The 112,560-nt window shown below is 63.4% G+C and carries 110 protein-coding genes and 1 riboswitch (2 of these 111 cut by a window edge); of the genes, 61 read left to right on the top strand and 49 right to left on the bottom strand.

Annotated features, from left to right (window positions below):
• Positions 1-789: the 3' portion of a LysR substrate-binding domain-containing protein gene (locus tag SMD31_RS11135; RefSeq protein ID WP_320500912.1), read on the top strand. 126 nt of this gene lie to the left of the window's left edge; only the last 789 of its 915 coding nucleotides appear in the window; its start codon lies off the left edge, out of view; its stop codon occupies positions 787-789.
• 131 nt (positions 790-920) lie between these two features.
• On the opposite strand, the gene SMD31_RS11130 is transcribed toward SMD31_RS11135, so the two are convergent.
• The 4 genes from SMD31_RS11130 to SMD31_RS11115 form a co-directional block, all read right to left on the bottom strand.
• Positions 921-1,217, bottom strand: coding sequence for a TFIIB-type zinc ribbon-containing protein (locus SMD31_RS11130; RefSeq protein WP_320501028.1), 297 nt, complete (start codon positions 1,215-1,217; stop codon positions 921-923).
• Between the two features lie 117 nt (positions 1,218-1,334).
• A complete protein-coding gene (locus tag SMD31_RS11125) occupies positions 1,335-1,979 on the bottom strand; it encodes an HdaA/DnaA family protein (protein ID WP_320500911.1) in 645 nt (214 codons plus the stop codon).
• Complete coding sequence (locus SMD31_RS11120; RefSeq protein ID WP_320500910.1) at positions 1,976-3,124, bottom strand: AI-2E family transporter; 1,149 nt, start codon at positions 3,122-3,124, stop codon at positions 1,976-1,978. The genes SMD31_RS11125 and SMD31_RS11120 overlap by 4 nt, the downstream gene beginning before the upstream one ends.
• A 145-nt stretch (positions 3,125-3,269) precedes the next feature.
• Complete coding sequence (locus SMD31_RS11115) at positions 3,270-4,394, bottom strand: DUF2066 domain-containing protein (protein WP_320500909.1); 1,125 nt, start codon at positions 4,392-4,394, stop codon at positions 3,270-3,272.
• A gap of 127 nt (positions 4,395-4,521) precedes the next feature.
• Between SMD31_RS11115 and purM the strand changes: the two genes are divergently transcribed.
• The 4 genes from purM to SMD31_RS11095 all read left to right on the top strand — a co-directional run bounded on the left by purM (position 4,522) and on the right by SMD31_RS11095 (position 7,571).
• Positions 4,522-5,595, top strand: coding sequence for a phosphoribosylformylglycinamidine cyclo-ligase (gene purM, locus SMD31_RS11110; RefSeq protein ID WP_320500908.1), 1,074 nt, complete (start codon positions 4,522-4,524; stop codon positions 5,593-5,595).
• 11 nt (positions 5,596-5,606) lie between these two features.
• A complete protein-coding gene (gene purN / locus SMD31_RS11105) occupies positions 5,607-6,266 on the top strand; it encodes a phosphoribosylglycinamide formyltransferase (RefSeq protein WP_320500907.1) in 660 nt (219 codons plus the stop codon).
• A gap of 39 nt (positions 6,267-6,305) precedes the next feature.
• Positions 6,306-7,271: a ribonuclease T2 family protein gene (locus SMD31_RS11100; protein ID WP_320500906.1), complete on the top strand. Its 966-nt coding sequence runs from the start codon at positions 6,306-6,308 to the stop codon at positions 7,269-7,271.
• Positions 7,272-7,343: 72 nt separating this feature from the next.
• Complete coding sequence (locus SMD31_RS11095; RefSeq protein ID WP_320500905.1) at positions 7,344-7,571, top strand: hypothetical protein; 228 nt, start codon at positions 7,344-7,346, stop codon at positions 7,569-7,571.
• Between the two features lie 202 nt (positions 7,572-7,773).
• Here SMD31_RS11095 and ndk read toward each other — a convergent pair whose 3' ends face one another.
• Positions 7,774-8,196, bottom strand: coding sequence for a nucleoside-diphosphate kinase (gene ndk / locus SMD31_RS11090; protein WP_320500904.1), 423 nt, complete (start codon positions 8,194-8,196; stop codon positions 7,774-7,776).
• Between the two features lie 174 nt (positions 8,197-8,370).
• On the opposite strand from ndk, the gene SMD31_RS11085 reads away from it, so the two are divergent.
• From SMD31_RS11085 to SMD31_RS11075, 3 genes are all read left to right on the top strand, one after another.
• Positions 8,371-10,290, top strand: coding sequence for an ABC-F family ATP-binding cassette domain-containing protein (locus SMD31_RS11085; protein WP_320500903.1), 1,920 nt, complete (start codon positions 8,371-8,373; stop codon positions 10,288-10,290).
• Between the two features lie 225 nt (positions 10,291-10,515).
• On the top strand, positions 10,516-11,487 hold the full coding sequence (locus SMD31_RS11080; protein ID WP_320500902.1) for a calcium-binding protein: 972 nt from the start codon (positions 10,516-10,518) through the stop codon (positions 11,485-11,487).
• A gap of 158 nt (positions 11,488-11,645) precedes the next feature.
• Positions 11,646-12,944, top strand: coding sequence for a calcium-binding protein (locus tag SMD31_RS11075; protein WP_320500901.1), 1,299 nt, complete (start codon positions 11,646-11,648; stop codon positions 12,942-12,944).
• 150 nt (positions 12,945-13,094) lie between these two features.
• On the opposite strand, the gene SMD31_RS11070 is transcribed toward SMD31_RS11075, so the two are convergent.
• Both SMD31_RS11070 and SMD31_RS11065 read right to left on the bottom strand, forming a co-directional pair.
• Positions 13,095-14,594, bottom strand: coding sequence for an endonuclease/exonuclease/phosphatase family protein (locus SMD31_RS11070; RefSeq protein WP_320500900.1), 1,500 nt, complete (start codon positions 14,592-14,594; stop codon positions 13,095-13,097).
• A gap of 275 nt (positions 14,595-14,869) precedes the next feature.
• On the bottom strand, positions 14,870-16,000 hold the full coding sequence (locus tag SMD31_RS11065; RefSeq protein ID WP_320500899.1) for a trimethyllysine dioxygenase: 1,131 nt from the start codon (positions 15,998-16,000) through the stop codon (positions 14,870-14,872).
• A 161-nt stretch (positions 16,001-16,161) separates the two neighbouring features.
• Between SMD31_RS11065 and betI the strand changes: the two genes are divergently transcribed.
• From betI to SMD31_RS11050, 3 genes are read left to right on the top strand one after another with little or no spacing between them, the layout of a single operon-like run.
• Positions 16,162-16,830: a transcriptional regulator BetI gene (betI, locus tag SMD31_RS11060; protein ID WP_320500898.1), complete on the top strand. Its 669-nt coding sequence runs from the start codon at positions 16,162-16,164 to the stop codon at positions 16,828-16,830.
• Positions 16,831-16,873: 43 nt separating this feature from the next.
• Positions 16,874-17,152: a type II toxin-antitoxin system RelE/ParE family toxin gene (locus SMD31_RS11055; RefSeq protein WP_320500897.1), complete on the top strand. Its 279-nt coding sequence runs from the start codon at positions 16,874-16,876 to the stop codon at positions 17,150-17,152.
• 9 nt (positions 17,153-17,161) lie between these two features.
• Entirely contained in the window at positions 17,162-17,452 is a 291-nt protein-coding gene (locus tag SMD31_RS11050) for a HigA family addiction module antitoxin (RefSeq protein ID WP_320500896.1), read from the top strand.
• 1 nt (position 17,453) lies between these two features.
• On the opposite strand, the gene truA is transcribed toward SMD31_RS11050, so the two are convergent.
• From truA to def, 3 genes are read right to left on the bottom strand one after another with little or no spacing between them, the layout of a single operon-like run.
• Positions 17,454-18,191, bottom strand: a complete 738-nt coding sequence (truA, locus tag SMD31_RS11045) for a tRNA pseudouridine(38-40) synthase TruA (protein WP_320500895.1) — start codon at positions 18,189-18,191, stop codon at positions 17,454-17,456.
• Entirely contained in the window at positions 18,188-19,099 is a 912-nt protein-coding gene (gene fmt, locus SMD31_RS11040) for a methionyl-tRNA formyltransferase (protein WP_320500894.1), read from the bottom strand. The genes truA and fmt overlap by 4 nt, the downstream gene beginning before the upstream one ends.
• An 11-nt stretch (positions 19,100-19,110) precedes the next feature.
• Entirely contained in the window at positions 19,111-19,638 is a 528-nt protein-coding gene (gene def / locus SMD31_RS11035; protein ID WP_320500893.1) for a peptide deformylase, read from the bottom strand.
• Positions 19,639-19,903: 265 nt separating this feature from the next.
• Between def and SMD31_RS11030 the strand changes: the two genes are divergently transcribed.
• The 4 genes from SMD31_RS11030 (at position 19,904) to SMD31_RS11015 (ending at position 23,567) form a co-directional block, all read left to right on the top strand.
• A complete protein-coding gene (locus SMD31_RS11030; protein ID WP_320500892.1) occupies positions 19,904-21,001 on the top strand; it encodes a DNA recombination protein RmuC in 1,098 nt (365 codons plus the stop codon).
• Between the two features lie 106 nt (positions 21,002-21,107).
• Positions 21,108-22,061 (top strand): SPFH domain-containing protein, encoded by a 954-nt coding sequence (locus SMD31_RS11025; RefSeq protein WP_320500891.1) that lies wholly within the window; start codon positions 21,108-21,110, stop codon positions 22,059-22,061.
• 62 nt (positions 22,062-22,123) lie between these two features.
• Positions 22,124-22,579 (top strand): NfeD family protein, encoded by a 456-nt coding sequence (locus SMD31_RS11020; RefSeq protein WP_320500890.1) that lies wholly within the window; start codon positions 22,124-22,126, stop codon positions 22,577-22,579.
• 205 nt (positions 22,580-22,784) lie between these two features.
• Positions 22,785-23,567, top strand: a complete 783-nt coding sequence (locus SMD31_RS11015) for an Hpt domain-containing protein (RefSeq protein WP_320500889.1) — start codon at positions 22,785-22,787, stop codon at positions 23,565-23,567.
• A gap of 4 nt (positions 23,568-23,571) precedes the next feature.
• Here SMD31_RS11015 and SMD31_RS11010 read toward each other — a convergent pair whose 3' ends face one another.
• From SMD31_RS11010 to SMD31_RS11000, 3 genes are all read right to left on the bottom strand, one after another.
• The gene (locus SMD31_RS11010) at positions 23,572-23,802 is read right to left on the bottom strand and encodes a hypothetical protein (RefSeq protein WP_320500888.1); all 231 of its coding nucleotides are present in this window, start codon (positions 23,800-23,802) and stop codon (positions 23,572-23,574) included.
• A gap of 85 nt (positions 23,803-23,887) precedes the next feature.
• A complete protein-coding gene (locus SMD31_RS11005) occupies positions 23,888-24,541 on the bottom strand; it encodes a hypothetical protein (protein ID WP_320500887.1) in 654 nt (217 codons plus the stop codon).
• Positions 24,542-24,551: 10 nt separating this feature from the next.
• A complete protein-coding gene (locus SMD31_RS11000; protein WP_320500886.1) occupies positions 24,552-25,538 on the bottom strand; it encodes a hypothetical protein in 987 nt (328 codons plus the stop codon).
• Between the two features lie 206 nt (positions 25,539-25,744).
• Between SMD31_RS11000 and SMD31_RS10995 the strand changes: the two genes are divergently transcribed.
• From SMD31_RS10995 to hslO, 10 genes are all read left to right on the top strand, one after another.
• Positions 25,745-27,460 carry a long-chain-fatty-acid--CoA ligase gene (locus tag SMD31_RS10995; RefSeq protein WP_320500885.1) on the top strand — a complete coding sequence of 572 codons (1,716 nt, stop codon included), beginning with the start codon at positions 25,745-25,747 and terminating at the stop codon, positions 27,458-27,460.
• Between the two features lie 14 nt (positions 27,461-27,474).
• Positions 27,475-28,611, top strand: coding sequence for a thiolase family protein (locus tag SMD31_RS10990; protein ID WP_320500884.1), 1,137 nt, complete (start codon positions 27,475-27,477; stop codon positions 28,609-28,611).
• The gene (locus SMD31_RS10985; protein WP_320500883.1) at positions 28,611-30,938 is read left to right on the top strand and encodes a 3-hydroxyacyl-CoA dehydrogenase/enoyl-CoA hydratase family protein; all 2,328 of its coding nucleotides are present in this window, start codon (positions 28,611-28,613) and stop codon (positions 30,936-30,938) included. Before SMD31_RS10990 ends, SMD31_RS10985 begins: the two co-directional genes overlap by 1 nt.
• A gap of 171 nt (positions 30,939-31,109) precedes the next feature.
• The gene (locus SMD31_RS10980) at positions 31,110-32,897 is read left to right on the top strand and encodes an acyl-CoA dehydrogenase C-terminal domain-containing protein (protein WP_320500882.1); all 1,788 of its coding nucleotides are present in this window, start codon (positions 31,110-31,112) and stop codon (positions 32,895-32,897) included.
• Positions 32,898-33,268: 371 nt separating this feature from the next.
• Positions 33,269-34,066, top strand: coding sequence for a hypothetical protein (locus tag SMD31_RS10975; RefSeq protein WP_320500881.1), 798 nt, complete (start codon positions 33,269-33,271; stop codon positions 34,064-34,066).
• Between the two features lie 200 nt (positions 34,067-34,266).
• Positions 34,267-35,079, top strand: a complete 813-nt coding sequence (locus SMD31_RS10970) for an ABC transporter permease (RefSeq protein WP_320500880.1) — start codon at positions 34,267-34,269, stop codon at positions 35,077-35,079.
• A complete protein-coding gene (locus SMD31_RS10965; protein ID WP_320500879.1) occupies positions 35,076-35,882 on the top strand; it encodes an ABC transporter permease in 807 nt (268 codons plus the stop codon). Before SMD31_RS10970 ends, SMD31_RS10965 begins: the two co-directional genes overlap by 4 nt.
• 380 nt (positions 35,883-36,262) lie before the next feature.
• Positions 36,263-37,453: an aspartate aminotransferase family protein gene (locus SMD31_RS10960; RefSeq protein ID WP_320500878.1), complete on the top strand. Its 1,191-nt coding sequence runs from the start codon at positions 36,263-36,265 to the stop codon at positions 37,451-37,453.
• A gap of 5 nt (positions 37,454-37,458) precedes the next feature.
• Complete coding sequence (argF, locus tag SMD31_RS10955) at positions 37,459-38,379, top strand: ornithine carbamoyltransferase (RefSeq protein WP_320500877.1); 921 nt, start codon at positions 37,459-37,461, stop codon at positions 38,377-38,379.
• Positions 38,380-38,389: 10 nt separating this feature from the next.
• A complete protein-coding gene (gene hslO / locus SMD31_RS10950; protein ID WP_320500876.1) occupies positions 38,390-39,376 on the top strand; it encodes an Hsp33 family molecular chaperone HslO in 987 nt (328 codons plus the stop codon).
• 24 nt (positions 39,377-39,400) lie between these two features.
• On the opposite strand, the gene SMD31_RS10945 is transcribed toward hslO, so the two are convergent.
• Positions 39,401-41,182 (bottom strand): HAMP domain-containing sensor histidine kinase, encoded by a 1,782-nt coding sequence (locus tag SMD31_RS10945; protein ID WP_320500875.1) that lies wholly within the window; start codon positions 41,180-41,182, stop codon positions 39,401-39,403.
• 223 nt (positions 41,183-41,405) lie between these two features.
• Complete coding sequence (locus SMD31_RS10940; RefSeq protein WP_320500874.1) at positions 41,406-41,933, bottom strand: hypothetical protein; 528 nt, start codon at positions 41,931-41,933, stop codon at positions 41,406-41,408.
• A 213-nt stretch (positions 41,934-42,146) separates the two neighbouring features.
• Between SMD31_RS10940 and SMD31_RS10935 the strand changes: the two genes are divergently transcribed.
• The gene (locus SMD31_RS10935; RefSeq protein ID WP_320500873.1) at positions 42,147-42,752 is read left to right on the top strand and encodes a hypothetical protein; all 606 of its coding nucleotides are present in this window, start codon (positions 42,147-42,149) and stop codon (positions 42,750-42,752) included.
• A 14-nt stretch (positions 42,753-42,766) separates the two neighbouring features.
• Complete coding sequence (locus SMD31_RS10930; protein ID WP_320500872.1) at positions 42,767-43,060, top strand: 4a-hydroxytetrahydrobiopterin dehydratase; 294 nt, start codon at positions 42,767-42,769, stop codon at positions 43,058-43,060.
• Between the two features lie 58 nt (positions 43,061-43,118).
• On the opposite strand, the gene SMD31_RS10925 is transcribed toward SMD31_RS10930, so the two are convergent.
• A complete protein-coding gene (locus tag SMD31_RS10925) occupies positions 43,119-43,631 on the bottom strand; it encodes a PAS domain-containing protein (RefSeq protein ID WP_320500871.1) in 513 nt (170 codons plus the stop codon).
• Positions 43,632-43,788: 157 nt separating this feature from the next.
• Between SMD31_RS10925 and SMD31_RS10920 the strand changes: the two genes are divergently transcribed.
• Positions 43,789-44,274, top strand: a complete 486-nt coding sequence (locus SMD31_RS10920; protein ID WP_320500870.1) for an ASCH domain-containing protein — start codon at positions 43,789-43,791, stop codon at positions 44,272-44,274.
• Here SMD31_RS10920 and SMD31_RS10915 read toward each other — a convergent pair.
• From SMD31_RS10915 to cobA, 4 genes are all read right to left on the bottom strand, one after another.
• Positions 44,271-45,458: an MFS transporter gene (locus SMD31_RS10915; RefSeq protein WP_320500869.1), complete on the bottom strand. Its 1,188-nt coding sequence runs from the start codon at positions 45,456-45,458 to the stop codon at positions 44,271-44,273. The genes SMD31_RS10920 and SMD31_RS10915 overlap by 4 nt on opposite strands.
• 255 nt (positions 45,459-45,713) lie before the next feature.
• The gene (locus SMD31_RS10910; protein ID WP_320500868.1) at positions 45,714-46,292 is read right to left on the bottom strand and encodes a HupE/UreJ family protein; all 579 of its coding nucleotides are present in this window, start codon (positions 46,290-46,292) and stop codon (positions 45,714-45,716) included.
• A gap of 146 nt (positions 46,293-46,438) precedes the next feature.
• Positions 46,439-47,761: a cobyrinate a,c-diamide synthase gene (locus SMD31_RS10905; protein ID WP_320500866.1), complete on the bottom strand. Its 1,323-nt coding sequence runs from the start codon at positions 47,759-47,761 to the stop codon at positions 46,439-46,441.
• A gap of 7 nt (positions 47,762-47,768) precedes the next feature.
• Positions 47,769-48,608, bottom strand: a complete 840-nt coding sequence (gene cobA / locus SMD31_RS10900) for a uroporphyrinogen-III C-methyltransferase (protein ID WP_320500865.1) — start codon at positions 48,606-48,608, stop codon at positions 47,769-47,771.
• A 69-nt stretch (positions 48,609-48,677) separates the two neighbouring features.
• Here cobA and SMD31_RS10895 point away from each other — a divergent pair, with 69 nt between their 5' ends.
• Positions 48,678-49,796, top strand: coding sequence for a cobalt-precorrin-5B (C(1))-methyltransferase (locus SMD31_RS10895; RefSeq protein WP_320500864.1), 1,119 nt, complete (start codon positions 48,678-48,680; stop codon positions 49,794-49,796).
• A gap of 56 nt (positions 49,797-49,852) precedes the next feature.
• Here SMD31_RS10895 and SMD31_RS10890 read toward each other — a convergent pair whose 3' ends face one another.
• The 5 genes from SMD31_RS10890 to SMD31_RS10870 form a co-directional block, all read right to left on the bottom strand.
• On the bottom strand, positions 49,853-50,182 hold the full coding sequence (locus tag SMD31_RS10890; RefSeq protein ID WP_320500863.1) for a hypothetical protein: 330 nt from the start codon (positions 50,180-50,182) through the stop codon (positions 49,853-49,855).
• A 337-nt stretch (positions 50,183-50,519) separates the two neighbouring features.
• Positions 50,520-51,785 carry an MFS transporter gene (locus SMD31_RS10885; protein ID WP_320500861.1) on the bottom strand — a complete coding sequence of 422 codons (1,266 nt, stop codon included), beginning with the start codon at positions 51,783-51,785 and terminating at the stop codon, positions 50,520-50,522.
• 5 nt (positions 51,786-51,790) lie between these two features.
• On the bottom strand, positions 51,791-52,549 hold the full coding sequence (gene cobM, locus SMD31_RS10880; protein ID WP_320500860.1) for a precorrin-4 C(11)-methyltransferase: 759 nt from the start codon (positions 52,547-52,549) through the stop codon (positions 51,791-51,793).
• 18 nt (positions 52,550-52,567) lie between these two features.
• On the bottom strand, positions 52,568-52,954 hold the full coding sequence (locus tag SMD31_RS10875) for a cobalamin biosynthesis protein (RefSeq protein ID WP_320500859.1): 387 nt from the start codon (positions 52,952-52,954) through the stop codon (positions 52,568-52,570).
• A complete protein-coding gene (locus tag SMD31_RS10870) occupies positions 52,954-53,349 on the bottom strand; it encodes a GFA family protein (protein ID WP_320500858.1) in 396 nt (131 codons plus the stop codon). Before SMD31_RS10870 ends, SMD31_RS10875 begins: the two co-directional genes overlap by 1 nt.
• A gap of 83 nt (positions 53,350-53,432) precedes the next feature.
• On the opposite strand from SMD31_RS10870, the gene cbiB reads away from it, so the two are divergent.
• Positions 53,433-54,401 (top strand): adenosylcobinamide-phosphate synthase CbiB, encoded by a 969-nt coding sequence (gene cbiB, locus SMD31_RS10865; RefSeq protein ID WP_320500857.1) that lies wholly within the window; start codon positions 53,433-53,435, stop codon positions 54,399-54,401.
• A gap of 102 nt (positions 54,402-54,503) precedes the next feature.
• Here the strand turns inward: cbiB and SMD31_RS10860 are convergent, their stop codons facing one another.
• From SMD31_RS10860 to cobU, 5 genes are all read right to left on the bottom strand, one after another.
• Complete coding sequence (locus tag SMD31_RS10860) at positions 54,504-55,961, bottom strand: cobyric acid synthase (RefSeq protein ID WP_320500856.1); 1,458 nt, start codon at positions 55,959-55,961, stop codon at positions 54,504-54,506.
• 145 nt (positions 55,962-56,106) lie between these two features.
• Entirely contained in the window at positions 56,107-56,727 is a 621-nt protein-coding gene (cobO, locus tag SMD31_RS10855; protein WP_320500855.1) for a cob(I)yrinic acid a,c-diamide adenosyltransferase, read from the bottom strand.
• Positions 56,724-60,443: a cobaltochelatase subunit CobN gene (gene cobN, locus SMD31_RS10850; RefSeq protein WP_320500854.1), complete on the bottom strand. Its 3,720-nt coding sequence runs from the start codon at positions 60,441-60,443 to the stop codon at positions 56,724-56,726. The genes cobO and cobN overlap by 4 nt, the downstream gene beginning before the upstream one ends.
• 5 nt (positions 60,444-60,448) lie before the next feature.
• On the bottom strand, positions 60,449-61,519 hold the full coding sequence (gene cobW / locus SMD31_RS10845) for a cobalamin biosynthesis protein CobW (RefSeq protein ID WP_320500853.1): 1,071 nt from the start codon (positions 61,517-61,519) through the stop codon (positions 60,449-60,451).
• Between the two features lie 49 nt (positions 61,520-61,568).
• Positions 61,569-62,129 (bottom strand): bifunctional adenosylcobinamide kinase/adenosylcobinamide-phosphate guanylyltransferase, encoded by a 561-nt coding sequence (gene cobU, locus SMD31_RS10840; RefSeq protein WP_320500852.1) that lies wholly within the window; start codon positions 62,127-62,129, stop codon positions 61,569-61,571.
• Positions 62,130-62,160: 31 nt separating this feature from the next.
• Positions 62,161-62,374, bottom strand: a riboswitch (cobalamin riboswitch).
• Positions 62,375-62,597: 223 nt separating this feature from the next.
• Here cobU and SMD31_RS10835 point away from each other — a divergent pair.
• The 4 genes from SMD31_RS10835 (at position 62,598) to SMD31_RS10820 (ending at position 65,434) form a co-directional block, all read left to right on the top strand.
• Positions 62,598-63,779 carry a sensor histidine kinase gene (locus SMD31_RS10835; RefSeq protein WP_320500851.1) on the top strand — a complete coding sequence of 394 codons (1,182 nt, stop codon included), beginning with the start codon at positions 62,598-62,600 and terminating at the stop codon, positions 63,777-63,779.
• 135 nt (positions 63,780-63,914) lie between these two features.
• Positions 63,915-64,673: an SDR family NAD(P)-dependent oxidoreductase gene (locus SMD31_RS10830; protein ID WP_320500850.1), complete on the top strand. Its 759-nt coding sequence runs from the start codon at positions 63,915-63,917 to the stop codon at positions 64,671-64,673.
• 99 nt (positions 64,674-64,772) lie between these two features.
• Positions 64,773-65,021: a hypothetical protein gene (locus SMD31_RS10825; RefSeq protein ID WP_320500849.1), complete on the top strand. Its 249-nt coding sequence runs from the start codon at positions 64,773-64,775 to the stop codon at positions 65,019-65,021.
• Positions 65,018-65,434, top strand: a complete 417-nt coding sequence (locus SMD31_RS10820) for a hypothetical protein (RefSeq protein ID WP_320500848.1) — start codon at positions 65,018-65,020, stop codon at positions 65,432-65,434. The genes SMD31_RS10825 and SMD31_RS10820 overlap by 4 nt, the downstream gene beginning before the upstream one ends.
• Before the next feature lie 161 nt (positions 65,435-65,595).
• Here the strand turns inward: SMD31_RS10820 and arsC are convergent, their stop codons facing one another.
• Complete coding sequence (gene arsC / locus SMD31_RS10815; RefSeq protein WP_320500847.1) at positions 65,596-65,946, bottom strand: arsenate reductase (glutaredoxin); 351 nt, start codon at positions 65,944-65,946, stop codon at positions 65,596-65,598.
• 73 nt (positions 65,947-66,019) lie between these two features.
• Here arsC and SMD31_RS10810 point away from each other — a divergent pair, with 73 nt between their 5' ends.
• From SMD31_RS10810 to SMD31_RS10800, 3 genes are read left to right on the top strand one after another with little or no spacing between them, the layout of a single operon-like run.
• Positions 66,020-66,547, top strand: coding sequence for a PAS domain-containing protein (locus SMD31_RS10810; RefSeq protein WP_320500846.1), 528 nt, complete (start codon positions 66,020-66,022; stop codon positions 66,545-66,547).
• A 10-nt stretch (positions 66,548-66,557) separates the two neighbouring features.
• The gene (gene moaD, locus SMD31_RS10805; RefSeq protein ID WP_320500845.1) at positions 66,558-66,809 is read left to right on the top strand and encodes a molybdopterin converting factor subunit 1; all 252 of its coding nucleotides are present in this window, start codon (positions 66,558-66,560) and stop codon (positions 66,807-66,809) included.
• 6 nt (positions 66,810-66,815) lie between these two features.
• A complete protein-coding gene (locus SMD31_RS10800; protein ID WP_320501027.1) occupies positions 66,816-67,262 on the top strand; it encodes a molybdenum cofactor biosynthesis protein MoaE in 447 nt (148 codons plus the stop codon).
• 6 nt (positions 67,263-67,268) lie between these two features.
• Here SMD31_RS10800 and SMD31_RS10795 read toward each other — a convergent pair whose 3' ends face one another.
• On the bottom strand, positions 67,269-67,595 hold the full coding sequence (locus tag SMD31_RS10795; RefSeq protein ID WP_320500844.1) for a hypothetical protein: 327 nt from the start codon (positions 67,593-67,595) through the stop codon (positions 67,269-67,271).
• A gap of 92 nt (positions 67,596-67,687) precedes the next feature.
• On the bottom strand, positions 67,688-68,143 hold the full coding sequence (locus tag SMD31_RS10790; protein WP_320500843.1) for a carboxymuconolactone decarboxylase family protein: 456 nt from the start codon (positions 68,141-68,143) through the stop codon (positions 67,688-67,690).
• Positions 68,144-68,208: 65 nt separating this feature from the next.
• On the opposite strand from SMD31_RS10790, the gene SMD31_RS10785 reads away from it, so the two are divergent.
• Complete coding sequence (locus SMD31_RS10785; protein ID WP_320500842.1) at positions 68,209-68,697, top strand: MarR family winged helix-turn-helix transcriptional regulator; 489 nt, start codon at positions 68,209-68,211, stop codon at positions 68,695-68,697.
• Here the strand turns inward: SMD31_RS10785 and SMD31_RS10780 are convergent.
• Positions 68,694-69,461 carry a helix-turn-helix domain-containing protein gene (locus tag SMD31_RS10780; protein ID WP_320500840.1) on the bottom strand — a complete coding sequence of 256 codons (768 nt, stop codon included), beginning with the start codon at positions 69,459-69,461 and terminating at the stop codon, positions 68,694-68,696. The two genes, SMD31_RS10785 and SMD31_RS10780, sit on opposite strands and share 4 nt — an antisense overlap.
• A 98-nt stretch (positions 69,462-69,559) precedes the next feature.
• Between SMD31_RS10780 and hppD the strand changes: the two genes are divergently transcribed.
• The 3 genes from hppD to SMD31_RS10765 are packed head-to-tail and all read left to right on the top strand — an operon-like array spanning position 69,560 to position 72,181.
• Positions 69,560-70,627 (top strand): 4-hydroxyphenylpyruvate dioxygenase, encoded by a 1,068-nt coding sequence (gene hppD / locus SMD31_RS10775; protein ID WP_320500839.1) that lies wholly within the window; start codon positions 69,560-69,562, stop codon positions 70,625-70,627.
• A 10-nt stretch (positions 70,628-70,637) separates the two neighbouring features.
• A complete protein-coding gene (locus SMD31_RS10770; RefSeq protein WP_320500838.1) occupies positions 70,638-71,183 on the top strand; it encodes a VOC family protein in 546 nt (181 codons plus the stop codon).
• Entirely contained in the window at positions 71,180-72,181 is a 1,002-nt protein-coding gene (locus tag SMD31_RS10765; RefSeq protein ID WP_320500837.1) for a fumarylacetoacetate hydrolase family protein, read from the top strand. The genes SMD31_RS10770 and SMD31_RS10765 overlap by 4 nt, the downstream gene beginning before the upstream one ends.
• Before the next feature lie 22 nt (positions 72,182-72,203).
• Here SMD31_RS10765 and SMD31_RS10760 read toward each other — a convergent pair whose 3' ends face one another.
• From SMD31_RS10760 to SMD31_RS10740, 5 genes are all read right to left on the bottom strand, one after another.
• Positions 72,204-72,431 carry a hypothetical protein gene (locus tag SMD31_RS10760; RefSeq protein ID WP_320500836.1) on the bottom strand — a complete coding sequence of 76 codons (228 nt, stop codon included), beginning with the start codon at positions 72,429-72,431 and terminating at the stop codon, positions 72,204-72,206.
• Between the two features lie 196 nt (positions 72,432-72,627).
• Positions 72,628-72,837: a cold-shock protein gene (locus SMD31_RS10755; RefSeq protein ID WP_320500834.1), complete on the bottom strand. Its 210-nt coding sequence runs from the start codon at positions 72,835-72,837 to the stop codon at positions 72,628-72,630.
• Positions 72,838-73,253: 416 nt separating this feature from the next.
• Positions 73,254-74,030, bottom strand: a complete 777-nt coding sequence (locus tag SMD31_RS10750; protein ID WP_320500833.1) for an enoyl-CoA hydratase — start codon at positions 74,028-74,030, stop codon at positions 73,254-73,256.
• 33 nt (positions 74,031-74,063) lie between these two features.
• Positions 74,064-74,435 (bottom strand): hypothetical protein, encoded by a 372-nt coding sequence (locus tag SMD31_RS10745; RefSeq protein WP_320500832.1) that lies wholly within the window; start codon positions 74,433-74,435, stop codon positions 74,064-74,066.
• Positions 74,436-74,605: 170 nt separating this feature from the next.
• Entirely contained in the window at positions 74,606-75,301 is a 696-nt protein-coding gene (locus SMD31_RS10740) for an ArsR/SmtB family transcription factor (protein WP_320500831.1), read from the bottom strand.
• A gap of 162 nt (positions 75,302-75,463) precedes the next feature.
• Between SMD31_RS10740 and SMD31_RS10735 the strand changes: the two genes are divergently transcribed.
• From SMD31_RS10735 to SMD31_RS10705, 7 genes are all read left to right on the top strand, one after another.
• Complete coding sequence (locus tag SMD31_RS10735; protein WP_320500829.1) at positions 75,464-75,685, top strand: DUF1127 domain-containing protein; 222 nt, start codon at positions 75,464-75,466, stop codon at positions 75,683-75,685.
• Between the two features lie 590 nt (positions 75,686-76,275).
• Positions 76,276-77,211, top strand: a complete 936-nt coding sequence (locus tag SMD31_RS10730) for a ribose-phosphate pyrophosphokinase (protein ID WP_320500828.1) — start codon at positions 76,276-76,278, stop codon at positions 77,209-77,211.
• A gap of 100 nt (positions 77,212-77,311) precedes the next feature.
• Entirely contained in the window at positions 77,312-78,022 is a 711-nt protein-coding gene (locus SMD31_RS10725; protein WP_320500827.1) for a 50S ribosomal protein L25/general stress protein Ctc, read from the top strand.
• A 33-nt stretch (positions 78,023-78,055) separates the two neighbouring features.
• On the top strand, positions 78,056-78,733 hold the full coding sequence (gene pth / locus SMD31_RS10720) for an aminoacyl-tRNA hydrolase (RefSeq protein ID WP_320500826.1): 678 nt from the start codon (positions 78,056-78,058) through the stop codon (positions 78,731-78,733).
• Positions 78,734-78,809: 76 nt separating this feature from the next.
• The gene (gene ychF, locus SMD31_RS10715) at positions 78,810-79,913 is read left to right on the top strand and encodes a redox-regulated ATPase YchF (RefSeq protein WP_320500825.1); all 1,104 of its coding nucleotides are present in this window, start codon (positions 78,810-78,812) and stop codon (positions 79,911-79,913) included.
• Between the two features lie 286 nt (positions 79,914-80,199).
• Complete coding sequence (locus tag SMD31_RS10710) at positions 80,200-81,651, top strand: MFS transporter (RefSeq protein ID WP_320500823.1); 1,452 nt, start codon at positions 80,200-80,202, stop codon at positions 81,649-81,651.
• A gap of 88 nt (positions 81,652-81,739) precedes the next feature.
• Positions 81,740-83,032 (top strand): DUF3422 family protein, encoded by a 1,293-nt coding sequence (locus SMD31_RS10705; protein WP_320500822.1) that lies wholly within the window; start codon positions 81,740-81,742, stop codon positions 83,030-83,032.
• Between the two features lie 140 nt (positions 83,033-83,172).
• Here SMD31_RS10705 and SMD31_RS10700 read toward each other — a convergent pair whose 3' ends face one another.
• The 5 genes from SMD31_RS10700 to petA form a co-directional block, all read right to left on the bottom strand.
• A complete protein-coding gene (locus SMD31_RS10700; protein WP_320500821.1) occupies positions 83,173-83,946 on the bottom strand; it encodes a class I SAM-dependent methyltransferase in 774 nt (257 codons plus the stop codon).
• A 2-nt stretch (positions 83,947-83,948) separates the two neighbouring features.
• Positions 83,949-84,833 (bottom strand): VOC family protein, encoded by an 885-nt coding sequence (locus SMD31_RS10695; RefSeq protein ID WP_320500820.1) that lies wholly within the window; start codon positions 84,831-84,833, stop codon positions 83,949-83,951.
• A gap of 230 nt (positions 84,834-85,063) precedes the next feature.
• Positions 85,064-85,864, bottom strand: coding sequence for a cytochrome c1 (locus tag SMD31_RS10690; RefSeq protein WP_320500819.1), 801 nt, complete (start codon positions 85,862-85,864; stop codon positions 85,064-85,066).
• Entirely contained in the window at positions 85,864-87,180 is a 1,317-nt protein-coding gene (locus SMD31_RS10685; protein ID WP_320500818.1) for a cytochrome b, read from the bottom strand. Before SMD31_RS10685 ends, SMD31_RS10690 begins: the two co-directional genes overlap by 1 nt.
• 15 nt (positions 87,181-87,195) lie before the next feature.
• A complete protein-coding gene (gene petA, locus SMD31_RS10680; protein WP_320500816.1) occupies positions 87,196-87,750 on the bottom strand; it encodes a ubiquinol-cytochrome c reductase iron-sulfur subunit in 555 nt (184 codons plus the stop codon).
• 315 nt (positions 87,751-88,065) lie between these two features.
• Between petA and SMD31_RS10675 the strand changes: the two genes are divergently transcribed.
• On the top strand, positions 88,066-88,536 hold the full coding sequence (locus tag SMD31_RS10675) for a tRNA (cytidine(34)-2'-O)-methyltransferase (protein ID WP_320500814.1): 471 nt from the start codon (positions 88,066-88,068) through the stop codon (positions 88,534-88,536).
• The gene (gene hemF, locus SMD31_RS10670; protein ID WP_320500813.1) at positions 88,533-89,417 is read left to right on the top strand and encodes an oxygen-dependent coproporphyrinogen oxidase; all 885 of its coding nucleotides are present in this window, start codon (positions 88,533-88,535) and stop codon (positions 89,415-89,417) included. Before SMD31_RS10675 ends, hemF begins: the two co-directional genes overlap by 4 nt.
• A gap of 6 nt (positions 89,418-89,423) precedes the next feature.
• Here hemF and SMD31_RS10665 read toward each other — a convergent pair whose 3' ends face one another.
• Positions 89,424-91,241 carry an adenylate/guanylate cyclase domain-containing protein gene (locus SMD31_RS10665; protein ID WP_320500812.1) on the bottom strand — a complete coding sequence of 606 codons (1,818 nt, stop codon included), beginning with the start codon at positions 91,239-91,241 and terminating at the stop codon, positions 89,424-89,426.
• A gap of 28 nt (positions 91,242-91,269) precedes the next feature.
• The gene (locus tag SMD31_RS10660; protein WP_320500811.1) at positions 91,270-92,754 is read right to left on the bottom strand and encodes a M48 family metalloprotease; all 1,485 of its coding nucleotides are present in this window, start codon (positions 92,752-92,754) and stop codon (positions 91,270-91,272) included.
• 201 nt (positions 92,755-92,955) lie between these two features.
• Here SMD31_RS10660 and pip point away from each other — a divergent pair, with 201 nt between their 5' ends.
• The 3 genes from pip (at position 92,956) to SMD31_RS10645 (ending at position 98,556) form a co-directional block, all read left to right on the top strand.
• The gene (gene pip / locus SMD31_RS10655; protein WP_320500810.1) at positions 92,956-93,906 is read left to right on the top strand and encodes a prolyl aminopeptidase; all 951 of its coding nucleotides are present in this window, start codon (positions 92,956-92,958) and stop codon (positions 93,904-93,906) included.
• A gap of 333 nt (positions 93,907-94,239) precedes the next feature.
• Positions 94,240-96,948 (top strand): glycosyltransferase, encoded by a 2,709-nt coding sequence (locus tag SMD31_RS10650; protein ID WP_320500809.1) that lies wholly within the window; start codon positions 94,240-94,242, stop codon positions 96,946-96,948.
• Complete coding sequence (locus SMD31_RS10645; RefSeq protein ID WP_320500808.1) at positions 96,949-98,556, top strand: glycoside hydrolase family 17 protein; 1,608 nt, start codon at positions 96,949-96,951, stop codon at positions 98,554-98,556.
• On the opposite strand, the gene SMD31_RS10640 is transcribed toward SMD31_RS10645, so the two are convergent.
• Complete coding sequence (locus SMD31_RS10640; RefSeq protein WP_320500807.1) at positions 98,534-98,917, bottom strand: hypothetical protein; 384 nt, start codon at positions 98,915-98,917, stop codon at positions 98,534-98,536. The two genes, SMD31_RS10645 and SMD31_RS10640, sit on opposite strands and share 23 nt — an antisense overlap.
• 235 nt (positions 98,918-99,152) lie before the next feature.
• On the opposite strand from SMD31_RS10640, the gene SMD31_RS10635 reads away from it, so the two are divergent.
• The 8 genes from SMD31_RS10635 to SMD31_RS10600 all read left to right on the top strand — a co-directional run bounded on the left by SMD31_RS10635 (position 99,153) and on the right by SMD31_RS10600 (position 108,579).
• On the top strand, positions 99,153-100,046 hold the full coding sequence (locus SMD31_RS10635) for a MurR/RpiR family transcriptional regulator (protein WP_320500806.1): 894 nt from the start codon (positions 99,153-99,155) through the stop codon (positions 100,044-100,046).
• A gap of 68 nt (positions 100,047-100,114) precedes the next feature.
• Positions 100,115-101,707 (top strand): ABC transporter substrate-binding protein, encoded by a 1,593-nt coding sequence (locus SMD31_RS10630; protein WP_320500805.1) that lies wholly within the window; start codon positions 100,115-100,117, stop codon positions 101,705-101,707.
• 148 nt (positions 101,708-101,855) lie between these two features.
• Positions 101,856-102,782, top strand: coding sequence for an ABC transporter permease (locus SMD31_RS10625; protein ID WP_320500804.1), 927 nt, complete (start codon positions 101,856-101,858; stop codon positions 102,780-102,782).
• A 10-nt stretch (positions 102,783-102,792) separates the two neighbouring features.
• Positions 102,793-103,680, top strand: a complete 888-nt coding sequence (locus SMD31_RS10620) for an ABC transporter permease (RefSeq protein WP_320500803.1) — start codon at positions 102,793-102,795, stop codon at positions 103,678-103,680.
• A 4-nt stretch (positions 103,681-103,684) separates the two neighbouring features.
• Positions 103,685-104,644, top strand: a complete 960-nt coding sequence (locus SMD31_RS10615) for an ABC transporter ATP-binding protein (protein WP_320500802.1) — start codon at positions 103,685-103,687, stop codon at positions 104,642-104,644.
• A complete protein-coding gene (locus SMD31_RS10610) occupies positions 104,641-105,600 on the top strand; it encodes an ABC transporter ATP-binding protein (protein ID WP_320500801.1) in 960 nt (319 codons plus the stop codon). The genes SMD31_RS10615 and SMD31_RS10610 overlap by 4 nt, the downstream gene beginning before the upstream one ends.
• Positions 105,601-105,613: 13 nt before the next feature.
• On the top strand, positions 105,614-107,110 hold the full coding sequence (locus SMD31_RS10605) for a M81 family metallopeptidase (RefSeq protein ID WP_320500800.1): 1,497 nt from the start codon (positions 105,614-105,616) through the stop codon (positions 107,108-107,110).
• Positions 107,107-108,579 carry a diaminopimelate decarboxylase family protein gene (locus tag SMD31_RS10600; protein ID WP_320500799.1) on the top strand — a complete coding sequence of 491 codons (1,473 nt, stop codon included), beginning with the start codon at positions 107,107-107,109 and terminating at the stop codon, positions 108,577-108,579. Before SMD31_RS10605 ends, SMD31_RS10600 begins: the two co-directional genes overlap by 4 nt.
• 33 nt (positions 108,580-108,612) lie before the next feature.
• Here SMD31_RS10600 and SMD31_RS10595 read toward each other — a convergent pair whose 3' ends face one another.
• Positions 108,613-109,149, bottom strand: coding sequence for a PAS domain-containing protein (locus SMD31_RS10595; protein WP_320500798.1), 537 nt, complete (start codon positions 109,147-109,149; stop codon positions 108,613-108,615).
• A 142-nt stretch (positions 109,150-109,291) separates the two neighbouring features.
• On the bottom strand, positions 109,292-112,560 hold the end of the coding sequence (locus SMD31_RS10590) for a T1SS-143 repeat domain-containing protein (protein WP_320500797.1). The gene runs 14,518 nt beyond the window's last position; the window shows 3,269 of its 17,787 coding nt (coding positions 14,519-17,787); its start codon lies beyond the right edge, outside the window; the stop codon is at positions 109,292-109,294.

Genomic DNA, 112,560 nt, shown 5'->3' with positions numbered 1-112,560 from the left:
GCCGGGTTGGAAGCGCGCCTGGGCACCTCCCTCTTCCGCCGCGCGGCACGCCGGGTGGAACTGACCGAAGCCGGCGCCCAGCTTTATCCCTATTTGCGTGACGGTTTCGACCGCATGGCGCAAGGGGTGGGCCTGGTCGACCGCGTACGCATTTCCGGCGATCTGGTGGTGCAGGTCTATGTGACGGTGGCGGTGCGCTGGCTGTTGCCGCGCCTGCATCTCTTCCAGGCAGCACATCCCGATATCCTGGTGCGGCTCTCGACCAGCCAGCTCGATTGGGAATTCGACCCGATGACCAGCGATCTGGGGCTGATCTGCACCAGGAACCCGCACGGGCCCGGCGTCCATTACACGCATCTCTTCGACGCCAAGCTGGTTGCCGTCTGCACCCCCGCCATCCAGCGCGCCGGCATGGGCCTTCGGCAGCCGGCCGACCTCGTCAATCACGCCATGCTGCAGGTCTATACCGCAGCCGAGGATTGGCATGACTGGCTGGAGGCCGCGGGCCTGCCGACCTTGAAGGGTCGCGCCGCGCCGAAATTCGATTCATATCTCCTCGCCATCGAGGCCGCCATCGAAGGCCAGGGTGTGGCGGTCGTGCCGGAATTCATGGTGGCGCCGGATCTCAAAATCGGCCGCCTGGTGAAACCCTTCCCCGAAGTCGACGTCCATCACGGCGCCAGCTGGTACCTCGCCTGCCTCGAAGAGCGCGTGAAGGAACCCAGCATGCAGCATTTCCGCGACTGGCTCGTCACGGAAATCGCCAACGACCCGGCGTTTCAGGCGTAGCTGCGGAGCAGCCCCCTCCCCAACGTTGGGGGGCGGGAACTCTATCCAGCTTGAACGCAATCGTCGTTGCGACCTCGGTGGCACTCCCCCCCACGTGGGGGAGAGGGCGTCGTGCCCTAGTTCATATCTCTCTAATCAAACAACTCGCTCAGCCAGGATTTCTGCTTGTAGTGCTTATGGCGATAGCGGTCGTCGTCATGGTCGCGGCGCTGGTATGGCCGTTCGTCACGATAGGGCTGCGCCTGTGGGGCTGCCTGCTGTACTGGCTGCGGTGCAGCCGCTTGCGGCGCTTCGCGCACGCTGCGTTCGATGATCTTGTCCAACTCGCCACGATCGAGCCACACGCCGCGGCATTTGCTGCAATAGTCGATCTCGATTCCCTGACGATCGCTCATCACCAGATCCTGGTTGCAGACCGGACATTTCATCGGCGCATTCTCCTCATCATCTGACCGACCCATCAGATGGTCCCGCTGACGCGCGGCTGCAAGGGTTGGGCGGCGCAGAAACGCCGGTTTTCACGAAACTGACAAAACGCTGACAGCTCAGGACAGAATGCGGCGCACCAGCGGAATGGTGATGGCGCGACCTTCCGCCAGCGCCGCGCGGTCGAGCCGCTCGGCGATATCAGCGGCTGCAGCAAAGCTGCGCTCCATATGCTTCAAAAGATAATCGATGACATCCGGCGCCACGTTGATCTGGCGGTCGGCGAAGTGCTTGACCAGGACGGCCGCCAGCAGCGCGTCGTCCGGCGGCGACACCTCGACACTCGGGATCGCCTTCAAGCGCGAGGCAAGGTCGGGGAGCGTCACGTCCCAGCGCGCGGGGGCCTCGCGACTGAGGATCAGCAGCGAACCGCCCTCATTCTTGATGCGGTTGAGAAGATGAAAAAACGCCGTCTCATCAAGCTGCGGCTCATCGAGGATGAGGACGGGCTTCGCCGGTAAATCAGGAAGACCGGTCGGGCTGGTGAGGAACAAGGCCGCGTCGCCGGCCTTCTCCTGGAACACATGCGCGAGATGCGTCTTGCCGCAGCCGGCCGGGCCATGCACGGCCAGGGCGGGCGTTGGCCAGGCCGGCCATGACTCGATCAAAGCCAAGGCCGCCTGATTGCTTGGCGCGGCAACGAAATCCGCCGCCCCCATCGCATGGCGCGGCGGCAGGTCGAAGGGCAGTTGTCGACCCGTCATGGCTGGTCCGGGAATTCCGGCACGATGTCGGCGTCTTCCTGCCGATCATGACCATGATAGAGCGGGCTCACCAGATAGCGCCCGATGCCGAAGCGCACCAGCACGCCGATCGACGCCGCCACAGGCACGGCGAGCAACAGCCCCACGAAGCCGAAGAGCGCGCCGCCGGAGAGCAGCGCGAAGATGATCCAGACCGGATGCAGCCCGACGCGATCGCCCACCAGCTTGGGCGTCAGGAAATTACCCTCCAGCACCTGGCCGATGAAGAAGATACCGCCGACAATGGCTGGCCCATGCCAGCCATCGAAGGTCGCCAGCGCAATGGCCATCGCCGTGACGAAGCCCGACATGGCGCCGACATAGGGAATGAAGGTCAGAATGCCGGCCATCATGCCGATGACCAGGCCGAAAGGCAGGTCGACCAGCATCAAGCCCGTGGCGTAATAGATGCCAAGGATCAGGCAGACCGTGGCCTGGCCGCGCACGAAGCCAGCCAGCGTCGTATCGATCGCCCGCATCTGCGTGCGGATGGTCTCGGCATGGTCGCGGGGCAGCAGATGATCGACCCGCGCGATGATGAGATCCCAGTCACGCAACAGGTAGAACGTCACCACCGGCGTGATGAAGATGAGCGACAACAGGTTGGCCAGTGCCGCGCCGCCGGAAACGACACCCTGCACGGTCTGTGTCAGGAAACCGAACACCGTGCCAAGGCGGTTCTTGAGCATCGCCCCCAAATCGTCGACCGCCGGCAGATCGAAACGCAGGCGGAAACTTTCATAGAGCGGCAGCAGGCGCTGGTGCGCCTTTTCCACCAGGTCCGGCAGGCTGGTGATGAAGGCCGTCATCTGGTCGACGAGCAGCGGCACGATCAGCAGGAAGGCGAGGACGACGACAAGCGCGAAGACGATCGTCACCAACGTCGTCGCGAGAATGCGCGAGCAGCCCCATTTCTCCAACCGATCGCAGACGGGATCGAGGAAATAGGCCACACCCATGCCAGCGACGAAGGGCAGCAGCACGGTGCGCAGCAGATAAACGAGGATCAGGAAGACGATGAGGGCCACGAGATAACTCGGCCAACGCCGCATGGGCGGCGGCGTCGGTTCCTCAAACTCGATATTGATGTCGCGGATGTCGGTCATCTTGCTGGCACTACCCCTCACCCCGCCCCTCTCCCCGCAAGCGGGGCGAGGGAGTTCCGACCGCGCCTTGCCCTGAAGCCCCTCGCCCCTCTGGGGAGAGGGGTTGGGGTGAGGGGGCGTCAGTCTCGTCCTCTATCGATCTATCTCACGGCGCCGGCGCCGTGCCGCCGCCGGAACCCAGCGTCAGCGTTGCAACACCTTCGCCGCTCGGCACCATGTTGAGATCGGCCTGGCTCAGCGCGCGGATGAACTGCGCTTCGTCGCCGGCATAGGAGATCTCGAGATCGGCGCCGCTCTTGGCGAGCTCCTTCAGATTCACGCCCTTGATCAAGCTCACCTGGCCCAGGCGCCGTTTGATGGCGACCCATTGCTCGATACCGGTCAGCGGCACATGGACCGAAACCGCGGTGCGCTGGTTGGGATCGACCAGATTGGCGTTCTTCCACGCCCCTTCCAGCATCGACTGCACGGCGGCGACACCCTGCGCCATCAAGCCATCTGGATCGGCGGCATCGCCCGTCAGCGTGTCTTCGTATTTCTGCGGCCCCTCCGTGCCATAGCGCGTGACGTTGAGGGCCAGGCTGCGCTTGCCGTCGGGTGTGGGTGCGCTCATTTGCGCTTCCGCCACCACGACATCGCCCGCCTGATAGCGTTCACCCATGAATTCGAGCTTGGGTTCGTTCCCGCCCAGGGCTTCGGTGGCCGAAAGCGTGTTCTGGTCGTCGAGATCGCCGCGCGGCACCACGATCGGTACCAGCGCATTGCTGGGCGGGCGCGCGGCCCAGCTGGCCATCCACTGGTTGCTCGGACCCCAGAGGCCGGTCGTCCCGGTCTCGTCGGTATAGATCGGGATGAGCAGCATCTGCTTCGACCGCGTCTCGGCAAAGGCCACACCCTGGCCGCTCAAGAATTCCTGCACCGGGGCGGCGGCGAAGCGGATCGTGTAGCGGCCGACGTAATGCGTCGCCGCCATTTTCTCCTCTTCGATCTCGACATCCGAGACCCAGGCGCCGATCTCGTCGTCGGGCGGGAGCTGCAATCCCGCCACCTGATCGGCCGGGGCGATCTCGGCCAGGACCTTCTTCAAGGCCTCGCGCTGGGCCATCACCACCGCCTGATCGCGCAAGGTGGCAGCATCCCCCGTCACGTCGACCGGCACGCCGGACGCCACATAGACATTCTGTGCCGAGGCCGGAACCGCCAGCAATACGCCCATAAGCAGGCCAAGAAGGCCGAAGAAACCGCGAATCGAGACGCCCGCTGGGGCCATTGCAAACCACCCTGAAATGCGTATTGTCCGACCGAGCTTATAGCAAATCTGTGTCCAAGGAAGCCAGAGGCGGTACCCGTTTCGGATCCGCGGGCACCAGCAATCACAAGGACTTAAAGTAAACACCATGGGCAATGGCATCACCTATCGCGATGCCGGTGTCGATATCGATGCCGGTAATGCCCTGGTCGAGGCGATCAAACCGCTGGCAAAAGCCACGGCACGGGCCGGGGCCGATGCGGGATTGGGCGGTTTCGGCGCCTTTTTCGACCCCAAGCGCGCTGGCTTCCGCGACCCCATCCTGGTTGCCACCACCGACGGCGTCGGCACCAAGCTGAAGATCGCCATCGAAGCGGGCTGCCACGACACGATCGGCGTCGACCTGGTCGCCATGTGTGTCAACGATCTGGTCGTCCAGGGCGCCGAGCCGCTCTTCTTCCTCGACTATTTCGCGACCGGCAAGCTCGACGTCGAAACCGGCAAGCAGATCATTTCCGGCATCGCCGATGGCTGCAAGCAGGCAGGCTGTGCGCTGATCGGTGGCGAGACGGCGGAAATGCCCGGCATGTATGCCAAGGGCGATTACGATCTGGCCGGATTCGCCGTGGGCGCCGTCGAGCGTGACGCCGCCATCACCGGCGCCAATGTCACTGAGGGCGATATCGTGCTGGGCCTGGGTTCCAGCGGCGTTCATTCCAACGGCTATTCCCTGGTCCGTAAGATCGTCGAGGTGAGCGGCCTCTCTTATGATGCCGATGCGCCGTTCCAGAAGGGCACGCGTCTCGGCAATGCCCTCCTCACGCCGACCAAGATCTATGTTCGCTCCTGCCTCGCTGCCATTCGTACCGACGGCGCGAAGCTGGGCGGTGTTAAGGCGCTGGCCCATATCACCGGCGGCGGCCTCCTCGAAAACATCCCGCGCGTGCTCCCCAAGAATCTTGCCTGCAGCATCGACGCCACCACTTGGGCCCTGCCGCCGGTTTTCAGCTGGATGCGGAAAATTGCCGGCACGGATGCCCAGGAAATGGCCCGTACTTTCAATTGCGGTATCGGCATGGTGATGGTGGTGGGGCGCGACGACGCCGCCGGTATTGCCAAGGTGCTGCGCGATGCAGGCGAGACGGTGAGCGAAATCGGCCGCATCACGGCACGCGCGCCGGGTGCCGCCGGCTGCGAGGTCCGCAACACCGGACATTGGTAAGGAACGGGGCCATGGCGAAAATGAAAATCGCCATCCTGATTTCCGGGCGCGGCAGCAATCTGCAGGCCCTGATCGACCATTTCGGCCCGGCCATCACCAATTCGCCGATCGAGATCGTGCTGGTGCTCTCGAACCGCCCGGACGCCTTCGGCCTCACGCGGGCGGAACGCGCCGGCATTCCCACCAAGACCGTCGATCACAAGGCCTTTGCCGACCGCGCCGCCTTCGATGCGGCGATGGATGCCGAAATCCGCGCCGCCGGTGCCGAACTGGTGGTTCTTGCTGGTTTCCTCCGCCTCCTCACCGATGGCTTCATCGCCGGCTGGCACAACAAGCTGGTCAATATCCATCCGGCCCTGCTGCCATCCTTCAAGGGCCTCCACACCCATCAACGGGCGCTCGAGGCCGGTGTGCGCTTCCATGGCTGCACGGTGCATTTCGTGCGCCCCGCCATGGATGAAGGGCCGATCATCGCCCAGGCCGTGGTCCCGGTGCGCCCCGAGGATGACGAGACCGCGCTGGGCCTGCGCGTCCTTGCCGCCGAACATCGCCTGTTCCCAGCCGCCTTGCGTCTCGTCGCCGAAGGCAAGGTCCATGTGCAGGGCGAGAAAGCGGTGATCTATGACACAGCCTTTGCCGGCGGCATCCTATTCAACCCGTTGGGTGCCTGAGCGATGCGGGCCTGGCATTCGCTTGGCCTTGTTCTAGTTTTGGCCATAGGCGCCCTGCCGCGCGTCGCTTGCGCCCAGGCGATGGATCATTACACGCTGGTCATGGGCTTCCTGCCCGGGAAATGCCTGCAGAAGCCTGAGCTGCCGTTCTGCGCAGGCCTCACCCTCAAGGATCCGGCGGCGCGCAACCTCACCCTCATCGGCCTGCGCCCGGACGCCAAGGCCGGCTCCGTGCCGCTGGAAGATTGCGACCCCATGTCCGGCGCCTTCTCGCTGCCGACCTTCGAGGGCGAGATCGATGACGCGGCAACCCGCGCCTGCAAGATGCCGGCTGTGAAGCTCAGCCCCGATCTCGCCAGGTCGCTGGCGGAAGTCATGCCGACAACCCAGCAATGCGCCGAGCGGCAATACTGGTCGCGCTATGGCGCCTGTTCGATGCTGTCGGAGGAAAGCTATTTCCAGCGCGCGGTCGGCCGCGCCAAGGATATGCAGCGCACCTTGCTCAACGTCACCATCGCCGGCGCCATCGGCAGCCGCATCAAGCGCGACGCGCTGATCGAGGCCTTCGCCCAGCAATTCGGCGACGAAGCAGCACAAAGCGCCCTGCAGCTGGTCTGCGCCCGCTCCAAAAAACGCTCTATCCCCGTCCTTATCGAGGTGCGCATCAAATTGCGCCAGCTCGGCACCATGCGAACTCTGGCCAAGGACGGGCTGTGGCAGGAGCCGGGCAGCACCTTGCGCCAGCGCTGCCCGGAGACGTTCCTGGTGCCCGAGGCGGGCCAGCCGGTCCCCGACCCGGTTGCCAAACCGGAGGTGCCGGGCACGATTCCCGCCATTGAGATGCCGGTGGTCCCGCAGCCCGTCGTACCGCAGGTGACGGTCCCGACCATCGAGGCGCCGCAGTTCACGGCGCCAGCAAAGCCCATTCCCGGCGCGCCGGATCCGACCAAGCCGCAGCCGATGGATACCGAGCCCATGGAAGTTATTCCGCCCCTTCCGCAATGAGGAAATTGCCGAAGCGCCCGCTTTTGGGTAAAAAGGAGCCAATTCAACGGCGTTCAATTTCGGAGATTAACCATGGCCAACCCGTCCGGTTCGCTTAACGACCAGATCCTCGCCAACCGCCAGCAGACCTGGAACGGCATCGGCCGCCTGCTCTTCTGGGGCACGATCTATGCCCTGATCCTGGCATTGATCACCACCCTCCACGTGATCAACGGCCCGTCGATCGGCCTTGGCATCTTCTCCGTGATCGGCATCATCGGCGGCTTCATCGCCGTCGTCGTCGCCGTCAGCCGGAAATAACCCTTCCGAACGCGGAACAAACAAAAATGGCGCCGCAGGTATATCCCCGCGGCGCCGTTTCTATTTCTTGGACCGAGCGGGCCGAAGAGCCCCTCACCCCGACCCTCTCCCCACTTCGTGGGGAGAGGGAGTTTCCTGCGAGCCCCAGCCTCAAGCCCCTCGCCCCGCTTGCGGGGAGAGGGGTTGGGGTGAGGGGAATTACTTAGCCGACGATATCGGAACCGGCGAAGAAATAGGCGATCTCGATCGCGGCATTCTCCAGGCTGTCCGAACCATGGACCGAATTGGCTTCGATCGATTCCGCAAATTCCTTGCGGATGGTGCCCGGGGCGGCATTGGCGGGGTTGGTGGCGCCCATGATGTCGCGGTTCTTCAAGACCGCACCTTCGCCTTCCAGCACCTGGACGACGACCGGGCCGGAGGTCATGAACTTCACCAGATCGTTGTAGAAGGGGCGTGCCGCGTGCACGTCGTAGAACTTCTTGGCCTGGGCTTCCGACATCTGGATGCGGCGCTGGGCGACGATCTTCAGGCCGGCTTCCTCGAACTTGGCGTTGATCTTGCCGGTCAGGTTGCGGCGGGTGGCGTCCGGCTTAATGATCGAGAAAGTACGTTCGATGGCCATGATTTTCCTCATCTCTGGAGTTGCGGGCAGCGGGCCTAAATGGCCGGCGCCCCTTGGCGGAATTCGGGCTGGCTTATATACAACTCCTCCGCAGTGCACAACCAAGCCCCAGTAAAGCTTCTGGGACACCGGGGCCGGGTCGCCTAGAATTTCAAGAAGTTAAGTTAAAACAACATGTTAACGATCAACAACCTGACCTACCGCATCGCCGGGCGCGAGATCCTCTCGAACGCCAGCGTCTCCGTTTCGGCCGGCCACCATGCCGGTCTGGTCGGGCGCAACGGTGCCGGCAAGTCGACTTTGCTCAAATTGATCTCCGGCGATCTGCATCAGGATTCAGGCACCATCGACGTGCCGAAATCCTGGCGTGTGGGCCGCCTGGAACAGGAAATGAAGGATCAGAGCCGCAGCCTGATCGATTGTGTGCTGGCGGCCGATACCGAGCGCACGGCCTTGCTCCATGAGGCAGACCACGCCACCGACCCCAACCGCATCGCCGAGATTCATGCGCGCCTCACCGACATCCAGGCGCACAGCGCCGAAAGCCGTGCGGCGGAAATTCTGGCCGGCCTCGGCTTCGATGGTGTGGCGCAGCTCCGCCCGTTGAGCGACTTCTCCGGCGGCTGGCAGATGCGTGTGGCGCTGGCCGCACAGCTCTTCTCGGCGCCCGATCTGATGCTGCTCGACGAGCCGACGAACCATCTCGATCTCGAAGCGACCCTGTGGCTCGAGAGCTATTTGAAGAACTATCCCGGCACGATCCTGCTGGTGAGCCATGACCGCGATCTCCTCAACAAGGTCGTCAACCGCACGATCCATCTGTCGCGCGGTGGCATGATCTCCTACGCCGGCGGCTATGACGATTTCGAGAACATGCGGCGCCTGCGCATGGAGCAGGACATGGCGATGGCCGCCAAGGTCGATGCCCAAAGGAAGCACATGCAGGCCTTCGTCGACCGCTTCCGCTACAAGGCCTCGAAGGCACGGCAGGCGCAGTCGCGCTTGAAGATGATCGCCAAGCTGCAGCCGATTTCGCTGGTCGCTGACGAGAAGGGAATCAACATCTCCTTCCCGCAGCCGGAAGCCTTGGCACCGCCGCTCATCACCATCGATCATGTCTCGGTCGGTTACGAGCCGGGCAAACCGATCCTCAAAAATCTCGACCTGCGCCTCGATCCCGACGACCGCATCGCGCTGTTGGGCTCGAACGGCAACGGCAAATCGACCTTCATCAAGCTGCTGGCCGGCCGCCTGGAGCCGATGGCCGGGCAAATGCGCAAATCCAACAAGCTGCGCGTCGGCTATTTCGCCCAGCACCAGACCGACGAGCTCGATCTCGACGCAACGCCGATCGAGGTGATGGCGCGTGCCGCCCCCGATCTCCTCCCCGACAAGCGCCGCGCGCATCTCGGCCGTTTCGGCCTCGGCCAGGATCAGGCCAATACCAAGGTCGCGCAACTCTCAGGCGGCGAGAAGGCGCGTCTGTTGCTGGCGCTGATGAGCCGCCAGGCGCCCAACATCCTGCTGCTTGACGAACCCTCCAACCATCTCGACATCGACAGCCGCCAGGCCCTGGTCGAGGCCATCAACGAGTTCGAAGGGGCCGTTATCATCATCAGCCACGACCCCAACTTGATCGAACTCAGCGCCGATCGCCTGTGGCTGGTGAAGGATGGTGGCGTCAAAGCCTTCGATGGCGACATGGACGACTACCGCCGCCAGATCATCAGCGAACGGCGTGAGAAGAATCGCGGCGAAAAGAAGGGCGCCCTGCCGGAAAAGGCCTCGGCACCAAAGCTGGCCGCGGCCCATGCCGGCGCCGCTGCGTCGGGGCCCAAGGTCGAGCCCAAGCCGGTGCCCGCCGCAAAGAAGGTCGCGGTTTCGCCGGAAAAGAAGAAGGCACTCAGCAACGCCGAACTGGCGGTGAACAAGCTCACCCAGGCCCTCGACCTCATCGAAGCCAAGCTTGCCGACCCATCGCTCTACAACAATGGCGGCACGGCGGAACTGCAGACCTGGCAGACCAAGCATGCCGAGGTGAAGAAGAAGCTTTCGGCCGCCGAAGAAACCTGGCTGGAACTCAGCGCCGGCTGAGCTGCTCACACCGCCACCCGTGAAGCGTCGGAAAGTGCTCGTCTGCGGGCCTCAGATGGATTGCTAAAATTGTCGCGATCCGTCGCGGGTTTGCGCCATTGCGGAGTTTTCGCCCCATGACGGGCATCACATCCCATCCGATGTCACCCGAACCGCTTTAACGCGCATGCTCTTCGCCGCGACGGACCTTCCACAGGCAACCTGCAAACTGGAAGGAGATCCATCATGGTCAAGATCATCAGCAAGCCCGCCCCCTATCTGCCCCACTTTCCCACCACGCCGGGCACAATTCCTTATGCGCCCCCGCTTTACTTGCGCGGGACCGAGAAGGACGACGCTCTGACCGGTGGTATTGGCAACGACCAGATATTCGGGAATGCTGGCAACGATTATCTGGTGAGCGGTGGCGGCAACGACCTCATCGACGGTGGTGACGGCAACGATACGATCACGGCGACCCGCGGCGGCAATTTGACGGCGCTGGGCGGCAATGGCAACGATCGGATCTTTGGCGACGATGGCAACGACTTCTTGATGGGCGACCTCGGCCATGACGACATTCACGGCGGCCAGGGCAATGATCTGATCTTTGGCGGCGACGATCGGGATTCCCTCTTCGGCGATCGCGGCAACGACACGGTCTTCGGTGGCGAAGGTGACGACAATCTTGAAGGCGACACCGGCGAAGACAAGCTCAATGGCGATGCCGGCGATGATGTCCTCCTCGGTGGCGACGGCGACGACACCCTGCATGGCGGCGATGGCGATGATCTGTTGCTGGGTGACGATGGCCATGACCTATTGTTCGGCGACGCCGGCGATGACGTGATCCATGCCCAGGTTTCGAATTTTATGACCATCGCCGACGACATCGACGGTGGCTCCGGCAACGACAAGGTGGAATTCGACGGCGATCATCTGATCCTTGGAAAGGTCGCTGACCATCTGCACGGTATCGAGCGCATCGACCTCAACGATCACAACAATATCTTGCAGATCTCCGCCAAGGAGGTGCTCGACATGTCGGACACCAATGTGCTGTGGGTGGATGGTGGTGCCAGCGACCATGTCATCAGCAACACCGGCTGGACCTTGGAAGGCGTCTTCGGCGATGGCACCAACGACTACAATGTTTACAAAATCGATGTCGCCGGCACCACGGTTCGGCTGGCGATCGACACCGATATCCCGGCTTAAAACGACGGCCGCAGACTGGCCCGCTAACAAGCATCCCCCTCCCCCTTGCTGGGGAGGGGGTGTTCTGCGTTCCTGTGAACGGCTTCACAACGACATCTCCGATTCCCGCCCACCTCCCTCCCAACCGGGCCGCTTTCGGCCCTTTCGAGGAGGATGAGATGATCCGGAACAGGCTCTACGAGAACGGCACCTATTGGAACAAGACGGTGCTCGGCACGGACAGCAGCGAGACGCTGCGCGCCAATACGCTGTGGCTCGATGACCGCCTGTTCGGTGGCGGCGGCAACGACACCCTCATCGCCGACGGCGATTATGCCCTGCTGGTGGGTGGCGCCGGCAATGACGACATCACCGGCAGCGAGCATGGTGACGACATCTATGGCGACAACCCGCCGGTTGACGACGTGTTCTGGGATGGCGCCTACATCACCGTCAGCAACAGCCCGGGCAATGACGACCGCATCGTCGGCGGTCGGGGCAATGACGCAATCGACGGCGGTCGTGGCAACGATCTGATTTATGGCGGCTTCGACAAGCCGGTCGCCGTGCAGGCCGGCACCAAATACGACGATGACGACACCATCTATGCCGGCACCGGTGACGACACCGTCTATGGCGGCCTCGGCGATGATTACGTACGCGGCGGCAGCGACAACGACCGGCTCTTCGGCGAGAACGGCGGCGATCTACTCCGCGGCGACAACGGCAACGATTACATCGAGGGTGGCGAAGGCGGCGATTGGATCGAGGGTGGCGATGACAACGACTTCATCGACGGCGGCGCCGACGGCGACATTCTCCTGGGCGAAGAGGGCAACGACATCTTAAATGGCGGTTCGGGCAACGACGATTTGATGGGCGGTGCCGGCAATGACACGCTCTCCGGCCAGGCCGGCGATGACGATCTCTCCGGCTCTGACGGTAGCGACACGCTCGACGGCGGCGACGGCAATGACTTCCTGTCTGCTGGCGAGGGCACCGATTGGCTCTTTGGCGGCAGCGGCAATGACAGGATGCGGGGAGAAGGCGACCTCGACGTCCTCTTCGGTGAAGCGGGCGACGACACGCTCGAAGGCGGCGATGGCAATGACCGTCTGTTCGGCGGTGACCAGCGAGACACGCTGGATGGCGGTTCGGGCAACGACACCCTCCATGGCGGCACCGGCAACGATACGCTCTCCGGCGGCCTCGGCATCGACGACCTCTTCGGCGACGAAGGCGCCGACATCTTCATCGCCGGCGGCGACAAGGTGCAGGACTTCAGCACCCAGGACGGCGACCGCCTCGATTTTCGCGGCACCAGCGTCGACAGCTTCAATGATCTCCTCAACAACCACGCTTTCCAGAACGGCGCGGATGTCGGCATCCTAGCCACTATCGACGGCGGCGGCGCCTTCATGATGACGATCAAGAATACGGATATCGACAGCCTGCGGGCGGGCGATTTCCTGTTTTGATGAGCTCTTTCCCCCCCCCTTGAGGGGGAGGGTCAGGGAGGGGGGTGTCCATCCACCTGCACAATGACCGAAGCCAGTCGCACCATACCCCCCTCCCGCGCGTACCGCGCGACCTCCCCCTCAAGGGGGGAGGTTAGAATATATGGGCCCTCACTTCACCGTAAACGCGGCCACCGCGAGTCTTGCATAGGCATCGTCGCGCATCAGGCGCAGCTCGTAATCACCGGCGGCCAGCGCATCACCCAGCAAGTCCTTATCGAGCGTCAATGATCCCGCGACGGCCGAATTGATGTAGAAGAATTGCTGGTAATTGTCTTCGGCCGGGTCGCCCTTGGCAAAGAGGCCCAGCCAGTCGAACCGGTTGCCCGGTGCATTGGCCCAGCGCGCCACCACCGGCTCGCCCGCCGCATAATCCGCCTTGTCGGTGGCGAGCGTCGGCATGGCATCCCGCGCCACGACCCAGAACGGCGCACGTGCCAATTCCTTGCCGTCAGCCCCCAGCATCACGCCCTGATAGGCGCCGGGTGCGAGGCCAGCCGTGCCGAGATCCTGCGAACTTGCCCGGTCGGTGCCGTTATTGGCATAGAGCGACAGCAAGGGTGCCGCCACATCGCCGCCATCGGCGATGACGGCGATGCGCCCGCCCTCATAGCGCCCATCTTCTGTCGCGGCATGGAAGCGGATGCGCACCATGTCGCCGACCTTGACCGAGCGCGGCTCGATCGAGACCATCGCCGGGACAGGCCCCGGCGTTACATCCAGCGTCGCCGTGACTGCGCGGTGGTCGGACGGCCAGGGCGAGACGGGAATGTCGGTATCCGGCATCTTCGGATCGCCGGCAATCTCGGCAGCGGTTGTTTTGGCCGGCCCCGCCACCTGGATGAGGTCGATGCGGTCGAGCGCCTCATTGGCGTCAAGATGCGGGAAGGGATAGCCATAGCTCCAGGTGATGCCGGGCTTGGCCACCGGGTCTGGATGAACGGCGCGGTAGGCATCGGTGAAGCCGGCATCGGCCAGCGCCTTCGAAGCCGGCCAGTCCATCGGCGCCGTGATCTGGGGACGCTTGCCCACCATGGCCTTGGTCCAGTCGAGATGCGAGGGCGAATTGAAATCACCGAGCACCACCACCGGCACGCCGCTATCGGCCAGCTTCTTCAAGGGCTCGATATAGGCGGTAATGGCGGGGAGGCGAGTCTCTTCCTCCAGCTTCATCACCTCCTCGGCCGACTTGCCCTCACGAAAGGCATAGGGGCCGTAAGGGTCGGAGGGGAGATGCACGTCGGCCACCGCCACGAACTTGCCCGGCGTGATTTCAGCAAAGAGGTAATTGAGGTCGTTACCATCCGGGCCGATCGCGGTCGGCGGCGCGAACAGCGGTAAGCGCGAAATGACATTGCGATTGGCCACGGCATAGGGCCAGCCCAGCGCATCGGCGATCTCGCGCGTATGCCCTTCGGCTTCCTGCAGCGCCACGATATCGGCCTTCGATGCCTTGATCGCCTCGATCACCTTGGCAAAGCTCACCTGGTCGCCGCCGAGGAAGATATTGAAGGTCATGATACGCAGGGTCTGCGTATCCTCGGCGCGACCGCGCCCGGGCGAAATCAACAGCGCCGCCAACAGCAACGCCACCCAGTGAAGCTTCTTCATTGTCACCCTCCCCAAGACGCCCAAAGCATGACCCTAGCTTGGCAATCTTTAGTCTGGATGACAATTAGGTAAATAAATTCAATTCAATAGACGTTAATATCTGAACTGTCGTTCAAGAATATCAAGCGCTTGACGCTGGAACCCTGGCCGCGCCCCCTCCGCAACCCTCGCCCCGCACGTGCGGGGAGAGGGCAGGGGGAGGGGCGGACCGTTCGAACGCGTTGCCGGCAGCCCTCACCCCACTTCGTGGTGAGAGGGGCTTGAAGGCGTCCCGCTTAAGCCGCCCGCTGTGCCTTCTTCAAACGCAGGACGCGGAGGCGGCTCTCGACGTCTTCCTTGTTGAGATAGGCGCCGGCCAAGCGGCGATAGCCGGTATAGGCATCGCGCGCATGCAACAGGCGCCAATTGTCGAACAGCACCACCGACCCGGGCAGCAGGCGGCGGCGATATTGCAGGCTGCGGTCATTGGCGAGTTTGGCGAACATCGCATAGGCCTGCTGGAACAGCGCCATGCGCGCGGGCTCCAGGGCGAAGGGCGCGCGGTCGTGGTTGTTGAACGACACCTGCGCCAGGCGACCCGTTGAATCTTCGCGGAAGAGCGGCCGGCGCGCCATCAGATGAATGCCCTTCTCGAGGTCGATATATTGCCCCGGCACCTCGACTTGCGTGAGCACACGGTAGAGCTGCGGCGTGTCGCCCCTCATGATCTCGGCGATGCGGAAGGCATCGACGAAGACGTTCTCGCCGCCTGTGCAATCCGCCGCCAGGCAATGGAACATCTGATAGCCGGGCGCATCGAAACTGTAGGTGCCGTCGGTATGCGGACCGATCGCCATCGAGGTATAGGCGGTGTCCTTATGCTCCATATTGGCGGTGAAATCCCAATAGCCGCCGAAGATCGTCTCGCGGATATAGGCGACACGCTTGGCGACCGCTTGCGTTGCCTCCGGCGTTCCCGGCGTCGCCTCGACGAAGCAGAAACCAAAGCGCTCGATCTTCTCCAGATAGGTCTCGAGCACCGCATCATCCGCCATCAATGCATCGAAGTCGACCTGCGGGAAGTCGGCCGATATCTCGGCATCGTTCCAGGTCGTGATGTCGGAGGTGAGGATGCCCACGGGCCGCAGGCTTTCTGCGAGATCACCGGCTGCAAACACGCTCTCATGGCCATCGGCCCAGCCGAGCGACAGCGTCGTGCCGCCAGCACCCAGCGCCAGGGTGGCGAGGTTGAGATCCTGCGGCAGTGCGAAGGTGTCGAGCAGGCGCTGCTGCGTTTCGGGATGCCGGCAGCTGGCGCAGGTGCAATGGTCGCGCAGCCAGGTGAGGCCGAAAAGATGCGTGCTGCCATCGGCAAAGGCGATCTCGACGGCATCGCGCTGGATCGCGGCATGGGTGAGATGGGTCATGGCGGGACTCCCTGGGGTGGATTTCTCGCCGGAGTACTATTATACAAATGTACAGCACTCAAGAGAAATCTGGCCGTGGGGCCAAAATTGGCTCAACCCTGGGGCCACGGCGTATTACACTCGTTTCGTATTAGCGACCGAGTAGTTGAGAGGCACAGCCCGTGGCTGAAAAAGAACCCAAATTTACCCGTGACTTACCCGAATCCCGCCGACGCCAGCTGATCGAGGCAACCGCGCGGAGCCTCGCCCGGCATGGACTCGATGGGACGACCGTCCGCGTCGTGGCGGCCGAAGCCGGGGTTTCGCCGGGCCTCGTGCGGCATCATTTTGCCGGCATGCATGACCTCATCGCCGAGACCTATCGCTGGACCGGGAAAGAGGTCGAAAAAGGCCTCCGCGCGGCGCTCGCCGCAGCACCCGATCAACCCGAGGCGCAACTCCGCGCCTTCGTCGATGCCAGCTTCTCGACGCCGATGCTGAACCCGGATCTCCTCGGCGTCTGGCTCACCTTCTGGAGCCTCACCCGCACCGATCCGGTGATCCACGAGATTCACGGCAAGGTCTATGCCGATTACCGCAAGCGCCTGCAGCGCTATATCAGCGGCATCGCCGAGGAAAAGAAGCTCGGTCTCGACCCGCGCATCGCGGCGCTGGCGCTCACCGCCTTGCTCGATGGACTGTGGCTGGAACACTGCCTCGACCCCTCGACCTTCACCGCGTCAGAGGCGCGCCAGATCGCCCATGACTGGGTCGATAACCTGAAAGCCGGCCGCTTCATGGCTGGCGCCAAACGCGAAGAACCGGCCCCGGCCGTCGCCAAGGTTGGTTGACGGGCCACTTGTCTTAATACGCGCCGCGTACTATCTTACGCGTATGATCGGCTCGTTTCGGGACAAGGAAACGGAGGCGCTGTGGGACAACGGCAATTCCCGTCGTTTTGGCAATATTGCGCGGATCGCCCTGCGCAAGCTCTACATGCTTCATGTCGCCACGACGCTCGAGGAGTTGCGCGTCCCGCCGGCCAATCGGCTGGAAGCGTTAAAGGGATCATGGTCGGGTTGGTACAGCATTCGGATCAACGATCAGTGGCGCATTGTCTTTCGCTGGCAGGGCAAGCAGCCGATCGAGGTTGGCATTGTCGATTATCATTGATGTGAACAGATGAAACCAATTGTCATTCATCCGGGCGAAATTCTTCTGGAAGAGTTCATGCGCCCACTCGACATAAGCGCCAATGCGCTAGGCTTGGCGCTGCATGTGCCGGCCAACCGCATTCTGGCAATTGTCAAAGGCAAGCGTGCCATTTCTGCTGACACCGCTTTGCGTCTGTCGCGTTATTTCGGGACCACGGCCGAGTTCTGGCTCAATCTTCAGGCATTATACGATCTGAAGAAAGCCGCAGCCGAAGAAGGCGCCAAGATCCGCCAAGAAGTGCGCCCGCGCGCCGCCTGAGCTAATAAACAACCCGCGTCAGATAAAGCCCGTCGGGCGGCGAGGTCGGGCCGCTCGCTGAGCGGTCGCGCGCTTCGAGGGCACGGGTCACATCATTGGCCGACCATTTCCCCTCGCCCACCAGGCGCAAGGTGCCGACCATGTTGCGCACCTGATGATGCAGAAACGAGCGCGCCTCGGCGATCACCTGGATCTCTTCGCCCTGGCGCATGACATCCAGCCGGTCGAGTGTCTTCACCGGCGATTGCGCTTGGCAAAGCGAGGCGCGAAAGCTGGTGAAGTCGTGTTTGCCGATGAGGCGCTGCGCCGCTTCATGCATGGCACCGGCATCGAGAGCGCTGCCCAAATGCCAGGCATGACCCCGGTCGATCACCAGCGGCGCGCGGCGATTGACGATGCGATAGAGATAGGCCCGGCCTGTCGCCGAGAAGCGCGCATGGAAATCGTCGGCTGCGATCTCGCAGGCCGTGACCGCAACCGGATTGGGCTTCATGTGGAAGTTGAGCGCCGCCATCAGCCGCGCCGGTTCGATCGCCTTCTCGATATCGACATGCGCCACCTGGGCCAGGGCGTGGACACCGGCATCAGTGCGGCCGGCACCATAGACCATCGTGGTTTCCTGGACCGTCGCCGTGACGGCTTCCTCCAGCACTTGCTGGATAGAGAGGCCGTTATCCTGGCGCTGCCAGCCGACGAAGGGCCCGCCGTCATACTCGATGGTGAGCTTGAATCGCGTCATGCGAAGAACCGCGTGCCCGCCGGCACCTTCTGGCCGCGCAGGAAATCGCCGGCGTTCATGGCTTTCTTGCCGGCCTTCTGCAGCAAGGTGAGACGCAGGGCACCTTCGCCGCAACCGACGGTGAGCGCGTCATCGAGGGCCAAACCGGCCGTGCCCGATTTCTGCACGATCTCCCCAGCCAGCACCTTCAGCCGCGCGCCGTCTTCCATCATGCACCAGGCACCGGGCACTGGCGCGAAGGCGCGGATCTGGCGTAGGGTGTCGGCAGCCGGCTTCGACCAATCAATCTGCGCCTCGGCCGGGGAAATCTTGGCGGCATAAGTGACACCCGCGGCCGGCTGCGGCACGGCCACCGGCAAAGGTGCCGCCAGCGTCTCGACGATCAGCCGCGCGCCAAGGCCCGCCAGCGCGTCATGCAGCGCCCCCGCATTCATCTCTGGCCCGATGGCGACGCTCTCCTTCACCAGCATCGCCCCGGTATCGAGACCTTCATCCATCTGCATGATGGTGATGCCCGTCTCGGCATCACCGGCAAGGATCGCGCGCTGGATGGGTGCCGCACCGCGCCAGCGCGGCAGCAGCGAGGCATGGATGTTGAGGCATCCCAGGCGCGGTGCCGCAAGAACGGCTTTCGGCAGGATCAAGCCATAGGCCGCGACGACGGCGATATCGGCATTGAGGGCAGCGAACTCCGCCTGCGCATCCGGCGATTTCAGCGACACCGGATGCCTCACCGGCAAGCCGTGCCGCTCGGCCAATTGCTGGACGGGTGATTTGCGCAGATCCTGGCCGCGGCCGGCAGGGCGCGGTGGCTGCGAATAGACGGCCGCGATCTCATGCCCGGCCGCGATCAGCGCCGCCAAGGCAGCGGCCGCAAAATCCGGCGTGCCCATGAAGACGACGCGCATGGGAAAGCCCGTCAAGCCGGAACGCCGCCGGCGCCGGCCTTCTTCTGCTTCAAGAGCTTGCGCAGGATGATGTTGCGCTTCAGTGAGGTCAGGTGATCGATGAACAGCACGCCGTCGAGATGGTCGATCTCGTGCTGCAGGCAGGTGGCGAGCAGCCCCTCCGCCGTCACTTCGCGTGCGACATTGTTCTCGTCGAGATATTTGACGGTGCAGGAGGCTGGGCGCACCACATCGGCGTAGTGATCCGGCACCGACAGGCAGCCTTCGTTGTATTCGGCATCGTCATCCGAAACCGCGACGATTTCGGGGTTCGCCATGCGCAAGGGGGCCGGGGCTTCGTCCTCGCCGGCGATATCGATGACGATGACGCGCTTCAGCACGCCGACCTGGGGGGCGGCGAGGCCGATGCCGGGGGCGACATACATCGTCTCCAGCATGTCATCCATCAACTGGCGAATCTCGTCATTCACCTCGGCGACGGGCTCTGACTTCTTGGCCAGCCGCGGGTCAGGAGCAACGAGGATCGGTAACTTGGCCATGCTCATTCCATAAAAAGGCGAGTCTTCGAGCCCCCCTCACCCCAACCCCTCTCCCCAGAGGGGCGAGGGGCTCAATAGCGACCACGCTCAAAACCCCCTCGCCCCGCTTGCGGGGAGAGGGTCGGGGTGAGGGGTGGTGCCACTACGCGGTGACAGTGGGCTGCTTTCGCGCTTTACCTATGGATTCCCCGGGCTATCGTCAAGCGAGGTGGGGTGCCGAGGCACCCCGATTCGCTTCCCTTTGCCCTGATTCCGAGGTTTCGCCATGGATTCGAGCCCAATGCTGGCGCTCCTCGCCCTCATTGCCCTGTTGCTGGTGGCAGTATTGATCCTGGTCTGGCGCGGGCATCGCCCGGCGCCGCTCCCCGCCCCCGACCCGCGTCTGGACCAGTTGGCGGGGCAGTTGCAGTCCCTGGCCGCCACCCAGGCCTCGTCCCAGGCGGCGATCGACCAGCGCCTCGATGCGCGCCTCAACCAGCTTTCCGACCGGGTGCAGGAGCGTCTCGCCCTGTCGGCGACCGAAGCCGGACAATCTCTGGGCGAGCTCAAGGAGCGCCTGGCCGTCATCGACGCCGCCCAGAAAAACATCGCCGAGCTCTCCACCCGCATGGTCAGCCTGCAGGACATCCTCTCCAACAAGCAGGCGCGCGGTGCCTTCGGCGAGGTGCAACTGGCGGCCATCGTCCAGGACGCGCTGCCCAATGCCAATTACGAGTTCCAGGCGCCCTTGGGCGAGGGCAAGCGCGTCGATTGCCTGCTCAAGCTCCCCAACCCGCCCGGCGCCATCGCCATCGATTCCAAATTTCCGCTGGAATCCTACCGCGCCATCCGTGACGCGGACGGTGATGTGGCGCTCACCCAGGCGCGGCGCGAATTCTCGGTGGCGATCCGCGTGCATGTGAAGGCGATCGCCGAGAAGTACATCGTGCCCGGCGAGACGGCGGATTGCGCGCTGATGTTCGTGCCGTCCGAAGCCGTCTATGCCGAGCTCCACGCCAATTTCCCCAATCTGGTGGAGGAAGCCGGCCGCTCGCGCGTCTGGATCGTCTCGCCCACCACCTTGATGGCGACCCTCACCACCATGCGCGCGGTCTTGAAGGATGTGCGCATGCGCGAACAGGCCCATGTCATCCAGGCCAAGGTCGGCGAACTGGCCAAGGACCTCGACCGCCTCGATACGCGTGTGGGCAAGCTGCAAAGCCATTTCGACCAGGCGGTGGAGGATGTCCGCCAGATCCGCATCTCGACCGACAAGGCGATCAAGCGCGCCGACGAGATCGAAAGCGTCGGCCTGGAAGCGCCCGAAAGCGTCACGCTGGCGGCAACCGCGGCAGCAAATCCGGTGCTGGTCGCAAAGGGTTAGCGGCAGCGATCCGCGTCATCCTTGAATCGCCGCCAATCATCCCCACATTTCAAAAGCTTTCTGGTTGTGTAACAATCGCCGGATCATCGCTTTGGGGGAAGCATCCATGCTCAGCACGTTCGCCATTTTCGTCATCGTCGTATTGTTTGTCGCCGTTCTGCTCGTCTTCATGGGCATCAAATCGGTGCCGCAGGGCCGTGAATGGACCATCGAGCGCTTCGGCCGCTATACGCTGACCCTGCGCCCCGGCCTCAATTTCATCATTCCCTTCTTCGACCGCGTCGGCGCCAAGATCAACATGATGGAATCGGTGCTCGACGTGCCGACGCAGGAAGTGATCACCAAGGACAACGCCATGGTCAGCGTCGACGGCGTCGTCTTTTATCAGGTGCTGGATGCCGCCAAGGCGGCTTACGAAGTGAACGATCTCGAAAACGCGATCCTCAACCTCACCATGACCAATATCCGCACCGTGATGGGCGGCATGGATCTCGACGAATTGCTGTCCTTGCGCGACAAGATCAACGCGCAGCTTCTGCATGTGGTTGATGATGCGACCCAGCCCTGGGGCATCAAGGTGACACGTATCGAGATCAAGGACATTGCGCCGCCCAAGGACCTCGTTGAAAGCATGGGCCGTCAGATGAAGGCCGAGCGCGACAAGCGCGCCGCCATTCTCGAAGCCGAAGGTCTGCGCCAGGCCGCCATTCTGAAGGCCGAGGGCGAGAAGCAATCCGCCATTCTGAAGGCGGAGGGCGAGAAGGAAGCGGCCTTCCGCAACGCCGAAGCGCGCGAACGCCTCGCGGAAGCGGAAGCCAAGGCCACGGCCTCGGTGTCCGACGCCATCAGCAAGGGCAGCGTGCAGGCCGTCAACTACTTCCTCGGTATTCGCTACACGGAAGCGCTGGAAAAGCTGGCGAGCGCTAACAACCAGAAAGTCATCCTGATGCCGCTCGAGGCCAGCAATGTGATCGGCGCCCTCGGCGGCATTGCCGAACTCGCAAAATCGGCTTTGGGCGATCGTGACGACACGCGCCGCTCCAGCCTGCCCAGGACCTGAAGCCCGGCATAACACCAGGATCTCTTGCACCCCAGGAACATTTGCCCCCAGGAACATTTGCGATGAGCGATATCGGTTTCACCTTCGACCTGGAGTTCTGGCACTGGCTGATTCTGGCCGCGGCCTTGGCCGGGGTCGAGATCCTCACCCCCGGCTTCTTCTTCATCTGGCTGGGCGGGGCGGCCCTTGTGACGTCGGTCGTGGCGCTGGTGGCGCCGGGTCTCACCTGGGAAAACCAGGTCCTCGTTTTTGCGTTGCTCTCGGCCGTCTCGGTGCTTGGCTGGTATCGCTTCCGCCACAGCCTGGTGATCAAGAGCGACGACATGACCCTCAACCGCCGCGGCGAGCAGCTGCTGGGGCGCAACGCGACGCTGTCGGAACCGATCGTCAACGGCCGTGGCCAGATCAAGATCGACGACACTGTCTGGCGCTGTGAGGGCGAAGATCTGGCGGCCGGCACCAAGGTCAAGGTCGTGGCCTTGCGCGGCGCCATCGTCGCCGTCGAGAAGGCCGCCTGACAGCCACGAGAGCCGTTATTCCCAAGACCATTACCTGGGAATGTAGGCCCATTCACTACTTTTAAACTTTCTGGCGCTCATGCTGCGGGCGCGCGTTCGGCTGTCGCTCAGATGGCCGATCAATGTGCTTGCCCGCAAATGGCCAATTTCGCGGCGCAATCCACAAAATGCCACGGCCACGAAATACCAGGGAAAGAGCTGACCCGTGAAAGTATCCGGCGCGAATATCGACGAGCTGACCCAGAAGGCCGAGCTCGAATTCCATGACGAGGCGACGACGCGCCTTGCCGAGATGAATCGCCTGCTCGACGAGATCGCCGAGAAAGGCGCCAATGACGACAACGCACCGGCGCTCCTTGAGCACGCGCACAATCTGCGCATCACCGGCGCCTCGTTCGGCTTTCCCGCGATCACCCTGGTGGCGCAGCGCTTCGAGGGCTATCTCAACGACAGCGGCGACTGGACCGACAAGACGCAGCGTGATGCGCAGGGCTTCTGCGACGTGCTGGGCCAGCTGTTGGAACGGAAATCCCAGCCGGACGATGACGAGATCGCCCAGCTGGTGCGCACCCTGCCATCGCATGTCAACCGCAGCTTCTCGCCCGGTGACGTCGAGATCCGCAATGTCGAGATCCTCCTCATCACCCCGGCACGCGCCGTTGCAAAGATACTCTCCAAGCAGATCATGGCCTGCGGTTTCCGTGTCAACACGGTCAGCGACCCGATCGAAGGCCTCACCACGGCGCTACGTGTGCGCCCGGACATGGTCATCACCTCGCAGGTGATGAAGGGCCTGACCGGCGTCGATCTCATTCGCGCGCTCAAAGCCGTGGCAGTCACTGAAAAAATCCCCTGCGCGGTGCTCACCAGCCAGGAACTCGATTCCGCCGATTTCAACCGCCTCCCCACCGGCGCCCCAGTCCTCAGAGCCGGCAGCAACTTCGCCGACGACTTCGCGAAGGTGATCACGCAGCTGGGATTGGGGTGAGGGGCTAACGTTCCGGCATTTTGGGTTGGGCAATCCCGCTCGATTGACCCGGCATACCTTGCAGGAATCCGATCTTTGCCCAAGGCACGGCGATAATATCGCGGCTGGAAATGATGGTTGTCGGCAAGAAAGCCAGACGCGGCGACAGAACATCGCCGTCGCGTGCAACCATGTATCTGCCATCACTCAGAATGACGGGATCTTTGCTCAACAACGCCTCTGGACTACCCGCCATCTCGGTATCGCGCCAGGTATCGCCCGGATAAGCCAGCGCGCCTGCGATACCCGATAGATAGGCCCGCGCGTCGCTTCGGTCTCGGTCAGGAGGCGCCGATGCGGATGATATGGGCGTTAACATGAATGGCATATGAGCCGATCCCTACCAGGTCGCCGGGGATGCCGATCACGCGCACGAGAGTCGGTTGAGAGTCGACGTTAGCCAGTAGAAGTTGGCCGCGCCCGATATCCACTCTGCTTCTGGAAAAATCGATGGCGTAAAGGATGTCGCCTGCCTTTGCCAGCGGCGTGCCGGTCTCTACCCGAAAGAAGTAGGTCGGTGCAGATCCTTGGCCCAGGATAAGCCAGCCGAAAATCGGAATCCAGATCAGGTTACCGATGGTGGTGCTACTGATGTTGAACGGCACTGTACAAACGTCGCGTGGGTGCGCTCTGACCCAGCGGAGCATTTTGATGCCGGACCACAAGCCGATGGCCAGCCAGACCACGGCGCATAAGATCAGACTATTGATGTCGCTGTCCGCTAGGACAAAAACCAGCAAGACGAAAATCCAACCCACGACCATCGGTATGATGCCAAAAGGCGACGACTCATTGTTTAGCGCATGAGCCTTCAACGGCATGCCGAGATATCGATGACCGGCGTCCGGAAGGATAGGGGATGCCAAGGCGGCGCGCAGAACATGCAGCCACAGATGCCTCGGCTGCTTAGAAGGTGTAGCGTCCGTCGCGGTCATCAGAAGGCCCTCAGGAACCTCTAAAAAAGAGATTGCTGGGCTGGGCGATGTCGCTCTTCGCGCCGGGGTGATCCCCCATGCTCCAGAACTTGGCCCAGGGCACCAGGACGACATCCTCCTCGGATATCTCAAGGACCGGGACAGCAGCGCCAAATGCCGGCTTCAGAAAAGCGGCGTCGCGGGCGACGAGCAAGCGCTTTGTCTGGACGACCTTCGCTTGGCTCTGCACAAGCTGATCCAGCGCGTCAGCACCGGCGATGTCGCCGGCTGTGGCGATGTCATGGGCAAGCTTGTTCAGTCGGTCCTTGTCCCATGGTTCGGTGAGGCTGCGCAAAGACACACGCGATCCATTGATCAGCAAGGCGTCGTCTGCCGTCGCGAAAATGTCGCCCGGAACCGCCAGAACGCGGACAAGGCTTTCCTTGCCTTCAATCCTCGCCAGCAGCAACTGGCCGCGCTCAATACGGCCGCTTTGATCCCGCCGCGACCACCCGTTGTCATCGGTGATCGGGGTATATTTCAACCCATAGAGCAGATCGCCGGTGGCCACGACGGGCGTCGTCTCTGTCGCTCTAAACAGGCTAATGTCCGGCCAGGTAAAGCTTAGCGAGCCGAGCCAGGCAAAGACCAGAATGTTGAACACTAAAAGCAACGAATTAAAGCCGCTCGGTGCGATGCTGATGCTCGCATCCGACCGCAAAGCCGCGCGCCACAGCACCACGACGGATGCGATTCCATTCAGTGCCCAGGCCAGAGCAAAAAAGATCAGCGGGGCAAGGCTGAGGTTTAGCAGATAGGGAATAGCGATCGCTGCCAGCATGGCCGCGCTGATCGGCATGGCCTTGCGCTGCCACTCAATCTTCTTATCCGGGCTTTTCAGCCCCAGATAGGTCGAACCGAGATAAGGCATGATCAGTGACAGCAGTGTCGAAAAGGCGAGATGCGGCCAGAAGCTCCATCTTTTTTGCTGCGCCGCAGCAATCTGCGTGTCAGACATGTGCCCCTGCTAACTATTGGCCGAAAGCGAAAATATTTCTCGATCATTCCTAGCATAGCGGGGCGCTTGGCTTCTACCGAGCAGTGTACCCACCTCCGTCATTAACCATTCCTTTGCCTTGATGGCTAAAGAATGTCTTTAATGTTCTGGGCTTGATCCGGCACCCGTCAGGGGAAAAGTACGGCGCCGCGGTCGGTAGGAGGGTCATGAACGCCACGTCGCTGCAGGAATTCGGCACGGCGAAGCCTTGGGTCGCGAGCTATCCGCCCGAGGTGGACGCGGCGACGCCGATCGTGGCGAAGCCGGTTTATGCGCTGCTTGACGACAGTGCCGCGGTCTATCCCGACAATGACTGCATCGACTTCCTCGACAAGCACTACACTTACGCCGAGGTGAAGCGCGAGAGCGACAAGGTCGCCAAGGGCCTGCAGCAGGTGGGCCTCAAGCCCGGCATGCGGCTGGGTCTCTTTCTGCCCAACTGCCCCTATTTCGTCATCTTCTATCACGGTGCCCTGAAGGCAGGCGCCACGCTGGTCAATTTCAATCCGCTTTACGCCGAGCCGGAGATCGAGCGGCAGATCGCCGATGCCGAGGTCGACTTCATGGTGACGCTGGATGTCACCCAATTGCTCCCCAAGCTCGACGCGGTGCTGATGAAAAGCCGCGTCAAATCGGTCATCGTCTGCCCGATGGCGCACCAACTGCCGTTTCCGAAGAACCTGGTCTATCCCTTCGTCATGCGCTCGGCCCATGCGCGCATGAAGATCGACAGCCGCCACATCGCCTACAAGGATCTGGTCCATAACGACGGTGCTTACGCTCCTGTCGAGATCGACACGGGAAAGGCCGTGGCGCTGTTGCAGTATACCGGCGGCACGACCGGCATCCCCAAGGGGGCCATGCTCAGCCACGCCAATGTCTATGTGAACGCCATCCAGTCGAAGCGCTGGTTCTATACCGTCGACAACCCGCAATCGAAGACCATCGGCGTGCTGCCGCTGTTCCATGCCTTTGCCATGACATGTGTCATGAATTTCACGCTGTCGGTCGGCGGCGCCATGATCCTGGAGCCGAAATTCGACACGTTGAAGCTGCTGCGTCTCATCCATTCGAAGCGCCCGACGGCACTGGTCGGCGTGCCCACACTTTTCAACGCGCTCCTGAACTTTCCGCAGTTCAAGGATTTCGACCTTACCTCGCTCATCTTCGCCATTTCCGGCGGCGCGCCCTTGCCCGTTGAGGTGCGGAAGAAGTTCGAGGAAGAAAGCGGTTGCCGGTTGATCGAGGGCTATGGCCTTTCGGAAGCCTCCCCGGTCTGTTCCTGCAATCCCGTGAATACCGGCGGGAAGACCGGGTCGATCGGCCTACCCTATCCCTTCACCTCCTGCGAGATCGTGTCGCTGGAGGATGGTGTGACGCGCATGAAGCCCGGCGAAAAGGGCGAGATCTGCTTTCGCGGCCCCCAGGTGATGCTGGGTTACTGGAAGCGCCCGGATGCCACCGACGAGGTCATCAAGGACGGCTGCCTCCACACCGGCGATGTCGGCCATATCGATGAGGAAGGCTTCGTCTTCATCACCGACCGCCTCAAGGAAATGATCAACGCGTCGGGCTTCAAGGTCTATCCGCGCGTCATCGAAGAGGCGCTCTACCAGCACCCGGCGGTGAAGGAATGCGCCGTCATTGGTATCGACGATCCCTATCGCGGGCAGAACATCAAGGCCTTCGTTGTGCTGAAAGACGGTGCAGCGTGCAACCAGGAAACGCTCGATGCATTCCTGGAGACGCGCCTCTCCAAGATCGAGAAGCCGCGCTTTTATGAATTCCGCGACGATCTGCCGAAAAGCATCATCGGCAAGATCCTGAAGAAAAATCTGGTGGACGAGGAAAAAGCCCGCGCCGCCACCGCAACAAAGCCCTAAGGGGGAAAGCCGTCATGAAAGAAGCCGTCATCGTCGCCTATCAGCGCTCGCCCTTCCATCTCGCCAACAAAGGCGCGCTCATCAAGGTGCGGCCCGACGATCTCGCCGCCGCGGTCGTTAAATCCATCGTCGACAAGACCAAGGTCGAACCCAACGATATCGAAGATCTGCTGATGGGCTGCGCCTTCCCGGAAGGCGAGCAGGGCTTCAATGTGGCCAAGCTGGTCGGCATGATCGCGGGGCTCCCGCAATCGGTTGCCGGCGCCACCATCAATCGTTTTTGTGGTTCCTCGATGCAGGGCATTCACGTCGCGGCCGGCGCCATCGCGCTGGGTGCCGGCGACGTCTTCATCTGCGCCGGCATCGAAAGCATGACCCGCGTCCCCATGCTGGGCTTCAATCCCATGCCAAACCCGGCGCTCAATGAACGCCTGCCCGCGGCCTATGTCTCGATGGGGATCACGGCGGAGAATGTCGCCAACAAATACAAGATCAGCCGCGCCGAGCAGGAAGCCTTCGCCGTCGAAAGCCAGAAGAAGGCCGCGGCCGCGCGGGCCGCCGGGAAGTTCAAGGACGAGATCGTGCCGATCGTCTCTGGCAAGGAAACCATCACGGAAGACGGCACCATCCGCCCCGACACCAATGCCGAGGGCCTTGCCGGGCTGAAGCCGGCCTTTGATGCGGCCGGGTCGGTGACCGCCGGCACCTCCTCGCCCTTGACCGACGGGTCGGCTGCTTGCCTCGTCACCTCGCTCGATTATGCGAAGTCGCACAATCTCCCCATCCTTGCCAAGATCCGCGCCATCTCGGTTGCCGGCTGCGCGCCGGAGATCATGGGCATTGGCCCGGTGACGGCGACGCAGCGCGCGCTTAAACGCGCCGGCCTCACCATCGATGACATCGACATCATCGAGCTCAACGAAGCCTTCGCCTCGCAATCCTTGGCCTGCATCCGCGACCTCAAGATCGATGTGAAAAAGGTCAATCTCGACGGCGGCGCCATTGCCATCGGCCATCCGCTGGGCGCGACCGGCGCCCGCATCACAGGGAAGGCCGCGTCGTTGCTCAAGCGCGAGGGCAAGAAGTTTGCTCTGGCCACCCAATGCATCGGCGGCGGCCAGGGCATCGCCACCATCCTGGAGGCCATCTGATGCCCATCAAGCAAGCCTGCGTCATCGGCGCCGGCGTGATGGGGGCGGGCATCGCCGCCCAGATCGCTAATGCCGGTGTCCCCGTCCTCCTGCTCGACATCGTGCCCAAGGACGGAACCGACCGTTCCGCCATCGCCAAGGGTGCGATTGAGAAGTTGCTCAAAGCCGACCCCGCACCCTTGATGTCGAAGGCGGCGGCCAAGCTCATCACCCCCGGCAATATCGAGGACGATCTCGACCAACTGGGCGACGTCGATTGGGTGGTCGAGGCCATCATCGAGCGCATCGATTTGAAGCAGGGCCTCTATCACAAACTTGAAGGCAAAAGGAAGAAGGGCTCGGTCCTCTCCTCCAACACCTCGACCATTCCGCTGGCGAAGCTGGTCGAAGGCATGCCGGAAACCGTGCAGGCCGATTTCTGCATCACCCATTTCTTCAACCCGCCGCGCTATATGCGCCTCCTTGAAATCGTCGGCGGCGTGAAGACGCGGCCTGAGGTCTTGAAAGACATCAGCGATTTCGGCGACCGCATGCTGGGGAAGACCATCGTCCGTGCGAAAGACACGCCGGGCTTCGTCGGCAACCGCATCGGCGTCTTCTGGATGCAGGCGGCGGTGACGGCCGCCCTCGATCTCGGCCTCACCGTCGAGGAAGCGGATGCCATCATGGGCCGCCCGATTGGTGCCCCCAAGACCGGCCTCTTTGGCTTGCTCGATCTCGTCGGCCTCGACCTCATGCCGCATGTCGACAAAAGCATGGCGAGCCTGCTCGCACCCGACGACGCCTATATGAAGCTGCGCCGGCCCTGGCCGCTCCTCGAAAAAATGATCGCCGACGGATACACGGGCCGCAAAGGCAAGGGTGGCTTCTATCGCCTCAACACCGCGGGCGGGGGCAAGGTCAAGGAATCGATCAACCTCATCACCGGCGATTACTCCCCCAGCGATCGCGCCCGCCTCGATTCCGCCGATGCGGCGAAAGGCGGTTTGCGCACGCTGGTCGAACACAAGGACAAGGGCGGCCAGTACGCCTGGAAGGTCCTCTCCGCCCTCCTCTCTTATGCGGCCTCGCTTGTCCCCGAGATCGCCGACGATGTGGTCGCCGTCGATCAGGGCATGAAGACCGGCTATAATTGGAAGCGCGGGCCCTTTGAGATGATCGACCAGATGGGTGCCGCCTGGTTCGCCGAAAAGCTCGCCGCCGAGAAACTGCCGGTGCCGCCTTTCCTCGCCACCGCCGCCAAGGCCGGCAGCTTCTACCGCGTAGAGGACGGCGCCACCCAGCATCTGAAGCCCGATGGCAGCTACACCAAGCTGGTGCGGCCTGATGGCGTGCTGCTGCTCTCCGACATCAAGCTCAGCTCCAAGCCGATCATCAAGAACGGTTCGGCCTCGCTCTGGGATATCGGCGACGGCGTCGCCTGTCTTGAATTCCACAGCAAGATGAACGCGCTCGATCCCGACAGCCTGGCGCTGGTCAAACAATCTGTCGACCATGTCGGCAAGAAGATGAAGGCCCTCGTCATCCATAACGAGGCCGAGAATTTCTCGGTCGGCGCCAATATCGGCCTCGCCCTCTTTGCCGCCAACATCGCCATGTGGCCGATGATCGACGACATGATCGGCACCGGCCAATCCGCCTACAAGGCCGTGAAGTTCGCGCCCTTCCCCGTCGTCGGCGCGCCGTCGGGCATGGCGCTGGGTGGCGGCTGCGAGGTATTGTTGCATTGCGCGGCGATCCAGGCCCATGCCGAAACCTATATGGGTCTGGTCGAAGTCGGCGTCGGCCTCATTCCCGGCTGGGGCGGCTGCAAGGAGATGCTGCTGCGCTATCAGCCCGGCCCCCGCGACCCCAGGGGCCCGATGCCGCCGGTGGCACAGGCGTTCGAGGCGATCTCGCTCGCCAAGGTCGCCAAATCCGCGGCCGAGGCCAAGGAACTCCGCTTCCTGCGCAAGGATGACGCGATCACCATGAACCGCGACCGCCTGCTGTTCGATGCCAAGCAGAAGGCCCTGGCACTTCTCGCGGCCGGCTATCAGCCGCCGACGCCGCAGGAATTGCGCCTGCCGGGACCGACCGGCCGCACCGCGCTTCAACTCGCCGTCGAAGGCTTCGCGCAACAGGGCAAGGCCATGCCGCATGACGTGACCGTCTCAGATGCGCTTGCCGAAGTGCTTTCGGGCGGCAAGACCGACATCACCGACATCGTCACCGAAGACCAGATCTCGAAGCTCGAGAAGAAGGCCTTCATGACCTTGCTGCACACCGGCCCCACCCTGGCGCGCATGGAACACATGCTCACCACCGGCAAGCCGCTGCGGAATTGAACAGGATGGATTTGTGGCAAACACCCCCTCTCCCTAACCCTCCCCCACGTTGGGGGGAGGGAATTCGAGCCAGCTTGAACGCGAAAGCTGTCACGAGCTCGGCCGGACTCCCTCCCCCCAACGTGGGGGAGGGTCGGGGAGAGGGGGCTGTCGCAGAAGAGGACCGTAATCATGCCCGCCTATAAAGCCCCTTTGCGCGATATTCAGTTCGTGCTCAATGAAGTGCTGCAATTCGAGAACCTGCCGCAGCAGATTCCCGATTTTGCCGAGGCGACGCCCGATCTCGTCGCCACCATCCTCGAGGAGGCCGGCAAGTTCTGCGAGGAGGTGCTGCAGCCCCTCAACCATCCGGGCGATGAGGAGGGTTGCCATTACGAGAACGGCACCGTCACCACGCCCAAGGGCTTCAAGGAAGCCTACAAGACCTTCATCGATGGCGGCTGGACGGGTCTCCCTTGCGACCCGGCATATGGCGGGCAAGGCTTGCCCAAGCTGGTCAATTTCGCCGTCGAGGAGATGATCTGCTCGGCCAATCTCTCCTTCGGCATGTATCCGGGCCTCTCCAACGGCAATTACAACGCCATCCACACCCATGGGTCTGATGCGCAAAAGGCGCTCTATCTCCCGAAACTCGTCGACGGAACCTGGACCGGCACCATGTGCCTCACCGAACCGCATTGCGGCACGGATCTCGGTCTCTGCAAGACGCGGGCGGAAGCGAATGCGGACGGCTCCTACAAGCTCTACGGGACCAAGATCTTCATCTCGGCCGGTGAGCATGACTTTACTGAGAACATCATCCATTTGGTGCTGGCGCGCTTGCCCGATGCGCCGGCCGGCATCCGCGGCATCTCGCTTTTCGTCTGCCCCAAATTCCTGCCCGATGCCGATGGCAAGCCCGGCGCCCGTAATCCGGTCGTCTGCGGCTCGATTGAAAAGAAGATGGGCATCAAGGCGTCCTCGACCTGCGTCATGAATTTCGATGGCGCGCAGGCCTGGCTGGTGGGCCGGCCGCATAAGGGCATGTCCGCCATGTTCACCATGATGAACACGGCGCGCCTCGCGGTCGGCATGCAAGGTCTCGGCATTGCCGAGGCCGCCTATCAGGGTGCCGTGACTTACGCCCGCGAGCGCCTGCAGATGCGGGCCCTCACCGGCGCCAAGTTTCCGGAGAAGGCTGCCGACCCGATCATCGTGCATCCCGATGTGCGGCGCATGCTCCTCACCATGCGCGCCTTCAACGAAGGCTGCCGGGCCCTTGCCTATTGGGTCGGGCGGGAACTTGATGTCTCGCTGCATCATCCGGACCCCGAGAAGCGCCAGGAAGCCGACGATTTCGTGGCGCTGCTCACCCCCGTCGTCAAATCCTTCCTGACCGATCACGGCTTCAACGCCGCCAATCTCGGCGTCCAGGTCTATGGCGGCCACGGCTATATTCGCGAGTGGGGCATGGAACAGCTGGTGCGCGATGCGCGCATCACGCAGATCTATGAAGGCACCAACGGCATCCAGGGCCTCGATCTGGTGGGGCGCAAACTGCCGACGGGCACCGGACGCCTGGCGCGCCGCTTCTTCCATCCCGTGGCCGATTACATCGACCAGGCCAGTGAAAAGCCGGAAATGGCCGAGTTCGTCCTGCCGCTCGCCAAGGCCTTCGCCAAGCTGCAGCAGGCAACGGCCTGGATCGCGCAAGCGGGTCTCGGCAACCCCAATGAGGCGGGTGCCGCCGCCACCGACTACCAGCGCCTCTTTGCGTTGGTCGCCCTGGGTTACATGTGGTGCCGCATGGTCGAGATCGCTCTCGCCAAGAAGGACGAGGACAGCGACGGCTTCTATGCCGCCAAGGTGATGACGGCGCGCTTCTATTTCGCGCGCCTGCTGCCGGAATCGAATTCGCTCTTCACCACCGTGATGGCGGGGGCAGACTCCTTGATGGCAATGCCGGCCGAGGCGTTCTGACACGCGCGGTATCGTCCATTGTCGGCATCACGATCCGTCATGCCCGGACGTGATCCGGGCATCCACTCTATCAACGGCGCCCGTGGATCCCCGGGTCACGCCCGCGGATGACGGAAGAGGAAAGCGCCTCAATCCTTAAGCGTTTTTAACACTAACCCGCAGATCTGCGGGATTGTCACCGCCAGATGAATCCGCGGTTAATTGCACGGTCGTTCATCACAGCCATTTCACAGCCGAGATATCCTTCTCACAACGGAACTGTCGCAATTTGCGGGCATTCTGTCCGGTATCGGTGGTGCCGAGTCGGAGAACAGGAAGCGTCGTTCTCCAGCAGTCAACGAGCACCGCGCCCACGGGACGGGAACACGCCAATGACGCGCTTTGTGACGACGGCTGCAGGCCGCACCTGCGCCGCTGTGCTGATGACTTGCGCTTTTTCCGCAGCGGCGGCGACCCTCTGCGCCACGCCTGCCTCGGCCGGCATGGACGAGGCGTCGCTCGGTTACCGCTTTGGCACCAGCCTCACCCAGTTCAAGAACATGAAGCTGCCCTTCAAGGATTTGCCCAAGGGCGCCACGGTGAAATGCGCCGACGACCCGGCGTTGGAAAACCGCATGGTCGGCTATGTCGCCCGCGACGAGCAGCGCTATGAGAGTGTCGGCATCCTGACCTGCCGCGTGGTGGCGCCGGACCCGGCCAACCTTTCCTGGTGGCGCCCGGTCGAATTTGAGATCAACGGCGTCAAGTCGCGCCTGCGCTTCGACTTCATGGAAGTGGCCGAGCGCGGCAGCGCCGATGAAGAGGCCGATGTCAGCCAGGCAAGCTTCGACGACACCGGTTTCTCCGGTGCCCTCTATGGCGGCAATGATCTTACCGACAGCGGCGGCAAGCAGTACACGCTGGTGGCCGCCCGCGTCAGCCCCGTCCGCGCCAAGGACGGCTATAAGCTGATGGCCGGCCTCAACGAGCGCCTGGGGGATTCGGCGGTCAAACGCGACCGCGTCGAAATCGCCCCCGGCATCGCCTTCAAGATGGATGTCCCCACGTGGCAGCGGGGGAATGTGACCGTCGCCGCCTGGGATCCCACGGAACTGGGCCATTACGACCTGGTCTTCACCATGACCAGCGCCAAGGACAGCATGCAGGCCCGTTTGGCCGATATCGAGTAGTTCGTCTCTGAATGCGTCATCCCCGGGCGATGACCCGGGGATCCACTGGTGCGGCTGAGAGAGTGGATGCCCGGCCAGTGGGATCAACGCTGGGCCCGGTCATGACGGTATCGGGCATGACGGTATGAGGTGTGTGGGATGCCGTCATGCGGTGCGTGCCCATTGCACGCCATCCCCGGGCGCACTAGTTTCGCCCCATCATGAACGCCACGCTCTCAAGAACCACTTTGGCCCCCCGCCGCTACGGCGCCATCAACTGGATCGGCCTCTACACGCTCTACCGCAAGGAAGTGCGCCGCTTCCTGACGGTGGCGACCCAGACCGTCATGGCGCCGATGGTCACCACCTTGCTGTTCCTCGCCGTCTTCGTGCTGGCCATGGGCCACTCGGTCGATCTGGTGGGCGGCGTTCCCTATATGGAATTCCTCGCCCCCGGCCTCATCATGATGGCGATGACCCAGAACGCCTTCGCCAACACCTCCTCGTCACTGATGATCGCCAAGATCCAGGGCAATATCGTCGATCTGCTGATGCCGCCCTTGACCGCGTTCGAGATCACGCTGGCGCTGGCCTTGGGCGGGCTTACCCGCGGCATCGTGGTTGGCCTTGCCACAGCGGCCGCCATCTGGGTCTTCGTCCCGCTCCATCTCACCCATTTGTGGGCGATGCTGTTCTATGCCGCGATGGCCAGCCTGATGCTGGCGCAATTGGGTGTTGTCGCCGGCATCTACGCGGAAAAATTCGACCACATGGCGGCGGTGACCAATTTCATCATCACGCCCTTGGCATTCCTCTCCGGCACCTTCTATTCGACCGAGCGCCTGCCGGAATTCGGGCGGCTGCTCGCCCATCTCAACCCGTTCTTCTACATGATCGACGGCTTCCGCTATGGCCTCATCGGCCATGCCGACGGCTCGCTCCTGGCTGGCGTGGTGACGCTCGTCGCGGTCAATTTGGCGTTGCTCATGGCCAATTATTTGAGCTTCGAACACGGCAGCCGGATGAAGCCATGAGCGTAACATCCCGGCTGGCGCCCCTGCGGCGTTTCGGCCCGGTCAATTGGATGGGCCTTGCCACGCTGATCCAGCGCGAGGCGCGGCGCGGCCTTCAGGATTACAACTACCAGATCCTGGGCCCGGTCGTTTCCAGCCTGCTCTACCTCGCCGTCTTCCACCTCGCCCTGCGCACCACCGGCACGGCAGAGAGCAATGCCGATCTCCTCAATTTCATCGCCCCCGGCCTTATCATCTTCGTCGCCTGCGAAAAGGCCTTCGAATGCGCCGCTGGCTCCTTCATCTTCGACAAGCATGAACGCGTCATCGCCGATCTGCTGATGGCGCCGCTTGCCCCGGCCGAGCGGGTGCTGGGCTATCTCGGCGGCTGCTGCCTTGCCGGTGGCGCCGTCGGCATCGCCGTTGCGCTCGTCACCCTTTTCTTCGCCAATCTCTCGCTTTACAGCGTTGGCGCCCTCGTCTTCTTCGCCCTTATGGGCATGATGCTCCATGCCCTCATCGGCATCCTGGTCGGCATCTGGGCGGAAAAATGGGACAGCTTCGCCGCCGTCCATACCTTCCTGCTGCTGCCGCTCTCCTTTCTCTCCGGCCTCTTCTACCGCATCGAGAACCTGCCCGAGGCGGGGCAGGCCCTGGTGCGCTTTAACCCGGTCTTCTATGCCATCGACGGCTTCCGCTTCGGCATGACCGGGACCGGCTCGGCCGATCCGATGATCGGGGCGGGTGTTCTGCTGGCGATCAATGTCGCCCTCTTCGCCCTCACCTATGTCTGGTTCCGCCGCGGCTATCGCCTGAAGCCCTGATTGCCTGAAGCCCCGATCTCCAGAAACCTTGACCCAGCGGCACGGTTTCCCTACTTTCCCCGCCATGTTGAAACTTCTCGCCAATGCTGAACGACGTCGACCCTGCACCAAGGTGCGGAGCGGTCAGCTTTTGGCACGAACGGAACAGCCCGCCGGCGCGTAAATCCCGGCCCCCGTTCGAGCGAACAGCGCCCCTGCCCACCAGACCGGTCGGCGGGGTTTTTCATGCCTGCAAGGAACCCAGATGATCGTGGCCCAGCTTCGTAGCCCTTGTTTCCATTCGTTTTTCACCTGCGGTTGACAGAAGGGGGCCACCCTCCCGATAGTCGCCGCTTTCCGGGCCGGAAACGGCCCTTTTTGACCCATGTCCCGAGGCCAAAATGACCACCAAGCCCAGCAGCCTGATGCAGACCTATGCCCGCTCCGACCTCGCCTTCGAGCGCGGCGAGGGCGCCTATCTCTTCACGGGCGACGGGCGACGATTCCTCGATTTCGCCAGCGGCATCGCCGTGACGGCGCTGGGCCATGCCCATCCGCATCTGGTGAAGGCGCTGACCGACCAGGCGGGCAAGCTGTGGCACACCTCGAACCTCTATCAGGTGCCGGGCCAGACGCGGCTTGCCGAACGTCTCACCAAGGCGACCTTTGCCGACCAGGTCTTCTTCGCCAATTCCGGTGCCGAGGCGATCGAATGCGGCTTGAAGCTGATCCGCAAATATCATGACGATTTCGGCGATCCGAAGCGCTACCGCGTCATCGGCTTCGAAGGCTCGTTCCACGGCCGCACACTCTCGACCTTGGCCGCTGCCGGTAACGAGAAATACCTCAAGGGCTATGCGCCCAATGTCGACGGTTTCGACCATTGCGCCTTCAACAACCTCAATGAAGTGCGCGCCAAGATCGGGCCGGAAACGGCCGCGATCCTCGTCGAGCCGGTGCAGGGCGAAGGCGGCATGCGTGCCGCCGACATCGACTTCCTAAAAGGCCTGCGCAAGGTCTGCGACGAATTCGGCCTGCTCCTCATGTTCGACGAGGTGCAATCCGGCGTCGGGCGTACGGGCAAGTTCCTGGCCCATGAATGGGCTGGCATCACCCCGGACATCGTCTCGATCGCCAAGGGTATCGGCGGCGGCTTCCCGATGGGCGCCTGCCTTGCCACCAGCAAGGTGGCGGCAGCCTTCGGTCCCGGCGCGCATGGGACGACCTTCGGCGGCAACCCGCTCGCCATGGCGGTCGGCAACGCCGTGCTCGACATCGTCCTCGACACCGACCTGATGGCGCATGTCAACAAGGCCGGCGCCCATCTCGATGCCCGCATCGACGAGCTGCTGAAGCGCTTCCCGGGCACGTTTGCGGCCAAACACGGCAAGGGATTGATGCGCGGCCTCAAATGCGTTCCAGAGGTGGTCAATACCGACGTGGTCGAACGCCTGCGCGGTGTCGGCCTCCTCACCGTCGGCGCCGGCGACAACACGGTGCGCCTGTTGCCGCCGCTCATCATCACCCATGCGGAAATCGATTCCGCCATCGACATGATTGCCGCCGTGGCGGCCCAAGCGAAAGCTGCGTGAATAAAATGACCAAATCACCCAAGCACTTCCTCGATCTCGACATTATGTCGGGGGCCGATCTGCGGCGCATCATCGATGTCTCGAAAGCCGTGAAGGCCAAGAATTTTCCGGATGGCAATGCCAAGCCCTTTGCCGACAAGAAGCTGGCGATGATCTTCGAGAAGCCCTCGACCCGCACCCGCGTTTCCTTCGAAATCGGCATGAAGGCGCTGGGCGGCGAAGTCGTCGTGCTGGAACGCGAAAGCTCGCAATTGGGCCGCGGCGAGACAGTGGCCGACACCGCCCGCGTGCTGTCGCGCTATGTCGATTGCATCATGGTGCGCACCACCAAGGAATCGAAGCTGATGGAACTGGCGGAATACGCTACCGTCCCCGTCATCAACGGCCTCACCGACCGCACCCATCCCTGCCAGCTGATGGCCGACGTGATGACCTTCGAGGAGCATCTGGGGCCGATCCAGGGTAAGCGCATCACCTGGTCCGGTGACGGCAACAACATGGCAACGAGCTGGATCCACGCCGCCGTGCGCTTCGATTTCGAGCTCAACATCGCCTGCCCGGCCAATCTCGCCCCACCGCGCGACGTCATCAACTGGGCGCATGAGAATGGCGGCAAGGTGAAGATCTCCGACAACCCGCAGGAGGCCGCCAAGGGCGCCCATTGCATCGTCACCGACACTTGGGTCTCGATGGGCGATGCCGACACCTTCGACCGCACCGAACAGCTGCGCCGCTTCCAGGTTGACGAGAAGCTGATGAAGCTCGCCGACCCGAAGGCCATCTTCATGCATTGCCTGCCTGCCCATCGCGGCGACGAGATGACCGCAGCGGTGATCGACGGCCCGCAATCGGTGGTCTGGGACGAGGCCGAGAATCGCCTTCATGCCCAGCAGGGGATTCTTTATTGGTGCCTCGGCCTGCTTTAATATGATGGGCATGGAACCTAGCAGCATCACCCCACCCATCAGCGACTTCGTCCAACCATTCCAGATCGAGGGGCACGGCGTCCGTGGACGCCTGGTGCGCCTCGATGGTGTCGCCAGCGAGATCATCGCCAAACACGCCTATCCGGAACCGGTAGCGCATCTCCTCACCGAGATGATGGCACTTGCCGCGGTGCTCGCCGCGACCTTGAAATACGAGGGCGTCTTCACCCTGCAGGCCAAGGGCAACGGTGCCGTCCGCGTGCTGGTAGCCGATGTGACGTCGGGTGGCGCTGTGCGCGGCTATGCCCAGTTCGACAAGGATGCGGTGGCGGCGATACCGGCGGCCTCCGCCAATCTCATGCGTCTTACGGGCGGCGGGTATCTCGCCTTCACCGTCGACCAGGGCGAGCATGCCGAGCGTTACCAGGGCATTGTCGAGTTGGAAGGGCAGAGTCTGGTTGACTGCATCCACCATTATTTCCAGCAATCCGAACAGCTGCAGGCCGCCTTCAAGCTGGCGATCGAGAATCATCCCGGCGGCTGGCGTGCCGGCGCCATCATGCTGCAGCGCCTGCCCAGCCAGGGCGGACATCACCGCCCGGAAGGCGGCGGCTGGACGCCGGACGGATCGAAGCCCCATGACTGGCAGGGTGGCGAAGGCAGCAGCGACATCGACGGCGAGGAAGCCGAGGACGCCTGGCGGCGCGCCGTGGTGCTGATGGCCAGCGCCCAGGACAAGGAATTGCTGGGGCCCGAGACCGGCATCAACGATCTGCTCTACCGCCTGTTCCACGAAGACGGTGTGCGCGTCTTCACCGGCCACGCGCTCAAAGCGCAATGCCGCTGTTCGCGCCACCGCGTCGAGAATGTGCTGCGCTCCCTGGGCAAAGAGGAACTCGACGATCTGGCCGTCGATGGCGCCCTCATCGTCACCTGCGAGTTCTGCAACAGCGAATACCGCTTCGCGCGCAGCGACGTGAAACCGCCTGTGGACTGACCCCGCGCCGGTTGGGCTGATCGCTCAATCGGCCGGAATCAGCACCGGGTCGAAGACATGCTGCGACCGCTCCGGCGGGGGGAAGCGCAGGTGAATGGTGGTGCCGCGGCCAAGCTCGCTCTCGACGCTCACCTCGCCGCGATGCATCTCGACCAGATTGCGCACGATCCAGAGGCCGAGGCCCAGCCCCTCCTCCTTGCCGGCGACCATCGGATCGCCGCGCGAGAAGCGCTCGAAAATGCGCGGCAGGATGTCGGGCGCGATGCCCGGCCCCTGGTCGCCGACCGAAACGCCCAGCCCGCCATCGCCCAGGCGCTGCAAATTGAGCAGCACCCGCGAATCGCGGCCCGAGAATTTCACCGCATTGGTGAGGAGATTGTTGAGGATCTGCAGCGCCGCGCGGTGATCGACCACCCAGGGCGGCAGATCGGGCGCCGCTTCCAGCACCAGCCGGATGCGTTTGACGTTGGCGGCCGGCTGCACCAGGGCAATGGCCTCGCGCGCCAGCGCCTCGGCATTGTGCGGCTCCTCCAACAGTTCGACCTGGCCGCTCTCGATCTTGGCGGTGTCGAACAGCTGGTCGATCAGCTTGAATAGCAGCGTGCCGCTGTCGCTGATATGCTTGACGCATTCCAGATGCTTCTCGTTCTCGACCCGGCCGCCGATCCCCAGGCGCATCATGTCGGAAAAGCCGATGATGGCATTCAAGGGCGTGCGCAATTCGTGACTCATGTTGGCGAGGAATTGCGATTTCGCCCGGCTCGCCTGTTCAGCGGCGTCGCGCGCCTGGCTCAGTTCCAACATGTGGCGGCGGAACATGTTGGCGGCCTGCTTGGCAGTCGATGCATGCGCGCGCTCGCGCTTGATCTCATGGCGCGCCAGCAGGAACAGCACGGCGCAGAGCAATGAAAAGCACAGCCCGCCCACCAGCACCGTGTTGGCAAGGTTGCGATTGGGCCCGCCCTGGAAATTGGCTGCCACGGTCCAGCTCAACTGCCATTCGGCATCGGCAAAGACGAGGCGCGTGGTCAGCACCAGCGGCACCTGCCCCAAGGCGCCCTGCACCGCATTCGCGCTGGCCTCGCCGGGCAGGGGCCGATAGGCGACCGGGTAGACCGTGCCATTGATCATCGCCCGGTGCGAGACGGCAAGCTGCAGCCCGCTTGGCACCTGCGTTGCCACGAAATTGGCGAGGATATGCTCGAGATCCAGCGGCGCCACCAGCAAGGGCGGCGCAGCACCGCCCTTCAGTGCCACGAACAGCGCAAAGCGCGGGCCGATCATGTCGTTGAACACCGGTTGCGGCGACATCATCAGGCGTTGCGGCTGCTGTGCCGCAGGCTTCACCGCAGTGGCAAGACCCGGCCAGCCGCCGGGCTTGAGGCTGTTCGGTCCATAGCGCGTGAAACCGGTCGCAAAGGGGATCTGATACGTGCCGCTCTTATCCGCCTGCAGATAGGCGATGGCGATGTCGGACGGGTCGGTATCATTGGGCGCAAGGGCTGCAATGGCGCGGTCGAATTCCGCGCGCTCGACATTCTCCGAACCCAGGAACAGGCCGGTGATCGCGCGGAGCGGCGGCTGCGTCGCCCGCAGCGCATCGGCGAAGCCCCGGTCGAGCCGCTCCGTCTGATTGCGCGCCACTTCCTGCCAGGCATCGTCGGCGCTGCGCAGCAATTCGGTATAGACCGCAAAGGTGGCAAGGCAGCCGATGACGAGGATCGCGAGCGGCACGGCCAGAAACAGCGGGGCTGCATGAAAGCGCGCCGCGATGGGCCGCATCTCCTCCCCTTTGGCGAGGGGCATGGGCGCCGCATTCTGGTTCACACCTGCCAGCGCCCCATCGCCTTCTCGGCCGGCCGGAACCATCAGCCACCCGCCGGTGGCAACTGCGCCGCCGCATGATCGTCTTGCTGACATGGATGCTGTCCAAACATGCCCCGATGATCGCGCGGGCAGTCAGGACGCGCAAGGTTAATTGATTTCTAACGTATTAGGAACATTGGCTTATTGTCGGATTTGACAGCTCTCAGTGCAATGCCACGGAGGGCATTTGGTAGGGCGCCGCTGTCGCCTCGTGCGCGGCCGCCACCGCCGGCATGCGCAGTTGCTTTTCCCCTAAGAGGTGAGCAAAGCGATAGAGCGCGCGAAAGCCGATGCGCGCGGCTGCCGGCGGCAGCCACTGGCGCAAGGCGGTATAGGCGCCAAAGGCATTGTCCGCCTGCGCCGCCGCCACGGCCTCCTGGAACAGGGTTTCGTCGGCGCTCACCAGGCGGCACTTCATGCAGCGGATATCGATCTGCCGCGCGGCGGAGGTGGCGACGAGCGTGAACAACTCATCGAGCGCGTTTTCTGCAGCGCTGAGTTCGAAGCGGCGGAAGGTGTCGCCGCTGACCGTTGCAAAGCTCTGGTCGAGTTTCAGCGCCGTCACCCAGGCCCGCGCCGCCCAGATCGCGAACTGGGCGGCAAACGGCATCGAGTCGAGCGCCCGCTCGGCACCGCCATCGCCGGTGGCCGCGTCGAGATCATGGGGGCAGGCATTGTCATTGGCCGCCATCGGCAGTGTCCTCGCTTTATTCCATCCCCCCCGTCAGCCACGCACCCTACCGGCCCGTTCCTCTAATTGCAAATGATTTGCAATTGCATCCTGTTGCTGCACCTTTACCTGCGGCGGCCGTCCTGGCAGGGTCGCTGGCCGCCCCTGCCGGAACGACTGCCGCCTTGCGTGGTTGAGGCAGGGATTTCATCAGTCCATGGGGCCACAGCCAGCATGATTGCCGCCAAGAACCTGCTCCGCACCACCCTCCTCAGCACCCTCCTCGCCGCCGCCACCCTGCTGGCCGCCTGCGACACCCCGCCGGAGCGCCAGCATTTCCCCGAGATCACGTTCCAGCATCTCCCCGCCATCAAGCTCGACGTGGCGCAGATCGAGATCGTCAACAATTACCGCGCGGCCGATCACGCCGACGACAATGCCGCCGATTACCCAGAGAAGCCCGAGACGCTGGCAACGGAATGGGCACGCGACCGGCTGCAGGCCGTGGGCCAGCGCGGGCAGGCCACCTATACGATCATCGAGGCGCGCGCCGTGCGCGTACCGCTGCCGCGCTCATCCGGCGTCAATGCCGCGCTGAAGACCGAGCAATCCGACCGCTTCGATCTTTCCATCACCGTGAAGCTCGAAGCGGGCAACCCGCTTTCCGGGAAGTCCGGCAGCCTCACCGAAACCGTGACCCGCTCGCAGACCGTGCCGGAAAACATGACGCTCAATCAGCGCGAGGTCGTGCTCTTCAACCTGCTCGATACCGCGATGAAGGATCTCAACACCCGGCTCGAAGCCAGCATCCCGCAATATCTGGGTCCGCTTATCCGCTAGAGGAATGTATCAGCATGATCGCCAAATTGACCGATCCGGAACGGGTCGCTGCCTTTGCCGAGCTTTCCGCCTGGCAGAAGGTCGACGGCCGCGACGCCATGCAGCGCAGCTTCCGCTTCAAGGATTTCGTCGAAGCCTGGGGCTTCATGAACCGCGTGGCGCTGCTCGCTGAAAAGCAGGACCACCATCCCGAATGGTCCAATGTCTATAACCGCGTCGAGATCCTCCTCACCACCCATGACTGCAAGGGCCTCAGCGCCCGCGACGTGACGCTCGCCCGTGCTATCGATGCGCTGGTCGGGAAGTAGACAGCAACGAGACCGAAATCGCGTCCAGTGACGGTTGCCGCCGCATTACGGCTGTGCTTCACCCCACCGGCAGATCATGCGACGCGAACAGGAAATCTTCCATCGACAGACACCGATCGACGCGGCTGCCGTCGGTGCTCAGCGGCAGCATCACGACCTCGCTGCGGCCGTGGAGGTTGCGCGCCAGCGGCCATGAATCGATGCCGTAATGCGGCAGGCCCGTTTCAGCCACGCGGCGATAGGCGCGCGAATAGCGCTCGGTCACGTCCCAGCGCATGTCATCGAGATAGGCACCGGTGAAATCGAGCTTGTTGAACTCGACCACGCGTGTGCCCACCAGCCGGTAGCGCACGCGGAACGCCGCATCGATTTCCGTCAGCACGATATTGGGCAACAGGTCCTTGATGGCAGCTGGGTCGATATCGGCGCGTAGCGGCACCCGGCCGTCGATGCTGCAGCCGTGCCAGTAGGCGACCAGCCGCGCAATGCTGGACGAGGTGATGGTATCCGGCGAGGTGGTGAAATCCGGAAAGCTCACGACCGTGTCGAGCCCATCCGCCAAATCGTTCATCAGTCGCACTTATCCAAAACAGCCCAGCATCTTCGCCTGCTGTCGATTTACCCGGCATTGCGCACCAAGCCTAGCACAATCGTCGTGACGGCAAGGCTGCTTTGCCTTGACCGGCTGGTCAGTTGCGGCAAAATGCGCCGGAGCAACCGAGGCAGCCATGACCGACCCATTATCGCATCGCGCCGAGCACATGGCCTTCTGGGCGCAAGCACGCCGCGAGGTGCCTTCGCTGCCGGCCGAGATCGCTGCCGACATCTGGTTCTTCGGCGACAGCCCGGAACTCGCCGCATCCTTGGCGGAACTGGTCTTGACTGGTCCCAAACGCGCGACGGCCGGGCTGCTGGCCGAAATGCAGGCGCAAGGCGTGACCCTTCCCGCGGTCGGCGGCTACAGCCTGGTGACGGACTATCATGGCGCGCCGCTGATGATCCTGCGCTCGACCCAAGTCGACATCCAGCCCTTCGAAACGGTGGATGCCGATTTCGCGGCCGCCGAAGGCGAAGGCGATGGCAGCTTGCGCTATTGGCAGGACGCGCATGAAAGCTATTTCAAGCGCAGCTGTGCCCGGATCGGCATCGACTGGCGGCCGGATCTCGACGTCATCTGCGAACGCTTCGAGCTGGTGTTTCCGCGCCGCCGCTAGAGGCCGCGCGGCAGCTTCAAGGCCAGCAAGCAACACACCAGGCCCATGCAGCCATTGACCAGGAACACGACGGGCAGTGGAAAGAAACTGAGCAGCACCGCAAAGACCGCCGGCGGAATGAGTGCCGCGGCATCACGGTAGATGCTGAAGACCATGGTCATCTGCGGTCGCTCCCAGCCGCGCACGGCGCGCAGGAAGGTCACCACAGCAACCGAATCCAGCGACACCGACCCGACTGCCGAGAGGATCAGCATCAAACTGGCAAGGTCCGGCCGGTCGCTGAACCAGACGAAGGCGAAGGTCGAACTGGCGACCCACAGGAAGGCACCGCTGATGAAGCGCCTGAGGCCGATGCGCCGGCCGAGCCAGCCCAGAAACAGGCTGACGAAGAGCAGCGCCGTGCAGGAGGCAATGAGATCGCCCGCCTCGACCGCCGGTTTGCCCGCCTGCACCAGATAGATCGGCGCATAGGTGAAGAGTGTCACCCACCACATCTCGCGGCCGAAATTGAGCACCCAGGCCAACGTCAATCGCTTCTGCCTGAAATAGCGGCCGATATTGCGCAGCGGCGTGAAGGCACCGCCGGTCGCCACCGGTGACGGTGCCTGCAGATTGAGCGCCCGGAAATAGAAGAACAGAAGCACCGACGCGGCGATCGAGACGGCGAAGGGCAGCAAGGGCGAGATCTCATAGAAGCGGATGCCGAGGAACGGTCCGCCCACCCAGGCCGTGGCCGAGAAGAACGTGCGCAAGGGCTCCGATTTGGCAAGGTCCCGCTTGTCGATGAAAGCAGCGATATAGATGTTGAGGAGACCCAATAATCCTGCGGCCGCCATCGCCCGCATCATCCAGCCCAAACCGAACCCGGCGATATGCTGCGAGGCCATCAGCAATGACGCCACACCCAGCATGCCGATCACCAGCAGATAGGACGCCTTGGGGCGCCAGCGGTGGATGATGCTGGGCAGCACCAGCGCCATGCAGACACCGGCGATGCCCACCACGGTCACGGCGACGCTGACATTGCGCGCCGAACCCAACAGGTGCAGCGCCTCCAGCGGAATGACGGGGGCGATGATGGCCCGCGCGATCGAATCCAAGGTGAACAGGGTCGCAAAAAGCACCGGGCCCGGCCGCGTGACGAGGGCGTGCCAAGGGCGGTCGGCGGCAAGGGCGATACTCATGGGGGCGGTCGGTTCGGCGCAAATGAATGGGACCGCGCCATCATAGCGATTGGCCCGGCCACCGCGACTTACGCCTTTGCATAGCGGGTATCTGTCCGGCGCGGTTTGCCAAAGAGCCAGACGGAAGGTAACCAGCCCCCTCTCCCCCACCCTCCCCCCAACGTGGGGGAGGGTTAGGGAGAGGGGGCATGCGTGACGACTCTTGCCCGAATTCGTCTAGGCCGCGCTGCAAGGCTCGACGGTCGCACCGAAAATTTACGATCCGCTAACCATTGCGAGACCTGCCAGCGCAGTAAGAACCCCTGCCGCGCGCAACACCGCCGGCCGCGCAAGGCGGAAAACCGCGAGACCGAGCCCCAGGCCGATAGCATGAAGCATGGCGGTCGATAGAACGAAGCCAGCCGCATAGCCCCAGACGGAAGCCATCGCCGGCAGCTCAGTCCCATGCGCATGGCCATGGAAGAGGGCCATCAATGCGATCAGCGCGGCAGCGGTGCCTGCCGGCAGGCGTGCGCCGAACCCCACCAACATGCCGATGACGACGACCGATCCGGCAATGCCAAGCTCGACTTCCGGCAGGGGAAAATTCATCAGCGCGAGGCCCGCGCCCAGCACCATCGTCGCAACGAAGGCCAAAGGCACCAGCCACAAATTTCGGCCGCCAAGCTGGATGGCCCAGATGCCGATGCCGGCCATCACCAAGACGTGGTCCAGGCCGTTGAAGGGATGGCTCAGGCCCGCCACGAAGCCGCTGGCGTGAAAGCCGGTATGGGCGAAGGCAGGGGTAGCCATGAGCGTGAGGGCGGCGATCGCCGCAAATCGAGTCAGGGTCATGATCGTCCTCGGGCAACGGGTGAAGGATTGCCTCGTGACAGATCCGCGTGCGCCTTTATCCCTGACAGCGTCTTTTCTTGGTCGTCGCGCGTCTCAATCAACAGAGGGCCCCAGGGTGCATGAAATGCGGGACCCTTGGCAAGCGCTCAGTCCGCCACGCGATCGATGAGATGCATGAACGATCCCATGACGCTGCCGACCCGCCGCCCGACCGGGCCCAGCACGCGCCCCCGCGCATCCTCGGCCGTAAAAAGGGCCGGGGCATCGCCTTCACTGACGATCGTCGCGTAATGGAATTCATGGCCGCGGAAAACCGCCCCGGCCTTGCCAAAGGGTGTCGCCGCCAACGCCTGCGCCGCGCGGTAGCCCAGATGCAGCTTGCGCGCGGCGAAACTGGTTTCGACCGGCAGCAGTCCCGCCATCGCGTGCCGTTCGCCCTTGGCATCGGTGAGATGCGTCCCCAGGGTCATGTAGCCGCCGCATTCGCCATAGATGAAGACGTTGCTGGCCGCTGCATGTCGCAGCCCGGCAAGGAATCGGGCATTGCCGGCAAGCTGTCCGGCATAAAGCTCGGGATATCCGCCGGGCAGGACAATGGCGTCGGCATCCTCTCGCGGCGCCTCGTCATTCAAGGGCGAGAAGGGAATGATCTCGGCACCGGCCAGCGCCCAGGCTTCGCGGTGAAACGGATAGGTGAAGGCAAAGGCCGCATCGTCGGCCAAGGCGATGCGCTGGCCTGGCGGCGGCAGCAGCGGCGTTAACGCTGCATCCGTCGCCGGCAGATCGCCCGCCGCCGCGACGATGGCATCGAGGTCGAAGGCATCGGCAAAGCTTGCCCGTGCTGCCGCGAAGAAATCTTCGAGCGCCGTCATCTCCCGCGCCTGCACCAGGCCGAGATGCCGCGATGGGACTTTGAGGGCCGGCACATGCGGCAGATAACCGAGGACCGGCACACCTGCGGTTTTGGCGGCGTCCTGCAGGATCTCCCGGTGCCCGGCGCCACCCACATTGTTGAAGATGACACCCGCGATCTTCAGCGCCGGGTCGTGGCGCGCGAGGCCTTCGATCACGGCGCCCGCCGTTGCCCCCTGCCCCTTGGCGTTGATCACCAGCAGCACCGGCAGCCCCAGCTTTTGCGCCAGCTGCGACGAGGAGCCGTTGTTGCGGATGTCGAGGCCTGGGATGCCGTCGAAGAGGCCCATGACGCCCTCGACGACGAGAAGGTCGGCGCGCGCCGCCTGCTGCGCCATCAATCCTTGCAGCACCGTCGGACGCATCGCCCAGATATCGAGGTTGAAGCAGGGTTTGCCCGTGGCCGCGGCATGGAAATCGGGATCGATGTAATCCGGTCCCGCCTTGCAGCCGGCGACATTGACGCCGTTGGCGCGCAGCAATGAGAGCAGGCTCAGCGTGGTGAGGGTCTTGCCGCTGCCCGAAGACGGTGCGGCGATGAGGAGGCCGCGGGTCAAGACGGGATCAGCCGACCTGGTCGCGTTGACGCTGGCCGAGCGGATCGGGGATGAGCTTGCGCCCGTCCATGGCACCCAGCCAATCCATCGCCGCGCGCAGCTTCACCACTTCACCGATCACCACCATCGCCGGCGGTTCGATGCCGGCCGCCGCGACATCCGCAGCTGCCCGGCACAACGTGGTCTCCAGCACACGCTGTTCCCGCGTCGTCGCCTTGGCGATCACGGCGACCGCGGCATTCGGATTGCGCCCGCCGGCGATCAATCGCTCGGCGATACGTTCGATATGCTTCAACGCCATATAGAGCACGATGACCGGCGCGCCCTTGGCGAGCGCCGCCCAATCGACCGAATCCGGCACCTCGCCGGTGGCATCGTGACCGGTGACGAAGGCCACCGCCGAATTGCTGTCGCGATGGGTAACCGGGATGCCGGCATAAGCCAGGCCGCCGATGCCGGCCGAAATGCCGGGCACGATGCGGAACGGGATGCCGTTCTCGACCAGGGTCAGCGCTTCCTCGCCACCGCGGCCAAAGACGAAGGGGTCGCCGCCCTTGAGGCGCAACACGCGCTTGCCCTCGCGCGCCAGTTGGACGAGGCGCAGGGAAATGTCAGGCTGCTTCGAGGACGGCTTGCCGCCGCGCTTTCCCGCATATTCGAGGACGGCGCCGGGGCGGGCGAGTTCCAGGATCGACTTGTCGACCAGCGCGTCATAGACGATGACATCGGCCGAGCCGAGGCCCCGGACCGCCAGCATGGTGAGGAGGCCGGGATCGCCGGGACCGGCGCCGGTCAGCCACACCCAGCCGGGTTCGATGCCCGGCAATGTCGCAAACAGCTTATTCATAGCGGCTAAATTAGCGCAGGATCGCCGCCACACTAGCCAGCAAAAGACATCGGCCCATAAAATAGCGTCATGACCGACAAAAAAACGACAGATGCGGCCCCGCGCCGCCCAGAAGGGGCCTTGCGGCGCGGCTGGACCACCGGTTGCTGCGCCACCGCAGCCACCAAGGCCGCTTTTTCCGCCCTTTTGAGCGGAAACTGGGCCGATTCGGTCACAATTACCCTGCCAAAGGGCGAAAAACCGGCCTTTCCATTGGCTGAACCGTGCCTGGAGGGTGATTTTGCCGAGGTTGGCATCATAAAGGACGCCGGCGACGACCCGGATGTGACCCATGGCGCCCATATCCGCGCCCGGATAAGGCGGTTACCCCCCGGCAGCGGGACCGTCTTCAAGGCGGGCGAGGGCGTCGGTGTGGTCACCAAGCCGGGCCTGCCCATTCCGCCCGGCGAACCCGCCATCAACCCCGCCCCCCGCGCCATGATCGAGGCCGTGCTGCAGGACGTGGCCGCCGCCCACGGCACGCATCCGGACGCCGAGGTGACCATCAGCGTCATCGGCGGCGCCGAGATCGCGCGGGCGACCTGGAACCCGCGCCTTGGCATTGTCGGCGGCATCTCCATCCTGGGGACGACCGGGATCGTGCATCCCTTTTCCTGCGCCGCCTGGATCGCCTCGATCCATCGCGGCATCGACGTCATCCGTGCGGCGGGGCAAACCCATGCCGCCGCCTGCACCGGCTCAACGACTGAAAGCGCGGTGGCAGCGCGCCATGACTTGCCCGATTTCGCCTTCATCGACATGGGCGACTTTGCGGGCGGCGTGTTGAAATATCTGCGCCATCATCCGATCGAGCGCCTGACGCTGGCCGGTGGCTTTGCCAAGATGGCAAAACTCGCCGAAGGCCATCTCGATCTTCATTCCGGCCGCAGCCAGGTCGATCTCGGGCGTTTGGCCGAACGCGCCGTGGCCCTTGGCGGCGATGCCGCGCTCGCCACCGCGATCCGCGCCGGGAACACGGCGATGGAAGCCTTGGCGCTGTGCACCGAGGCAGGCATCCCGATCGGTCATGACATTGCAGCTTCTGCGCAGGACGTGGCGCTCACCGAATCAGACCACAGGATCGCCATCGAGCTGCTGGTCTATGACCGCAAGGGCCATCTGGTCGGCGAGAGACCATTCAAGAAATAGTCTTGGCAGAAAAAACCCGGCGGCGCGAACGCCGCCGGGTGTTGCCTGCATTGCCGTTAGAGATGGCCGCCGCGCCCGGTGGTGCGCGCATAAGGTGCCTTGGCGGCCGAGACCGCCTTCTTCACCGTCGCCTTGCGGTTCGACGGCACCGCCTTGGTGACGTCCTCGACAATGGCACCGGAGAGTTCCGGATGCGCCCGCACCGCACGGCGCACGGCACTGCCCAGCTGACGCTCGGATGCGTTGTCGAGTGTCACGCCGGCCGGCAGATTGGCCGAGACGACGGCAACGGCATCACCCGCCGCCCCCGTTTCGGCCAGTGCTGCGCTGCTACCGACCGCCAGCATGAGTGCCGCACCGGCGATGAGATGAGAAATACGTGTCATGTGACTTCCTTCCGAAGTTGCCTGGTCGATTGTTGACAACCGCGTTTGCGCGCGGCGTATTCCGGCAACTGGCGGCTCCACGCCCTGCTTTCCATCCCCGCACTCGCATGGCGACCGGCGGAATTTGCAGTCCTCGTATTTCACATGTCGGCCTGTTGTTTCAGCAGCCGCTGCCACATGCAGCACAAGTTATTGAAGGGGCTGGATTGTGCGGAACCACCCGCGCATCTGGCGCGGGCCGGCCATGCGCCATCATGCCTCGCGCGCATAAGCACTATCGACTGCGCTGATATGGAGAAGCGCCAGTTATGCCGATGAATTGGGCATTATGTGACGGTTATGTGACGCGCGCGGCGGCGATATCAAGGTCTTCGATGTGGCGCAGATGCCGCACGTCGGAACAGAAGGCGACGATCGGTGCAAAGGCATAGCCAGCGACCGCGATCCACATCACCGCATGGACGCCGATCTGTTCCGCCAGCAAGCCGCCGAGCAATGCCGCAAAGGGCAATGAGGCATCATTGACCAGCCGCGTCGTGGCACCGGCGCGCGCCAGCAACTCCGCCGGCACGCGGTGCTGGCGCAAGGTCCGCTCCACCACCATGAAGAAGCCCGTGCTGCCATCGGCGAGGAGTTGATGCGCCATCAACAACGCCATGCCGGCCCAGGGGGCAAGGCCCAGCGCATGACCCGCCAGCGGCACGCAGAGATAGCCGGCAACCTTGACCGTATAGGCAGCGATCAGGCCCGGCCCCGGCGGCAACCGCTTCACCAGCCGGGGAACGGCCATGGCACCGATCAGGCTGGCAACGCCGCCGACGGCAACGACCAGCCCCAGCTGAAACGGTGTGAGACCCAGATTCTCAATCGCATAGAGCACATAGAACGGCCCCAGCAAGCCACCGAAGAAGGCGCGGATGAAACGCGCATAGAGCAGCGGCCGCAGGATCGAATCATGCCACAGCACGCGCAGGCCGTCCTTGATCTCGCGCGTGAGGTTGGGCTGGCGACGCGCTGTCGGCACCGGTTCCACGGCGCGAATGCGGCCAAGGCAAATGGCCGAAACCAGATAGCTCACCGAATCGATGAGGATGGTAAGCGGCCCGCCGATCGTCTGCACCAGCAAGCCGCCCAAGGGTGGGCCGACGATCTCGGTCGTCGCATCGGTCGTCTCCTTCACCGCATTGGCCTTGAGAATCTGCGGCCGCCCGACGAGGCCTGGCAGATAGGCCTGGTCGGCGATGTCGAAGGCCAGCGTCGCCGCCGACACGAAGAACGCCACGACGACCAGCTGGGTGATGCTGAGGGCATCGAGGAGATAGGCGATCGGCACCGAGAGCAGAAACAGGAAGCGCAGCAGATCGGCAATGATCATCCCCGGGCGGCGGCGGATGCGATCAAGAAAGGCGCCGGCATGAAGCGCCATCAGCAAGGTCGGCAGGGTTGCAGCGATGGTGAGGCCGCTCATCGCCAGGGGCCCGGCCCCCAGCACCAGCACGGCGGTCAGCGGCAGCGCCTCACGCGCCACCTTCGCCCCCATCTGCGAAACACCAAGGGCTGCGATGAGCGCCTTGAAATCAGCCTGCCGCCACAGCGCACGCATCAAATCTACTCGGTTCGGTAAAGATGCTGATGCGTCGCGTTATAGAGCTGGCTGTCCTTGAACGTCACCTGCCCGAAGACGCGGCCGACGAAAATCAATGCCGTGCGCGCGATGTCGCTGCCGGCGAGCTTGCCCTCGATATCGGCCAAGGTGCCGCGCACGACGGCTTCATCGGGCCAGGAGGCGCGATAGACGACGACGGCCGGACAATCGGCGCCGTAATGCGGCGTCAATTCCTTGACCACCTTGGCGATGCTCTTGACCGAAAGATGCAGCGCCAGTGTCGCCCCGGCCTTCCCGAGCGTCGCCAGATCCTCGCCCGGCGGCATGGGGGAGGAGGCCCCCTGCACCCGCGTCAGGATGACCGACTGGCTGATGCCGGGCAAGGTCAGTTCGGTCTTCAGCAAGGCAGCGGCGGCGGCAAAGGCCGGCACGCCGGGGATGATGTCGTAAGCGATGCCCAATTCGTCGAGCCGCCGCATCTGTTCGCCGATGGCGCCGTAGATCGACGGGTCGCCTGAATGCACGCGGGCGACGTCCTGGCCCTGGTCGTGTGCTGCCTTCATCTCGGCGATGATCTCATCAAGGTTGAGCGGCGCCGTGTCGATCACCCGCGCATCCTGGCGCGCACAATCGACGATGGCGCGCGGCACCAATGAGCCGGCATAGAGCACCACCGGCGACTGCTCAATGAGGCGCCGCCCCTTCACTGTGATGAGGTCCGGATCGCCGGGGCCGGCGCCGATGAAATGAACGATGGGCATGCCGCTTTATGGACCGGATCACCCTGCCCGGGCAATGGCACAGGTGACGCCCTTGCCGGCCATCTTCGGCAGGACCAGCGTCGCCTCCGCCCCACCCGCCGCCAGCGCCGCCGCTTCCGCGACACCATGACAGCCCATCTGCCGGAAAACGACTTCCGACGGGTTCTTGAGGCGCGGCGTCTCCGCCTCCAGCTCGGCTGCGCTGAAGTAACGCACGGGAACGCCCAGTTCCCTGGCAAGCGCCGCGACGAGGCCGGCCTCGGCCTTCTGCACGATGGTGGCAATTCCGGCGATCTCGGCCGCCGTCACACCGGCCTGCGCCAGCGCATCCGTCACCGCTTGCGCAAGATCGGCAAAGGTCGCGGCACTTTCATGCCCGACACCCAGGAAAGTGGGCTGCATCATCAATCGCCCGCGTGGCGCGGCAGATCGTCCCGCGTATCGAACCAGGCGACCTGTTCTTCCGTGTGCCAATGCGCCTGCGGCACCAGATCGTCGGGACGGTCGAAGACGCCGATATGAAGGTGGATCTCGTCGGCGAACCTTTCCGCCTCATAGCTCAGCGGCGTACCGCAGGTCGGGCAGAAACGGCGCGTGACACCCGGCGAGGAATGAAATGCGGTCGGCAGCGCCGCCGTCCATTGGAAATGCCCGGCCACAGGAAAGGCGGCGAAGCTCGCGACCGCCCCGCCGGTCTGGCGCCGGCAGGAAAAGCAGTGGCAATGGAACACCGAACGCGGCTCGGCCGTCACGACGAACCGGACCTTGCCGCACAGGCAACCGCCTTCATACCGCGCCATTGTCATCCTCCTGCCGCGATCACGGGCATTTCCGGCGCAAGTGGGCTTGACGTCCCGGGAGGGATGCGCAGGATCGCCCCATCATGACCGACCTTATGCACCCCATCGCCCTCAGTCTTGCCATCATCGCCGACGCAACCCTCGGCGACCCGGCCTGGGCCTATCGCCGTGTCCCGCACCCGATCGTCCTCATCGGCCAAGTCATCGCATGGGCCGACCGCCGCTTCAACCGGGAGAGTGCCGGTGCCGCCGCCCGGCGGCGCGCCGGCCTTGCCGTCTGTATCGCCCTGACCCTTGGCGCCCTGCTGCTTGGCTGGATTGGGCAGGCGCTGTTGCTGAAGCTCCCCGGCGGCCCGCTCTGGCTGGGCCTCGTCATGTCCACGCTCATCGCCCAGAAGAGCCTCTATGCGCATGTGGCCGATGTCGCCAAGGCGATGGAACTGTCCGGCGTCGACGGCGGCCGCATCGCCGTCGCCCGCATCGTCGGGCGCGATCCGGAGGCGCTTGACGAGGCCGGGATCGCCCGCGCGGCCGTCGAGAGCCTTGCTGAGAACTTCTCCGACGGCATCGTGGCGCCGATCTTCTGGGGCCTGGTCCTCGGCCTCCCCGGGATGCTCGCCTACAAGACCATCAACACGATGGACAGCATGATCGGCCACAAGACGCCGCGCCATCTCGATTTCGGCCGTGCCGCCGCGAGGCTCGACGATCTCGTCAACCTGCCGGCCTCGCGACTTTCAGCGCTGCTGCTGATCCTCGCCAGCCTTGTCCAGCGCGGCGCCCGTGCCGCTGCCGCCTGGCGCGCGGTGTGGCGCGATGCCACGCGCCACAAATCGCCCAATGCCGGCTGGCCGGAAGCCGCCATGGCCGGGGCACTCGGCCTCGCCATCGCTGGCCCCCGCCGCTATCACGGTGTTCTCGTCTCCGACCCCTGGATGAATGACGGCGGCCGCTGGCAACTCAAAGCCGCTGACATTCGCACCTGCCTCGCCCTCTATTGGCGCGCCTGCGCGGTGCTGGGGTTGGTCGTGTTGGGTTGCGCGGCGCTCTAACCATTCAGTCGTCATGGCCCGCTTTAGGCGGGCCATCCACGAGTTTATCGACAACACGACGAAAGCGACTCGTGGATCCCCCGCCTTCGCGGGGGATGACAATCAACGCGAACGCGCCATCTCCAGCATGCGGTCGAGATCCGCATGGCGCTCCAGATGCGCCGCCAGGTCATCCAGGGCCTGCTCGACACCAAGCTCATAGGCGACGCCGCTCTCTGCGCGTGTACGTAGTCCATTCAAGAACGCATGGCGGAAGGCATCGGCTGCAAAGAGGCCGTGCACATAGCAGCCCATGACGCGGCCGTCGGCTGAGATGGCGCCATCCGGCCGGTTGCCGATGCTGAGGAACGGCCGTGCGTCATCGGGTCCAGCGGTGACACCGACATGCATCTCATACCCGGCAACATCATGACCCATCGCCCGCGCCTTCACTTCGACCAGCGCCTTGGCGTCGGTCAGCGTGGTGACGACATCGAGCAGCCCCAACCCGTCGCTGCCCCCCTTCGGTCCCTCGATCCCGCCCGGATCCTCGACGCGCTTCCCCAGCATCTGATAGCCGCCACAGAGGCCAAAGACCGCACCGCCGCGCCGGTGATGGGCCTGGATGTCGATGTCCCAGCCCGTCTCATAAAGCGCCCGCAAATCGGCGATGGTGGCTTTTGAGCCCGGCAGCAGGATGAGGTCGGCATCGCCCGGCAATGCCGTGCCGGGGCGCACCAATTCGACGCTCACATCGGCTTCCGCCCGCAGCGGGTCGAGATCGTCGAAGTTGGAAATGCGCGGCAGCTGCGGCACGACGATCTTGATTGGCGCGTCCTTGCCCTTGTAGCCGCTAAGGGCCACGGCATCTTCCGGCGGCAAGCGTTCGGCGCCATGGAACCACGGCACCAGGCCTAGGGCTGCGAGGCCAGTCTTCTCGGCGATCAGCTTCATGCCCTCGGCAAAGAGCGCCGGGTCGCCGCGGAACTTGTTGATGAGGAAGCCCTTGATGCGCGCCGTCTCCTGAGGGGGCAGCAGCTTCACCGTGCCATAGATGCTGGCAATGACGCCGCCCCGGTCGATATCGCCCACCAGCACCACCGGCAGATCGGCGGCTTCCGCAAAGCCCATATTGGCAATGTCGCCAGCGCGTAAATTGATCTCGGCCGGCGATCCGGCACCCTCCACCAGCACCAGATCGGCCTCTTGCGCCAGATGCTGGTAGCTTTGCAGCACGGCGTCCAGCAGCTGCGGCTTCAGGCGATGATAATCGGCGGCCTTCGCGTTGCCGAAGATCTTGCCCTGCACGATGACCTGCGAGCCCACATCGCTCTGGGGTTTGAGCAGCACCGGGTTCATATGCACCGACAGCGGCACGCGGGCGGCGCGCGCCTGCAACGCCTGCGCCCGCCCGATCTCGCCGCCATCGGCCGTGACCGCCGCGTTGTTCGACATGTTCTGCGGCTTGAACGGCCGGACTTTCAGCCCACGCTTGGTGAACGCCCGCGCGAGACCAGCGACGATCAGCGACTTGCCGACATCGGAGCCGGTACCTTGGAACATGATGGCGGGGGTTTTCATGGAGCGAAGATACCCCCCTCCCCGACCCTCCCCCTCAAGGGGGGAGGGAGTTCGCACCCAGCATGGGCGGAGGCTCGTTCTAGTCCTCTCCCCCCTTGAGGGGGATAGTTAGAGAGGGGGGTATAAGTGACGGATGCGGCCAACTTCAGAACTCGACCCCGGCCTGTGCCTTCACGCCGTCGCGGAAAGGGTGCTTCACCATTTCCATCTCCGTCACCAGATCGGCGATGGCGATCAGCTCCTCCTTGGCGTTGCGCCCGGTCAAACAAACATGGAGACCGGGCCGCTTGGCTTTGAGGAAATCGAGCACTTCGTCGATCGGCAGATAGTCATAGCGCAAGGCGATGTTGATCTCATCCAGCAGCACGAAGTCGAAGCTTTCATCGGCGATCATGCGCTTGCCTTCTTCCCAGCCGGCGCGGGCAAAGGCGATGTCGCGGGCGCGGTCCTGGGTTTCCCAGGTGAAGCCTTCGCCCAGCGCCTTGATCTCGATCTGGTCGGGAAAACGCTCCAGCACGGTGCGCTCGCCGGTATCCCATTTCCCCTTGATGAACTGCACCACGCCGACTTTCATGCCGTGGCCGATGCAGCGCAGCACCATGCCGAAGGCTGCGGTCGATTTGCCCTTGCCCTTGCCGGTATGGACGATGATCAGGCCCTTTTCCTGGGTCTTGTCCGCCATCATGCGGTCGCGCGCTTCCTTGCGCCGCGCCGCCTTCTCGTTGGCCCGCTGATTAAGATCGTCGCTGTTCACCGATTCCGTCATGCTGCTTTGCTCCCATTGGACCAGGCATGAAGCCGCATGCCGGCCGAGTTCGATTTGGCCTGCCACAGGCCGCGCGTCTGCGCTTCCAGCAGGCGGTCGGCGATCTCTTTCAAGGCCGCCGGATTGTGTTTCTCGAGGAAGTCGCGCACCGTCTCGTCATCGAGATAGGCTGCGTAGACGGCGTCGAAATGATGATCCGCCACGCAATCGGCAGTGGCCGCGAAGGCAAAGAGATAGTCGACCGTGGCCGCCATCTCGAACCCGCCCTTATAGCCGTGGCGCATGACGCCGTTGATCCATTTCGGGTTGACGACGCGGGCGCGTACGATGCGGGCGATCTCTTCATCGAGCGCCCTGACCTTCGGCGCCTCGGGGCGTGAATGGTCGTTATGCCACACCACCGCGCGCTTGCCGGTCAAATGCGTGACGGCCGCGGCGAGGCCACCCTCGAACTGATAGTAATTGTCGCTGTCGAGCAGGTCATGCTCGGCATTGTCCTGGTTGTGCAGCACCGCCTCGACCCCAGTGAGACGCTGCGCGAAAAGCTGCTGCTGCGCCTCGCCGCTCGCACCCTGCCCATAGGCATAGCCGCCCCAGGCCAGATAGGCGCGCGCCAGATCGCCGGTCTCCGACCAGCCCTTCTCATCGATCAGCGTCTGCAGCCCGGCGCCATAGGCACCGGGCTTCGATCCAAAGACGCGGTAGCCGGCGCGGCGCACGGCATCGACGTCAGCAACGCCCTGTGCCACGAGGCCGGCGCGTTCGCTGCGGAATCGTGCCGCCAGCGGGTTGAGATGATCCGGCTCGTCGAGGTTCGCCACGTCCCGCGCCGCCGAATCGAAGAGATCGATCTGCGCCGGGAAGGCATCGCGGAAGAAGCCGGAGACGCGCAAGGTCACATCGACGCGCGGCCGCCCAAGGACAGCGAGCGGCATGATCTCGAATCCGGCCACGCGGCCTGATCCACCGGGATCCCAGCTCGGCTTCACGCCCATCAAGGCCAGCGCCTGGGCGATGTCATCGCCGCCGGTGCGCATATTGGCGGTCCCCCAGGCCGAAAGCACGATGGCCTTGGGCCAGGCACCATGTTCCTGGCGGTGACGATCAAGCACGAGGAGCGCCGATTGCCAGCCGAGACTCCAGGCGGTCGGTGTCGGCACCGAGCGCGTATCGACCGAAAAGAAATTGCGCCCCGTGGGCAGCACATCCAGCCGCCCGCGTGTCGGCGCGCCGGAGGGACCCGGCTTGACGAAGCGCCCGTCGAGCCCACGCAAGATGCTGGCGATTTCCGCATCGCCGCACCCCTGCACACGCAGGCGCAGATCGTCTTCAATGAAGTCGAGCACAGCCGCCGTGCGCGTCCAGGCCGGGTCGCAGGCCTGCTGATGCGACACCAGGGCGAGTGCCAGCAATTCCAGCCGCTCGACCGTATCGCCGGTCAGCCGCCACAGATCATCGCTTACCCGCTGCAGGGCGTCCGGCCGGGCACCGTTCCACGCCTCGCCGAGCTTGGCATCGAGCGGGTCGAAATCGAGGCCGAGATCGGCGCCGAGCGCCCGGATCAGCGATGCGCCGCGCCCCTCGCCCTTGCCGCGCGGCAGGCGGGTGAGTGCCACCAGCAATGCATCGAGCATGGCCCCTTCCGGCGCCTTCCCGAAGATATGGAGGCCGTCGCGGATCTGCGCCTCTTTCAATTCGCACAGATGATTGTCGAGCTTGGCCAGGGCCGTGTCGGTATCGTCATCCACCAGCACGCCGCAATCGGCTGCCAATCCCGACGACATGGCGAGATCGAGGATCTGGCGTTTCAAATCGACACAGCGGCGCGGATCGACCTGGCTCGCCTCGAAATACTCATCGACCAATCGTTCGAGATCGCGGGTCGGGCCATAGCTTTCGGCCCGCGTCAGCGGCGGCGTCATGTGATCGATGATGACGGCCTGGGCGCGGCGCTTGGCCTGCGCCCCTTCGCCCGGATCGTTGACGATGAAGGGATAGAGATTGGGCATGGGCCCGAAGATCGCCTCCGGGTAGCACAGGTTCGACAGCGCCAGCGACTTTCCCGGCAGCCATTCGAGATTGCCGTGCTTGCCCATATGCACCATCGCCAGCGCACCGAACTGGCGCCGCAGATAGGCGTAGAAGGCAAAGTAATAATGCGGTGGGACCAGGTCGGGGTCGTGATAGCTGGCCGTCGGATCGACGTCATAGCCGCGCGATGGCTGAATGCCGATGACGACATGCCCCAGATCGATCAGGGGCAGATCGAAGCCGTCGCCGGCATAGTTGGGATCCTGGTTGAAGCTGCCCCAGCGCGTGATCACCGCCGCCTGCATCGCCGCCGGCAGGCTCGCAAAGAACGCCGCATAATCTGCGCCGGTGAGGCGGAAGGCACCCTTCTCGCGCGCAATCAGGCGCGTCATCAGCTGGTCGCCATCGGTCGGCACGGCTGTGATGTGATAGCCGGCGCCCTGCATCGCCTTCAACACTTCGATGGTGCCGGCCGGCGTGTCGAGGCCGACGCCATTGCCGATGCGCCCATCGCGGTTGGGATAATTGGCGAGCACCAGCGCCACGCGCCGGCCCCCGACCTGCGTGCGGCGCAGTTTCACCCAATTGGCGGCAAGATCGGCGACGAAATCGATCCGGTCAGCCACCGGTTGCGGCGCCACGATGGTGCATTGCGTCGCTGCGTCAAAATGCTGTGCCGATTTCCACGAGATGGCGCGGGTCAGAATGCGACCGTCGAGTTCCGGCAGCGCCACCTGCATGGCAAGATCGCGTGGGGACAGCCCGCGCGGGCTGCCCTGCCACTGCGCATGGCTTTCGGAAGAGAGCACCACCTGCAGCACCGGGTGATCGCCGCCATCAAAGGGTGTGGCAAACTCGGCAGCACCCGGCTGCGAGATGGCAAAGCCGGTGCAGTTCAAGGTCACGTCCGGTGCCGTCTCGGCATAAAGGTCGCGGATGAGATCGGCCGCCACCGCTTCTTTGAGCGAATTGACAAAGATGGGGAGCGGATTGATGCCGCGTGCCGCCACGGCGCGAATGAGCGCCTCGATCGGTGCCAGCGTGCCCGCCTGCAGCAAGGCGCGGTAGAAGACGATGCCGGCGACCGGGGCACCCTGCCGCCAATAGGCTTTGAGATCGGCAAGGCCGAGGATATCGGCACCCGGCCAATATAGCCCGGCACGCAGCAGCTGCCGCGGCTCCGCCCACTCACCAGGATAGCCGATCAGCGCCGCTGCATAGCGCAGGAAATTCTCGGCATTCGTCTGGCCGCCATGGATCTGGTACTGCCACAGCCGGTGTGCCGCATCCTCGTCGATCGTCGAGCGGCGCGACAACTCCGGGTCCGGCTGGTCGTCGCCGGACAGGGCCGCGAACTGGCTGCCCCGCGCCTGGGCATTGAGCGCCAATTGCTCGACCCCGTAAGGCCAGTAGCGTTCGCCGCCGATGAGGCGCAGCACCACCAGCTTGGCATGGGCCGCCACCTGCTCGATGTAAAGATCGACCGACATGTGGTGCTGCAATTGCAGCAGATTGACCAGGCGCAAGGTCGGCTTTGGCTGGGGCAGCGCCGCATGCGAGGCGGCAAGGGCCGCAAGCTCGGTATCCGCCGCACTCAGCACCACGATCTCGGCCGGCGTCTGGCCAAGATCGACGGCTTCACCGCCATCGCTGATCGTTCCCGGTTTGGCGGCGAGGAGATGCATGGGTTTTAGGCGAGCGCAGCCGTGATCGCAGCGCGGTCGAGGCCCTTGAGGCCGATCACGACGATGCGGCCCTTGCGCCCTTCATGCGCTTCCAGCGGCCGGTCGTAATAATGCTGCAGGCGGTTGCCGACACCCTGCAGCACCAGGCGCATGTCCTTCCCCGCCACGGCAAGGAAGCCTTTCACGCGCAGAATATCGTGGGCTTCGATGGCCGGCACCAGCTTGGCCAGCAATTGCTGTGGCTCGGCGAGTTCGCCGATCTCGACCTGGAAGCTTTCGAAATCGTCATGATTGTGATCCTCGCCCTCCAGCTCATGATGCGAGGGCCGCGCGCTGAGATCGGCTTCGGCCGCCGCATCCAGCCCCAGCAGCACGCGCGGATCAACCTCGCCGAAACGCGCCGTGATCATCTTCGCCGGGCGCTGCAATTCCTTGATGATATGGGCCTGGGCCGCTTCATGCTCGCCCCCCGTCATCTGGTCCGCCTTGTTGACGATGATGAGATCGGCACAATTGATCTGGTCTTCAAAGAGTTCCGCCAACGGGCTTTCATGATCGAGCCCGTCATCCGATTTCCGCAGCGCATCGACCGCATCCGGATTGTCGGCAAAGCGGCCGGCCGCCACCGCCGGCCCGTCGACCACGGCGACGACACCGTCGACGGTGACGCGCGTGCGAATCTCCGGCCAGTTGAAGGCCTTCACCAGCGGCTTCGGGAGTGCCAGGCCCGAGGTCTCGATGACGATATGGTCGGGCGGGTTGGCGCGGTCGAGCAGCGCCTTCATGGTCGGCAGAAAATCGTCGGCCACCGTGCAGCAGATACAGCCATTGGCCAGCTCGACGATGTTTTCATCCGGGCAGCCTTCGATCTTGCAGCCCTTGACGATCTCGCCGTCGACGCCAAGCTCGCCGAATTCGTTGATGATGAGCGCCAGGCGCTTGCCGCCGGCATTCTTGAGAAGATGCTGGATCAGGCTGGTCTTGCCGGCACCGAGGAAGCCCGTGACGATGGTGGCCGGAATCTTGCCGCCCGGAATCTTACCAGTGGCACCAGCAGCGTTGGAAGCGACAGTCATTGCATGATCCTTATCGGCTCTTATTTCAAACCGCGCGGCGACCCGCGCGTCACTTCAGTATGAGCGGCAGGCCGGCCGCGACGAACAGCACGTGGTCGGCGCGCGCTGCGATGCGCTGGTTGAGACGCCCCGCGTGATCGCGGAAGTCGCGCGCCAGCTTGTTGCCCGGCACAATGCCGAGGCCCACTTCATTGGCGACGAAAATGAGCGGGCCGCCGCATTGGCCGAGCGCTGCCTCCAGCGCGTCGATCTCCGCCGGCACGTCTTTTTCCGCCAGCAATACATTGGTGAGCCACAGCGTCAGGCAATCGACCAGAACCGCCGCCCCCTTCTCTGTTTCCGCCACGATCGTTTGGGCCAGGGCCATGGGCTCCTCGACCAGGCGCCAATCCGGGTCGCGGCGGTCGCGGTGGAACTGCACCCGCGCCGCCATTTCGGCATCACGGATCTCGGCGGTGGCGACATAGGTACGGGCACCCGTATGCCGGTCGAGGACTTCCTCGGCATAGAGGCTTTTGCCCGAACGCGCCCCGCCCAGCACCAAGGTGATGGCAGGCAGCGGGGTGATGATGCCGGTGGGACCGGCGCCTTGTGACAAGGATCGAGCCATGATGGCGCGAAACCTCCCTCCGAGGTCGTTGCCGTTACGAAGCGGCCGCCGAGGTCTCCTGACTCGACCGTATTCCAGCGGATGGCCTTCCCAGCCGCACCGGCCAGTGGCTCTTTCATCCGCCGCATCCCAGTTAACGATTGGGATAACGATCCTACAGTTGCGGGGGCAGCGCCGGAATGTCGCCAGATTGGCGTTTCACCGGCTTCCCTCTTTGCGGTTGGCGGCAACCTACTCAAAGCGGCGGGGCTTGGCCAGCAGAAACCCAGCCTCGCCCTGGGACATCAGGCACAAGGATTTCGGATAAAATTACACAATCGTATGATGATTGATTTCACCTCTTTACCTCTCATTATTCACCAAGTGTCAATCTGCTGGCACATAGTTTCGAACGTTTGAAAACGACGGCCGGGATCTGCCCGGCCACAGGATGGATCACTCTTGGCCTGTTCCAGCTTGGATACCAGCATGCAGCCTGATGCGGCGCGGCAAGGGGCGGCAATGTCGGCGGCGGATGCCGCGCTGCTCGACGTCATTGCGACGCCGATCGTCATCACGCATCTGGCGACCACCGACATCCTCTTTGCCAACGCGGCCGCCAAGGCGCTGTTCGAGCGCCCGGCCGACCTGCCGGCGGGTCACCGCACCGATCATCTCTATGCCGACGCCAATCTGCGCGGCGAGCTCATTCAGCGCCTGCGGCGCGACGGCTCGATCCAGAATTTCGAGATCGAGTTTCAAAGCTTCACCGGCCGTCGCTTCTGGGGCCTCCTGTCCGGCCGCGCCACCAAATATGAAGGGGCCGACGCGCTCGTTGCCTCCATCGTCGACATCTCGGCGCAGAAGGAGCGCGAGGTGCAGCTGGCCCAGGCGACCGAACAGCTGCGCGTGCAGGCGGCCTCCACCGCCCAGCTCAACCACGAACTGAAGCGCCAGCGCCAGGTGGCGATTACCGCCAGCCGCGCCAAGAGCGATTTCCTGGCGCGCATGAGCCATGAATTGCGCTCGCCCTTGAATGCCATCCTCGGCTTTTCCGAAGTGATCGCCGGCCGCGTCTTCGGCGCCGACGGCACCGCGCGGTATGAGGATTACGCCCGCAACATCAACCAGGCGGGCACGCATCTTCTCGAACTCATCAACGACATCCTCGACCTTTCCAAGGTCGAAGCCGGCGAGATGCAGCTGAGCCTGGAGCCGATCGAGCTCAAGGAACTCATCAACAGTTCGGTCCAGCTGATGACCCCCATCGCCGAGAAGCGCGGCGTGCAGCTGGTGGTCGATCTCGGCCGTTCGCCCTTGTCGCTGGTGGCCGACCGCCGGCGCCTGCGCCAGATGGTGGTCAATCTCGTCAGCAACGCCATCAAGTTCACCCTGGCCGGCGGCACCGTGATGATCACGGCGCATCAGGCGCAGGGCAACATCGTCATCGACGTGGCCGATTCCGGCATCGGCATGACGCCGGACCAGGTCAAAGTGGCGCTGCAACCCTTCGGCCAGGTCCCCACCGACAGCCCCTATGCGCAAACCGGCACTGGCCTTGGCTTGCCCATCGTCGACAGCCTGGTGAAACTCCATGGCGGCAAGCTCGACATCCAGTCGACACCCAATGTCGGCACCACCGTGACCCTGACCATCCCCAAGGTGCGGTAGAGGAGCGCCTCGCTGGGGCCTTTTTACCGTCATGGTCGGCGAAGGCCGACCATGACGGAGTGGTTTCGTCGCTTCCTATCCGGGCATACTCACCCTACATTCCCCGGCCTGACTCTAAGTGAGAGCATCACGACCATGACCCGTTCCATTCTCATCACCGGTGCCGCCTCCGGCATCGGTGCCGCCACGGCGCGGGCGCTGGCAGGCGCAGATGTGCAGATTCTGCTGCACACCAAGAGCAACCGCGCAGGTCTTGAACAGGTCGCCGCCGAAATCGAAGCCGCCGGCACACGCACGGTGCTCGCCATGGGTGACCTCGCCCAGCGCGAAACCGGCGCGCAACTCGTCGCACAAGCGATCGAAGCCTTCGGCGGCCTCGACATCCTCATTGCCAATGCCGGCTTCCCCTTGCGCCCGCTCATCGGCGAATTGACGCGCGACGAGCTTGATTACACCCATGCCGTCATCGCCGGTGGCTTCTTTGCGCTCACCACCGCCGCCTTGCCGCATCTCAAATCGGCGGGTGCGCGCGGCCGCATCGTTGCCATCTCGACCCATAACGCGCATCTCTTCCTGCCGGGCTATCTCAACTTCCCCGCCAGTGCCTCGGCCAAGGCAGCGCTGGAGACGATGGTGAAATCATTGGCCCTGCAACTCGCCCCCGATGGTGCGACGGTCAACGCCATTGCTCCCGGCCTCATCGAGAAGGACCGGCATGCGGAAGGTAAGGCCGTCTCCGCTGATCAATGGCCGAAGCTGACTGCGCGCATCCCCATGGGCCATAAGGGCCAACCCGCCGACGTGGCCGCCACAATCGCCTTCCTCTGCTCCCCCGGCGCCCGCTACATCACCGGCCAGGTGATCCATGTCGATGGCGGGCTGGTGATCCGGTAGGCGCTAACCAGCTTTCCGCTATCGATCCCGCCGCCATTCACTTGACTCAAATATGTTACCTTGGTACATGAGTAACATTCGTACATCGAGATCCCATCCATGGAAACCATCGAACGCGTACAGACCGGCGTGCGGCTGGAGAAGCGGCTGCTGAAGGTTTTGAAGGCCGTGGCCGAGTTGAAGGACATGTCGCTCGGCGATCTCATCGAAGGGATGGCGCTGCATGCTTTTGAGGGAAAGTGCGCCTTCGAACCGGCAACGGTGAAGCAGATCGCCGAATTGAAAAAGGTCTACGGCCTGACGCTGACGGCGGCCGCCAGCCACAAGCTGAAAGAGAAGTCGAGATGAGCGCCGATGCAATGACCGACGACGATTTCCTGGCGGCGCTGGAGAGTTGCCGCATCGATCCGGCGGCATTCAATCATGCGGCCCATTTGCGCGCCGGGTTTCTTTATTTGCAGCGCCACGACTTCGCCGCAGCGCTGGGCGCCATGCGTCATGCGATCCAGCGCTTCGCCGCCGCGATCGGCAAGGACGGGCTCTATCACGAGACCATCACTTGCGCCTTCATGACCCTCATTAATGAGCGCCTCGCTACAGAATCTGTAGGCATCCGTTGGGAAGGTTTCGCCTTGCGCCATGCCGATCTCTTCGACGGCACCGCATTGTCGCAGCATTATTCGCGCGAGAGGTTACAGCACCCGCTGGCGCGCACAGTCTTCCTGCTGCCGGACCGCGTGCCGGGAGAGAAAGCGGCCTAGAGTCTTCGTCTCAACTCCCCCTCTCCCTAACCCTCCCCCACGTTGGGGGGAGGGGATTAGAGCCAGTTTATCGCCGGCAACTCAGCACGCTCGATGAACTCCCTCCCCCCAACGTGGGGGAGGGTTAGGGAGAGGGGGCTCTTATCCGAACGAAACGCCGACTAGTCGACCAAATCCCAGACCTTCTCCGGCGGGCGGCAGAGCACGGCGCGTTTGCCGTTGACGACGATGGGGCGCTCAATCAGGACAGGTTCTGCGACCATCTTGGCGATGAGTTGATCGGGCGTCAGCCTGGTGACGTCGCCCAGCGCCTCATAGGCATCGCCCTTGCGGCGCAATATATCGGCCGGCGCCGCACCCCCCATCGCCACCAGGATTTTCTTCAGTATTGCCACGTCGGGCGGCGTCTTCAGATACTCGACCACCTTGGGCGCATGGCCCTTTTCGGTCAGCCAGTCGAGGACCTTGCGGGACGTGCTGCATTTGGGGTTGTGGTAGATGATGATCGACATGTGGACCTGCCTTTGCCCGTCGGCTGTGTGCTGATGTGGCCAACCTAGCGAGGTGAGTCCCGATTTGCCAACCGTGAGCGATATCCGTGATCAGGCGGGCCTGGCGGCAGATCCGCGCTTTGGCCGGCTCCTTGCCCATGTGACGTCGAAACGGGGCACGCGGCGCTGGGCGTCGCGCGGCGACATCGACCCCGGCGATATCGCCGCACTGCTGCCCAATATCTGGATCATCGAGATCGAGCAGCCTTTGGATCCCACCGCGCGCCGCCTGCGCGTGCGCCTCGCCGGGACCCAGGTGGAGCGCATCTATGGCCGCAGCCTCAATGGGCTCTATCTCGAGGAGATGGATTGGGGCATCTATTCATCGCGCATCTTCCATGCCCTGGGCCGCATGGCCGATGACGGTGTCGGGCATTTTCTTGATGCCGCAGCCATGATTCAGCCGCGCCTGTCGCGCCGCGTGCGGCGTCTCGGGCTGCCGCTCTCCGACGACCAGCTGCGCGTTTCGCATCTGGTGCTGCTGGCCTATTACGAATTCAATGCCAGCGCGCCGGAGCATTTCCATGAATTGTGGCTGGACGAAGCGGTGATGCGGCCCTAAATGTTGCCCCATGAAACTGCTTTATTTCGCCTGGATCCGCGCCAAGATCGGCGTCGGTGAAGAACAGATCACCCTGCCGCCCCATGTCGCCACTGTGGGCGATTTGCTCGATTGGCTGGCCGCGCGCGGCGACAATTACGCGGGCGCCCTCAAGGAACGCAAGGTGGTGAAGGTGGCGGTCAACCAGGAATATGTCGGTGCCGATCACCCGGTAAAGACGGGCGATGAAGTGGCCCTGTTTCCACCCGTCACCGGCGGCTGAGTCATGATCACGGTCAAGGTCCAGCGCGAGGATTTCGATATCGGCGCGGAACTGGCAGCCTTGAGCGAGGGCGATACCCAGGTGGGTGGTGTCGCCAGCTTCACCGGCCTGGTGCGCGACATGGGCGGCCAAGGCTCAAGCATGACGCTGGAGCATTATCCCGGCATGACCGAGAAGCAGCTGACCGCGATTGCCGACGAGGCGATGCAGCGCTGGCCGCTGGCGCGGTGCCTGATCATCCACCGCTATGGCAAATTGCTGCCCGGTGATCGGATCGTGCTGGTGGCCACGGCCTCGGCGCATCGCGAGGCGGCCTTGGCATCTTGCGCCTTCCTCATCGATTGGCTGAAGACCAAGGCGCCGTTCTGGAAATTGGAAGATGACGGCAGCACCCAGAACTGGGTCGACGCCAAGGCAAGCGACGATCAGGCAGCGGAGCGCTGGCAACGCTGAGGCGGGTTACTTCTTGGCCGCGCGTGCTTCTTCCGACACCAGCTTCATCAGGATGTTGCGCCAGCTGGGTGTGGGCGGGGTATAGCGCACGTCGCAATTGCCGCCTTCATTCTTGATGACGACGCCATAGGTCGGCAGGCTGCGCTCCCATTCCTTCAGCGTGATGACGAACGAAAACTGGACGCGTTGGCCGATCGCCATCCAATCCGGCATGCCGCCGATCAGCACATCCTGGATGTTCATATTCACGATCGGATGAACTTTCCGATCGAGCATCACATGCATGTTCTTCAGCGTGAGGCGCGGCAACGCCTGGGTAATTGGGGCCTGCATTCAAATACCTTCCTGGCCCCGGGCAAATGCCGGAGCAATGGCGGCCAGAGTGCCCCAACTTGGTTAGGAAATGGTTTATCAGGCGGTAAACATTAGATAACCGGCGCGAAGCGGAGACCGCCGCAAATGCGATTCCAGGCATTGATATTGGCAATGGCAGCGGTCAGAAACGCGATGTCACTCTGATTAAATTCCTGCCGCAAGCTGTCGAATGCCGCATCCGACGCCGCCCCATGTTCGGCCTGGGTCAATATCTCGGCCCAGGCGAGTGCTGCCCGCTCGCGGGGCGTGTAAATGTCCGCATCGCGCCAGGCAGCGGCGAGGTCGAGCTTGGACGCCTTGATCCCGAGCTTGCGCGCGATGCCCAGATGCAACTGCAAGCAGAACGCGCAGCCATTGATCTGCGAGACCCGCAGCTTGACCAGTTCGGTCAGTTCCTTTTCCAGGCCAGAGGCATCGACGGCCTTGCCAAGGGCGATGAGCGCATCCCGGGCATCCGGGGCAATCTTGTAGAAATCCTCCAGTGTCATACGGGGGGTCACGGACATGGCTGGTTCTCTCCAGAAAATCGGATAATATCAGAATACGAACAACATATAAGAGCTCTGATATCATGCGCAAGCGTCACCCGGATCACCCCGCCATGCCGCACGTGCATGTCCCCAAGGCGGGTGAAGGCAAGCGCGGCGAAGGCGGGCATCTTGGCTATCTGCTGCGCCAGGCCGGTGTCGCCCATCGCCACCGCTTCGAACTGGAATTGGCCGAGATCGGCATCACCAATCCGCAATTCGTCGTCCTCACCATGCTGGCGAATTATCCGGGCCTTTCCGGCGCCGATCTCGCGCGCCTTTCCCTGCTCACGCCGCAGACGGTCAGCGTCATCGTTGCCAACCTCATCAAGGCCGGGCTGGTCGAACGCCGCAAGCATGCGGTCCACGGCCGCATCCAGCATATCGACGTGACCGCCGCCGGCCGTGCGATGCTGGTCCAGTGCCGCAAGCCCGTGCAGCGCCTCGATGCCTGGTTGCGCCAGGATCTCAGCGCCGCCGAGGAGCAGGTCGTCCGCCGCTGGCTGGTGGGGCTTGCCCGCGAGACCGATTAGGGCCCGACCACGCGGCCGATGGCACGCGCCGTCTCGCGCAGCTGCATGAGATTGGCGGCGGCGACCTCATCCGCCTCATGGGCCTCCGCCGGCCAGACCAGGCTGAGGCAGCCCTGGGTCCCGATCGGCACCGCGATATCCATCGGTTCGCGCCCGTAATCCGAGGATTGCGGCCAATATCCGGCGGCGCGTTGTCCGTAGCCGCGCTTCTTGGTGAGGGCGAGTTCGTTGGCCAGTTGCCCCTTGGTGACAGCAAGGCGCTCGGCCGGGGAATCGAGGCGGGTGACGTGGGCGAGATGCCGGGCGCGGGTGGCTGGGTCGCAGGCGGCGAGCAGCGCACGGCCGGGGGCGGAGAAGACGAGCGAGGGGCGGAAGCCCGCGACCTTGGGATCGACCCCGCCGATCTGCGCCGTCCTTGTCGATTCGACCACTTCCAGGACGCCCACACCCATGACCCAGACAAGGTCGGCCGCGAGACCCGTAACCTCAGACAAATCAACAAGATAGGGCAAGGCTGCCCGCGCGATGCGGCCGCGATCCGGTTCGGCCAGCGGGGCCGCCTGCGGCAGGGTGGCAACGAACAGCCCGTCATTGCGGCGGCGATAGACCCAGCCCGCCTCGACCAGCGTCAGCAGCAGGCGGCTGGCCGTGGCCTTCGGCAAATCGCCGTGGCGGGCCAGCGCCGAGAGGGTGGCGGGGCCTTTCAGCTCCAGCTGGCGCAGCAGGATGAGGCCGCGCTCGAGGCTCCGATTCGTCTTCTGCATCCCTGAAGTGTTCCACCAGGTGAGACGCGGGTCTAGGCCCAAATTGCCCCTCGGGGGTAGTTTTGGGGACGTACCCAATGCTGACGCGAGGCATTTGCATGGACGCCCAGAACCCCATCGGTCTCGACGGCTTCGAATTCGTCGAATTCGCCGCCCCGGATCCCGAGGTCCTCGACCAGGTCTTCAAGGCGCTGGGCTTCACCCTGGTGGCACAGCACCGCTCGAAGAACGTCCAACTCTATCGCCAGGGGGCGATCAACTTCATCGTCAACCAGGAGAAGGGCAGCCTTGCGCAGTATTTCGCCGAGGAGCATGGCCCCTCGGCCTGCGGCATGGCCTTCCGCGTTGCCGATGCGCATCAGGCCTATGCCGAACTCCTGCGGCGCGGGGCGCAGCCGATCGACATCGCGCCGGGACCGATGGAGCTGAAGCTGCCGGCGATCAAAGGCATCGGCGGGGCGCCGATCTATCTCATCGACCGCTATGCCCCGGGCGCCAGCATCTATGACATCGACTTCCGCTATCTCACTCCCGAGCGCGAGCCGAAGGGCCTTGGCCTCCTCGAGATCGATCACCTGACGCACAATGTCTATAAGGGCCGCATGGCCTTCTGGGCCGGCTATTACGAGCGGCTCTTCAACTTCGCCCAGGTGCGTTACTTCGACATCAAGGGCGAGTATACCGGCCTGCATTCGAAGGCGATGGCGGCACCCGACGGGCGCATCCGCATCCCGCTCAATGAGGAAGCCTCGAAGGAAACCGGGCAGATCGAAGAATTCCTGATGCGCTTCAATGGCGAGGGCATCCAGCATATCGCCCTTTCGACCGATGATATTTTCGCGACCGTCGACCGCCTGCGGGGGAACGGTGTCCCGTTCATGAAGGCGCCGCCCCATGCCTATTACGACATGCTGGAGGAACGCCTGCCCGGCCATGGCGAGGATGTGGGTGAGCTGAAATCGCGCGGCCTCCTCATCGACGGCAGCACCGAGAAGGGCGATCCGCGCATCCTCATTCAGATCTTCACCACGACGCTGCTGGGGCCGGTCTTCTTCGAGATCATCCAAAGGAAGCGCGAGGAAGGCTTCGGCGAAGGGAATTTCGCCGCCCTCTTCCGCTCGATCGAGCGCGAGCAGATCGAGCGCAAAGTCGTTGGTCAGAACTGAGGAGCAGGCGATGAGCGGATTGAGACTGCACGGCGTTCACCACGTTGCCTATCGCTGCCGCGACGCCAAGGAAACGGTGGAATGGTACCAGCGGCATCTCGGCATGGAATTCGTGCTGGCGATTGCCGAGGACGAGGTGCCATCGACCAAGGAGCCGGACCCTTACATGCATGTCTTCCTGGATGCGGGTGGTGGCAATATCCTGGCCTTCTTCGAATTGCCGACCAAGACCGAGATGGACCGCGACCGCAACACCCCTGCCTGGGTGCAGCATCTGGCATTGAAGGTGAACAGCGAGGCGGAACTGCTGGCGGCGAAGGAACGCCTGGTGCAAGCCGGCATCAAGGTGATCGGCCCGGTCGACCATACCCTGTTTCATTCGATCTATTTCTTCGACCCCAACGGCCACCGCATCGAATTGGCGCATGACATCCAGACGCCGGAGATGAAGCGGCGCCTCGATGAGGTCAAATGGGCGATGCTGGAAGAATGGGCGAAGACGCGCCGCGCCCCCAAACACGCGGCCTGGCTGCATGACGGGTCGCTGAAGGCATGAAGCTGGCATCCTTGAAGAACGGCACCCGTGACGGTGCCTTGCATGTCGTCGACCGCGCGCTGAAGCAGGCGGTTCCGGTAACCGAATATCCGACCCTGCAGGCAGCCCTCGATGATTGGGCCGCGGCCGAACCGGTGCTTAGGGCCTTGTCACGCCGCCTCAATGCCGGCGAGATCGAGGGAAATGCCTTTGATGCAACCCAGTGCCTCTCGCCGCTCCCGCGCGCTTACCAATGGGCCGATGGCTCGGCCTATGTGAACCATGTCGCCTTGGTGCGGCAGGCACGCGGCGCCGAGATGCCGGCAAGCTTCTGGACCGACCCGCTGATGTATCAGGGCGGGTCGGACACGTTCTTGGGCCCTACCGAGGCGATCCCGCTGCGTGATCCCACATGGGGCTGCGATTTCGAGGCCGAGATCGCGGTGGTGACGGATGACGTGGCACTGGGCAGCAGCGTCGCCGAGGCCGCCTCGCGCATCCGCCTCGTCATGCTGGTGAATGACGTCTCGCTGCGCGGCCTCATCCCCGACGAGCTTGCCAAGGGTTTCGGCTTCTTCCAGTCGAAGCCGTCATCGGCCTTTTCGCCGGTCGCGGTGACGCCGGATGCGTTGGGCGATGCCTGGGACGGGCGCAAGCTCAGCGGTGCGCTGCGTTCCTTCCTCAATGGCGCGATGTTCGGCTGTCCCGATGCCGGCACCGACATGACCTTCGACTTTCCGACGCTCATCGCCCATGCCGCGAAATCACGAGCCTTGGGGGCGGGCACCATCATCGGTTCCGGCACGGTTTCCAACCGGGGGCCCGATGGCGGGCCTGGTACCTGGGTCGCAGAAGGTGGCCGCGGCTATTCCTGCATCGCCGAGCGGCGCATGGTGGAACAGATCGCGGGTGGGAAACCGGTAACGCCGTTCCTGCAATCGGGCGACCGCGTGCGGATCGAGATGCTGGATGCCGGCGGCGCCTCGATCTTCGGCGCGATCGATCAGGTGGTGGGATAGAGACCCGTCACCGGGCGCCCGCTTACTGGTTCGGTGAGCGCTTCATGGTTTTGATGGGGCCGCGAGATTGGCCGGACATTTCGGCGATCTTGCGGTCCTGTTCTTCGATGAAGGTCTTTGCGGGATCGTCGCCGTCGAGACCGCCGAGATCCGCTGCGGGCACTTTACGGTTCGAGGTCTGGCGGCCGTCCTGATAGACGACGTCGAAGAGGACGAAGCCGGCATCGACGACTGGTTTCTTGCGTGCCATGGAAATCTCCATCTTTTGATCATTGGCCCGGCGCCGAGGATGGCGGTCGCGGGCGGATGTCGGACGCGCCGGCAAAAAAGCGGGCGAGATCGCCCGGCCGGCACGAAGGCAGTTCACGCTATGACAAAAGCAATGGGGCACCCGTTGCGGGGTGCCCCATTTCCATCAACGTCGCGAACGACGCTAAACGGTCAGCTTAGACGGCCTTGAGATTCTCGGCCGAGCTCTTGCCGCGCTTCGGGTCGTTGTGCACTTCGTACGAGACCTTCTGGCCATCGTTGAGCGTGCCCATGCCGGCGCGCTCGACGGCCGAGATGTGAACGAACACGTCCGGGCCACCGGCTTCCGGCTGAATGAAACCGTAACCCTTGGTGCTGTTGAACCATTTGACAGTGCCGGTCGGCATTGCTGTCCTCCGTAAACATAGTTGGGTGGCGCCACCCCCGATGGGCAACGCATCAGACTGTGTCTCGATCTTGACGCGATCTGGGCACCCGGAGGGCGTAGCAGGTCGGCAGTACGAAGCAGAATGACAACCCTAAAATAGAAAATCTAAGCAAAGACGCAAGAAGAAAGGCGACATGGAGTCGCGGTGCTTTCCCTAGTAGCTTGTAATCGTTCGATATACCACCTGTGATACCTGTACGATTATTTGCCGGGAAGGGCCCCAGCCGACCCGGGGCGGCCGGCTGAACCCGTCACTGGCGCCCCCCATCCTGACTCGCCCCCTGAAGGGAGAGCGACCAGGAACGTGGGGCGCCGCGCGGTTGGTGCAAACCCTGGCCAAATCCCCGTCCCTTCGGGGATGGGCTCAGCCATGCCTCAGCGGTGCTTGAAGACCGGTTTCCGCTTTTCCACGAAGGCCGCCATGCCTTCCTTCTGGTCCTCGGTGCCGAAGGCCGCATGGAACAGGCGGCGCTCGAACTTGATGCCCTCGGCAAGGCTCGATTCGAAGGCGCGGTTCACGCTCTCCTTCGCCATGAGGACGATGGGGAGGGAGAAGCCGGCGATTTTTTCTGCCGCCGCCAGCGCTTCATCGAGGAGTTTCTCGGCCGCCACGACGCGGGCGACGAGGCCGCTGCGCTCGGCTTCCGCTGCATCCATCATGCGGCCGGTGAGGACGAGATCCATCGCCTTCGCCTTGCCGACAGCGCGGGTCAAACGCTGCGTGCCGCCGGCGCCGGGAATGATGCCGAGCGTGATTTCCGGCTGGCCGAATTTCGCATTCTCCGCCGCGATGATGAAGTCACACATCATGGCGATCTCGCAGCCACCACCCAATGCAAAGCCGGCGACGGCGGCGATGATGGGTTTGCGCACGGTCGAAATGCGTTCCCAGCCATTGGTGATGAAATCGGCAACCAGCACGTCGACGAAACCGCGGTCCTTCATCTCCTTGATATCGGCGCCGGCGGCAAAGGCCTTCTCCGAGCCGGTGAGGACGATGGCGCCGATGGCGCTGTCCGCTTCGAGCTCGTTCAAGGCGGTCCCCAATTCGCGCACCAATTCATCGCAGAGCGCATTGAGGGCCTGCGGGCGGTTCAACCGGATGAGGCCGACGCGGCCCTTCTTTTCAAGCTCGATGGTGGCGAATGCCATGATGGGGTCTCGTTCGACTGAGGTGCTATGGAATCAATTATCGGAGGAAAGCGTGAAGGTCGCGGTGACGGGGCCGGCTTCGGGGCCGAGCACATCGATTTTCAAGGTCTGCTTCTCGCGCCGCCAATTGCCCTCATCGGTCTGGGTCCAGCCGAGTTGCGGCAGCGTGTCGTCATAGAAGTCATGGACGCTGTCGGCGGTCCCCGGGCCGGTCGCATAGGCGGTCACGACGCGGCCGACGGCGGAATCGAACACGGTGGATTTGTCCTTGGCCTCGACCAGGCCGGCTGGCAGCGGCAGGTCGCTGATGCCGGACAGGTAGTCAGTGGCGAAGGCCGGCAGCGATATTGCGAGGGACGTCGCCAGGGAAACGGTCAGAACGAGGGCGGCCAGGATGCGGCGCATTTCGGGACCTTTCGGAAAGGGGCCCTCTTTCTAGCGCGGATGGGGGGATGGCTCAAGTTCGGGGCGTTCCTTCGTCGTCATGGTACGCGCAGGCGTACCATCCACGCGTTTCTGTCCGCCGCTGACAAACTCGTGGATGGTTGGCCTGCGCCGACCATGACGGTAAAAATTTACGACAGATCGACCCCGAAACTCTGCCGCAATGCCACTTGCCCGCCCGGTGTAATCCGCACGGCGCGGCTGTCGCGGATGGGTTCGATCCAGTGCTTCTCGAAGCAATGATGCGCCAGCGCGGCGCCGATCGTGCCGGCCAGATGCGGCCGCCGCTCGCTCCAATCGAGGCAGGGGCGGCAGAAGACGCGGCGGTGGGATTGTTGCAGCGAGGTGACGGCAAGGCCGATCTCCTGGAGCGCCTTTTCACCCTGCCGCGTCAATTCGCCGGCATCCTCGGTCAGGATGACATAGCCGCGCGCCACCATGGCGTCGGCAAGCGCCACGCCAAGACGGCCGGCCAGATGATCGTAGCAGGTGCGCGCAAGATGCATCGCCGCGTCCTTGGGCCCATGCGGCCGATAGCGCGGCGGCCCGCCGATGGCGGCAAAGGTCATGATGCCTTCCAGCATGCGGCTGACCAGAGGCGAGGCGAGACGGAAATAGCGATGCCGTCCCTGCTTCACCACGGCAAGAAGATGCGCCGCTTCGAGTTTCGCCAGATGCGCACTGGCCGTCGACGCACTGATGCCGCCCACATAGGCAAGCTCAGTCGCGGTGAGGGCGCGGCCGTCCATCAGTGCCGCCAGCATGTTGGCGCGCGCCGGATCGCCCACCAGCGCAGCAACTTCGGCCAAGTTCGCACCCAGGGTCATGCGGTTAACTCAGTCATCGACCATTTCGCGTCGTCATGAGGCCAATCATAGAGGCCCGATGAGGACGCGCCAAACGGAGATGCTTTGACCGCGAACGAAGCGATGCGGCGCGACTTCATGGCGTTACCAGCCCATCTTCGGCGCAGGAAAAAGGAGACCAACATGACGAGCATGACACATGACCGGTTGACGACGCAGCGCGGCGCCGAGAAAGCGGAACCGCAGGATTTGCTGATCCGCCTGATCGACTGGCTGGCGGCCGCCCTGGAGCGCAGCCGCCAGCGCCGGGCGCTGGAGAGCCTCAGCGACGAACATCTGCGCGATATCGGCCTCTCCCGTGCCGATGTGGCGGGCGAGACGGCAAAGCCGTTCTGGCGGGTGTGACGGGCGAAATTTTCGCGGGGACCGTCCTAGGGGCCTTCCCTGGCTCGGGCGATTCCGCGGTACCTGGCCGGCTGTGGTTTCGCAGCCGGCTTTTTTCTGCCCGTCCCGGCCCGCTTGTGAGGGGTCCCTTGTTTCCCCTCCGACCAAGCGTTACCTCTGAGCGGCTTTTGGAGGTGGCGCATGCCCTATTTCATGGTGGTCGGGGTGGGGTTCATCCTGGCCTTGATCCTGTTTTTCACAGTGCTTTAGGCGGGGGCTTTAGGCGGAGTCCCTTGCCAGGGCTGTTGCTGCAGCGCAACATTGTGCGATAAAATATATATTTATCAATTAGATAATAAATAGATCACAAGATCCAGACCGCGCTTTACTCAGGGCGGGGGCCGCTGATACATTCCGCGCGCCTTTCGACCCCCCGCAATGGTTCATCCTGCGGCTCCGGGGAGGGGGTTTTTTGTCTTGGCGCCCAGACCCGGCGCCGGCACGGAAGACTCTGGTTCGATAGGGAAATATGGGTCTGGCAACCAGCCTTTCAAGAAGCCGGTAGCCGGAAACCTGGCGTGGTCGAGTTCGGGACGAGAGACGGGCACCAGATGAAGATCCTTACCGGCAACAGCAACCGGCCCCTGGCGGAAGCAATTTCGGCCTATCTCAACCTGCCGCTGGTCAATGCCAGCGTGCGGCGCTTCTCGGACATGGAAGTGTTCGTCGAGATCAACGAGAACATCCGCGGCGAGGACGTCTTCATCATCCAGCCGACCTCCTTCCCGACCAACGACAATCTGATGGAATTGCTGGTGACGATCGATGCGTTGAAGCGCAGCTCGGCGCGCCGCATCACCGCCGTCATCCCCTATTACGGCTATGCCCGCCAGGACCGCAAGTCCGGCCCCCGCACGCCGATCTCGGCCAAGCTGGTCGCCAACCTCATCACCACCGCCGGCGTCGACCGTGTTCTGACCGTCGATCTCCATGCCGGGCAGATCCAGGGCTTCTTCGACATCCCGACCGATAACCTCTTTGCCGCCCCGGTCCTCACCAAGGACATCAAGGAGCGCTTCGGCACCGGCAACAATCTCTGTATCGTCAGCCCCGATGTCGGCGGCGTGGTGCGTGCCCGCGCCTTTGCCAAGCGGTTGGATGCGGAACTGGCCATCGTCGACAAGCGCCGCGAGCGCGCTGGCGTGTCCGAGGTGATGAACATCATCGGCGAAGTCGATGGCAAACGCTGCATCCTGGTCGATGACATCGTCGATTCCGCGGGCACCTTGTGCAACGCCGCCGTGGCGCTCAAAGAAGCCGGCGCCCTGTCCGTTGCCGCCTACGTGACCCATGGCGTGTTGTCTGGCGGTGCCGTCGCCCGCGTCTCCGCCTCGCCGCTGGAAAGCCTGGTCATCACCGATTCAATTCAGGCCACCGAAGCCGTGCGCGTGTCGCAGACGGTGCGCCAACTCTCGATCGCGCCGCTTCTGGCCGAAGCCATGGCGCGCATCAGTGAGGAGAAATCGGTCTCGTCCCTGTTCGACTGAACAGATGCGAGACTGAAATCCGATCGGCACCCCTGGAGGCCGGTCGGTCGAAGCCCGGATGGTCCGGGTTTTGGTAACTGCGATTATATAGGAGACAGCAATGTCCGCAGTTCAGTCCGTCAGCGCGGAAGCTCGCGACCGCGCCGGGAAGGGGGCCGCCCGTGCCACACGTCGCACTGGTCGAGTGCCCGCCGTCATTTATGGTGACAAGAAAGAACCCACGTTGATCTCGCTTGACCCCAAGGAGATCGACCGTCACATCCATAAGAAGGGCTTCTTTGCGACCCTTCTGGATGTCGAAATCGCCGGCAAGAAGCATCGCGTGCTGCCGCGCGACGTGCAGTTCGACGTAGTCACCGACCGCACGCTGCATGTCGATTTCCAGCGCGTCGGCAAGGACACCAAGATCCACGTCAACGTGCCGGTCGTGCTGCGCAACGAAGCGGCCGCCCCGGGCATCAAGCGCGGTGGCGTGATCAACCTCGTGCGTCACGAGATCGAGTTCCTGTGCTCGCCCGATCACATCCCGCAATCGGTCGAAGTGGATCTCACCGGCCTCGATATCGGTGGCTCGATCCACATCAGCGCCATCAAATTGCCGGAAGGTGCGACGCCGACGATCCGCGAGCGCGATTTCACGCTCGTCACCATCGGTGCGCCGTCGGGCATGAAGGCTGACGCGGAAGCGGCGCCGGCTGCTGCCGCCGCTGCGGCTCCGGCCGCGGGTGCCGCTGCCCCCGCCAAGGGTGCCGCTGCTGCTCCGGCCAAGGGTGCGGCTCCGGCCGCCGCCGCTGCGCCGAAGAAGAAGTAAGACAGCCTTTATCGGCTCAAACGGGGCTCCGCGATGCGCCTTATCGTTGGATTGGGCAATCCGGGGCCCCGCTACGCCGACAACCGGCACAATATCGGTTTCCTGGCGGTGGACGAGATTGTCCGCCGCTATTCTTTTGGCCCCATCAAGACCAAGTTCCACGGCGCGATTGCCGAGGGGAATATCGGGTCTGAGAAGGTCATCTGCCTCTGCCCCACCACCTTCATGAACGATTCCGGTCGCTCGGTTCAGGCGGCGTTGCAGTTCTACAAGCTGGAGCCCGGCGACATCACCGTCATCCATGACGAGATCGATCTGCCGCTCGGCAAAGTGAAGGTGAAGCGCGGCGGCGGGGCCGGTGGCCATAACGGGTTGCGCTCGATCGATGCCCATATCGGGCCAGATTACTGGCGCATCCGGCTGGGCGTCGGGCATCCCGGTGTCAAAGCCGCGGTGAAGAATTTCGTGCTGATGGATTTCGGCAAGGAAGAGCGCCGCCTCGTCGATGAGATCAACGCGGTCTGCGCCGAGAACCTGCCCTTGTTGTTCAGCGCTGACGAAAACAAGTACATGAACAAGGTGAATGTCACCCTGTTCCCGCCGGAGCCAAAGGACGAGACGCTGAAGGCGGATCGCCGGAAGAGGGCGGAAGAAAAACGAGATGCGGCGAAAGTGGATCCCCGGGTCAAGCCCGGGGATGACGCTTCCTAGTTTATCGTCATGCCCGGGCTTGACCCGGGCATCCACTGATCGCCAACGAAGACTCAAGACAGAAGGTAACAGTTACATGGGTTTCAATTGCGGTATCGTCGGCCTGCCCAATGTCGGCAAATCGACCCTGTTCAACGCGCTGACCGCGACCGCGGCGGCGCAGGCGGCGAATTATCCGTTCTGCACCATCGAGCCCAATGTCGGCCGCGTCTCGGTGCCGGATCCGCGGCTAGAGAAATGCGCCGAGATTGCCAAGTCCGCCAAGATCATTCCGACACAGCTTGAGTTCGTCGACATCGCCGGCCTGGTGCGCGGCGCTAGCAAGGGCGAGGGTCTTGGCAACAAGTTCCTCGCCAACATCCGCGAGGTCGACGCCATCGTCCATGTGCTGCGCTGCTTCGACGGCGAGGTGACCCATGTCGAAGGCTCGGTCGATCCCATCCGCGATGCCGAGACGGTTGAGACAGAATTGATGCTGGCCGATCTCGAGAGCGTCGAAAAGCGCCTCGACAACGCGCAGAAGCGCGCCAAGGGCAATGACAAGGAAGCCAAGGAATTGGTCGAGGTTTTGGCCCCGGCCGTCGAGGCGTTGCGGGCCGGCAAGGCCGCACGCACGGTCTTGAAAGATTTGTCGCCCGAGCAGCGCCAGCGCTTCCGCCAGCTGCAGCTGATGACCGGGAAGCCCGTGCTCTATGTCTGCAATGTCGATGAGGCAGCTGCCGCCACCGGCAATGCCTGGTCGGCGAAAGTGGCCGAGATGGCCAAGGCGCAAGGTGCCGCCACCGTCGTCATTTCTGCCGCCATCGAAGCGGAAGTGGCGCAGCTCTCGAGCGATGAAGAGAAGCAGGAATTCCTGGCGACCCTCGGCCTCGAGGAAACCGGTCTCGCCCGCGTCATCCGCGCCGGCTACAAGCTCCTCGACCTCATCACCTTCTTCACGGTGGGACCGAAGGAAGCGCGTGCTTGGACCGTGCGCCATGGCGCCAAGGCACCGGAAGCCGCCGGCGTCATCCACACCGATTTCGAACGCGGCTTCATCCGCGCCGAGACCATGTCCTATGCCGATTTCATCGCCTTTAACGGCGAAGCCGGCGTCAAGGAAGCCGGCAAGTTCCGCCAGGAAGGCAAGGAATACGTCGTGGTCGACGGCGATATCTTCAATTTCAGATTCAACGTTTAAGAGCCAGCAGCCCCCTCTCCCTAACCCTCCCCCACGTAGGGGGGAGGGAACTCTAGCCAGACTGAACTCGGCTGTTATCGCGAACTCGGTGAGACTCCCTCCCCCCTACGTGGGGGAGGGTGGGGGAGAGGGGGTTCACGCCGCACGCGCAAAACCCTGCGCCGAAATCTTTTCCGGTTCCCGCTCATCGGCGCATGGCTGCATCCTTGGATCGGGCATAGTCCCACTGGTGCGCTCAGACTATCTTCATGGGCACCCCCGCTGACCCAGCCGGTTTGCCCGCCAAATGCCCATCAGAACTGCTTCCTATCGCACCCTGGCCCTCATTGTGGCCGCCGCTCTGTTCATGGAGAATCTGGACACCACGATCATCGCGACGGCGCTGCCGCAGATTGCGCGCGAGATCGGTGCCGAGCCGCTCAAGGTCAATCTCGCCATCACGTCCTATCTGCTGAGCCTTTCCATCTTCATCCCCTTGAGCGGGTGGATGGCGGACCGGTTCGGCGCGCGGCGTGTGTTCAGCAGTGCCATCGCCATTTTCCTGGCCGGGTCGCTGGCCTGTGCTGCAGCGGATTCGCTGTTCGGGCTGGTGATCGCGCGCATCTGCCAGGGTTTCGGGGGCGCCATGATGGTGCCGGTCGGGCGGCTCGTCATCCTGCGCGCGGTGCCGAAGGGCGAGCTCATCAAGGCACTCACCTACCTCACCATACCCGCTTTGCTGGGGCCGGTGCTGGGACCGCCGATCGGCGGTTTCATCGTCACCTATTCCTCCTGGCGCTGGATCTTCCTGCTCAATATTCCCGTGGCGCTCATCGGTATTATCCTCAGCATCATCTATATCCCGCCCATCAAGGCGCCGGCCCCGCCCAAGCTCGACGGTGTGGGCTTTGCGCTCACCGGATTGGGCCTCGCCTCGCTGGTCTTTGCCTTCGAAGCGATGGGGCGCTTTCCTCTGCCAAATTGGATGCCCGGTTGGACCCTGGGGGCGACCGCCGGCTTCGGCCTCATCGCCCTCCTCATCTATTGGGCACGGTCGCGCAAGATGGTGGCACCGATCGTCGATCTGAAGCTGATGGGGATTGCCACCTTCCGCCGCGCCGTGCTGGGCGGCAGCGTGTTCAGGATCGGCATCGGCGCCCTGCCGGTACTGTTGCCCCTCATGCTGCAGCTGGGCTTCGGGCTTTCCGCCTTCGCCTCGGGCCTCCTCACCTTTGCCAGCGCCGCCGGTGCCCTGGTGATGAAGGGGGCGACGCAATTCCTTTTGAAGGCCTTCGGCTTTCGCCGCGTCCTGATCGTCAACGCGCTGCTCTGCGGCGCCATCATGATGACCTATGCGCTGTTCACACCCGCCATGCCGCATATGGTCATTTTCATGATGCTGCTGGCCGGCGGCTTCATCCGCTCGCTGCAATTCACCGGCATCAACGCCCTTTCCTATTCCGATGTCACCGAGGGGGCCATGAGCAGCGCCTCGACCTTTTCCGCCATGATGCAGCAGCTGTCCTTGAGCATCGGTGCTGGGACGGCGGCCCTCGCGCTCCACCTCACGCTGATGCAGCGGGGTGGAGCCGCGCTGCAGGCCAGCGATTTCCAGCCTGCCTATCTTTTCATCGGTGGCATCGTCATGATTTCCAGCCTGTTCTTCCTGGGCCTCAGCAAGGATGCCGGGGCCAATGTCAGCGGCAATGTGCGCCATGTCGCCGTCACCGCCGAGATCAAGGAAACGCGCGCGCGCTAGAGCGCGCCGCATCGAGACAAGCGCCAACCCAGCGCGAACCTGCTAAGCTCTCTGCCGCAGATGATGACGAGCGGGAGAGTCGTGACACATGTTCGCTGAGCACCCATTGCGCCGCGAGCTCAATGACGAAGTGCATGCAAGGCCCCCCTTGCGCATCGACGGCCCGGCCTTGGTGCTGCATCTGGCAAGCCTGCGCGCACCCGGCGATGCCACGGGCCAGGCGGATTTGCGCTTCATTGCCGATCTGGCCCAGCATCATGGGGCACCGGCCCCGGACCCGGCCAGCCGCTATGGCATCCTGCCCCGCGGCGAGACGCAGCTGAAATGGGAGCTGCACACCGAATTCACCAGCTACACGCTGGTCATGCCGCGCCCCGACATCAAGGCCGAGAACCTCACCTGGGCCGCGCTGCCGGCCGACGCGCAGACCTTGGCCTCGCAATGCCCGGGGCAGGTGGTGGCGGCTTTGCTGCTGGAGTTTCGGGCCGGGCCGGGGTTGCAGCAGACGGCTGAGACGGTGGCAGCATTGTTTCCGTCCGGCGATGCGGTCGCTTCCAGCGTCGGCGAGAAATCGGCCGAGGTCTGGACCGATTTCCGCCTCGACGGCTCCGGCCTGGGCCGCATGCTGCTGATCAACCGGACCCTCACCCCCGGCCGCGCCGGGCGCATGGTGCAGCGCCTGCTGGAGATCGAAACCTATCGGCTGATGGCCCTCATGAGTCTCGCCCTGACCCGGCGCGCCAACCCGACCCTCACCGATCTCGAATCCCGGTTGAAGGCCTTGATCGAGCGCACCGCGACGTCCGAAGCGCAGGGCGATGCCGGCGACCGGCAATTGCTGGATGCGCTGACACAGCTCGCCGCCGAAACAGCGAGCCTCGGGACGGCGACGCGCTATCGACTTTCGGCTGGTGCTGCCTATGCCGAGCTGGTGATGCGGCGTTTGAGCGATATCCGCGAGGGCCGGGTCGATGGCCTGTCGCGGCTTTCCAGCTTCCTCGACCGGCGCTTCACCCCGGCGATGCGGACCTGCGATGCCTTCCTGCGCCGCCTCGATCAGCTGGAGACCGGCATCGACCGGGCGAGCGACATGCTGCGCACGCGCGTCGATGTGAATCTGCAGGCGCAGAACGCGGCCCTTCTTTCCGACATGGAAAGCCGCAGCCGCACGCAGCTTCGCATTCAGGAGGCGGTCGAGGGCCTCTCGGTCTTTGCCATCAGCTATTACCTCATTGGCCTGCTGAAAGTCGTGACCGAGGGCCTGTTCCCGTCAGAGGATTCCCACGCCCATAAATGGCTGGCAGCACTCGCCGTCCCCATCGTGCTCGGCGCCGTCTGGCTCGGCGTCAAACGCCTGCGCCGCGCGATCAAGGGGCATTGATAGGCGGCGCACCCTCTAATCGAAGCACCCCTCACCCCGACCCTCTCCCCACTTCGTGGGGAGAGGGAGTTTAGGGCGAGCCCTTGCCACAAGCCCCTCGCCCCGCTTGCGGGGAGAGGGTCGGGGTGAGGGGGCTTCGCCTAGGCTAGACGGCCCAATGGTATGATCTCTTTCGAGGCCGGCGTGTAATCGGCGCCCAGCCAATCGCCCATCCAGCGGTCGACAGCGAGGCCGGCTTCTGCGATCAGCCGCGCGAGGTTTTCCTGGCTACCGAAACGGATCTTCGATTTGGCGGCGAGGAGATCGCCGTTGCCGAGGCGATAGTAAGTGCCATAGGTCACGACGCCCGTCGGCTCGTCATAGGTATAGTCGTTCCAGGATTCGACCTGTCCGTGTTTGGGATGCGTCACGAAGCGATGCGATGCCTTGGGGTTCCATTCCAGCCATTCGCGGCCCTTGGGGTTGCGGCTGTCGAAGATGAAGCGGCCGGTGGGCGTGAGATGCGCGGCGATGGTCTTGAGCAAGGCCAGCTGATCGGCATCGGTCAGCAGGCATTGGAAAGCGTGACCGGTCATCAGGATGAAATCGAAGCGTTCGTTCAAGCGCACGCTGCGGCCATCGCCTTCGACCCAGGTGACGGCGGTCCCGCCATCGCGGCGGCGCGCGATGTCGAGCATCGCCGGCGCCGGATCTACGCCGGTGACACGCGCACCGCTTTGGGCGATGGCAAACTCTTTCGCGATAGCACTGGCGAGCAGCCCCGTCCCGCAGCCGAGATCGAGGACGCTCGCGGCGCCTTCCGACAATTTCAGACAGGTGCGGGTGTCGTCATACCAACCGTTGTCGAGATCGTAGAAATCGGCAAGGCGCGGGTCGTGGTAGAGCGCGTCGCTCTCCTGCGTGGTGGCTGTCATGGTTATTCCTGGACGAATTCGATGATAACGCCGTTGGCTTCCTCAGGGGGCACGATGCAGCCCTTGCCGGTCTTGAAGGCAAGGATGTTGGCAAAGTGCAGATGGTCGCGGCAACGCGCCTTGTCGGCGACCGAGATCTTCAACGCGGCAATCCAGGGCGTGGGGTATTCCGGCAAGGGCACCAGCGCCGGGTAAAGCTGGGCGAGGCCCGCCTTGGTGGTGAAGCGGATGGCGCCATGGCCGGTGTCGATCACCGTCACGAGATTGGCGGTCGAGATGCGGTTGGGGCCGAAGACGGGCAGCCAGCCAAACGCCGTATCGACGGGATCGTCGACGACCACTGTCATGGAAACGAGGCCGGTCGCGCGGTTAGCGTGGCGCAGCCATTCCGGCTGGCGAAGCAATTCCGGCGTCTTGTGCACGGTGACGAAGGCGGACAGGCCCGGGGTCACGGCCGGCGGCAGCATGATCAGACCGAATTCGGGCAAGACCGTGCCTTCCGGCAGTTCCAGCTCGCGTTTGAGGACCTTTGGCCCCTCAAAGGGCAGGTTCGCAGCGCGCAGTTCCCGGGCGCATTCAGCCTCGTCACGGCCGGCGAAGGCGAGGCCCAGCAACCCTTCGCGGGTCTTTACGAACTGTTCGAGATTATTGGTGAATTGCTGGGGATCGATGATGCCGAGGAGTTCGATGTAGTCGCCAGCGAACATGATGCAGTAATTGCCGGTGCCCCAGCCGATATGCCGGCCGCGCGGGGTAAGGTGGAAGCCGAGCTTTGTCCACCGCGCCGCAGCGGCTTCCAGATCGCGGACACCGACGATCACATGATCGATGCCGGTAACGGCATGGGTCCCCGCGTTGAAGGGCGCAGCGGGCGTCGGGACTGGCAATGGCGATCTCGCATCCTCTTGCATCCACAATACCTATGGCCCTGTGTTGGATGGCCCTATCTGGGGTGGCAGGCGATTCGTCTTTACCTGTGTAACGTGTTTCGGGCCTTCGGTAAACGCTGACAGGAATTTTGTCAGCGCCCGCATCTGTCATGGGGGCGACAGAAAAAGAAAACCGCCGCACCGGATTTCCGATGCGGCGGCTTCAACTTCAGCCTGGAAGCGAGAGATCAGTGGATGTTGGCCCAGATCTTCCGCTTGGCAGCATAAGCGATGAGCGTGAAGGCAACGAGGAACAGCATCGCCTTCAAACCCGTGCGAATGCGGTTCTCGTAGTTCGGCTCGCCGGCCCAGGTGAGGAACACAGCGACGTCGCGCGACATCTGGTCGAGCGTGGCCTGGGTCCCGTCCTCATACGTCACGGCGCCATCCGAGAGGGGCGGCGGCATGGCGATGTGATGGCCGTTGAAGCCTTCGTTGAAATACATGCCTTCCGGCATCTTGGCCTTTTCTTCGGCTGTCGGCTCGCGATAGCCGACGAGGACACCGTGGATGTAGTCGGCACCTTCATAGGCACCGAAACCGGCACCGGCACGGCTGCGGGCGATGAGCGAGAAGTCCGGCGGCAGAGCACCGTTGTTCGAGGCACGCGCTGCCTGTTCATTGGGGAACGGCGCGTGGAAGTGGTCGGACGGCTTGCCCGGGCGCTCGAACATCTCGCCGGCATCGTTCGGGCCGTCCATGACGGTGACGCTGGCGGCGATTTCCTTCACCTGCGCTTCGGAGAAGCCGATCTCCTGCAGATTGCGATAGGAGAGCAGGTTCATCGAATGGCAGGCCGAGCAGACTTCCTTATAGACCTGGAAGCCGCGATGGAGCTGGGCCTGGTCGAACTTCCCGAAGAAGCCCTGGAACGACCATTCTTCCTTTTCCACATGCACCCCATGCTTGGGTGCAGCGGCGACGAAGAGGACGGCGACACCAGCGACGGCAACGGTGGCGAGTCTGAGGATGAATTGACCGACGCCCATCAGAGCTTCTCCATCGTCTTGGCTGGGGCCGAGGCGATGGCAGCATGCGAGCCGCCGCCACCCAGCACCGGGCGGGAAATCGAAAGCGGAACCGGCAGCGCCTTCTCGAAGATCGAGAGGAGCGGCAGGATCACCAGGAAGTAGCCGAAGTAGTAGGTGGTGGCGAGCTGACCCATGGCGATGATGCTGATGCCGAACTGGCCGGTATCCGGCGCGATCGAGAACGACAGCGGCGACCAGAGCCAATCCGGCGGATTCTTGCCGCAGATGGTGAGGATCGCGCAATCGAACGCCAGCATCCAGAAGAACCACTTGAACACCGGACGATAGCGACCCGAGCGGACCGGCGAGCGGTCGAGCCAGGGGAGAACGAGGAGCACCAGGATCGAGGCGAACATCGCGATGACGCCGAGGAGCTTGTCCGGAATCGAGCGCAGGATCGCGTAGAACGGCAGGAAGTACCATTCGGGGACGATGTGTTCCGGCGTCGAGAGCGGGTTGGCGGGCACGAAGTTCACCGGATCGCCCAGCGTCACCGGGGCGTAGAAGACCCAGTACGAATAGAAGATCATGAAGACGCCGAGGCCGAACAGATCCTTCACCGTGTAATAGGGGTGGAAGGGGATGCTGTCCTGCGGGCCCTTGGTGTCGATGCCGATCGGGTTGTTGGAGCCGAAGCGATGCAGCGCCACAACGTGCAGCACCACCACGCCCAGCAGCACGAAGGGCAGCAGGTAATGGAGGGCAAAGAAGCGGTTGAGGGTCGGGTTATCGACCGAGAAACCACCCCAGAGCAGCGTCACGATATGCTTGCCGACGACAGGCAGCGCCGAGAACAAGTTGGTGATGACGGTGGCACCCCAGAAGCTCATCTGGCCCCAGGGCAGCACGTAGCCCATGAAGGCGGTCGCCATCATCAAGAGCAGGATGACGACACCAATCTGCCACAGCAATTCGCGCGGCGCCTTGTAGGATCCGAAATAGAGGCCGCGGAACATGTGCACATAGACGACGACGAAAAACATCGACGCGCCGTTCATGTGGATGTAGCGGATCAGCCAGCCGTAATTCACGTCGCGCATGATGCGCTCGACCGAATTGAAGGCCATGTCGACATGCGGCGTGTACTGCATGGCGAGGAAAATGCCCGAGGCCATCATGACGACCAGCATGAATCCGGCGAGGCTGCCGAAGTTCCACCAGTAGCTGAGGTTCTTCGGGGTCGGATATTCGTTGGCTTCGTGGTGCAGGAAGGTGAAGACCGGCAGGCGATGGTCGATCCAGCGGATGACCGGGTTCTTGAAATTGGCGCTCATGCTATCCCGCTCCCCTTAACCGATCTTCACGACGGTATCGCCGGCATACTGGTAGGTCGGAACCTCCAGATTGAGCGGCGCCGGGCCTTTGCGGATACGGCCTGAGGTATCGTATTGCGAACCGTGGCAGGGGCAGTACCAGCCGCCGAACTCACCCTTCGGCTCGGAATCCTTCTGCCCCAGCGGCACGCAGCCGAGATGGGTGCAGACGCCGACCAGGACGAGGTATTCCGGCTTGATGGCCCGCTTCTCGTCGGGCTGCGGATCCTTCATCTCGACCGAGTCGTCCTTCTTGGCCTGCTCGATCTCGGCCGCCGTGCGATGGCGGATGAAGACCGGCTTGCCACGCCACTTCACCGTGATCGCCTGACCTTCGGCCACCTGGCCGACATCGACCTCGATGGAGGAGAGCGCCAACACGTCCTTCGACGGGTTCATGGAGCTCACGAACGGCCACACCGCGGAGGCCGCGCCAAAGGCGGTCACCGATGCTGCGGTCAAAAAGAGAAAGTCGCGCCGCGTGCCTTCCGTGGCATGCCCCCCATTGGGCGATTGCGCGTGATCCGCCATATTCCTTGTCCCTCCGGCAAGAGAAACCCGCCCGCGCCTATCACCACCTGCTTGGGTAGCTCTGGGAACGCAGACAGGCCTCGAATACCCAAAAAATCCCGGGGGTTATACCATGTCACCAGAAACCGGCCGCAAGCCTTGGACGCGACAGAACGCCGCACGGAGCGACGCCCAGCTGTTCCATCCCGGCCGCGGACGTCACCGTCCGGGCATTCCCCCTTAACCAGGCCAAGGGTATAAACAATTCCGTTTGATTTGCAAGGTTGGGCAGCTTTGCGCCCACACCCCTTGGTTCACTGAAAGCACAACGAAATCATGCGTTTGGTCCTATTTGAGCCGGACATTCCGCAGAATACCGGCACGCTTTTGCGCCTCTGCGCCTGCTGGAACCTCAGTGTCGACGTGATTTTCCCCTGCGGCTTCATTTTCGACGACCGCCGCATGAAGCGCGCTGGGATGGATTACCTAGAGTCGGTCGATCTGTTGCGCCACAATTCCTGGGCCGCCTACCAGCTGTGGCGCCAGGAAAATGCGGCCTGCGCCGGGCGACTGCTGCTGCTCTCGACCAAGGCGGCCGAGCCCTATCACACCTTCAGCTTCCGCGCGCAGGACAGCATCATGGTCGGGCGCGAATCGAGTGGCGTGCCCGATGCGGTGCATGAAGCGGCCGATCATCGCCTGGTCATTCCGTTGCGCGCTGGCATGAGATCGCTCAATGTCGCCGTCGCCGCCGCGGTGGTGGCCGCCGAAGCCCTTCGCCAAACCGGATTTTCGAGTCTTTCATGATCCCCTACAGCACGCCAGCGACCTTCCCCAGCGATTATCAGGAGCAGGCACGCCGCTGGTTCCAGACCCTGCGCGACGACATCTGCACCAGTTTCGAAGCCTTGGAGGACGCGTTCTCGTCGCATCCCAATCTGCCGGCGGGCAAACAGGCCGGGCGCTTCGAGCGCAATATCTGGGAACGCGAGGGTGGTGGCGGCGGCACGATGTCGGTGATGAAGGGGCGCCTCTTCGAGAAGGTGGGCGTCAACATCTCGACCGTGTTCGGCCAGTTCTCGCCGGAATTCCGCCAGCAGATTCCAGGTACCGGCGATACCGGCGAATTCTGGGCGAGCGGCATCAGCCTGGTGGCGCATATGCGCTCGCCCCATGTGCCGGCGGTCCATATGAACACGCGCCTCATCGTGACGTCGAAAGCCTGGTTCGGCGGTGGCGCCGATCTCACGCCGATGTTCCCGGAGAATCACGGGGGCGACGCGACCCTTTTCCACGGCGCCCTGCAGCGCGCCTGCGATGCCACCGATGCCAGCTATTATCCGCGCTTCAAGAAATGGTGCGACGAGTACTTCTTCCTGCCGCATCGGAACGAACCCAGGGGATTGGGCGGCATTTTCTATGACCAGCTCAATACCGGCGATTGGGGCCGCGATTTCGCCTTCACGCAGGACGTGGGCAAGGCCTTCCGCGATATCTATCCCGAGATCGTGCGGCGGAACATGGCGCAGAGCTGGACGCCGGAAGAGCGGCAACAGCAGTTGGTGCGCCGTGGCCGCTATGTGGAATTCAACTTGCTCTATGACCGCGGCACGACATTCGGCCTGAAGACCGGCGGCAACACCGAAGCGATCCTGATGTCGCTGCCGCCGGAAGTGGCCTGGCCTTAAGCCACCCTAGCCCAGCCGGTAGATCTCGGTCTCGTCGCGGCGGCCGGGGAGGACTTCGTGACCGAGGGCGGTCAGTTGCGTCTCGGGCGTCAGTAATTTGGCCGTGTCGGCGCTGATGCTGATGAGGGCCGAGCGCTTGCCGTCATCGACCTGCTTGCCGAATTGTTCGAGGCGCTGGGCGATGTTCACCGCATCGCCGACCAGCGTGTAGTTGATGCGGCCGGGGGCACCGATATTGCCGGCGATGACCGTGCCGCTGTGGATGCCGATGCGGATGCGGACCGGTGCGAGGCCTTTGCGCGCGCGCCGGGCGTTGTCGGCATCGAGGCGCGCCGCGATGCGCTGGGCGGCATGGACCGCCCGCAGCGCGTGATCTTCCTGCGCTTCCGGGGCGCCCCAGAACGCCATGATGGAATCGCCGATATATTTGTCGATCGAGCCGCCCTCGGCCACGATATGGCTGCCGAGCAGAGTGAAGTGCCGGTTCAAGAACGCAGCCAGGCGGCGCGGGCTCAAACGCTGCGCGATGCCGGAAAAGCCGATGATATCGGTGAACATCACGGTAACCGGCACCTCACGCGAGGCCAGCATGGCGCTGCCTTCTGGCCTCATCAGATGCGGCACCAGCGAACCCGGCACATAGGTCGAGAACCAGCCCAATCCGTTGCGCATGCTGTTATAGGCGTTGTTGGCAATGTCGATCTCACGGAAGCGGCTGCGTGTCAGCGATGCGGCACCGGCGAAATCCAGTTCGGCGAGGTGCCGTGTCGCGTCGGCGAGTTCGCGAATGGGATGGCCGATGCGCCGACCCAGCGCCATCGCCAGGACAATGGCGATGACGATGACGATGCCCGCCCAGTAAAGCGTGCGCAGCAGCTGGTCGATGACGCCTTCCACCAGCGTCGAGCGGAAATAGACGCCGACGGTGAGCGGCTGGTTGAGAAGGTTCGGTATTTCCTTGAAGATGAGAAAAAATTTGCTGTCACCGACCCGGACTTCCTGCTCCTGGAAGGACGAGCGTTCGGGCGGGGTCACCCTGACGGCCTTGCTCGGGTCGTATTGGGCAAGGACCGGGTCGTTGATCTCGTTGAACCGCGGCAGGGGACGTTTCTCGCTGAGGTGAAAATCGCCGGTGAACAGTTCGCGGTGCGAAAAGACGGCGCCATTCGTACCGATCACGAAGGGTGTGGCCTGCGGGCCCGCGCGGTCCTTGAGATTCTCGGATATCGCGGGGAGCGACACCACGGCAGCGAAGACACCGACCACTTTGCGCTTGTAGCGCGCCGGGGCCAGGGCCGACATGACCGGCTTTTCCAGTTGGGGCAGAAATATCGGTTGGTCCCAAATCGGCTCGCTGGCCACAGAACCGCGATTGAGGGCCATGCGGAAGCGCGGTGTTGCCACCCCGCTCATCACCTGGCTGGCATAAAGACGTCCTTCGAGTTGGCGCGCGGCGGTTATGACCGTGAGGTCCTCGCGAATGAAGGTGACGGCGGTGAGCTGCGGCGACGCGGCGAGCGACCCCATCAGCAGATCGGCGATGCGCTGGTTGTCGCCGGCCGTCACCCGACCGGTCGCAATGAGGTCGGAGAGGTAGCGCACTTGTTCCAGGGCCGGATCGAGTTCCGAACGCAATGCTTTTTCGAGATTGGTGATCTCGCGGTCGGCGAAGAGATTGAGCAAGTCGTAGGTGTTGTCGTAGGCGCGGATATTGATGGCGATCGCCACCAACGCCACAGCGAGCGCCGCCAGCCCGCCGAACGTCGCGGCGAGGACAAGCCAGATCGGGAATCTGAGGGCCTGGTTATCTGACACACGCGCCATGCGCGTGAATCTATCTCAGTTGCGGGCCTCAGTAACTGACGATCTTCACCAATTGCCCGGCCTGCAGCGGCTGGCCCTGGTCGAGGCGGTTGATGACCTTGAACCATTCGGTCTTGGCCTCAGGTACCACCATGCGGGCGGCGAGGCTGTCGATGGTGTCGCCTTGCTTCACCTCGACAAGGCGGATGCGCATCGGCTTATAGCCGGTCGCTTCATTGGCAGCGAGCTGGCGGAAGGAATTGACCGTCGTGCCGAAGCCGGCATCGGCGCCTCCAAAGCTGTTGTTGGGAGCAGCGAACAGGAAACGATAGACGTGATTGTCCGGGAAGCGGACCGCTACCAGGCGGAAGGTCGCCGGCGTGTTACTGACCGAGCCTTGGGCGATGCCGGTTGCCCCTTCCATGCCGTTGACATTGATGCGTTGGACATCGCTGACCTTGGCCTTGGGGTTCCATTGTCTCTGAACATAGGTCGCAAGATCGCCGGTGCCTGAGGGCGCCATGTCGAAGATCATGACGCTGTTGTCGCCCTTGCCCAGGACCTGGCTCGGCTGATTCGAAAGCTTGAAGCCCGGCGGGGCGGTGAAGGTGAAGCGCAAGGACGGGTGAATGAATTCGCGGCCCTTGACGACACCGTCATTGGGGTCGTCGCCCCAGAGGATGCCGTTGATCTTGGTGAGGAACTCGTTGCGTGCCAGCATCGTGTCGCCGGGCGTCGCTGGCCCCGCTGCATCAATCGCCCGCTGCACGCGGTCGGCCGTGCGCGGATGGCTCTGCTTCATGCTGTAGGCATCTGCCGCCGCTTCATTGCCGGCAAGCTTGGCTTCAAGATGGGTATCGGCATTGAGGGCGGCGAGGAAGGTCGCCATCGCCTGCGGGTCATAAGTGGCGCGCTTGAGGTAACGGACGCCCAGGGTGTCGGCCTCGAATTCCTGATCCTGAGAATAGCTGCCGAGATAGTTCTGCGCCGCTTCGGTGCCGAGCTGGCCACCCAGTTGCCCGCCCTGCTCGCCGCCCAGAAGCGTGCCGAGCAACACGCCGGCCAACACGCCGATCTGGGCCTTCTGCTGCTGGCCCATGCGTTCGGCAGTGTGGCGGGCATTCACATGGCCGATCTCGTGGCCGAGGACGCCGGCCATCTCCGCCTCATTGACGGCAAGGCCCAGCAGGCCGCGCGTTACATAGACATAGCCGCCGGGCAAGGCGAAAGCATTGATGTCGGGCGAGTTCAAGACCGTGAACGTGTATTTGACGTCCTGCCGCTCGGCCGTCGCCGCCACGAACTGGCCGACGCTGTCGACATAGGTGTTGAGCGCCGGGATCTCCTGATAGGCGCCGCCGAATTCGGCAAGGATCTTGGGGTGCTCCTCGGCACCGATCTGGTTTTCCTGTGCCTCGGTAACGCTGGTCGAAAAGGTCCGGCCCGTGGCTGGGCTGGTGGCCTGCATGCAGCCGGTGAGCACCAGCGAGGTACCGGCAAGCAGCAGGACGGCAAAGGAATGTTTGAGGCGCATGGAAGGCTCCGAAACCGAACTTTGGGACCGAATCTATCGTTTTGCCGGATCATAGCGCCGCCGCAAGGCCCCCGAGCCACTTTTTTCGGCACGATCCGGCCAAGCAACATCACATCTCGGCGATTGGTTCCTGTCGGATTGGCGGCCGGCGGGCTCGTGCTATAAGGGCCGGGACCGTTTCTCCCGAGGATTCGCCGGAAGATGCCGCAAAAGGATCTCTACCCCGATATCGCGCCGTTTCGCACCGGCGAACTGCCGCTCGACGATGTCCACACCATGTATTTCGAGGAAAGCGGCAACCCCGATGGCGCGCCCGTCGTGTTCCTGCATGGTGGCCCCGGTGCCGGGGCCAATGCCAGCCATCGGCGCTTTTTCGACCCGAAACATTATCGGATCGTGATTTTCGACCAGCGCGGCAGTGGCCGCTCGACGCCCTTGGGCGAGATCAAGGACAACACCACCCCGCTCCTCATCGACGACATGGAGCGGCTGCGCCGGCATCTCTCCATCGAGACCTGGTTCGTCTTCGGCGGCTCGTGGGGCTCGACCCTGGCGCTGGCCTATGCCGAATTCCACCCGGACCGGGTCAGGGGCCTGGGCTTACGCGGTATTTTCCTCGCCCGGAAATCGGAAATCGACTGGTTTCTCTCTGGCCTCAAGGAGCTGGCGCCCGAGGCCTGGCGCGCCTTTTCCGGCTACATCCCCGAGAATGAGCGGCACGATCTGCTCGGCGCCTATCATAAGCGCCTGATGCACAGCGACCCCAAGGTGCACTTGCCGGCGGCGCGTGCCTGGAGCCTTTACGAGGGCAGCTGTTCGACCCTGCTGCCCAGCCCCGAGACGATTCAGGCCTTTTCCGGCGACAACCTGGCCTTAGGATTGGCGCGGATGGAGGCACATTACTTCGCCAACAGCATCTTCCTGCCCGAAAACTTCCTGATCGAGAATATCGGCCGCATCCGCAAGATTCCGGCCTTCATCGTGCAAGGCCGCTATGACCTGGTCTGCCCGATCCGCTCGGCCGACGACCTTTCCCGCCTGTGGCCGGAAGCGCGCTACCAGATCATCCCCGATGCCGGCCATTCCGCCATGGAACCGGGGACCCGCGCCGCTTTGGTGCAGGGCATGGAACGGTTCAAGGAATTGGGGTGAGGTGCTGCTGCAACGCCCCGTTACCGCCTAAGGCAGCGGAACTAACCGCCGCTGGGTTTGGTTAATAAGGACCGCTCGGCTGTCTCATCGACCTCATCGACGTCCCTGGGCGGTCATCGCATCCTTCACGCGATGTTGAGCCGGCCCCTTTGGTCTGCCCTTGCAAAAGCGCCGAAAAATGGCGATTTTGCATCGCAGTAACCGGGCGGGCCGGGATGATTGGGAGGGACCGCGCGGTTAAATTGCAACAAGCCACGCCTCGAAACGGTCGGCAGCGCGGGACAGGCGCTCATGCCGGTCCTGTTCGGGCGGGCATTCGGGTTCGGGATTGAGATGCGTTTCAGTAACTGGCTTATCGGCCTTGCTCTGGCGGCCATGGTCGCCGCTGCCTGGTTCGTCCTGAACCCGACGGTGGAGAGCGATCCCTTCCAGGGTGATCTGCGCGGCGTCTCCTATTCGGCCTGGCGCCAGGATCCGACATCGCTGGCCAAGCGCGAGCCGACCATCGAGGAGATCCGCGAGGATCTGCAGCTGGTGGCCGGCCTCACGCGTTCGGTGCGCACCTATGAGACAAGCGGCATCTCCGCCCGCATTCCCGAAATCGCCGCCGAGATGGGCCTCAACGTCACGGCCGGCGCCTGGATCGATGCCGATAAGAAGGTCAATGAGGAGGAGATCGCCCGTCTCGTCGAGATCGCGCACAATGTCGGCAGCGTCAACCAGCTGATCGTCGGCAACGAATTCATCCACCGGCACCGCGACAAGGAAGAAGAGGCGAAGGCCGAACTCATCGGCTACATCCGGCGCGTGAAGGCGGAGAGCGAGCTGCCGGTCTCGACCGCCGAGCCGTTCGACCTGTGGCTAGAGAATCCGGACCTTGTCAACGAGGTCGATTACATCGCCATCCACATCCTGCCCTTCTGGAACGGCATCAATATCGACCAGGCGCTGAAATGGACCCTCGATCGCTATTACGCGGTTGCCAAGAAATATCCCGACAAGCGCATCCTCATCGCCGAAGTGGGCTGGCCCAGCGAAGGCCTGACGCGCTCGACGCTGCCTGAAGAAGGTCCGGAATACCAGGACAAGGGCGGCGCCGTCGCCTCACCGATCAACCAGGGTCTGTTCCTTCGCCGCTTCCTGGTCGAGGCCAAGAAAGCGGACATCGATTACAACGTGATCGAAGCGTTCGATCAGCCGTGGAAGATCGCGGTCGAAGGCGGCGTCGGCGCCTATTGGGGCCTGTGGAATGCCGACCGGCAGCCAAAGCCCGCGCTCCAAGGCAACCTCATCAACTTTGCCAATTGGCCGGCCTTCGCCATCGCCTCGGTCGTGATCGGCCTGCCCTTCGTGCTATTCCTGATGCGCACCGAACTGGGGATGAAACGGCGCGGGCGCTTCTTCGTCGCCATGCTGGGATATGGCGGCGTCATCACCGCCGTCCTCATCTATGCGCAATACAGCCAGCTTTACCTGACGCTTTATGACGTCATCGCCATGGTGGCGGTGGCGCCGGCCGTGCTGCTGCTGCTCACCATCTTCCTCATCGAAGGGTTGGAGATGGCGGTCAATCTGTGGCTGGGACAGTCAAAGCGCAGCCTGGTGCCGCCGCCCATCCATGCATCATGGAAGCTGCCCAAGGTGTCGGTCCATGTGCCGTGCTATAACGAGCCGCCCGACATGATGATCGAGACGATCCAGGCGCTGGAGCGGTTGGATTATCCGAATTTCGAAGTCCTCATCATCGACAACAACACCAAGGATGACGCGGTCTGGCAGCCGGTCGAGGCGTATATTAAATCCCTCAACCGGCCGAATTTCCGCTTCTTCCATCTGCCGAAATGGCCGGGCTTTAAGGCGGGTGCGCTTAACTACGCGCTGACCGAAACCCATCCGGAAGCCGAGATCATTGCCACCATCGACAGCGATTACATCGTGCGGGCGCGGTGGCTCTCGGATCTCGTGCCGCATTTCACCAACAGCCAAGTGGCCTTGGTGCAGGCGCCGCAGGATTACCGCGACGGGCATGAAGACCTCTTCAAGCGCATGTGCTTCTGGGAATATGCCGGCTTCTTCTATCTGGGCATGAAGAGCCGCGACGAGAAGAACGCCATCATCCAGCACGGCACCATGGCATTGATCCGCCGCTCGGCGCTGACGCAAGCCGGCGGCTGGGCGGAATGGTGCATCACCGAGGATGCGGAACTGGGCCTGCGCCTGTTCGAAGCCGGCCACAAGGCGGTCTATACCGAGAAGAGCTATGGCCGTGGCCTGATGCCGGACAGCTTCGACGCGTTCAGGAAGCAGCGCTATCGCTGGGCCTATGGCGCCATGCAGATCCTGAAAAGCCATTGGCGCGACCTGCTGCCCTTCATGGGCAAGCGCCTGGAGCCGGCGCAGCGCTATCAGTTCCTGGCCGGTTGGCTGCCCTGGATCGCCGATGGCCTGCAGATCTCGTTCATCGCGCTTGCTTTGGTGTGGACGGTTGGCATGATCGTCTGGCCGCAATACATCGCCCCGCCGCTCACCGTCTATCTCTTCGTCACCATCGGCATGTTCGCCTTCAAGGTCGGCAAGTCGTTCTGGCTTTATGCCCAGAAGGTGCCGTGCAGCATTTGGGACAATATCGGTGCGAGCCTCGCCGGCCTCGCCCTCTCTTACGCCGTCGGCAAAGCCGTCTGGCGCGGCATCTTCACCTCGAACCTGCCGTTCCACCGCACGCCGAAGATGGAGAATGCACCGGCGGCGCTGCGCGGCCTCGTTGCGGCGCGCGAGGAAACGGCGATCTTCCTGGCGCTGGTCGGCGCCGGCCTGTGGACGCTGGAAGCGCGCAGCATTGAACCCGCTGCGGTGCTGTGGGCGATCCTCCTCTTCGTGCAGTCGCTGCCATTCTTTTCGGCGCTGCTGCTCTCGATGATCAACGCGCTGCGCCTGGGCCAGCGCAGCGACGGACCGGAGACCTCGCTCATCAATGCGCTGGCTGTGGCGAGCGGCAAGGATGCGCCGGTCGAAACCAGCCCAGAGACCAAGAAGGCTGCGTAGATGCTGATGAAATGGGCGGGGCCGCTGCTGCCCGCCATCCTTGGCGTCATCGGCTTCTGGGCCTTTCTCGGCCGACCCGTCGAGCTGCCGCCGGCCCCCGAACCGAAGCTCCATTGCGTCAGCTACACGCCCTTTCGTGGCGACCAGACGCCCTATGACCGCAGCCTGGTCATTCCGCCCGAGCAGATTGCCGAAGACCTCGACCAGTTGAAGCCCATCACCGATTGCGTGCGCATCTACGCGACGGATCAGGGCCTTGATGCCACCGTTCCGCTGGCCGAGGAACGCGGCATGCAGGTGCTGCTCGGCATCTGGATCGGCGCCGAAGCCGCCATCTATGAGCCGCAGATCACGCGCGCGATCGCGCTGGCCAAGGCACACCCGAAGGCGATCAAGGCGATCATCGTCGGCAACGAGGTCCTGCTGCGCGGCGAGCAGAGCGGCGAGACGCTGGCCGCACTCGTGACGCGCGTCAAGCAGGCGACGGGACTGCCCGTCACTTATGCCGATGTCTGGGGCTTCTGGCAGAAGGCGCCGCGGGTCCTGGTCGATGCGGTCGATTTCATGACCATCCATATTCTCCCTTACTGGGAGGATGATCCGGCACCGTCGACCATGACCGTGCCGCATCTTGAATTTGCACTTGGCGAGATGCAGCGCCTTTATCCCGGCAAGAAGCTGATGATCGGCGAAACCGGCTGGCCCTCGGCTGGGCGCGCGCGCGAAGACGCCATCCCCTCCATCGTCGACCAGGCGCGGTATTTGCGCGACTTCCTCGTCTACGCCAAGGCCCATGATCTCGATTACAATTTCATCGAAGCCTTCGACCAGCCGTGGAAGCGCGCGCAGGAAGGCGCCGTCGGTGGCTATTGGGGCCTGTTCGATGGCAACCGCCATGCCAAGTTCGACTGGTTCAAGCCGGTCAGCAACCATCCCGACTGGCCGATGCTGGCCGCGATCAGCCTGGCGCTGGGCCTGGGCGCGCTTGGCATCGCCCGGCCACGCGCCGATGATTGGCGCGAAGCCCTCGCCCTCTCGTTTGCAGCGCTCGTTGGTGGCACGCTGATGACGCTACAGGCCGAGCGGGCGCATCTCATCTATGTGACGACGGCGGACCTGGCGGTGGAGGCCTTGCTGCTGGTGCAATCGGCGCTGGTGCTGATCCTGGGTCTGCGGCGGAACCTCGATTTCGCGACGGCGCCACTGGCCAGTGCTGCACGCTGGCTTATCGCCCTCGACACGCGGCCGCTGCCGATGGGGGCCCTGCTGCGGCTCATCGTGCTGCTGGGGGCCGGCACCATTGCGCTGGGCCTTGCCTTCGACAGCCGCTATCGCGGCTTCCCGCTTGCCACCTATGCGATACCGGCCTTTGCCTTCCTGCTGCTGCAGGCGCGTGCCGGCAGGCTGCTCGCCCCCGTGATCGACGGCCGCGAGGAGCGGGTCCTGTCGCTGGTCTATATGGGCTGTGCCGGTTTCATCGCCTGGTATGAAGGGCCGCTCAACTGGCAAGCCTTGAGCTTCTGCGCATTGCTGCTGATGCTGGCGCTTTCCATCGCCGGCGCCTGGCGCCGGCCAGCGCGCAGTCTCAGCGTCGTACCAGCCGCATAAGGGCAAGGAGCAGGCCGAAGGCGGCCGGGCCGGAATTATAGAGCGAGAGGCCGGCGCCCCCCGCCACGATGGCGACGACGATTGCCACCCGCCAGCCAAAGAACAGGGCGGCGAACCCGCCCAGCATCGCGGCCCAGGACCAGCCGCCAACATCGCCGATCTGCCACAGCAGATGGCGCGGGCCGCAATACCAAGCCGGGTCGGCGCTTTGGCACATGAGGCCGATCGGCGTCGATTGGATGAGGCCGTAGCGCCCATAGGCGCCAAAGCCGATCGCGGCCGCCAGCAGCAGAGCCCAAGGCCAGGCGCGCAAGGTCCAAGCCTTCAGCGTTGCGACAGTCAGTATGTTTTGGAAATTCACGAGCTGCACGCGTCCTCGATGCAATCGGCCATGCCCGTTTTGTAATGACGACAGGGCCCGCCCGCAAGCGCCGGCACTCCGGCTTTCCGCGCCATCCACATTTGATAGAAAACAATCACTATTGACAGTTTGCAAGAAAACTAGCGAAATGGATGCAACGAGGAGCCAGCGATAGACAGCGACGCGCGCAAGGCTTCCGGACGGCAACAGGGCCAAGAAACGACGGGCTGGGCATATGGCTGAAGCGAGCCGCAAATCTGTGCGCGAGCGGTTGAGCGCGTGCCTCGATGGCGCCACCAAGACCGAGAAGGCCATCGCCAGCTACATGCTGGCCAATCTTAACGGCCTGCCGTTCGAGAATGCGGCGACACTTGCTGAAAAAGTTGGCGTTTCAGAGCCCTCGGTCGGCCGCTTCTGTCGCACGATCGGCTACAAGCATCTAAAGGAACTGAAGGCCGATCTCCAAGGCGATATCGGCGACAAGCCCTGGCTGATCGGCGATCGGCTGAAGGATTACCGCGAACGCAGCCGCAAGGGCGATGACGAGTTGGCGCGCGGGCTGGAGATGGAAATCGCCGCCTTGGTCAGCAATTACGAGCTGGCCCATTCCAAGGAATGGAAGCGTGCCGTGAAGCGCCTGGCGCGCCTGCCGCATATCCATGTGGCCGGCTTCCAGACCGAACGGGGCCTGGCGCAATATCTGGTCAACCAGCTGCAATATCTGCGCCCCGGCGTGCAATTGCTCGATCTTGCCGGCGGCAATTTCTCCGAATTGCTGCTGGGCGATGTGAAGAAATCAGGCCTCATCCTCATCGAAGGGCGGCGCTATTCGCGCCTTGCCAAGGTGCTGGCCAGCGAAGCCAAGCGCGCCGGCATCCCCACGACCCTCTTCACCGACGCCTATTGCGACTGGGGCCGCGATCTGGTCGACGAGATGTTCGTCGTGCCGACCGACATCAATCAGTTCTGGGATGCGACCGCGCCGGTCGCCAGCCTGATCTCGCTCTTCATCAACAGCATCTTCAACGAGCTCGGCCCATCGGTCGAGACACGCATGAATGAAGTCTCGGCGCTTTACAGCCGCTTCATCGGCTATGTCGGCGATTCATCCGGCCCGGCAACCGCGTAGCGGCAAGCTCACAGATTCTACCAGACCACAAGCAACCACGACCCAAAACGACATAAACGGAGGCTTACGTGAAACACCAGTTACGCAAGGCATTTCTGGTCAGCAGCACCGCGCTGATGACGCTTGCCGGCGCCACTTTTGGCGCTTCCGGCATGGCTTGGTCGCAGGAAGCGACCTTCGTCTTCAACACCAATGAAGTGGGCGCCCCCACCTACAACCCGGTTAAGGCCAGCATGCTGAATGCGGCGACCGGGCTGATCTACGACACATTGGTCGTGCAGGATGCGGATCAGAGCTTCCATCCCAGTCTCGCCGCCTCGTGGGAAGAGGCGCCCGACGGCATGCAATGGGTCTTCCACCTGAAAAAAGGCGTCAAATTCCATGACGGTGAGCCCTTCAACGCGCAGGCCGTCGCCGACTGGGTCCAGACCTATATCGGCACCGACAACCAATACATGGTCGATGCGATCGAGAAGGTCGAAGCGGTCGACGACCTGACCGCCAAATTCGTCATGAAGCATCCGGAACCCAATCTTCTCTTCAACCTCTCCAGCACCTTCATGGGCATTCCGGCCCCCAAGGCCTATAAGGATCTCGGTGACAATTTCGGCGTGACACAGGCGATCGGCACCGGTCCCTACAAGCTGGAAAGCTTCGCCGTCGGCCAGGAAACCGTGCTGGTCCGCAATGACGATTACAATTGGGGCTCCGACCTCTCGGAGAACAAGGGTCCGGCCAAGATCGAAAAGATCACCTTCCGTGAGATCCCGGAAGAATCGACCGCGTTCCTGGAATTGAAGACCGGCGGTGTCGACCTGCTGCTCGGCGTGCCGACCGATTTCATCGGCGAGCTGAAGAAGGAGCCAAATGTGGGCGTCCTCACCTTGCCGGGCCTCGACGTCGCCTACATGCCGATCAACGTCACCAGCGCGCCGTTCGACGATATCAAGGTGCGCGAAGCGACGGCGTTCGCCATCAACCAGAAGGAAATCCTCGCCAACATCTATGGCGGTGTCGGCTCCGAGGCGCATAACTTCCTGATCAGCGCGCTGCCGGAATCGAAGGTCGATCCCAAGTTCGAGATCTCCTATGACCCGGCGCGCTCGGCCAAGCTGTTCGACGAAGCCGGCTGGAAGCTGGGCGATGGCGGCATCCGCCAGAAGGACGGCAAGCCCTTGAAGGTCAAGCTGTGGACCCAGTCCGACAGCGAATTCAAGCGCCTGACCGAGGCCGTGCAGGCGCAGCTGAAGGCGGTCGGCATGGATGCCGAGATCACCGTCTTCGATTCCAGCGCCATCAAGGACCAGTACAAGAAGAACGAGCATCAGCTGGCGGTGCGTTCCTATAACTGGAACAATGCCGACATCATCGACTGGTTCTTCAGCGGCCAGCGTCTCGGCTACCCGAACATCTCGATGTTCAACGATCCGAAGGCCGAGGAGCTGAACAAGAAGGCGATGACGGAATCGAAGACCGTCGAGGAGCGCGTCGCCAACTTCAAGGCGTATCACGAATACGTCCTGTCGCAGTTCCCCTTTGCCCCGATCTACCAGCCGGTGCAGAACATCGGCTACAACAAGGAGCGCCTGAAGCTCCCGGCCCAGATCCGTGGCACCCAGATCGGTTCGCAGTCCATCATGGACATGGAAGTGACTGAGTAAGGTCGACCATGTGGCACGCTCTTCACCATCGTCATCCCCGGGCTTGGCCCGGGGATCCACGAGTTTCGTTTACAGGCAAACTCGTGGATGCCCGCACCAAGTGCGGGCATGACGCAAGAGCATGCATATTTGTTGCAGGAACACCGGGATGTTGAGCTACATCCTGCGGCGGCTGTTGCTGCTCATCCCGGTTTTCCTCACTGTTTCCATCATCATCTTCGGCATCATCCATCTGGTGCCGGGCGATCCGGTCGACAATCTGGTCAAGATCGGATCGAGCCCCGAGCAGAAGGCGATCATCGCCGCCCGCTACGGGCTCGATAAGCCGCTCTATCAGCAATATTTCATCTGGCTCGGGCAACTGGCGCAGGGTGATCTCGGCAACGCCATCGTCATGCGGCGGCCGGTTGCCGATCTCCTTGCCCAGAACATTCCCTTCAGCCTGCGCCTTGGCGGTGCCGCTTTGCTGTTCTCGACCCTGCTTGGGATCGCTGCCGGCACGCTGGCCGCGATCTACAAGGACACGCGCATCGACCGCAGCGTCATGGCGGGCATTCTGCTGGGCTCCACCTTGCCGAGCTTCTGGCTGGGGCTGCTGCTCATCCTGCTTTTCTCCGTCGAGCTCGGCTGGCTGCCCGTTTCGGGTGCCCGCAGTTGGCAGGCCATCATCCTCCCCGTCCTCACCATAGGTCTTGGCGGCACGGCGCTGGTGGCGCGCGTCACCCGCATCGCCATGCTGGAGACGATGCAGAAGGATTTCGTGATGCTGCTCCATGCCAAGGGCTTGCCGGCGCGGCGCATTCAACTGCGCCACGTGCTGCGCCACGCCATGATGCCGGTCGTCACCATCCTTGGTTTGCGCATCGGCTGGATTCTGGGCGGTGCGGTGACGGTCGAATTCGTCTTTGCCCGGCCCGGGCTCGGCACGCTGCTCATCAAGGCATTGAACCAGCATGACTACCCGGTGATGCAAGGCTGCCTGCTGATGCTGGCCATGGCCGTGATGCTGGGGACCCTCCTCGGTGACATCGTCCAGGCGGCGATGGATCCGCGCGTGCGGCATGCGCTGACGTGAGCCTGCCGACATGACAAGCATTCCGATGAACGCCACATTTTCCCGCTGGCACGCCTTTCGCCGCTCGACGGCTGGCAAGGTGTTGCTGACGCCCAAGGGCGGCGTCGCCGGCGCCTACCTGTTGATCCTGGTGCTGGTGGCACTGCTCGCCCCCTGGATCACGCCCTATCCCTATGACGCGCAGGAACTGTCGATTGCGAGCCAGGCCCCCAGTGCCGCGCATTGGCTGGGCACCGACGAGTTCGGCCGCGATGTGCTCTCGCGCATCATGTATGGCGCGCGCACATCGCTGTCGGTCAGCATCACGGCGATCAGCGTCTCGGTCTTCATTGGCATGGCGCTGGGTGCTGCCGCCGGCTATTTCGGCGGCATGTTCGACCGCGGCGTCACCGCGGCGGTCGATCTTTCCTGGTCGTTCCCGGAAATTCTCATCGCCCTCATCCTGGTCGCCATCATCGGGCCGGGCCTCACCTCCACCATGCTGGCGATCGGCGTTGCCTATCTCGCCCAGTTCACACGCCTGACGCGCTCGCAGATCCTGGGCTTGAAGAACGAGACCTATATCGAGGCGACGCTCAACCTCGGCGCCGGGCATTTCCATGTCATCTTCCGCCATTTGATGCCCAATGCCCTGGCGCCGGTCATCATCTGCGGCATGCTGGCCACGGGTGACGCCATCATCCTCGAAGCGACGCTGGGCTTCTTCGGCCTCGGTGCACAGCCGCCGGTCCCGTCCTGGGGTGCCATGATGAGCGCCGGCTCGGCCCTCATCTTCAAGGCGCCCTGGGTCATCATCTTCCCCGGTCTTGCTGTCGCGGTAACGGTCGTGATGATCAATCTGTTCGGTGACGCCCTCATCCGCGCGCTCGATATCCGCGCCAAGCTCCGGGAGGGCTGAAGCCATGGCCCTCCTTGAGGTACGTGACCTTTCCATCAACATCCACGGCATCCGCCCGCTGGACGGGATTTCCTTCCATCTCGACAAGGGCGAGATCCTGGGCATCGTCGGGGAATCGGGTTCCGGCAAGTCGCTGACGGCCCTGTCGGTCATGGGACTGCTGCCGTTGATCGGCGGCAAGATCGAGCGTGGTTCGGTCAGCTTCGACGGCCAGGATCTGACGCATCTTGCCGAGGACGACTTTCGCAAATTGCGCGGCAAGCGCATCGCCTTCATCACGCAGAATCCGATGACCTCGCTGGATCCGGTAATGCGCGTCGGCGCCCAGATCGACCAGATGGCGACACTGCATCTGGGCCTCGACCCCAAGGCCGCGCAGGCGCGCAGCATCGAGATCATGGAACAGCTGCGCATTCCGGAAGCCGCCACCATCTATCACCATTACCCGCACCAGCTGTCGGGCGGCATGAAGCAACGCATTGTCATCGCCATGGCGCTGGCGGCCGATCCCGACCTCATCATCGCCGATGAGCCGACGACGGCGCTTGACGTCACCATCCAGGCGCAGATCGTCGATCTGCTGGCCGAATTGGTGCGCGAGCGGGGCGTCGCTCTCATCCTCATCACCCATGACATGGGCGTCGTGGCGCAGATCTGCGACCGCGTCGTCGTGCTTTACGCAGGTCGCATCGCCGAGAGCAACCGGGTGGATGCGATCTTCGCGGAGCCCCGCCACCCCTATACCAGCGCGCTCATCCGCTGCATCCCGCGCGAGGATACGGCACCAAGCAGCCTGGTCGGCATCCCGGGCGCTGTACCGAGCGTCGCACATTACCCGACCGGCTGCCGCTTCCATCCGCGCTGCGAGCGGCGCGGCGAGCCTTGCGGCACGGTCGTGCCAGCGCTCGTCCAGCCTGCCAGCGGCGGCGAACTCGCCTGTCATTTCCCCGCGGGTGCGGCATGAGCAATCTTCTGGAACTGCGCGGCCTCGACAAGCGATTCGAGAGCCGCAAGGGCCTCTTCGGTAAAACGCGCGCCATGATGGCCGTGAGCGGCGTCGATCTCGATGTGCCGCGCGGCCGGGTGACGGGCGTGGTGGGCGAGTCCGGTTGCGGCAAGTCGACCCTGGCGCGGTTGGTGCTGCGCCTCCTCAAACCGAGCGCGGGTGAGGTGATCTTCGACGGCACCGAATTGGGATCGCTGTCGCCGTCGGCCTTGCGCAACCTACGCCGGCGCATGCAGATGGTGTTCCAGGATCCCTATTCCGCCATCGATCCGCGCTATTCCATGGCGGAGGCGTTGCTGGAGCCGTTCCGCATCCAGGGCATCCGCCTTTCCGCGGCCGAGGCACAGGCGAAGGTTGCCGAACTACTGGCCATGGTGGGCCTCGGCGCACAGATGGCAGCATCCTATCCGCACCAGCTTTCCGGCGGGCAGCGGCAGCGCATCGGCATTGCCCGCGCCCTTGCCTTGAAGCCGGATTTTCTGGTGCTGGATGAGCCCACCGCCTCGCTCGACGTCTCGATCCAGGCGCAGATCGTGGCACTCCTCGAGCAGTTGCAGGCGGACCTTGGCCTGACCTATCTCTTCATCTCCCACGATCTCGGCCTGGTGCGGTATTTTTGCGACCGCATCGTGGTGATGTATCTGGGGCGCATCGTCGAGATTCTGCCCGAACCCAAGGCGCCGCCGCGGCATCACTATACGCGCACGCTGATGGACAGCAATTTTGCCCCCGACCCCGCGCAACGGCGCCAGATCAAGCGCCTGACCGGCGAGATCCCCTCCGCCTTCGACCTGCCCAAGGGCTGCGCCTTTGCCGCGCGCTGCCCGGCGGCGGATGACACATGCCGCCGCGTGCGGCCGGAGTTCACGACCGATGCCGCAGGCCATGCCCATGCCTGCCATCACCCCCTTTGACTGGAGTCGATTGATGTCATTGCGCGTTCTCACCGCCGAATTCGCCCACGAGACGAATACCTTCAACAAGAACCTCACCGATTACGCGGCCTTCGTCGATCGCAACGCCTATTTCGGCGCCGACGCGATCAAGGAACGGGGCGATGCCAATACCGAGCTTGCTGGCTTCCTCGATTGCGGCAAGAAATTCGGCTGGGAGATCGTGCATGTGCTTTCCGCCTCGGCCCAGCCCGCCGGCAACGTGACCCGTGATGCCTTCGACCGGCTGGGTGGCGCCATCGTCGAGGCCGCGAAAGCCGGCACATTCGACGGCATCCTGCTCAGTCTCCACGGCGCCATGGTGACGGAGTTCGACGAGGATGGCGAAGGCGTGCTGCTGGAGCGTCTGCGCGGCGTGGTCGGACCCGACATCCCCATCGCCATCACGCTCGATCTCCATGCCAATGTGACGCCCAAGATGTGCGCCCTTGCCAACATCATCGTCTCCTACAAGACCTACCCGCATGTCGACATGCGCGAGCGCGCGGTGCAGGCGGGCGAGATTCTGGAACGCGCGATGAAAGGTGCAATTGCGCCGGTCACGCTGCGCGTGCATCGACCGATGCTGGATGAAGCCAATGGCGGGCGCACCGATGTGGGGCCGATGATCGAGCGCCTCGCGCAATGCGTCGCCTATGAGGGTGAGCCGGGCGTGCTGGCGGTGAGCATCAATGCCGGCTTCGGCAATGCCGACATCAAGGATGTCGGTCCCACCGTGCTGGTGACCTATGACGCCAAAGCGGGCAATGTCGAAAAGCACCGCGCCTTTGCCGAGGGTATCGCCGAAGACATCTGGGCCAAGCGCTTTGATGTGCTCAATTACTACATGCCGGTCGAGGAAGCGGCGGCGATCGCCAAGGGATATGTGCGCAGCACCGGCCCGATCATCATTGCCGATTATGCCGACAATCCCGGCGGTGGCGGCTATGGCGATTCGACCAATCTGCTGAAGGCCCTGCTTGATGCCGGCGTGCGTGACGCGGCCTTCGGGCCGATCGTCGACAACGAGACGGCTGTTTACCTGCACAAGCAGCGCGTCGGAGAGAAAGTGAAGGTGCGCCTCGGCGGCAAGACCGATCCGCGCTTTGGCGGCGCGCCGCTGGAGCTTACCGTGACGCTGAAGCTCATCAGCGACGGTGTCTATACCGGCGACGGGCCGATGATTGGGGGGCTCAAGCATTCCTTCGGCCCCTCGGCAGTCATCGAGATCGACGGCATGGAGATCCTGGTCGTGACCGAGCCGGCGCAGATGCTGGATCTGCAGCAATTCAAGGCCTTCGGCATCGATCCCGCCCGGAAGACCGTCGTCGGCCTCAAATCCATGCAGCATTTCCGCGCCGCCTTCGAGCCGATCGCCGGCAAGGTCATCGTCTGCGACAGCGGTGCCCTCTGCACGACCTATTACGACCGCCTGCCCTACCAGAACGTGCCCCGGCCGATCTATCCGCTCGACCGGGAGATGACGCGATGAGCCTTCATGCGCAGCACGCCCTGCCGCCCTTCCTGACCGCGGATGGGGCGGATCTAGCGCTGGATGGGCACAATCTCGCTGGCCTGGCGCGGGAACACGGCACGCCGCTCTTCGTCTTTTCCGGCCGGCGGCTGGAGCACAATGCGCGCAGCATGCTGGCGGCAGCCAAGGGGGGTCACCCGCGCGCGCGCATCTTCTTTGCGAGCAAGGCCTGCTCCAACCTGCATGTCATCAAGCTGTTCCGGCGTGAAGGCCTCAATATCGAGGTCAATTCCGGCGGCGAAATGTGGAAGGCGCTCTCGGCCGGCTATCGCCCGGATGAGATCGTCTTCAATGGTGTGGCGAAATCGGTGCCCGAGATCGAGCAGGCGGTGAGCCTGGGGATCCAGGCCATCAATGTCGATTCCGCCTTCGAACTCTCACGCATTGCCGAGGTGGCAACGCGCCTGAGGACGACCGCGCGTGTCTCCCTGCGCGTCGTGCCGGGCATCGGCGGTGGCGCCACGGCCGGTATCCAGACCGGGTCGGAGAAGAGCAAGTTCGGCATGGGCCAGGCGGAACTCCGGGACGCGCTGGAGATTGCACGCGCGCATCCGACCGCCATCGACGTGGCCGGCATGCATCTCCATATCGGCAGCCAGGTGCTGGATCTGCCGGATTTCCTGGACAGCGTCAGCTTCACGGCCAGGCAGGCGCAGGAGATTGCAGCGAGCCTGGGGCGCCCCTTGCGCCACCTCAATCTCGGTGGCGGCTATCCGATCAATTACGTGCATCGCCGCAGCGGCGCCAATGCCGGGCGCGATTTCGACTACACCGCCTATAGCGCCGCGGAACCGGCCGCCGACATGCTGGAAAAGGTCGCGGCGGCAGCGTCAAAGGCGCTAGACCGGCAAGCGGAGATCTTCTTCGAGCCCGGGCGCGCCATGGTGGCAGATTGCGGGCTGCTGCTTTCTTGCGTCGAGAACAAGAAGCAACGCGGTCCCATGCCGTGGCTCTATCTCGATGCCGGCTACAACCTGCTGATCGATGCGGCGGCGGTGCGCTGGTACTACCATATGGTAAATGCCAGCCGCATGGATGCGGCGCCCGATGGCGAGTTCCGCGTCGTCGGGCCCTTGTGCGATTCCGCAGATTGCTTCTTCGATGTCGAGGGCGAATATCTGTGGGCGGATTTGCAGGCAAAGCTCAATGGTGTCGCCGGTGTGACACCGGAACTGTTGGCCGAGCTCAAGGCCAAGGTCGTGCGCCTGCCGGCGACGCGGTCGCTGCCCGCCTCGACCCGGCCGGGTGATCTGGTGGCGCTTCTCGATACCGGCGCTTATAGCCTGGAGGAGATGTTCCAATATTGCGGCCGCCAGCGCGCCAAGGCGGTGATGATCGGCACGGATGACGCCCTCGTCACGCTGCGCGAGCGCGATCGGGTGGAGGATCTGGTCGATGCCGCCGAGCGGATGGCGGCGGTAGGCTGACATCGCCTGGGCGCTGGCGGGCTGGTTGGGGGCCTAGCGGCGTGGCCGCTCATCCTCATAAATGGCGCAGCCGATGAGATGCTCGACGGCGTCCGCGGCACCCAGCAGCGGCAGCATCATGACGCCATAATGCACATGATCCTTGCTGCGTGATTCCCAGATCAGGGATTCGCGGCGCAGGCGGATCTCGCCGTCAATGGCTTCCATGTAATGCCGCTCCAATGTGGCAAGGACCGCCGGCTGGCCTATCGCGTCGAGATACATGCCGGGCCGCACCAATTCGCGCGCGGTGATTTCGCCACCCACCAGGCGAAAGCGATAGCGTAACCGCGTGTCGGCCAAGCCGTCGATATCCGTCCGCTCGATATCGACGAGAAAGATGCTGCCCAGCAACTCGGCACCCATCTCCAGCGGATCTACATCGCGCCGCCTCGGCCAGTGTCCAAGCCGACCGAAGAGATCCTGCCAATAGCCGAGAAACCGCCGCCACCGCCGATCCGCCGGCCCAGCCAGAAAGGCCGCCGTATCGGGGTCGATGACAAGAGGTTTTGCCGTTAGCGTTTGCACCATGAGATTCCGGTCCTCGGCGGCACTGATATGCCGCGACCATCATGTTCGAGCCATCGCGTCCTGGCAAATGCCAGCTTGCGCCGCCACAAAGAAAAAGGGCGGCCCGAAGGCCGCCCTTTGCAATCAACAGAACATCATTTCATCAGATCACATTTTCAACATAGACCGTTGCAACACCGCTGACGCCATCCTGCTGATAGGCGGTGTAGGTGCGGCCGCCGTCGCCGGCAACACCGGTCGCGATCTGCGTCCAGCCGGTCGTATCGAAATTGTCCGTGGCTTCGCCACGGATGGCGATGACATGGTCGCTATCGGTCATGCTGATCACGTCATTGTAGCTGAGCGTGATATTCGTGCCGCTGCCACCTTCGAAATCGAGTACTTCGACATTCTTGATATTCGACGCATGCGACGAGTTGAAAGTGGCAAGGCCGGAGAGCTGAACAAGATCCGTATCTGCGCCACCGTCGATCAAGCCGCCCGACAGGCTGAGATCGTCGGCATCGACACCCTTGATGATGTCATTGCCGGCACCACCATCGAACTTGTCGGCCCCGGCACCGCCGCTCAACACGTCGTTGCCATTACCGCCATTGAGGATGTCGTTGTTGTCGCCGCCCAAGAGGGTGTCGTTGTTGTCGCCGCCATTCAACGTATCATTGCCGGTGCCGCCGAACAGATTGTCGTCGCCGGCATCGCCGTTGAGCGTGTCGTGACCCGACCCGCCATCGATATTGTCGGCCCCGCCGCCGCCCGTCAGGACGTTGGCACCGCTGTTGCCATAGAGATTGTTGGCAGAGCTGTTGCCGGTGCCATTGATATCCGAGCTGCCGGTCAGGACGAGATTTTCCACGTCGCCATCGGAGATTGTGTAGGTGACGCTAGCGAAGACCGTGTCTGTGCCCTCTCCATTATTCTCGCTCACGGAGTCACTGACATCATCAACGATGAAGCGGTCGTTGCCTGAGCCACCAACCATGACGTCGGCGCCGGAGCCGCCGTCAATGTAATCATCGCCAGAGCCGCCCGTTAGATTGTCGATTCCACCCAGACCATCCAGGCGATCGTTCCCGCCTTGGCCATCGATCGTATTGGCGACGGCCGTACCAGTCCACCAATCGTCACCAGCATCTGGCGTGCTGTCCGCAGCTGGCGTCGGAGCCGTAGAACTCGCAGCCGCCGGCATCGTCGGATCGGACGGGATCGACGTGAAGGTGTTGGTCGGGAACGCCGGCAGATCGTCATTGTTGATCGTCACCGTACCCGAGCCGTCGGCGATGGTGGCGCCGGTCGGCGTGGTCAACGTGACCGTGAAGGTCTCGTTGCTCTCCACCGTCGTGTCCTGCGTTGTCGCGATCGACACGGTGGCCGAGGTCGAACCTTGCGGGATGGTGACGGTGATGGCAGCGCCGGAACCGCTATAGGTCTGGGCAAAGTCACCCGACCCAGCGGTGCCGGTGCTGGTGTAGAGCTTCACGGTGACATCGGTCGCGGCAATCGCCGAGAGCGAGACCGTCACCACCGCCGTGCCACCTTCGGTTACCGCGACATCGGCCACGGAAAGTGTCGGCAGGGTGAGGACCGGCGTCGTGCCGCCGGTGATGGTGTAGACGACGCCGTTATAGTTGACGAATTCGATCTTCTGATTGTTGGTCGCATCCACATCATTGAGGAAGTGGTTCTTGACCGTGATTGTCTCGCCGCCGTTATAGGTGATGACGAGATCGTTGCCGACCTTGGCCACGGTGGGCGCCGGGCCGTTGGCGTCGGTGATGACGACCGTGTCCAACGAGCCCTTGGCTTCCTCGATCGTGTCGTTGCCGTCACCGGCCGCGAAGCGATAGGTGTCGTTACCGGTGCCGCCGACCAGGCGATCCGTGCCCGTGCCGCCGGTGATATCGTCATTGCCGCCCTGGCCGAAGATGATGTCGTTGCCGGCACCGCCACTCATCGTGTCATTCCCGCCCACGGTCCCTTCCTGGGCGAAGGCGTCGACATTGGCAAGGATGAGGGCCTTCAACTGGGCATCGGAGAGAGCCGGGTTGGCCGCCTTGAAGGCTGCCCAGCCGGCATCGGCCGAACCGTAATAGATGCTGTCGCCCAGCATCACATCGTTGCCGCCATCGCCATTGACGATATCGTTGCCGACCGGTGCGACCTGGGTCGAACTGGAGCCGCCCTGCAGGGCCGCGGTCAGTTCGCCGGCGGTCTGAATGACCAGCGGCTGGCCGATATTGCCGTCGTTGATGTTGTCCGAAGTGCTGCCCGTACCATAATCCGCCGTGCCAACGACATTGGTGTTGTCGAAGAACTGCAGGCGGGTGGTGGTGACGCCTGAGCCGATGCCGATGGCATGGACCTGGACGCCGCTATTGTCAGCCAGCATATCGGCATAGGCGGCATAGCCTTCCGACATATCGGCATCGTCAACTGTGGTGTTGACCGAGCCGCCAGTACGGGTGGTGGGATCGCCGTCGGTCATGAAGTAGGCCAGCTTCTGATAGGCGCCGTACCCGCCGGCATTCTGGGCGGCGAACCAGGAGTTGGTCGTGTTGAACGCAGCTTCGTAGTTGGTGTAGTTGTCGTTCATGCCGGCATAGAGAGACGTGATCTCGTCGATCACCTGCTGCTTGTTGCCATTGTTCAGGCCATTCAGTGTCAATTCGATCGTCGCCGTCGTGCCGAAGGCGATGATGCCGATATTGATGCTGCCCGAGAAGTCGGCGATGCTGTTGATGAAGCTGGTCACTGCTGATTTCAGCAGGGCTACGCGATCGATATTCTGATCGTTGCTGCTCATGCTGAGCGACATGTCACAGATGAGCGCGATCGAGTAGCTCTGGCCCGGCGTGACGATGGTCGTCTTGCCGCCGACATCACCGATGAGCAGGTCGTTCCCGGCGGCGCCATCGATGGAGCCGTCCGGTGCGTTGGGCGAGTCGTCGATGCGGTGATTGTCGGTGGTGGTCGGCGTGCCCTGGGTCGCGGGCGTGTCGCTGACATTCTCGCCCAGCACGAAGGCGTCGGGGACGGCGCCCTTCATGCTGTAGGTGGCAGTTGCCTGTGACGTATCACCATCGGCATCCTTGACGGTGTAGCTGAAGCTGAAGTTTTCACCGGCATTGCTGATGGTGTTGCCGGCACTGGCGGTGAAGGTAACCGCGCCGGTGGTCGAGTCGATATGGACGGTACCCTTACTGGCAATGGCAATGTCGAAGCCGCCAGAAACGGCACTGACAGTACCGCCGCCATTTCCCGCTGACACGGCCGTGATGATCGGGCTGGCATAGCCGTCGGCGCCGGAGAAGTCGTTCGTCAACACGTTGCCGAGGCTGACCGCCGTCGAGGTAACCGCATCCTTCTGTCCAAAGGCGTCATTCGTTGCGACCGGCATATCGTCGTCGATGGCGA

Source organism: Dongia rigui (assembly GCF_034044635.1).
GTDB classification, from domain to species: domain Bacteria; phylum Pseudomonadota; class Alphaproteobacteria; order Dongiales; family Dongiaceae; genus Dongia; species Dongia rigui.
This window is presented reverse-complemented; position numbering and strand designations above follow the sequence as displayed.

Bases quoted from the DNA above. Each gene is read 5' to 3' on its own strand.
- SMD31_RS11130 (WP_320501028.1), bottom strand. From the start codon at position 1,217: ATGAAATGTCCGGTCTGCAACCAGGATCTGGTGATGAGCGATCGTCAG.
- SMD31_RS11125 (WP_320500911.1), bottom strand. From the start codon at position 1,979: ATGACGGGTCGACAACTGCCCTTCGACCTGCCGCCGCGCCATGCGATG.
- SMD31_RS11120 (WP_320500910.1), bottom strand. From the start codon at position 3,124: ATGACCGACATCCGCGACATCAATATCGAGTTTGAGGAACCGACGCCG.
- SMD31_RS11115 (WP_320500909.1), bottom strand. From the start codon at position 4,394: ATGGCCCCAGCGGGCGTCTCGATTCGCGGTTTCTTCGGCCTTCTTGGC.
- purM (WP_320500908.1), top strand. From the start codon at position 4,522: ATGGGCAATGGCATCACCTATCGCGATGCCGGTGTCGATATCGATGCC.
- purN (WP_320500907.1), top strand. From the start codon at position 5,607: ATGGCGAAAATGAAAATCGCCATCCTGATTTCCGGGCGCGGCAGCAAT.
- SMD31_RS11095 (WP_320500905.1), top strand. From the start codon at position 7,344: ATGGCCAACCCGTCCGGTTCGCTTAACGACCAGATCCTCGCCAACCGC.
- ndk (WP_320500904.1), bottom strand. From the start codon at position 8,196: ATGGCCATCGAACGTACTTTCTCGATCATTAAGCCGGACGCCACCCGC.
- SMD31_RS11085 (WP_320500903.1), top strand. From the start codon at position 8,371: ATGTTAACGATCAACAACCTGACCTACCGCATCGCCGGGCGCGAGATC.
- SMD31_RS11080 (WP_320500902.1), top strand. From the start codon at position 10,516: ATGGTCAAGATCATCAGCAAGCCCGCCCCCTATCTGCCCCACTTTCCC.
- SMD31_RS11075 (WP_320500901.1), top strand. From the start codon at position 11,646: ATGATCCGGAACAGGCTCTACGAGAACGGCACCTATTGGAACAAGACG.
- SMD31_RS11070 (WP_320500900.1), bottom strand. From the start codon at position 14,594: ATGAAGAAGCTTCACTGGGTGGCGTTGCTGTTGGCGGCGCTGTTGATT.
- SMD31_RS11065 (WP_320500899.1), bottom strand. From the start codon at position 16,000: ATGACCCATCTCACCCATGCCGCGATCCAGCGCGATGCCGTCGAGATC.
- SMD31_RS11055 (WP_320500897.1), top strand. From the start codon at position 16,874: ATGATCGGCTCGTTTCGGGACAAGGAAACGGAGGCGCTGTGGGACAAC.
- SMD31_RS11050 (WP_320500896.1), top strand. From the start codon at position 17,162: ATGAAACCAATTGTCATTCATCCGGGCGAAATTCTTCTGGAAGAGTTC.
- truA (WP_320500895.1), bottom strand. From the start codon at position 18,191: ATGACGCGATTCAAGCTCACCATCGAGTATGACGGCGGGCCCTTCGTC.
- fmt (WP_320500894.1), bottom strand. From the start codon at position 19,099: ATGCGCGTCGTCTTCATGGGCACGCCGGATTTTGCGGCCGCTGCCTTG.
- def (WP_320500893.1), bottom strand. From the start codon at position 19,638: ATGGCCAAGTTACCGATCCTCGTTGCTCCTGACCCGCGGCTGGCCAAG.
- SMD31_RS11030 (WP_320500892.1), top strand. From the start codon at position 19,904: ATGGATTCGAGCCCAATGCTGGCGCTCCTCGCCCTCATTGCCCTGTTG.
- SMD31_RS11025 (WP_320500891.1), top strand. From the start codon at position 21,108: ATGCTCAGCACGTTCGCCATTTTCGTCATCGTCGTATTGTTTGTCGCC.
- SMD31_RS11020 (WP_320500890.1), top strand. From the start codon at position 22,124: ATGAGCGATATCGGTTTCACCTTCGACCTGGAGTTCTGGCACTGGCTG.
- SMD31_RS11010 (WP_320500888.1), bottom strand. From the start codon at position 23,802: ATGGCGGGTAGTCCAGAGGCGTTGTTGAGCAAAGATCCCGTCATTCTG.
- SMD31_RS11005 (WP_320500887.1), bottom strand. From the start codon at position 24,541: ATGACCGCGACGGACGCTACACCTTCTAAGCAGCCGAGGCATCTGTGG.
- SMD31_RS11000 (WP_320500886.1), bottom strand. From the start codon at position 25,538: ATGTCTGACACGCAGATTGCTGCGGCGCAGCAAAAAAGATGGAGCTTC.
- SMD31_RS10995 (WP_320500885.1), top strand. From the start codon at position 25,745: ATGAACGCCACGTCGCTGCAGGAATTCGGCACGGCGAAGCCTTGGGTC.
- SMD31_RS10990 (WP_320500884.1), top strand. From the start codon at position 27,475: ATGAAAGAAGCCGTCATCGTCGCCTATCAGCGCTCGCCCTTCCATCTC.
- SMD31_RS10985 (WP_320500883.1), top strand. From the start codon at position 28,611: ATGCCCATCAAGCAAGCCTGCGTCATCGGCGCCGGCGTGATGGGGGCG.
- SMD31_RS10980 (WP_320500882.1), top strand. From the start codon at position 31,110: ATGCCCGCCTATAAAGCCCCTTTGCGCGATATTCAGTTCGTGCTCAAT.
- SMD31_RS10975 (WP_320500881.1), top strand. From the start codon at position 33,269: ATGACGCGCTTTGTGACGACGGCTGCAGGCCGCACCTGCGCCGCTGTG.
- SMD31_RS10970 (WP_320500880.1), top strand. From the start codon at position 34,267: ATGAACGCCACGCTCTCAAGAACCACTTTGGCCCCCCGCCGCTACGGC.
- SMD31_RS10965 (WP_320500879.1), top strand. From the start codon at position 35,076: ATGAGCGTAACATCCCGGCTGGCGCCCCTGCGGCGTTTCGGCCCGGTC.
- SMD31_RS10960 (WP_320500878.1), top strand. From the start codon at position 36,263: ATGACCACCAAGCCCAGCAGCCTGATGCAGACCTATGCCCGCTCCGAC.
- argF (WP_320500877.1), top strand. From the start codon at position 37,459: ATGACCAAATCACCCAAGCACTTCCTCGATCTCGACATTATGTCGGGG.
- hslO (WP_320500876.1), top strand. From the start codon at position 38,390: ATGGAACCTAGCAGCATCACCCCACCCATCAGCGACTTCGTCCAACCA.
- SMD31_RS10945 (WP_320500875.1), bottom strand. From the start codon at position 41,182: ATGCCCCTCGCCAAAGGGGAGGAGATGCGGCCCATCGCGGCGCGCTTT.
- SMD31_RS10940 (WP_320500874.1), bottom strand. From the start codon at position 41,933: ATGGCGGCCAATGACAATGCCTGCCCCCATGATCTCGACGCGGCCACC.
- SMD31_RS10935 (WP_320500873.1), top strand. From the start codon at position 42,147: ATGATTGCCGCCAAGAACCTGCTCCGCACCACCCTCCTCAGCACCCTC.
- SMD31_RS10930 (WP_320500872.1), top strand. From the start codon at position 42,767: ATGATCGCCAAATTGACCGATCCGGAACGGGTCGCTGCCTTTGCCGAG.
- SMD31_RS10925 (WP_320500871.1), bottom strand. From the start codon at position 43,631: ATGAACGATTTGGCGGATGGGCTCGACACGGTCGTGAGCTTTCCGGAT.
- SMD31_RS10920 (WP_320500870.1), top strand. From the start codon at position 43,789: ATGACCGACCCATTATCGCATCGCGCCGAGCACATGGCCTTCTGGGCG.
- SMD31_RS10915 (WP_320500869.1), bottom strand. From the start codon at position 45,458: ATGAGTATCGCCCTTGCCGCCGACCGCCCTTGGCACGCCCTCGTCACG.
- SMD31_RS10910 (WP_320500868.1), bottom strand. From the start codon at position 46,292: ATGACCCTGACTCGATTTGCGGCGATCGCCGCCCTCACGCTCATGGCT.
- cobA (WP_320500865.1), bottom strand. From the start codon at position 48,608: ATGAATAAGCTGTTTGCGACATTGCCGGGCATCGAACCCGGCTGGGTG.
- SMD31_RS10895 (WP_320500864.1), top strand. From the start codon at position 48,678: ATGACCGACAAAAAAACGACAGATGCGGCCCCGCGCCGCCCAGAAGGG.
- SMD31_RS10890 (WP_320500863.1), bottom strand. From the start codon at position 50,182: ATGACACGTATTTCTCATCTCATCGCCGGTGCGGCACTCATGCTGGCG.
- SMD31_RS10885 (WP_320500861.1), bottom strand. From the start codon at position 51,785: ATGCGTGCGCTGTGGCGGCAGGCTGATTTCAAGGCGCTCATCGCAGCC.
- cobM (WP_320500860.1), bottom strand. From the start codon at position 52,549: ATGCCCATCGTTCATTTCATCGGCGCCGGCCCCGGCGATCCGGACCTC.
- SMD31_RS10875 (WP_320500859.1), bottom strand. From the start codon at position 52,954: ATGATGCAGCCCACTTTCCTGGGTGTCGGGCATGAAAGTGCCGCGACC.
- SMD31_RS10870 (WP_320500858.1), bottom strand. From the start codon at position 53,349: ATGGCGCGGTATGAAGGCGGTTGCCTGTGCGGCAAGGTCCGGTTCGTC.
- cbiB (WP_320500857.1), top strand. From the start codon at position 53,433: ATGACCGACCTTATGCACCCCATCGCCCTCAGTCTTGCCATCATCGCC.
- SMD31_RS10860 (WP_320500856.1), bottom strand. From the start codon at position 55,961: ATGAAAACCCCCGCCATCATGTTCCAAGGTACCGGCTCCGATGTCGGC.
- cobO (WP_320500855.1), bottom strand. From the start codon at position 56,727: ATGACGGAATCGGTGAACAGCGACGATCTTAATCAGCGGGCCAACGAG.
- cobN (WP_320500854.1), bottom strand. From the start codon at position 60,443: ATGCATCTCCTCGCCGCCAAACCGGGAACGATCAGCGATGGCGGTGAA.
- cobW (WP_320500853.1), bottom strand. From the start codon at position 61,519: ATGACTGTCGCTTCCAACGCTGCTGGTGCCACTGGTAAGATTCCGGGC.
- cobU (WP_320500852.1), bottom strand. From the start codon at position 62,129: ATGGCTCGATCCTTGTCACAAGGCGCCGGTCCCACCGGCATCATCACC.
- SMD31_RS10835 (WP_320500851.1), top strand. From the start codon at position 62,598: ATGCAGCCTGATGCGGCGCGGCAAGGGGCGGCAATGTCGGCGGCGGAT.
- SMD31_RS10830 (WP_320500850.1), top strand. From the start codon at position 63,915: ATGACCCGTTCCATTCTCATCACCGGTGCCGCCTCCGGCATCGGTGCC.
- SMD31_RS10825 (WP_320500849.1), top strand. From the start codon at position 64,773: ATGGAAACCATCGAACGCGTACAGACCGGCGTGCGGCTGGAGAAGCGG.
- SMD31_RS10820 (WP_320500848.1), top strand. From the start codon at position 65,018: ATGAGCGCCGATGCAATGACCGACGACGATTTCCTGGCGGCGCTGGAG.
- arsC (WP_320500847.1), bottom strand. From the start codon at position 65,946: ATGTCGATCATCATCTACCACAACCCCAAATGCAGCACGTCCCGCAAG.
- moaD (WP_320500845.1), top strand. From the start codon at position 66,558: ATGAAACTGCTTTATTTCGCCTGGATCCGCGCCAAGATCGGCGTCGGT.
- SMD31_RS10795 (WP_320500844.1), bottom strand. From the start codon at position 67,595: ATGCAGGCCCCAATTACCCAGGCGTTGCCGCGCCTCACGCTGAAGAAC.
- SMD31_RS10790 (WP_320500843.1), bottom strand. From the start codon at position 68,143: ATGTCCGTGACCCCCCGTATGACACTGGAGGATTTCTACAAGATTGCC.
- SMD31_RS10785 (WP_320500842.1), top strand. From the start codon at position 68,209: ATGCGCAAGCGTCACCCGGATCACCCCGCCATGCCGCACGTGCATGTC.
- SMD31_RS10780 (WP_320500840.1), bottom strand. From the start codon at position 69,461: ATGCAGAAGACGAATCGGAGCCTCGAGCGCGGCCTCATCCTGCTGCGC.
- hppD (WP_320500839.1), top strand. From the start codon at position 69,560: ATGGACGCCCAGAACCCCATCGGTCTCGACGGCTTCGAATTCGTCGAA.
- SMD31_RS10770 (WP_320500838.1), top strand. From the start codon at position 70,638: ATGAGCGGATTGAGACTGCACGGCGTTCACCACGTTGCCTATCGCTGC.
- SMD31_RS10765 (WP_320500837.1), top strand. From the start codon at position 71,180: ATGAAGCTGGCATCCTTGAAGAACGGCACCCGTGACGGTGCCTTGCAT.
- SMD31_RS10760 (WP_320500836.1), bottom strand. From the start codon at position 72,431: ATGGCACGCAAGAAACCAGTCGTCGATGCCGGCTTCGTCCTCTTCGAC.
- SMD31_RS10755 (WP_320500834.1), bottom strand. From the start codon at position 72,837: ATGCCGACCGGCACTGTCAAATGGTTCAACAGCACCAAGGGTTACGGT.
- SMD31_RS10750 (WP_320500833.1), bottom strand. From the start codon at position 74,030: ATGGCATTCGCCACCATCGAGCTTGAAAAGAAGGGCCGCGTCGGCCTC.
- SMD31_RS10745 (WP_320500832.1), bottom strand. From the start codon at position 74,435: ATGCGCCGCATCCTGGCCGCCCTCGTTCTGACCGTTTCCCTGGCGACG.
- SMD31_RS10740 (WP_320500831.1), bottom strand. From the start codon at position 75,301: ATGACCCTGGGTGCGAACTTGGCCGAAGTTGCTGCGCTGGTGGGCGAT.
- SMD31_RS10735 (WP_320500829.1), top strand. From the start codon at position 75,464: ATGACGAGCATGACACATGACCGGTTGACGACGCAGCGCGGCGCCGAG.
- SMD31_RS10730 (WP_320500828.1), top strand. From the start codon at position 76,276: ATGAAGATCCTTACCGGCAACAGCAACCGGCCCCTGGCGGAAGCAATT.
- SMD31_RS10725 (WP_320500827.1), top strand. From the start codon at position 77,312: ATGTCCGCAGTTCAGTCCGTCAGCGCGGAAGCTCGCGACCGCGCCGGG.
- pth (WP_320500826.1), top strand. From the start codon at position 78,056: ATGCGCCTTATCGTTGGATTGGGCAATCCGGGGCCCCGCTACGCCGAC.
- ychF (WP_320500825.1), top strand. From the start codon at position 78,810: ATGGGTTTCAATTGCGGTATCGTCGGCCTGCCCAATGTCGGCAAATCG.
- SMD31_RS10710 (WP_320500823.1), top strand. From the start codon at position 80,200: ATGCCCATCAGAACTGCTTCCTATCGCACCCTGGCCCTCATTGTGGCC.
- SMD31_RS10705 (WP_320500822.1), top strand. From the start codon at position 81,740: ATGTTCGCTGAGCACCCATTGCGCCGCGAGCTCAATGACGAAGTGCAT.
- SMD31_RS10700 (WP_320500821.1), bottom strand. From the start codon at position 83,946: ATGACAGCCACCACGCAGGAGAGCGACGCGCTCTACCACGACCCGCGC.
- SMD31_RS10690 (WP_320500819.1), bottom strand. From the start codon at position 85,864: ATGGGCGTCGGTCAATTCATCCTCAGACTCGCCACCGTTGCCGTCGCT.
- SMD31_RS10685 (WP_320500818.1), bottom strand. From the start codon at position 87,180: ATGAGCGCCAATTTCAAGAACCCGGTCATCCGCTGGATCGACCATCGC.
- petA (WP_320500816.1), bottom strand. From the start codon at position 87,750: ATGGCGGATCACGCGCAATCGCCCAATGGGGGGCATGCCACGGAAGGC.
- SMD31_RS10675 (WP_320500814.1), top strand. From the start codon at position 88,066: ATGCGTTTGGTCCTATTTGAGCCGGACATTCCGCAGAATACCGGCACG.
- hemF (WP_320500813.1), top strand. From the start codon at position 88,533: ATGATCCCCTACAGCACGCCAGCGACCTTCCCCAGCGATTATCAGGAG.
- SMD31_RS10665 (WP_320500812.1), bottom strand. From the start codon at position 91,241: ATGGCGCGTGTGTCAGATAACCAGGCCCTCAGATTCCCGATCTGGCTT.
- SMD31_RS10660 (WP_320500811.1), bottom strand. From the start codon at position 92,754: ATGCGCCTCAAACATTCCTTTGCCGTCCTGCTGCTTGCCGGTACCTCG.
- pip (WP_320500810.1), top strand. From the start codon at position 92,956: ATGCCGCAAAAGGATCTCTACCCCGATATCGCGCCGTTTCGCACCGGC.
- SMD31_RS10650 (WP_320500809.1), top strand. From the start codon at position 94,240: ATGCGTTTCAGTAACTGGCTTATCGGCCTTGCTCTGGCGGCCATGGTC.
- SMD31_RS10645 (WP_320500808.1), top strand. From the start codon at position 96,949: ATGCTGATGAAATGGGCGGGGCCGCTGCTGCCCGCCATCCTTGGCGTC.
- SMD31_RS10635 (WP_320500806.1), top strand. From the start codon at position 99,153: ATGGCTGAAGCGAGCCGCAAATCTGTGCGCGAGCGGTTGAGCGCGTGC.
- SMD31_RS10625 (WP_320500804.1), top strand. From the start codon at position 101,856: ATGTTGAGCTACATCCTGCGGCGGCTGTTGCTGCTCATCCCGGTTTTC.
- SMD31_RS10620 (WP_320500803.1), top strand. From the start codon at position 102,793: ATGACAAGCATTCCGATGAACGCCACATTTTCCCGCTGGCACGCCTTT.
- SMD31_RS10615 (WP_320500802.1), top strand. From the start codon at position 103,685: ATGGCCCTCCTTGAGGTACGTGACCTTTCCATCAACATCCACGGCATC.
- SMD31_RS10610 (WP_320500801.1), top strand. From the start codon at position 104,641: ATGAGCAATCTTCTGGAACTGCGCGGCCTCGACAAGCGATTCGAGAGC.
- SMD31_RS10605 (WP_320500800.1), top strand. From the start codon at position 105,614: ATGTCATTGCGCGTTCTCACCGCCGAATTCGCCCACGAGACGAATACC.
- SMD31_RS10600 (WP_320500799.1), top strand. From the start codon at position 107,107: ATGAGCCTTCATGCGCAGCACGCCCTGCCGCCCTTCCTGACCGCGGAT.
- SMD31_RS10595 (WP_320500798.1), bottom strand. From the start codon at position 109,149: ATGGTGCAAACGCTAACGGCAAAACCTCTTGTCATCGACCCCGATACG.